At 37.8% G+C, this 115,343-nt stretch carries 97 protein-coding genes, 1 pseudogene and 1 other annotated feature (2 of these 99 running past the window's edge); of the genes and pseudogenes, 19 read left to right on the top strand and 79 right to left on the bottom strand.

Annotation, left to right across the window (positions count from 1 at the left end):
• The 7 genes from allC to allE form a co-directional block, all read right to left on the bottom strand.
• Positions 1-1,191, bottom strand: partial view of an allantoate deiminase gene (gene allC, locus IGI68_RS05685; protein ID WP_071875282.1) — the 5' portion only. Its footprint begins 30 nt before the window's first position; only the first 1,191 of its 1,221 coding nucleotides appear in the window; its start codon is at positions 1,189-1,191; its stop codon lies beyond the left edge, outside the window.
• 141 nt (positions 1,192-1,332) lie between these two features.
• Complete coding sequence (gene arcC / locus IGI68_RS05680; protein ID WP_273232164.1) at positions 1,333-2,271, bottom strand: carbamate kinase; 939 nt, start codon at positions 2,269-2,271, stop codon at positions 1,333-1,335.
• Positions 2,272-3,114: a DUF2877 domain-containing protein gene (locus tag IGI68_RS05675; protein WP_438731247.1), complete on the bottom strand. Its 843-nt coding sequence runs from the start codon at positions 3,112-3,114 to the stop codon at positions 2,272-2,274.
• A 6-nt stretch (positions 3,115-3,120) separates the two neighbouring features.
• The gene (locus IGI68_RS05670) at positions 3,121-4,386 is read right to left on the bottom strand and encodes a DUF1116 domain-containing protein (RefSeq protein WP_071875279.1); all 1,266 of its coding nucleotides are present in this window, start codon (positions 4,384-4,386) and stop codon (positions 3,121-3,123) included.
• 2 nt (positions 4,387-4,388) lie between these two features.
• Positions 4,389-6,152, bottom strand: coding sequence for an acyl-CoA synthetase FdrA (gene fdrA / locus IGI68_RS05665; RefSeq protein ID WP_438731244.1), 1,764 nt, complete (start codon positions 6,150-6,152; stop codon positions 4,389-4,391).
• A gap of 25 nt (positions 6,153-6,177) precedes the next feature.
• A complete protein-coding gene (allD, locus tag IGI68_RS05660) occupies positions 6,178-7,245 on the bottom strand; it encodes an ureidoglycolate dehydrogenase (RefSeq protein WP_273232216.1) in 1,068 nt (355 codons plus the stop codon).
• Between the two features lie 13 nt (positions 7,246-7,258).
• Positions 7,259-8,044, bottom strand: a complete 786-nt coding sequence (gene allE / locus IGI68_RS05655) for a (S)-ureidoglycine aminohydrolase (protein WP_071875276.1) — start codon at positions 8,042-8,044, stop codon at positions 7,259-7,261.
• A 245-nt stretch (positions 8,045-8,289) separates the two neighbouring features.
• Here allE and IGI68_RS05650 point away from each other — a divergent pair, with 245 nt between their 5' ends.
• Positions 8,290-9,123 (top strand): alpha/beta hydrolase, encoded by an 834-nt coding sequence (locus IGI68_RS05650; protein ID WP_438731239.1) that lies wholly within the window; start codon positions 8,290-8,292, stop codon positions 9,121-9,123.
• A gap of 217 nt (positions 9,124-9,340) precedes the next feature.
• Here IGI68_RS05650 and IGI68_RS05645 read toward each other — a convergent pair whose 3' ends face one another.
• Both IGI68_RS05645 and IGI68_RS05640 read right to left on the bottom strand, forming a co-directional pair.
• Positions 9,341-9,601 (bottom strand): metal-sensitive transcriptional regulator, encoded by a 261-nt coding sequence (locus tag IGI68_RS05645; RefSeq protein WP_071875274.1) that lies wholly within the window; start codon positions 9,599-9,601, stop codon positions 9,341-9,343.
• Positions 9,602-9,646: 45 nt separating this feature from the next.
• Positions 9,647-12,103: an FAD-dependent oxidoreductase gene (locus IGI68_RS05640; RefSeq protein ID WP_438731236.1), complete on the bottom strand. Its 2,457-nt coding sequence runs from the start codon at positions 12,101-12,103 to the stop codon at positions 9,647-9,649.
• Positions 12,104-12,264: 161 nt separating this feature from the next.
• Here IGI68_RS05640 and IGI68_RS05635 point away from each other — a divergent pair, with 161 nt between their 5' ends.
• Genes IGI68_RS05635 through trxA form a run of 4 tightly spaced genes read left to right on the top strand, consistent with a single transcriptional unit; the run spans position 12,265 to position 14,866 of the window.
• A complete protein-coding gene (locus IGI68_RS05635) occupies positions 12,265-12,582 on the top strand; it encodes a rhodanese-like domain-containing protein (protein WP_211272581.1) in 318 nt (105 codons plus the stop codon).
• On the top strand, positions 12,583-14,235 hold the full coding sequence (locus IGI68_RS05630) for an FAD-dependent oxidoreductase (RefSeq protein ID WP_438731232.1): 1,653 nt from the start codon (positions 12,583-12,585) through the stop codon (positions 14,233-14,235).
• Positions 14,228-14,524: a rhodanese-like domain-containing protein gene (locus IGI68_RS05625; RefSeq protein WP_273232203.1), complete on the top strand. Its 297-nt coding sequence runs from the start codon at positions 14,228-14,230 to the stop codon at positions 14,522-14,524. Before IGI68_RS05630 ends, IGI68_RS05625 begins: the two co-directional genes overlap by 8 nt.
• Before the next feature lie 27 nt (positions 14,525-14,551).
• Positions 14,552-14,866, top strand: coding sequence for a thioredoxin (gene trxA / locus IGI68_RS05620; RefSeq protein WP_438731229.1), 315 nt, complete (start codon positions 14,552-14,554; stop codon positions 14,864-14,866).
• A gap of 142 nt (positions 14,867-15,008) precedes the next feature.
• Here trxA and uxuA read toward each other — a convergent pair whose 3' ends face one another.
• From uxuA to xylA, 6 genes are all read right to left on the bottom strand, one after another.
• Complete coding sequence (gene uxuA, locus IGI68_RS05615) at positions 15,009-16,079, bottom strand: mannonate dehydratase (protein ID WP_071875268.1); 1,071 nt, start codon at positions 16,077-16,079, stop codon at positions 15,009-15,011.
• Between the two features lie 12 nt (positions 16,080-16,091).
• On the bottom strand, positions 16,092-17,711 hold the full coding sequence (locus tag IGI68_RS05610) for a mannitol dehydrogenase family protein (protein WP_438731225.1): 1,620 nt from the start codon (positions 17,709-17,711) through the stop codon (positions 16,092-16,094).
• Positions 17,712-17,734: 23 nt separating this feature from the next.
• Entirely contained in the window at positions 17,735-18,859 is a 1,125-nt protein-coding gene (locus IGI68_RS05605; RefSeq protein WP_071875266.1) for a GDSL-type esterase/lipase family protein, read from the bottom strand.
• A 23-nt stretch (positions 18,860-18,882) separates the two neighbouring features.
• Entirely contained in the window at positions 18,883-20,823 is a 1,941-nt protein-coding gene (locus tag IGI68_RS05600) for an alpha-glucuronidase (protein ID WP_438731221.1), read from the bottom strand.
• Positions 20,824-20,948: 125 nt separating this feature from the next.
• Positions 20,949-22,439 carry a xylulokinase gene (gene xylB / locus IGI68_RS05595; protein WP_438731218.1) on the bottom strand — a complete coding sequence of 497 codons (1,491 nt, stop codon included), beginning with the start codon at positions 22,437-22,439 and terminating at the stop codon, positions 20,949-20,951.
• 18 nt (positions 22,440-22,457) lie between these two features.
• Positions 22,458-23,765, bottom strand: a complete 1,308-nt coding sequence (gene xylA / locus IGI68_RS05590; RefSeq protein ID WP_438731215.1) for a xylose isomerase — start codon at positions 23,763-23,765, stop codon at positions 22,458-22,460.
• Between the two features lie 76 nt (positions 23,766-23,841).
• On the opposite strand from xylA, the gene IGI68_RS05585 reads away from it, so the two are divergent.
• From IGI68_RS05585 to IGI68_RS05565, 5 genes are all read left to right on the top strand, one after another.
• On the top strand, positions 23,842-24,783 hold the full coding sequence (locus tag IGI68_RS05585) for an AraC family transcriptional regulator (RefSeq protein ID WP_438731212.1): 942 nt from the start codon (positions 23,842-23,844) through the stop codon (positions 24,781-24,783).
• Between the two features lie 234 nt (positions 24,784-25,017).
• Complete coding sequence (locus IGI68_RS05580) at positions 25,018-25,710, top strand: response regulator transcription factor (RefSeq protein WP_071875262.1); 693 nt, start codon at positions 25,018-25,020, stop codon at positions 25,708-25,710.
• Positions 25,700-27,193: an ATP-binding protein gene (locus IGI68_RS05575; protein WP_438731208.1), complete on the top strand. Its 1,494-nt coding sequence runs from the start codon at positions 25,700-25,702 to the stop codon at positions 27,191-27,193. The genes IGI68_RS05580 and IGI68_RS05575 overlap by 11 nt, the downstream gene beginning before the upstream one ends.
• Before the next feature lie 84 nt (positions 27,194-27,277).
• Positions 27,278-27,601 carry a hypothetical protein gene (locus tag IGI68_RS05570; RefSeq protein ID WP_438731205.1) on the top strand — a complete coding sequence of 108 codons (324 nt, stop codon included), beginning with the start codon at positions 27,278-27,280 and terminating at the stop codon, positions 27,599-27,601.
• 134 nt (positions 27,602-27,735) lie between these two features.
• Positions 27,736-27,912, top strand: coding sequence for a hypothetical protein (locus IGI68_RS05565; RefSeq protein ID WP_438731202.1), 177 nt, complete (start codon positions 27,736-27,738; stop codon positions 27,910-27,912).
• 130 nt (positions 27,913-28,042) lie between these two features.
• Here IGI68_RS05565 and IGI68_RS05560 read toward each other — a convergent pair whose 3' ends face one another.
• The gene (locus IGI68_RS05560) at positions 28,043-28,567 is read right to left on the bottom strand and encodes a GNAT family N-acetyltransferase (protein ID WP_438731199.1); all 525 of its coding nucleotides are present in this window, start codon (positions 28,565-28,567) and stop codon (positions 28,043-28,045) included.
• Between the two features lie 435 nt (positions 28,568-29,002).
• On the opposite strand from IGI68_RS05560, the gene glmS reads away from it, so the two are divergent.
• Positions 29,003-30,805 (top strand): glutamine--fructose-6-phosphate transaminase (isomerizing), encoded by a 1,803-nt coding sequence (gene glmS / locus IGI68_RS05555; protein ID WP_438731196.1) that lies wholly within the window; start codon positions 29,003-29,005, stop codon positions 30,803-30,805.
• A 72-nt stretch (positions 30,806-30,877) separates the two neighbouring features.
• On the opposite strand, the gene IGI68_RS05550 is transcribed toward glmS, so the two are convergent.
• From IGI68_RS05550 to chvE, 13 genes are all read right to left on the bottom strand, one after another.
• The gene (locus IGI68_RS05550; RefSeq protein WP_438731193.1) at positions 30,878-32,215 is read right to left on the bottom strand and encodes a sensor histidine kinase; all 1,338 of its coding nucleotides are present in this window, start codon (positions 32,213-32,215) and stop codon (positions 30,878-30,880) included.
• Positions 32,205-32,894: a response regulator transcription factor gene (locus IGI68_RS05545; RefSeq protein WP_438731190.1), complete on the bottom strand. Its 690-nt coding sequence runs from the start codon at positions 32,892-32,894 to the stop codon at positions 32,205-32,207. The genes IGI68_RS05550 and IGI68_RS05545 overlap by 11 nt, the downstream gene beginning before the upstream one ends.
• A gap of 60 nt (positions 32,895-32,954) precedes the next feature.
• On the bottom strand, positions 32,955-33,653 hold the full coding sequence (locus tag IGI68_RS05540) for a hypothetical protein (protein WP_438731187.1): 699 nt from the start codon (positions 33,651-33,653) through the stop codon (positions 32,955-32,957).
• Between the two features lie 22 nt (positions 33,654-33,675).
• The gene (locus IGI68_RS05535; RefSeq protein ID WP_438731184.1) at positions 33,676-34,353 is read right to left on the bottom strand and encodes a DUF4956 domain-containing protein; all 678 of its coding nucleotides are present in this window, start codon (positions 34,351-34,353) and stop codon (positions 33,676-33,678) included.
• Positions 34,331-35,062: a polyphosphate polymerase domain-containing protein gene (locus IGI68_RS05530; protein WP_438731181.1), complete on the bottom strand. Its 732-nt coding sequence runs from the start codon at positions 35,060-35,062 to the stop codon at positions 34,331-34,333. The genes IGI68_RS05535 and IGI68_RS05530 overlap by 23 nt, the downstream gene beginning before the upstream one ends.
• Before the next feature lie 233 nt (positions 35,063-35,295).
• On the bottom strand, positions 35,296-37,542 hold the full coding sequence (locus tag IGI68_RS05525) for a glycoside hydrolase family 2 TIM barrel-domain containing protein (RefSeq protein WP_438731178.1): 2,247 nt from the start codon (positions 37,540-37,542) through the stop codon (positions 35,296-35,298).
• 266 nt (positions 37,543-37,808) lie between these two features.
• Positions 37,809-39,470 (bottom strand): extracellular solute-binding protein, encoded by a 1,662-nt coding sequence (locus IGI68_RS05520; protein WP_438731175.1) that lies wholly within the window; start codon positions 39,468-39,470, stop codon positions 37,809-37,811.
• 72 nt (positions 39,471-39,542) lie between these two features.
• A complete protein-coding gene (locus tag IGI68_RS05515; protein WP_438731173.1) occupies positions 39,543-40,457 on the bottom strand; it encodes a carbohydrate ABC transporter permease in 915 nt (304 codons plus the stop codon).
• A 19-nt stretch (positions 40,458-40,476) separates the two neighbouring features.
• Entirely contained in the window at positions 40,477-41,415 is a 939-nt protein-coding gene (locus tag IGI68_RS05510) for an ABC transporter permease (RefSeq protein WP_438731170.1), read from the bottom strand.
• A gap of 413 nt (positions 41,416-41,828) precedes the next feature.
• Positions 41,829-42,995, bottom strand: a complete 1,167-nt coding sequence (locus tag IGI68_RS05505) for a diphosphate--fructose-6-phosphate 1-phosphotransferase (protein ID WP_438731167.1) — start codon at positions 42,993-42,995, stop codon at positions 41,829-41,831.
• Positions 42,996-43,492: 497 nt separating this feature from the next.
• On the bottom strand, positions 43,493-44,695 hold the full coding sequence (gene mmsB, locus IGI68_RS05500) for a multiple monosaccharide ABC transporter permease (RefSeq protein ID WP_071874639.1): 1,203 nt from the start codon (positions 44,693-44,695) through the stop codon (positions 43,493-43,495).
• Position 44,696: 1 nt separating this feature from the next.
• Positions 44,697-46,229 carry a multiple monosaccharide ABC transporter ATP-binding protein gene (mmsA, locus tag IGI68_RS05495; protein WP_438731164.1) on the bottom strand — a complete coding sequence of 511 codons (1,533 nt, stop codon included), beginning with the start codon at positions 46,227-46,229 and terminating at the stop codon, positions 44,697-44,699.
• Between the two features lie 115 nt (positions 46,230-46,344).
• Positions 46,345-47,442, bottom strand: coding sequence for a multiple monosaccharide ABC transporter substrate-binding protein (gene chvE, locus IGI68_RS05490; RefSeq protein ID WP_071874641.1), 1,098 nt, complete (start codon positions 47,440-47,442; stop codon positions 46,345-46,347).
• A gap of 378 nt (positions 47,443-47,820) precedes the next feature.
• On the opposite strand from chvE, the gene IGI68_RS05485 reads away from it, so the two are divergent.
• From IGI68_RS05485 to IGI68_RS05475, 3 genes are read left to right on the top strand one after another with little or no spacing between them, the layout of a single operon-like run.
• On the top strand, positions 47,821-48,756 hold the full coding sequence (locus IGI68_RS05485; protein ID WP_071874742.1) for an ABC transporter substrate-binding protein: 936 nt from the start codon (positions 47,821-47,823) through the stop codon (positions 48,754-48,756).
• A 9-nt stretch (positions 48,757-48,765) separates the two neighbouring features.
• Positions 48,766-50,208 carry a sensor histidine kinase gene (locus tag IGI68_RS05480; protein ID WP_071874642.1) on the top strand — a complete coding sequence of 481 codons (1,443 nt, stop codon included), beginning with the start codon at positions 48,766-48,768 and terminating at the stop codon, positions 50,206-50,208.
• Positions 50,201-51,760 (top strand): response regulator transcription factor, encoded by a 1,560-nt coding sequence (locus IGI68_RS05475; protein WP_071874643.1) that lies wholly within the window; start codon positions 50,201-50,203, stop codon positions 51,758-51,760. The genes IGI68_RS05480 and IGI68_RS05475 overlap by 8 nt, the downstream gene beginning before the upstream one ends.
• A gap of 102 nt (positions 51,761-51,862) precedes the next feature.
• On the opposite strand, the gene IGI68_RS05470 is transcribed toward IGI68_RS05475, so the two are convergent.
• From IGI68_RS05470 to arfA, 22 genes are all read right to left on the bottom strand, one after another.
• Positions 51,863-53,794 (bottom strand): glycoside hydrolase family 127 protein, encoded by a 1,932-nt coding sequence (locus IGI68_RS05470; RefSeq protein WP_071874644.1) that lies wholly within the window; start codon positions 53,792-53,794, stop codon positions 51,863-51,865.
• Between the two features lies 1 nt (position 53,795).
• Positions 53,796-55,052 (bottom strand): alpha-galactosidase, encoded by a 1,257-nt coding sequence (locus IGI68_RS05465; RefSeq protein ID WP_071874645.1) that lies wholly within the window; start codon positions 55,050-55,052, stop codon positions 53,796-53,798.
• Complete coding sequence (locus tag IGI68_RS05460; RefSeq protein WP_438731157.1) at positions 55,049-56,257, bottom strand: arabinan endo-1,5-alpha-L-arabinosidase; 1,209 nt, start codon at positions 56,255-56,257, stop codon at positions 55,049-55,051. The genes IGI68_RS05465 and IGI68_RS05460 overlap by 4 nt, the downstream gene beginning before the upstream one ends.
• A 13-nt stretch (positions 56,258-56,270) precedes the next feature.
• Positions 56,271-56,507 (bottom strand): DUF6171 family protein, encoded by a 237-nt coding sequence (locus IGI68_RS05455; protein WP_438731154.1) that lies wholly within the window; start codon positions 56,505-56,507, stop codon positions 56,271-56,273.
• A gap of 2 nt (positions 56,508-56,509) precedes the next feature.
• Complete coding sequence (locus IGI68_RS05450) at positions 56,510-56,920, bottom strand: alpha-L-arabinofuranosidase C-terminal domain-containing protein (protein WP_438731151.1); 411 nt, start codon at positions 56,918-56,920, stop codon at positions 56,510-56,512.
• A 284-nt stretch (positions 56,921-57,204) separates the two neighbouring features.
• Positions 57,205-58,647 carry a glycoside hydrolase family 43 protein gene (locus IGI68_RS05445; RefSeq protein WP_438731148.1) on the bottom strand — a complete coding sequence of 481 codons (1,443 nt, stop codon included), beginning with the start codon at positions 58,645-58,647 and terminating at the stop codon, positions 57,205-57,207.
• Positions 58,648-58,768: 121 nt separating this feature from the next.
• Positions 58,769-60,199, bottom strand: coding sequence for an ABC transporter substrate-binding protein (locus IGI68_RS05440; protein WP_438731145.1), 1,431 nt, complete (start codon positions 60,197-60,199; stop codon positions 58,769-58,771).
• Positions 60,200-60,254: 55 nt separating this feature from the next.
• The gene (locus IGI68_RS05435; protein ID WP_438731142.1) at positions 60,255-61,223 is read right to left on the bottom strand and encodes a carbohydrate ABC transporter permease; all 969 of its coding nucleotides are present in this window, start codon (positions 61,221-61,223) and stop codon (positions 60,255-60,257) included.
• Positions 61,224-61,233: 10 nt separating this feature from the next.
• The gene (locus IGI68_RS05430; protein ID WP_438731139.1) at positions 61,234-62,181 is read right to left on the bottom strand and encodes a carbohydrate ABC transporter permease; all 948 of its coding nucleotides are present in this window, start codon (positions 62,179-62,181) and stop codon (positions 61,234-61,236) included.
• Positions 62,178-64,553 (bottom strand): DUF5696 domain-containing protein, encoded by a 2,376-nt coding sequence (locus IGI68_RS05425; RefSeq protein WP_438731136.1) that lies wholly within the window; start codon positions 64,551-64,553, stop codon positions 62,178-62,180. The genes IGI68_RS05430 and IGI68_RS05425 overlap by 4 nt, the downstream gene beginning before the upstream one ends.
• Positions 64,540-66,591 carry a hypothetical protein gene (locus IGI68_RS05420; RefSeq protein ID WP_071874652.1) on the bottom strand — a complete coding sequence of 684 codons (2,052 nt, stop codon included), beginning with the start codon at positions 66,589-66,591 and terminating at the stop codon, positions 64,540-64,542. Before IGI68_RS05420 ends, IGI68_RS05425 begins: the two co-directional genes overlap by 14 nt.
• Positions 66,592-66,601: 10 nt before the next feature.
• A complete protein-coding gene (locus tag IGI68_RS05415) occupies positions 66,602-67,471 on the bottom strand; it encodes a carbohydrate ABC transporter permease (protein WP_245785373.1) in 870 nt (289 codons plus the stop codon).
• 14 nt (positions 67,472-67,485) lie between these two features.
• A complete protein-coding gene (locus IGI68_RS05410; protein WP_071874654.1) occupies positions 67,486-68,367 on the bottom strand; it encodes a carbohydrate ABC transporter permease in 882 nt (293 codons plus the stop codon).
• Between the two features lies 1 nt (position 68,368).
• Positions 68,369-71,365: an extracellular solute-binding protein gene (locus IGI68_RS05405; protein WP_438731131.1), complete on the bottom strand. Its 2,997-nt coding sequence runs from the start codon at positions 71,363-71,365 to the stop codon at positions 68,369-68,371.
• A 400-nt stretch (positions 71,366-71,765) separates the two neighbouring features.
• Positions 71,766-73,208: an alpha-N-arabinofuranosidase gene (locus IGI68_RS05400; protein WP_438733223.1), complete on the bottom strand. Its 1,443-nt coding sequence runs from the start codon at positions 73,206-73,208 to the stop codon at positions 71,766-71,768.
• 8 nt (positions 73,209-73,216) lie between these two features.
• Positions 73,217-74,812, bottom strand: coding sequence for a glycoside hydrolase family 43 protein (locus IGI68_RS05395; protein WP_438731128.1), 1,596 nt, complete (start codon positions 74,810-74,812; stop codon positions 73,217-73,219).
• A gap of 24 nt (positions 74,813-74,836) precedes the next feature.
• Positions 74,837-75,781 carry a glycoside hydrolase family 43 protein gene (locus IGI68_RS05390; protein WP_438731125.1) on the bottom strand — a complete coding sequence of 315 codons (945 nt, stop codon included), beginning with the start codon at positions 75,779-75,781 and terminating at the stop codon, positions 74,837-74,839.
• An 18-nt stretch (positions 75,782-75,799) separates the two neighbouring features.
• Complete coding sequence (locus IGI68_RS05385; protein WP_071874658.1) at positions 75,800-76,201, bottom strand: hypothetical protein; 402 nt, start codon at positions 76,199-76,201, stop codon at positions 75,800-75,802.
• Between the two features lie 6 nt (positions 76,202-76,207).
• Complete coding sequence (locus tag IGI68_RS05380; protein ID WP_071874659.1) at positions 76,208-77,053, bottom strand: carbohydrate ABC transporter permease; 846 nt, start codon at positions 77,051-77,053, stop codon at positions 76,208-76,210.
• An 11-nt stretch (positions 77,054-77,064) separates the two neighbouring features.
• The gene (locus IGI68_RS05375; protein ID WP_438731121.1) at positions 77,065-77,943 is read right to left on the bottom strand and encodes a carbohydrate ABC transporter permease; all 879 of its coding nucleotides are present in this window, start codon (positions 77,941-77,943) and stop codon (positions 77,065-77,067) included.
• Between the two features lie 65 nt (positions 77,944-78,008).
• Positions 78,009-79,241: an extracellular solute-binding protein gene (locus tag IGI68_RS05370; RefSeq protein ID WP_071874661.1), complete on the bottom strand. Its 1,233-nt coding sequence runs from the start codon at positions 79,239-79,241 to the stop codon at positions 78,009-78,011.
• A gap of 13 nt (positions 79,242-79,254) precedes the next feature.
• Positions 79,255-80,754, bottom strand: coding sequence for an arabinosylfuranosidase ArfA (arfA, locus tag IGI68_RS05365; RefSeq protein ID WP_373705979.1), 1,500 nt, complete (start codon positions 80,752-80,754; stop codon positions 79,255-79,257).
• 198 nt (positions 80,755-80,952) lie between these two features.
• Between arfA and IGI68_RS05360 the strand changes: the two genes are divergently transcribed.
• Positions 80,953-81,846 carry an ArsR/SmtB family transcription factor gene (locus tag IGI68_RS05360; protein WP_071874663.1) on the top strand — a complete coding sequence of 298 codons (894 nt, stop codon included), beginning with the start codon at positions 80,953-80,955 and terminating at the stop codon, positions 81,844-81,846.
• A 56-nt stretch (positions 81,847-81,902) separates the two neighbouring features.
• Here IGI68_RS05360 and IGI68_RS05355 read toward each other — a convergent pair whose 3' ends face one another.
• The 19 genes and pseudogenes from IGI68_RS05355 to lacA all read right to left on the bottom strand — a co-directional run bounded on the left by IGI68_RS05355 (position 81,903) and on the right by lacA (position 104,221).
• Positions 81,903-82,952, bottom strand: coding sequence for an aldose epimerase family protein (locus tag IGI68_RS05355; RefSeq protein WP_438731116.1), 1,050 nt, complete (start codon positions 82,950-82,952; stop codon positions 81,903-81,905).
• A gap of 63 nt (positions 82,953-83,015) precedes the next feature.
• Positions 83,016-84,443: an L-arabinose isomerase gene (gene araA, locus IGI68_RS05350; protein ID WP_438731113.1), complete on the bottom strand. Its 1,428-nt coding sequence runs from the start codon at positions 84,441-84,443 to the stop codon at positions 83,016-83,018.
• Between the two features lie 22 nt (positions 84,444-84,465).
• Complete coding sequence (locus tag IGI68_RS05345) at positions 84,466-85,161, bottom strand: L-ribulose-5-phosphate 4-epimerase (RefSeq protein ID WP_438731110.1); 696 nt, start codon at positions 85,159-85,161, stop codon at positions 84,466-84,468.
• Between the two features lie 19 nt (positions 85,162-85,180).
• On the bottom strand, positions 85,181-86,764 hold the full coding sequence (locus IGI68_RS05340; protein WP_438733221.1) for a xylulokinase: 1,584 nt from the start codon (positions 86,762-86,764) through the stop codon (positions 85,181-85,183).
• Positions 86,765-86,791: 27 nt separating this feature from the next.
• Positions 86,792-87,859, bottom strand: coding sequence for a GntR family transcriptional regulator (locus tag IGI68_RS05335; RefSeq protein ID WP_438731106.1), 1,068 nt, complete (start codon positions 87,857-87,859; stop codon positions 86,792-86,794).
• A 301-nt stretch (positions 87,860-88,160) separates the two neighbouring features.
• On the bottom strand, positions 88,161-89,072 hold the full coding sequence (locus IGI68_RS05330; protein ID WP_438733219.1) for a DUF6933 domain-containing protein: 912 nt from the start codon (positions 89,070-89,072) through the stop codon (positions 88,161-88,163).
• 212 nt (positions 89,073-89,284) lie between these two features.
• Complete coding sequence (locus tag IGI68_RS05325; protein WP_438731103.1) at positions 89,285-91,060, bottom strand: glycoside hydrolase family 35 protein; 1,776 nt, start codon at positions 91,058-91,060, stop codon at positions 89,285-89,287.
• A 223-nt stretch (positions 91,061-91,283) separates the two neighbouring features.
• A complete protein-coding gene (locus IGI68_RS05320) occupies positions 91,284-92,864 on the bottom strand; it encodes an amidohydrolase (RefSeq protein WP_438731100.1) in 1,581 nt (526 codons plus the stop codon).
• A 3-nt stretch (positions 92,865-92,867) separates the two neighbouring features.
• Complete coding sequence (locus IGI68_RS05315) at positions 92,868-93,962, bottom strand: ABC transporter substrate-binding protein (RefSeq protein ID WP_438731097.1); 1,095 nt, start codon at positions 93,960-93,962, stop codon at positions 92,868-92,870.
• Between the two features lie 225 nt (positions 93,963-94,187).
• Positions 94,188-97,040: a DEAD/DEAH box helicase gene (locus tag IGI68_RS05310; RefSeq protein ID WP_438731094.1), complete on the bottom strand. Its 2,853-nt coding sequence runs from the start codon at positions 97,038-97,040 to the stop codon at positions 94,188-94,190.
• Complete coding sequence (locus tag IGI68_RS05305) at positions 97,037-97,450, bottom strand: (deoxy)nucleoside triphosphate pyrophosphohydrolase (RefSeq protein ID WP_438731091.1); 414 nt, start codon at positions 97,448-97,450, stop codon at positions 97,037-97,039. Before IGI68_RS05305 ends, IGI68_RS05310 begins: the two co-directional genes overlap by 4 nt.
• 362 nt (positions 97,451-97,812) lie before the next feature.
• Entirely contained in the window at positions 97,813-98,148 is a 336-nt protein-coding gene (locus IGI68_RS05300) for a lactose/cellobiose PTS transporter subunit IIB (RefSeq protein WP_438733217.1), read from the bottom strand.
• A 62-nt stretch (positions 98,149-98,210) separates the two neighbouring features.
• Positions 98,211-99,474 (bottom strand): annotated as a pseudogene (locus tag IGI68_RS05295) (PTS transporter subunit EIIC); the annotation flags it as partial.
• Between the two features lie 15 nt (positions 99,475-99,489).
• Positions 99,490-99,804 (bottom strand): PTS lactose/cellobiose transporter subunit IIA, encoded by a 315-nt coding sequence (locus tag IGI68_RS05290; RefSeq protein ID WP_273231446.1) that lies wholly within the window; start codon positions 99,802-99,804, stop codon positions 99,490-99,492.
• 29 nt (positions 99,805-99,833) lie between these two features.
• Positions 99,834-101,234, bottom strand: a complete 1,401-nt coding sequence (gene lacG, locus IGI68_RS05285; protein ID WP_438731087.1) for a 6-phospho-beta-galactosidase — start codon at positions 101,232-101,234, stop codon at positions 99,834-99,836.
• A gap of 93 nt (positions 101,235-101,327) precedes the next feature.
• Entirely contained in the window at positions 101,328-102,251 is a 924-nt protein-coding gene (lacC, locus tag IGI68_RS05280; RefSeq protein ID WP_438731084.1) for a tagatose-6-phosphate kinase, read from the bottom strand.
• Between the two features lie 9 nt (positions 102,252-102,260).
• Complete coding sequence (gene lacD, locus IGI68_RS05275; protein WP_438731081.1) at positions 102,261-103,250, bottom strand: tagatose-bisphosphate aldolase; 990 nt, start codon at positions 103,248-103,250, stop codon at positions 102,261-102,263.
• A gap of 16 nt (positions 103,251-103,266) precedes the next feature.
• The gene (lacB, locus tag IGI68_RS05270) at positions 103,267-103,785 is read right to left on the bottom strand and encodes a galactose-6-phosphate isomerase subunit LacB (RefSeq protein WP_438731078.1); all 519 of its coding nucleotides are present in this window, start codon (positions 103,783-103,785) and stop codon (positions 103,267-103,269) included.
• A gap of 10 nt (positions 103,786-103,795) precedes the next feature.
• The gene (gene lacA, locus IGI68_RS05265) at positions 103,796-104,221 is read right to left on the bottom strand and encodes a galactose-6-phosphate isomerase subunit LacA (protein WP_438731075.1); all 426 of its coding nucleotides are present in this window, start codon (positions 104,219-104,221) and stop codon (positions 103,796-103,798) included.
• A 219-nt stretch (positions 104,222-104,440) separates the two neighbouring features.
• Between lacA and IGI68_RS05260 the strand changes: the two genes are divergently transcribed.
• Both IGI68_RS05260 and IGI68_RS05255 read left to right on the top strand, forming a co-directional pair.
• Positions 104,441-105,187, top strand: a complete 747-nt coding sequence (locus tag IGI68_RS05260; RefSeq protein WP_438731072.1) for a DeoR/GlpR family DNA-binding transcription regulator — start codon at positions 104,441-104,443, stop codon at positions 105,185-105,187.
• A 26-nt stretch (positions 105,188-105,213) separates the two neighbouring features.
• On the top strand, positions 105,214-106,098 hold the full coding sequence (locus tag IGI68_RS05255; RefSeq protein WP_438731069.1) for an aldose 1-epimerase family protein: 885 nt from the start codon (positions 105,214-105,216) through the stop codon (positions 106,096-106,098).
• Positions 106,099-106,169: 71 nt separating this feature from the next.
• On the opposite strand, the gene IGI68_RS05250 is transcribed toward IGI68_RS05255, so the two are convergent.
• Both IGI68_RS05250 and IGI68_RS05245 read right to left on the bottom strand, forming a co-directional pair.
• Positions 106,170-106,658 carry a GNAT family N-acetyltransferase gene (locus IGI68_RS05250; RefSeq protein WP_438733215.1) on the bottom strand — a complete coding sequence of 163 codons (489 nt, stop codon included), beginning with the start codon at positions 106,656-106,658 and terminating at the stop codon, positions 106,170-106,172.
• Between the two features lie 15 nt (positions 106,659-106,673).
• Positions 106,674-107,663: an aldo/keto reductase gene (locus IGI68_RS05245; RefSeq protein WP_438731066.1), complete on the bottom strand. Its 990-nt coding sequence runs from the start codon at positions 107,661-107,663 to the stop codon at positions 106,674-106,676.
• Positions 107,664-107,813: 150 nt separating this feature from the next.
• On the opposite strand from IGI68_RS05245, the gene IGI68_RS05240 reads away from it, so the two are divergent.
• A complete protein-coding gene (locus tag IGI68_RS05240) occupies positions 107,814-108,599 on the top strand; it encodes a PHP domain-containing protein (RefSeq protein WP_438731063.1) in 786 nt (261 codons plus the stop codon).
• Between the two features lie 543 nt (positions 108,600-109,142).
• Here IGI68_RS05240 and IGI68_RS05235 read toward each other — a convergent pair.
• Positions 109,143-109,409: a hypothetical protein gene (locus tag IGI68_RS05235; RefSeq protein WP_438731060.1), complete on the bottom strand. Its 267-nt coding sequence runs from the start codon at positions 109,407-109,409 to the stop codon at positions 109,143-109,145.
• Between the two features lie 653 nt (positions 109,410-110,062).
• On the opposite strand from IGI68_RS05235, the gene IGI68_RS05230 reads away from it, so the two are divergent.
• Positions 110,063-110,248, top strand: coding sequence for a hypothetical protein (locus tag IGI68_RS05230; protein ID WP_438731057.1), 186 nt, complete (start codon positions 110,063-110,065; stop codon positions 110,246-110,248).
• 204 nt (positions 110,249-110,452) lie between these two features.
• On the opposite strand, the gene IGI68_RS05225 is transcribed toward IGI68_RS05230, so the two are convergent.
• The 6 genes from IGI68_RS05225 to IGI68_RS05200 all read right to left on the bottom strand — a co-directional run.
• The gene (locus tag IGI68_RS05225; protein WP_438731054.1) at positions 110,453-111,466 is read right to left on the bottom strand and encodes an alpha-ketoacid dehydrogenase subunit beta; all 1,014 of its coding nucleotides are present in this window, start codon (positions 111,464-111,466) and stop codon (positions 110,453-110,455) included.
• Positions 111,459-112,439, bottom strand: a complete 981-nt coding sequence (locus tag IGI68_RS05220; protein ID WP_438731051.1) for a thiamine pyrophosphate-dependent dehydrogenase E1 component subunit alpha — start codon at positions 112,437-112,439, stop codon at positions 111,459-111,461. Before IGI68_RS05220 ends, IGI68_RS05225 begins: the two co-directional genes overlap by 8 nt.
• A gap of 16 nt (positions 112,440-112,455) precedes the next feature.
• Positions 112,456-113,283, bottom strand: a complete 828-nt coding sequence (locus IGI68_RS05215; RefSeq protein WP_438731048.1) for a MetQ/NlpA family ABC transporter substrate-binding protein — start codon at positions 113,281-113,283, stop codon at positions 112,456-112,458.
• Positions 113,284-113,333: 50 nt separating this feature from the next.
• Positions 113,334-113,564: a binding site (T-box leader), on the bottom strand.
• A 42-nt stretch (positions 113,565-113,606) separates the two neighbouring features.
• Complete coding sequence (locus tag IGI68_RS05210) at positions 113,607-114,296, bottom strand: 5'-methylthioadenosine/adenosylhomocysteine nucleosidase (RefSeq protein WP_438731045.1); 690 nt, start codon at positions 114,294-114,296, stop codon at positions 113,607-113,609.
• Between the two features lies 1 nt (position 114,297).
• The gene (locus IGI68_RS05205; protein WP_438731042.1) at positions 114,298-115,176 is read right to left on the bottom strand and encodes a MetQ/NlpA family ABC transporter substrate-binding protein; all 879 of its coding nucleotides are present in this window, start codon (positions 115,174-115,176) and stop codon (positions 114,298-114,300) included.
• A 75-nt stretch (positions 115,177-115,251) separates the two neighbouring features.
• Positions 115,252-115,343, bottom strand: partial view of an SDR family NAD(P)-dependent oxidoreductase gene (locus IGI68_RS05200; protein ID WP_071874684.1) — the end only. 682 nt of this gene lie beyond the right edge of the window; 92 of the gene's 774 nt are visible here — the last part of the coding sequence; the start codon falls outside the window, past its right edge; its stop codon occupies positions 115,252-115,254.

Below are 115,343 nucleotides of genomic sequence, written 5' to 3'. Positions count from 1 at the left end.
TAGAATTTTAATTCCTTCGATTAAATCTTCGATATTCGTATTTTCTGCCGGATTATGACTAATCCCACCAATACTTGGTACAAAAATCATCGCCGTTGGATAGTGCGGTGCAATAATTTGAGAATCATGTCCTGCGCCACTATGCATCATGCGGTATTTATAGTTGCCTTTTTCCGCCTGTGATTCAATCACATCCACAATCGTTTGGTCCATTGGAATCGGTAATTCATCCATCCATAATTCGATTTCAATTCCTAATTCATGTTCAGCAGCAATTTCTTTCATTCGCACTTCCAAAGCTTCCGTAAATTCTTTTAAAGCTGCTGCATCCGTATGGCGACAATCAATCGAAAATTCGACTTCTCCTGGCACCACATTGACCGTATTTGGTTTTGGAATTACTTTTCCAAAAGTTAAGACTAACGGATCGCCCACTTCTTTTGCACGATCAATCGCTTCACTACAAATTTTCGCAAAACCATAGACAGCATCGTGACGATACCCCATTGGTGTTGTTCCTGCATGATTGGCTTGCCCTTTTAACACAACCGTATAGCGGCGTTGACCGACAATATTGTTCACTACGGCTACTTGTAGTTGTTCTTTTTCTAACACACTACCTTGCTCGATATGGATTTCCACAAAGGCTTTAATATCTTCGCGTTTTGCTTGTGCTGCTTTAAAATCAAACCCTTGACGACGCATTTCATCAACGAAACGTAAGCCGTTCGCATCGGTGATTTCTGCTACTTCTTGATTGTTCGCTTCACCGACAAAATTTTTGCTCCCCCAAAAAACGGTTGGAAAACGACTGCCTTCTTCTTCAGCTAAAGAAATCACTTCCATTGATCGTTTCGGTTGCCCATAAGTCGACACAAGATATTCCATCGCCGTAAGTGCAGCTAGAACCCCATATTGGCCATCAAGATGACCACCATTTACAACGGTATCAATATGAGAACCAGACATAATTGTTTCTTCAGGAAGTTCTTTTCCCTCAATTCGTCCAAATAAATTTCCTACTGCATCATACTGTGCCTTCATCCCAAACGCTTCCATTTCAGCCTTTACATACTCTTGGCCTGCTTTCCAAACATCGGTGTACAACAGTCGAGTCATCCCCCCTGTTGGATCGCTTCCAATGGCTGATAATTCTTGATCGCGTCGTTCATATGTTTCTGCAATTTCCATGTCAAACCTCCTCAAAACTTGATTGATAACGTGTTACGCGATGATATTCTCTCTTGATCGTTTCGCACGGTTTCTTCTCTTTTCTTTTCAAAAAAACAATCAATCGCTAAGAAGAAGGATTGATTGTTTTTCATACCACCATTAACCGACGATTCTTGTGCCAGCTTTACCTTGTAAGGCTAAATCTGCTTCATCTAGCGCACAAATAATCGCTGTGCGGCCACTGCGTGCAAAGTCAATCGCTGCGCCCATTTTAGGACCCATACTACCATCAGCAAAGTGACCTTCATCCATGTAACGTTGCGCCTCTTCAACCGAAATTTCTTCTAATTTTTGTTGATCTGGTTTGCCCCAGTTAATGTAGACGTTTGGAACATCTGTCAGCATCATAAAGACATCTGCATCCACTTGCTCCGCTAATTTTTTACCTGTACGGTCTTTGTCAATTACCGCTTCTAAACCGACTAATTGACCATTTTCATCGCGGTAAACTGGAATTCCGCCACCGCCACCTGCGATCACAATCATATTTTTATCAACTAAGTGTGTAATCGCATTCACTCCATGGATCAATTCTGGTAATGGTGATGCCACGGCACGACGATAGCCACGACCGGCATCTTCCATCATAAACCAACCTTTTTCAGCTTCTAATACTTTCGCTTCTTCTTCGGTATAGAAAACGCCAATTGGTTTTGTCGGATGATCAAATGCTGGATCATTTTTGTCAACTTCGATTTGTGTCAACATCGTTACAACATCTGCGGTAGAGTCTGTTGAACGAAGACGGTTTTTGATGCTTTGTTCTAACATATAACCAATAAATCCTTGTGATTCCGCGTTACACACATCCAACGGGAAGGGTGGCACGACATCTTTTGCCAGCTCATTTTGTTGTAAAATATTTCCTACTTGTGGACCGTTCCCATGTGTTAAGATCACTTCGTAATTTAATGCCTCAATTTTTGCGATTTGTTCTGCACTGATTTGCACGTTTTTCATTTGTACTTCTACTGTTGCTTCTTGATTCGGGCGTAAAATCGCATTTCCCCCAAGAGCAATTACCACACGTTTAGCCATTTATTTCCTCCTCCTCATTTCGATTAAAGTAGCGGCAATTCCAGCCAACGTATCTGCTCCAGAACTATGTCCATGAGCGACGATTTCGGCGATTCGTTGCGCCATTACTTGTTCATTTGTTGGTTCTACTAACGCTTTTGCTAAATTTAATAATGCTTGGCTGTAACATCCTATCGCAGCCTGCCGCAAATAATGTCGACTCACATCCGTCGTGTAGTCAGGACTTTGCGCTTTTTGCATGATTAACTCATTATTTTCGAGATTGTCTTGTTTTAGTTGTTGTACAAGCAACCACCCTAACAAAAAATCATCGCCTGACGGAGTCAAACCGCGACCGCGTCCAACTAAATAGGTCAAACTTTGTTGTTTGTCCGTTAATTCATTTGAAAACAACCCTTGAATTTCTTGACGAAACGGGAATGTTTTGGCACTCGAAAACGCACTTAATGGGTAATCGAAGCCGGTCATTTCATTGTTTTCTTGAATTTTTTGCAAAAAAAGACACTCACTGGGTAAAATGGACGGATGAATCTGTAGTCTCGAATCAAACGTTTCTCCCATTGTCACGGTCACTTTTTTTTGATCCAAATAAAAAACAAGCTGATTTTCATGAAGCGTAACCTTCTGCAATTGTTGAATCGCACCAAATACTTCGTCAAATATGGGATAGGGCAAATAGATGCCCCCTGGTAAACAGGGGAAATCGATTGGAGCCACTAACGCCAGTTCTTGATGATCCTGATTGGTTAAATTAAACGTTCGCTGATAGGTACTATGCAAAAACCACGTTGTTGCTTGTTTTTGCCAAAGAGAGCGATCCATTTTACCCTGTAAATGTGTCATTTTTTTCTAGTCCTTAAATCCTAATTTTTTTGCATACGCTAAAACGGCTTTTTCGAAACAATCAATTGGTGGCGTAACGGTTCCCGCCCCAATTTGACCTTTACCCGCTTGTTTGTTCGCAATACCAGTATTGATGACTGGTAAAATACCTGTCTCAACAACTTTACGTGCATCAATCCCGATTGGAATTCCTTGGAAATCCCACGTTGGTACTGGGAAGTTTGGATTATGATCAATCGTGATTTCGGTCATTTCGTTACTTGTATTCAGTGCGTCATAGAAACCACCTGAACCTACAAAACGTGTTACGGCAGGAGCCGCAATCATAGACATTCCGCCGACACCATACGTTTCGGTAATCGCACTATCTCCCATATCAGGCGCAGCGTCTTCTTCTGAAAACCCAGAGAAGTATAAGCCTTTTGGTGTATTTACTGGACCAGTAAACCATTCGTCACCCATTCCAGCGATACGAATTCCAAACTCATAGCCATTACGACACATTGCCGTTACAATCGTTCCTTCTTGAATCATCCGCGCGCCATCCATCACCGATTTTGCAGCAGCCATCATAATATTTAAGAAAAATTGATCCGTATCTGCTAAGAATTGCATCACTTCTTCTTTAGCTGTTTGCTCAACATCCGTTAATTTGACGATGCTTGGAGCCATTTCTTTTAAGAAGGCTAATGAACCTGCGATATTACGTTGGTGGAATTCATCTCCCATTGCAATACATTTTGCGACAAGAACATTAATATTCATTTCGCCACGAACTTTGATTGCTTTACTTAACGTAGGTGCTAAGGTATCACGCATCCAACGCAAGCGATTAATCACTTCTTCTGAATTCGCACCAAAACGTAAGACCGCGCCAATTCCTTCATTCATTGTACAGTAAGCGCGATTGCCGTCTGTTTTATTTTCAACGACTAAAACCGGCATATGTGCAGAGGTAATACCGCCCATTGGTCCAACAGCATCCACGTGGTGACAAGGAATTAACGTCACTTCTCCTGCTTCAAGTAAGGCACGAGCATCTTCTGGCGTTTGCGCCCATTCTTCAAATAAGACTGCGCCAATACATGCGCCTTGAATCGGATCAACCATTTGCTCGTATTGAATTGGCGGTCCAGCATGAAGTAAGACTTTTCCTTCATTTAATTCTTCAATGACTGTATGTGCAGGCACGACGTCTAATAAATAGGGTGCTCCTGCGATAATTTTTGAAACGACTGCTTGGTTTGCTTCATCAATTGTTTGGTAAACCATGTTTATTTCCCCTCACTTTTCAATGATACTTTGTTCAAGAAGTTTAACGCTTTTTGTAATTGCACGTTGCCACCAGCAACAGGTTGCCAATCAAACTGAACGACTTTTCCACCATGGTTTGTGATTGCAGCGGCAAAACTACTCAACCCAATGTTTAAAAACTTATCAGTCGTAAGTAACGTATTCAGTGTTTTAGAGACAGCTGGAATTGTCGCCGTTGTTGCTTCTTTATCAACAATCGGTTTCACTTCTTCAACAAGTGGTTTGCCGATGATCGCTAACGCTGTATTCACTGCTTGTGCGTTGCTTTCACAGATAATGACACCTGCTTCTTCCAAGATACGACGTTGGCCATCCATATCTTGTGGATCTTCATCCGTTCCAACAATCGTCGCAATAATCGCTAATTCACGGCCATCTGCTTGGGCATCCGCTTTGACTTTTTTAATCGTTGGTGAAAGCGCGCTCGACATATCTTCATGTGAGCCGTAACCTAAAACGATATCGAGTAACACAACGGCTGTTTCTTCGTCTTGTCCGGCTTTTTCTAATAATTCTTTGCGTTTTGATGGGTCAATCATTGGATGTGGTTTCCCTTGGGTATACATATCATCCCCTAAGTCCATCACTTCATGACCAGCTTCATTTAAAATGTAGCCATCCATGCCATCTAAACTTCCTGAACCAATCGCTTCTTTGATTAACATACCGGCTTCATACGCGAGTGTTCCGCCTGAATAATAACCTTTAATATTTTTTTGAGTTGGTTTCAAGGCGATTTCTGGCACAACGAATGCATCCGCTTCACCTGTTGGCTCTTGCCCTTTGCTTAGTTGAACGGCAATTTTCGCTGTTTCTTCTAAGGTATGTGCATGATAAAGTCCTTTTTCATGATTTTCAGGTTTTTCACCTAAGAAAATCGTTACAACTGGTTTTTTAGAAGCACGTAGCAAGTCTAAGATTTCACCACGAACGCGTGCAGCTGGTGGTTTTGAAATCGCCACGATTACTTCAACATCTGGATCTTGTTCTAATAAAGCAATACTATCTTTGAAAGTCACACCATTTACAGCTTCTTTCAAGTCACGTCCGCCTGTCCCAATTGCATGGGTCACACCGGCACCTAATTTATGAATAATTGTCGTCACTTCTTGAATTCCTGTACCAGAAGCACCAATCACACCAATTTTCCCTCTACGCACAGCATTAGTAAACGCAATTGGGACACCGTTAATAATCCCTGTTCCACAATCTGGCCCCATTAATAATAAGCCTTTTTCATGTGCTAATTGTTTCAAACGAACTTCATCTTCCAATGCAACGTTATCACTGAAACAAAAAACATGTTTACCTTCTTCAATCGCTTTTTCAATTTCTAAGGCTGCATGCGTTCCAGGTATCGAGAAAATCGCAACAGAGGCATCTTCTCCTAATTCTAGCGCTTTATCCCATGTTTTCACGCGTTCTTCGGTCGCGCCGCCTTTGTTTTTCTTACCTTGTTCATCCAAGTAATTTTGTGCTGCCGTTACAATTGTCTCAATCATATCCGCATTATCTAAATCAGCGACAATCACCATATCGTTGGGTGTAGCCGTTTCTAATTCTTCTGTATACAAGCCACCTGTTTTAAAAATATCTTTATTAGCGGGTGTCCCCATCATGACAGAGATACTGTTGACCCCTTCCATTTCTTCTAAATGGTTCGTCAATAACATTAAAACGATTGAATCTTGGTAACTATTTTTTTCAATAATTGTGTGTAACATACACTTCTTCACTCTCTTTCTTGGATTATTTAGCAAAAGCACCTTTGCCACCATATTGATCGAAGTGAACGGTCTCACTTTGTAAGTAATCGACAATTGGTTTTGCAACCGGAATTCCTTCTGCCATATAGTTATCGTAACATTTTTTGCTCAATTCTCCTGGGTAATAGACTTGGTCAAATCCATTTGCTGGTTTAATTGCATGCAGTTCGGTCACCATTTGAAGAATGCGTTGTTGGAAAGCAATCGGATCAGTGAATTTGGCTGGATCAATCAGTAAAAACATTTGACCTAAGTTCCGTTTTGCCGTTAAGTCATCATACATCGAAGAAACATGTTTTCCAAATGGCAAACCAAGTAATGAGCCGGCTAAAATATCGACCATCATCATTAAGCCATACCCTTTTGCACCTGCAATTGGTAATAAGCCATTCACCGCATTTGGATCAGTTGTTGGATTCCCCTCTTTATCAACCGCCCAAGTATCCGGGATTTCGCGTTGTTTCGAACGCGCATCTAAAATTTTGCCCCAAGCTTGTACTGTTGTAGCCATATCAAAGACAACGGGTGGTTGCCCTTCACATGGTGTGGCAAAAGCAATGGGATTTGTTCCGAAATAATTTTCACTGCCACCAAATGGGACAACCATTGGATCGGATTGGCACATCGATAGCGCGACATAGCCTTCTTCTGCCGCTTTTTTCACGTAGTAAGATAACGCACCACTATGCCCCGTTTGAGAAATCCCTACAAAAGCCAAACCTGATTCCTCAACCATTTCGAGTGCATATTTTAATGCTTCATTACATACATAATGCCCCATGCCATTATCTCCATGGACGATCCCTGTCGAAGGCCCTGTTTTTTCAAACGTAATATTCGGATGAAGCGTCGTTCCTCCTTTGGCAATTCGTTCCGCATAATAATCAACACGAACGGCTCCATGAGAATGAATCCCACAAGCATCCGCAAACACTAAATGATTCGCTGCTTCATTGGCAGCCTCTTCTGGCAAACTCGCCTTCATTAATTTTTTCTTAATTAATTGATGTAAAATTTCCGGTTTTAACACCGTTATTTCTGTTTCTGTCATGATTATCGGCTCCTTAAATTTGGGGATCTCTATTACAATCTTTTGAGTAGACGTAAGATAGCGGTTCATCGCGACCAACAGCATAAGCAGCTTGGTGTACATACGCACTCATAAAGATATAGTCGCCTTTTTCTACAGGATACCACTCATTATCTAAATTATACATTCCTTGACCGCTGAGTAAGTAAGCACCATGTTCTTGGAAATGTGTTTCAACGTACGCATGACTTGCTCCTGGTTTAAATGTTAAAATGTGTAAATTCATATCAAAGGCTGTTTCTGTTGGTAAAAATTCATAATACAACACATCTGACATTCCTTCGTACTCAATTGGTGTTAAGTCGTTGACGTTGCCAATGACTTTATACGTTTCATGACCTTCTAAGACTTCATAACGTTTTTTGTATAAAAAGACTTCAGTATTTTCCGTTTGAGCATTCTTCATAAACATTTTCACACCAGCTGGATAATACGCATAACCACCTGTCTCTAATGTATGTTCTTCCTCGCCATCTGAAACTGTCAATTTCCCTTCAATCACATAAACCATTGTTTCAACACCATCGCCACCAAAACCGGTTTCTTGTGCACCATTTTCTAAAAACGTTGCAATGTAATCAACAAAATTCGCACCTAAACGTGGTGAACCTAAGATCGAAATTTCGACATTAACAAAACCTGGAATACTATTTTTTACTAGACCATCATGTGGTAGGATCGCGTAATTATTTTTCCGCACAACTGCTCTTGATGTTAATATTTCTTTTTGATAGCCGACTCGATTATTTTTGTAACCCATATTGAATTCTCTCCTCTTTCTTTGTTTAGCTACTTGAGGGATTTTTAATTGTTTGTGCAATGCCTGTATCGTTTAACAATCGCTTTATTCCTTCAATTAATCTCTACACCCATTGTAAGCGCTTCGTGACGATTCGTCATTGTGCATCTAATACAAATAATCCTTTCATTTTGTATCTTTGTGACATAATATATTCAAATAGAAGCGTTAGAATAAAAAATAACACTCAAATAGGAGGATCACAAATGTTTACCAAAAAAATTTCACAAATTTTAACGGACTCATCGCCCATAATCGAAGCGAGTATCTATACTCCTGAAAACACGACAAAAGAGGCGATTATCTATCTTCACGGTGGCGGACTCGTTTTTGGACAACGCGATGACTTACCGCACGCGTATATCGAGGCTTTTACAAACGCAGGACATCCCGTGATTACCTTAGATTACTTGTTGGCACCGGAAGTGAAGTTACCGACCATTCTCGCAACTCTCAAACAGACTCTTGAAAAAACGATTGAAATACTTCCTTCATGGGGATTTTCCTCTGATTATGCCTTAATGGGAAGATCAGCTGGGGGTTACTTAGCCGCCCTCTTAATCAAAGAAGGATTTACGCCAAAACATCTCATTAGTTTTTACGGGTATTATACCTTAGACGTCCCAGCCTTTCGACAACCTAATCCACAATATCTCGTTTTTCCGCGCGTAGCACCGATGGAAGTCGAAGCTTTAATTGAACAAAAACCGATTGTCAGCGGCGAGATGTTTAAACGTTATCCGATTTATTTATCGGGTCGTCAATTTGGTAACTGGTTGCCAAAAATCTTACCCTCTTTACGCGATGTCGCGACTTTCTCATTAAATGAGGATACGTTAAACTCTTTTCCACCAACAATTTTTGTGCATAGTACCCAAGATTCAGACGTTCCTTATGAACTCTCGCGGATGGCGAGCACGCTCGTTCCAACCAATCAATTGATTACAATTGAAGGAAATGAGCACGATTTTGATCGTCATGCGACACCCGAAACACTCAATGTTTACCAAGCAGTGATTACTTTTCTAGAAGAAGCATGAGCGTTGTAAGACGATTCCTACTTCACGTCGTTTAGTGATTTTTCTCATAAAAAAACACACAAGCTGGCTCTAAGCATCTCTCCTTTATTCCAATATCGCATTGATTGGAATATAAAAGAGGGATACCGAAGCTACTCTTGTGTGTTTTTTTTACGAATCACGGTTATCGACAAATTTCATCACGTTTTTCTATCCACGATGGCAAGTGCCTTTGCTGTTACTTTTTGATAATCATATTAATCGCTTGTTCTAGTTTTTTTGCTTGTTCTTCCGGATCGTTTTCTGGGTCTATAAAACAATTTTTCAAGTTTTCAGCCATAATCATGCCCATCACCCGATCAATCCCAGAGCGAACTGCACTTAATTGGGTAATGACATCGATACACTCTTGCTCATCTTCAATCATCTTTTGAATCCCTCTTAATTGGCCTTCCGCACGACGCAAGCGATTGATGACTTTCTTATTTTCTTTTTCCATACGCTTTCACCTGGTCTTTCTTTTATTCCCATTATTTTACCGTTATTAGATGAACAAATTCAAGTTTGCTGATTCACTGTCGCCTAAATACGTCGCAACACCACCATATTCGACGAAATCATAGAGTTCAGCTGGTTCAATGCCCATAATATCCATACTCATCGTGCAAGCAACGAATTTCACCCCAAGTTGATTAGCTTGTTCAATCATTTTTGGTAAGGATTCAACATTTTTCTGCTTCATCACATGTTTAATCATTTTGTTCCCGAGTCCGCCCATATTCATCGACGAAATTGGCAACGATGCTGCACCTTTTGGCAACATCATATCAAACATTTTAGCTAATCCGCTTTTTTTAATGCGTTGTTTTTTCAATGCACTTAAGCCCCAGAAGGTAAAGAAGATGGTGACGTCTTTGCCCATCGCTGCAGCTCCAGACGCAATAATCATCGACGCTAAGACTTTATCCATCTCACCACTGAAGACGACCATTGTGGCGCCTTCTTTCGTTTCTCTTAACACACCTTCTGTCATCGCAGGCGTAGCAGAAGATCCTACTTGTCCTTTTTCGATTAACACATTGACTTGATTATTCGTTAAGTCGCTAGAAAGTAAGGTATTTCCTGTATTTTCACACCACGCAGCAATATCGGCACTAAACCCAAAATCACTTGCTACTATTTTTAATTGTTGGCCATCTTCCATTTGATCGATGGCTTGTTTCACTTTTAAAATCGGCCCCGGACATTGTAAGCCACACGCATCGAGTTCAATCATTGGCGCTTTTGGTTGATTCGTAATTGGAGCATTTGTTGTTTGAGTCGAAACAGCCGGCGTTTTTGGTGTCACCAATTTTAGCTGATACTTCGCTTGTTTATACGTTTTATAACCACCATCCAAGTTCTTCACTTCAAAACCATGTGCCATTAATAAACGAGCGGCATTATACCCTCTTTGTCCCACTTGACAATACACATAAATCATCTTGTCTTTGGGTAACTCTGTTAAACGTTGACGCAATTGATTCAACGGAATCCATGTAGGGTTCGCTAATTTTCCAGTAGCCAGTTCAAATTCTTCTCGAATATCAAGGAAAAAGGCCTGTTTTTCCAAAAGAGCATCGACTTCATGCCATTGAAACGTTCGGACACGCTGATTTAGGAGATTATCGGCAGTATACCCTAGGAGGTTTACCGGGTCTTTCGCACTTGAATAGGGCGGTGCATAAGACAACTCGATACTAGCAAGTTCATCGGCTTTGGCACCAAAACGCATGGCAGTTGCAATTACATCAATCCGTTTTTCAACCCCTTTGGTCCCAATCGCTTGTGCTCCTAAAATCTTACCAGAAGCATCAAACAATAATTTCAAGTGAATCGGACTAGCACCCGGATAATAGCCGGCATGAGAATTCGGATGCAAATGAATCGCTTGATAGTCGATTCCTTTTTGTTTTAAGAGTCGCTCACTATTCCCCGTTGCCGCAATCGTTAACTCAAAGACTTTCGCTACTGACGTACCCGCTGTCCCAGGATAATGAATCGGCAAGCCATTTAAGACATCTGCCACTAAGCGACCTTGACGATTCGCTGGCCAAGCAAGCGGTACATGGGTTGCTTCTTGCGTCACAAAATCCGTCACTTCAATCATATCACCAATCGCATAAATATCTTTTTGACTCGTTTGGAAATGATGATCAACTTTTACACCGCCACGAAATCCTAGCGTTAAGCCGGCCTCTTTGGCTAATGTATTTTCAGGCGTCACCCCAATGGAGAGAATCGTTAAGTCCGATTGTAAGACTTGACCACTTGTTAGGACTAGACGTTTACCCGCTTCTTGAATTTCTTTTAATCCATCATTTAAAATCAGATTGACACCATGTAAATTGATTTGTTGATGAATTTGTTGCGCCAATTCAAAATCAACATTTGGCATGACTTGTGGTGCCATTTCGACTAATTGCACATCGATGCCTAATTCAACAAGGTTTTCCATCATTTCTAGGCCAATAAAACCACCGCCGATAACCGTCGCTGTTTGGACATTTTGTGTTTTGATATATGCTTGAATCTGATCCATATCCGGAATATTCCGTAGTGAAAAGACATTCGTCGCTGTTGCTAATCCTGTAATCGGGGGCACAATTGCTTTCGCTCCCGTTGACAAAATAAGTTGATCGTAACTCTCTTCATAGGTTTCTTTTGTTTGATGATGATAAATCGTGACACTTTTGGTTTCCGGATTAATTTTAGTAACTTCAGAAAAATTCCGAATATCGAGGTCATATTGCGCATGCATTCCTTCCACTGTTTGCAGCAATAAATTGTCTCGCTCTTTAATGACCCCACCCACATGATATGGCAAGCCGCAATTGGCAAAAGAGATATACTCTCCTTTTTCTAATAAGATAATTTGATCGGTTTCATTTAAACGACGTAAACGCGTTGCAGCAGTTGCACCACCCGCGACGCCTCCAATAATCACAATTTTTTTTGACATATTTTTTTCAAGCCCCTTTCACAATACAAAGGAAATATACCCTTACCAGGTATAACTGTCAAGTTCTTTTTGATAAAACTATCAAACTTCTCCCTTGACAAACGAATCTAAACAAGGTTTAATATACCCCGTAAGGTATTTTAATTTGATAAAGGAGTGACATGATGTTTGGTTTATTTCAAACAATTCCTTCGATTACGACAACCGCACTCGAAGCTGAATTAACAAAGAATATTACAATTTTAGATGTTCGAAACCCATCCGAATACCGGTCAGGGCATATCGCAAAAGCAATCAATGTCCCATTAAATAAAATTTCTGGATATAAAGGAGCCAAAGAAGCACCGATTTATCTCATTTGCCAATCTGGGATGCGCAGTAAAAGTGCAGCGAAACAATTAAAGAAGATGGGGTATAATGTAATTAACGTCCGTGGCGGCATGAGCCAATGGACTGGGAAAATTAGAGGAGGAAAATAAATGAAAGTTATTATCATTGGTGGTGTTGCAGGTGGTATGTCTGCAGCTACCCGCTTACGTCGTTTAAACGAAGAAGCAGAAATTATTATTTTTGAAAAAGGGCCGTTTGTTTCGTTTGCAAACTGCGGACTCCCTTATTATGTCTCCGGTGAGATTGGTGAGCGTAGTCAATTGCTTGTCCAAACACCTGAGTCTCTACAAGCGCGCTTCAACCTAGATGTTCGCCCCCACCATGAAGTCTTAAGCATTGATAGTCATGCGAAAATGGTTACCGTCAAACACGAAGACCAAACGTTTACCGAGACTTATGATCACTTAATTTTATCTCCAGGTGCGAAACCTTTTGTCCCGCCAATTGAGGGCATCGCTGAAGCAAAAAATGCTTTTAGTTTACGGAATGTTCCGGATTTAGATAATATTATGACCGTTTTAGATGGAGAACAACCTAAAGAAGCCGTTGTCATTGGCGCAGGTTTTATCGGTTTGGAAATGGCAGAAAACCTACAAATGCGTGGCATAAAAGTCACAATCGTTGAAAAAGCACCACACGTTTTACCACCACTCGACGAAGAAATGGCGGCGTTTGTTAAAAAAGAACTAGAAGCCAACAATGTTCGCGTAATTACTTCTCAATCTGCTGTCGCTTTTAAAGATGAAGGACGGACAATTGTGCTCGAAGACGGCAGTGAATTGACTTCAGGATTAACCATTCTTTCGGTCGGTGTCACACCTGAAAACCGCTTAGCTCAATCCGCTAAGATTGAACTTGGACTTCGCGGCGGAATTTTAGTCGATGAAAACTACGAAACGAGCCAAAAAGACATTTATGCCGTTGGGGACGCAATCGTCGTTAAAAATCAAATTACCGGCGAAGACGCGTTGATTTCACTCGCATCTCCCGCCAATCGCCAAGGTCGACAAGTAGCCGACGTCATCTCTGGTTTAAAACGCAAAAATAAAGGGAGCATTGGAACTGCGATTGTTCGGACCTTTAACATGACAGCCGCTTCTACCGGTTTAAGTGAAAGAGCCGTCCGCTTAGCAGGACTTCCTTATCAAGTCGTTCACACTTCTGGAAAAGACCATGCTGGCTATTATCCAGGTGCGACTGATATCACGTTAAAACTGATTTTCAATCCTGAGACTGGAACCATTTACGGCGCACAAGGCGTCGGCCAAAAAGGCGTTGATAAACGAATTGACATTCTCGCGACTGCCATTAAAGGGAACTTAACCGTTGAAGATTTACCAGAATTAGAATTTACTTATGCCCCACCGTTTGGTTCGGCTAAAGATCCAGTCAATATGCTTGGTTACGTCGCATTGAACTTAATGGAGGGCCTCAGCGAGTCAATCCAGTGGCACGAAGTCAAAGAAGCAGTCGCAAGTGGTAAGGTTATTTTAGACGTCCGGAATCCTAGCGAAATAAAACAAGGTCAATTTAAAGATAGTATCCAAATTCCATTAAATGATTTACGTTGTCGGATCCACGAACTCGACCATCATCAAGAATATATTATTAGTTGTCATAGCGGATTACGTAGCTATGTCGCAGAAAGACTGTTAAAACAAGCAGGCTTTAAAGCAAAAAATCTAGACGGTGCGTTTTCGTTATATAACACCGTGTTACCGGAGGAAATTGAACATGTATAAATCAATCGGCATGCCCGAATTTTACCAAGAAGCAAAACGGCATCAACTCCCAATTATTGATGTCCGTGAAATAGACGAATATGAAGCAGGACACGTTCCAAATGCTAAAAATCTCCCTTTAAGCACGCTAGGAGAAACCTTTGATACGCTCGAAAAAGAGCAAGAATATTTTATTATTTGTCAATCTGGCGGACGTTCTGCCCGAGCTGCTGAATTTTTGAGCCAACAAGGCTATGACGTCACCAATGTAATGGGTGGCACTTCATCTTGGCCAGGCGAAATGGCCTAATTCAAACGGAATCAGGAGGGAAAACACATGAAAGACTTAACAAAAAAAGAATTTGAACAAACAATCGGTCACGGATTACATCTCGTTGATTTTTGGGCCCCTTGGTGTGGTCCTTGTCGGATGCAAACACCGATTTTAGAAGAGTTAGCCAAAGAATATTCTTCTGAGCAACTGCAAATCAGTAAAGTTAACGTCGATAACGAAGGTGAACTTGCCGTGCAGTTTGGCATTCAAAGTATCCCCACACTCCTCGTTTTTAAAGACGGTCGACTGGTTGATCGCTTGATGGGAGTTCAAATGAAACCTCGATTAGAAGCGGTTTTAAACCCGTTGATGGGATAGGAAAACAATCAAAACCACCGCTCACGTTTCAGAAGAACGTGAGCGGTGGTTTTTTATGGTAAAAAGCGGGAATGAATTGTGAAATCATTTAAGATAGATACTCTTTTCACGCTATAAGGTAGATAACTTGATACCTATTATATTACAATCCTTTAGCCATATCCCAACAACCGGTTAAATACATTGCACCCATCGCTCGATCATATAAACCGTATCCAGGTCGAACATTCGTTTCATTCTCACCAAATACATGTCGACCATGATCAGGACGAACGTACCCTTCGAAATTCATTCTGGCTAAAGTTCGCATTATCCCCGTAATATCCACCGTTCCATCTTGGGTACGATGCGAGACTTCGCTAAAATCACCATTATCATACACTTTAACATTTCGAACATGCATAAAATGTACTCGGTCTTTAAATTCGTCTAACATGTCGACTAAGTTATTATTTAAGTCTGCCCCCAGTGATCCCGTACAAAAAGTTAAGCCATTATAAACACTTGTATTTAAAGATAATAACTTTCTGATATTTTCTTGACTGTTAGCTAAACGAGGTAATCCAAAAATTGAAAATGGTGGATCATCTGGATGAATAGCCATTTTTATATCATATTCTTCACAGGTTGGCATAATCGCATCTATAAAATAGTTAAAATTCTCTCTTAATTTATCATCTGTAAAGCCTTGATAGGCATCAAATAACTCTTTAATCTTTATTAGTCGTTCGGGTTCCCATCCAGGTAAGGTTAACCCTCGACTTTCTTTTTCTACAATCTCAACTAATTCTTGTGGATCAATTGACATAATTTTTTCTTTATCAAAAAATAAAGCAGTTGAGCCATCTGACAACGGATGAAACATCTCTGTTCGAGTCCAATCAAAAATCGGCATAAAATTATAACAAATAACTTTGACACCATTTTTACCTAAATTTTTTAGACTTTCTTTATACGTTTCAATATACGCATCTCGGGTCGGCAACCCCAATTTAATATCCTCATGAATATTAATTGATTCAACAATTGTTGCTTTTAATCCATGATTTTCTATATAATGAACTGCCTTTTGTACTTCTTGTTCTGTCCACAATTCTCCAGCCTGTTTATCATGTAAGGCCCAGACAATTTCTTCTACTCCTGGAATTTGACGGATATCATCTAAAGAAATTGGATCATTACCTTGACCATACCAACGAAAAGACATTTTCATAAAGACACTCCTCTAATTTGATTTTATTTCTGATAGAACGTTTTTTATTGTCAATCGAACGGCTCCTGGAGCTTTTGACATTTCTTCATATAAGTAAATAATCGAATCAGATAACCCTACTTCCACTAAATCAAGTCCAAAAATCTTCTCATTACGAAGCAATGTTTCAATCTCTTGTATCGCATTCGTTTTTCCTAATTTAAATTCAGAGAATAAAGGCTGTAAAACCGGTAACATTGGATCGGGACTGACTTCAAACATTTCCCCACTATCTTTTATACCACTTAAATAACGTAGCCATCCTGCTAAAACCAGTGGAATAATCTTCAATGAATGGGCATTTAATGTTGAAGATGCCACGTATGACTTAATCGTTTCCCCGTAACGTACTGATAACTTTTGAGAAGTATCCGTCGCAATCCGCTGAGGTGTGTCTGGGATAAAAGGGTTAGCTAAGCGTGTATTTATCACTTCATCAATAAATTTCTCTGGATTGATAATCTCAGGATTCATCACAACCGGTAACCCTTCTTGATACCCTAACACTTTGATTAAGGAGACCAAGTCCGGATCCCGCATTTCTTCATGAATAAAATGATAGTCGAATAAGCATCCAAAAATTGCCAAGGCTGTATGTAACGGATTTAAGCAAGTGGTTACTTTCATTGTTTCTACTTTATTTACCGTTTCTCGCTTAGTATAAATAATACCTGTCTTATCTAGTAAAGGCCTCCCATTAGGAAAATTATCTTCAATAATGAGATATTCCGTTTCCTCTCCATTAACATACGGAGCCACAAAGGTATGTTTTAATGTTTGACTTGGAGACATGTCTTCTAGACCTTCTTTTTCTAACAAAGCTTCAATTTTAGCATCTGGACGTGGCGTTATTTTGTCAATCATCGTCCAGGGAAAAGATACTTTCCCACTATTCAGGATATATTCGCTGAAATCGATCGGTACTAATTGCTTTTCTACCCATCGATTGACGTAAGCGAATACCGAATTTTGCAATTTCTCCCCATTATGGCTCATATTATCCATACTCACGAGCGCTAGCGGAAAAGCTCCTGCTTGATACCGTTCAAAAAGTAACGTCGTTAACTTCCCTAAATAACTTTGAGTATTATAAGGTCCATTTTCAAAATCTGCTTTGACTAAGGGCATTAACTCTCCATGGTTATCAACTAAACTATAGCCTTTTTCTGTAATAGTCATACTAACCATTTCTAAACTTGGCTTTCGAAAAATCTCCTTTAAAAGAATAAAATCATCGGAATCATTTTCCATCTTTACATATTTACTAATACTTCCAATAATTTCTTTCGTGAGATTACCATCGCTTTTAAGATTCACATTAATTGTTAAATTATCATAACGTTGCAAAACATCTATAATTTCAGTATCATAGCCCTCGGCAACAATGATTCCTGTGTCTACTACACCTTCGTTTAATAGTTGCTGTTGATGAGGCGCTAAAAATGCTCGGAAAATGTTACCTGCTCCTAATTGAACCCACCGTGGCTCTTCTAACGTTTTTCGTGTAACCTTATCTACATCATAACGGGGTAATAAATAACCCCGATCAGCTAGATCAGAGGACTTAGTTATTATTTTTTTGGATAGTTTCACGCTTTCTCACCCTCTTTCCTTTTTTATGATTCTTCAAAAATCTGATTGAGCTCCATTGATTTTGCAATATGACGACCACCTGATTCATTTAAATGTAATCCGTCACCTGTATCATAGTTCCTATCTAAACAATTCGGTCTGAGCGGATCTCTGACCATTTTGTCTAAATCAAAATAGTCATCAGTCGCTACGCTAGAACGAATCCAATCATTTACTTCTTGCCGGATTTCATCTAATGCTGGTGAATAAAATTGAGAGTTCCCAAAAGGCATCAAGGTGCAAATCATTACTTTTGAATGATGCACATGTGCGATTTCTTTATACATTTTCAGTCCATTGATTATCTCAGTAGCATTATTATACTGAGTCGTTAAGATATCATTAATCCCATGCAAAACAATAATAATCTCTTTTGGTCCTGAGGAATATAAATCTTTTTCGAATCGTAACAAACCTGATTGTCCGTGACGATTATAATCGTCACTATTTTTATCTGTTCCAAAAAGGATTCGGCTCCCACCAATCCCTTTATTAATAATAGACGTATTCCTTTTTTGTGTTTTTAGGAATCTTAATGTTAATTGGTCTACTATGAATCCCTGGTGAACGAGTGAGTCACCAAAAAAAACAATCTTCGTTTGTTGAGGGTCATGCGGAATGAGCAATTCTTCAATGCCATAAATAAATTGCATCCGATTATTCTCGTGTACCATCTTAAATAGATTTTTTTGTAAAACTAAACGATCGTTATCAAAATTAGTGACTTCAGTGACCCTTCTTGAGTACGTCACGATTCCACCATTTATTTCTACAGGTTCTGCTAGAATCGTTTCAATTTGCAAGACATCTCCTGGATTCGCATGTATATAAATAGGATCACTAATTAGCCTACTTCCTGGAAGAAGATTGACTCTTTCACTCCCTAATACGGTTACTTCTTTTGACTGATCTAAGGATGCCGATAGATTTCGGATGCTGACTTTTGAGAAAATAATTGGTTCCATTCCATAAAGATTCGCAAACTTCATTCTGATACTAGAAAAATCATGGTTATTAACAATCGTTATTCGCTGAATATCACTCTGTATCTTAGAAGGCCAGGATTGATAATCAATTTGACAATAGCCCCATATACTATTCCACTCCATTTTTTTCACCTACAATCATTCGTTTAGTTATAAATATTCCTATTATATTTATCAGAAATACCTGACTTTCTGAAAAAATACGTGTTAATTTGATCTCTCCACTCAATAGCCATGTCATACTGTTCGTCTAGTAATCCACTGACATTCGAATAACTTTCCTCATCGATTTCATTTTCCAAAGTCTGCCATTGTGCAATATATTTTTGAACTCGCTCCACACCTTCAAAATGGTTATCATAGATATCTTGAATCAGCGTCTTTCCATTTTGGAGTTTATGGTCGTATTTCACGTAATGAAACCATAGCAACAAATCATCTGGACACGTTTTTACGTTATGATATTCTTCACAACGTTGGCTTGAATATTGTTCGACATATTTCGTACCTGTTTTGGATCGATTATTACCAATCCCATTGCGATCTGCGAAATGATACGTTCCCCAGCGATCGTATTCATAGCCATCCACATCAGGACCATAATGGATATGTGGTTTGCACATGAAGCCAACACCATTAGGAGCATTGTATAAACGGTATGTTTCTCTAGAAGTGATTAATATTTCAGATACCGTTTTATGACCTTGGTCACTTAGAATAAAACTTAATTTACTCCAATTATTTGCCATTTCTTCACTGGTCAGTTGATTGTCCCAACATAACTTCCCATAAGCATAAATATTACTTTGCATTAATTTATGATGTGTCCAATTCTCATCCATCCCTACTACTCCTACAGCACATATCCCTGAATTCTTAGAATCGATTGAATTAGACTTCAATAAACCTTTGACGACACTTGGAGAATAATCATGTTTTGTATCAAAATCAAGTGCTTCTTTCCAAACAGGGGCTTGATAGTAGACCGCTCTTTGTTGACCTGTATACTCTTGCGTAAGTTGGAATTCAATGATTTGATTTGTTTTTCTCAAACCGCCAAATAGGGGAGATACTGGTTCTTTCACTTGAAAATCAAGCGAGCCTAATTTGATTTGTAAAATGACATTGTCAGAAAAACGACCATCAAGTGGCATAAAATGATCATATGCTGCTCTTGCCCGATCAATACTCCGATCGCGCCAATCTTGTTTACAGTTATATACGAAACAACGCCAGATACAAATTCCACCAAATGGCTTCAGAATTTCAGCGAACATATTAGCGCCATCATCGTGTCCTCTGCCATATGCAAACGGACCGGGTTCCCCTTCAGAATCGGCTTTTACGACAAACCCACCAAATGTCGGGATTTCTTTATATAAATTAGAGACTATCTTCTGCCAAAAATTTTGAACTCTCTCATCTAAGGGATCTGCCGTTTCTAAACGACCAATTGTAATGGGCGAAGCAAAGTTTATACTCAAAAACAGCTTAATTCCATAAGATGAAAAAATAGCATTCATCGTTTTTAAGTCCTCGATAAAATCCATTGTTATTAATCTCGTTTCAACTTTGTGTACGTTTACATTATTGATGCTTAACGCATTAATTCCGATCGATGCTAGCAATCGAGCATATTCATGGACAATTGTCCAATCCCGTCGAAACTGATTATTCGCATAAAAAATTGATTTTCCTGCATAGCCGCGCTCAATTGTCCCATCGATATTATCCCAATGATTAATCATACGAATGGATTGGTCTGGAATTGATATAATTTCTTCGAATTGATTTCCTAATAATATTTCTTCATATAGACGGTACATCCCGTAAAGAAGTCCTTTTGACGTATTTGCTTGAATAATCGTCGATTCACATTTTTTAATGTTAAATCCTTCTTCGCCTAAAGAATCATCTTGAATTAATTGAAATAAAATAGCTGCATTTTGAGAAACTTTTTCAATTTCTTTAAATAAAATAGGCATTTCTTTGATTATTGTATTCGAAATTAAATCCTTAGAATCGATTTGAAATGAATTGAAAAAAGCACGATCCACTTGCTTACTTAACCAACATTTATCTCTCATTTTATCTAAAATTCCTTTCATATATCGTTTATCTTGCTTTTCCTTTAAAAAATCAAAAAAGTGTTGAAAGAAAATCTTAAAGAGATTCTCTATCAACACTACAAATCATACAGCCCAATTTTTTGTTATTCTCCTAATTCATAACAAATGTCTTTCGTTGCCGCATAGACCTTTTGATACGTCTCATAGATTTTTTGGTATTTTTCGACATTAGTTGGGATTGGACTCGCCCCTTTTTTGTACGAAACAAAAGTATCCGAACACTCTTGGAGGCTTGCAAACCAACCGAGTCCCGTTGCGGCTAACATCGCCGCACCAAGTCCAGGTCCTTCTTCTACTTCGAGGCAAAGAATCTCAGTCCCGAAAATATCAGCTTGAATTTGTAACCATTCGGGATTTTTGGCACCACCACCGACAGAAATAATTTTGTCAAACGTTTTTCCAGCGATGGTTTCCATTAATTGTTGGCTGTCTTTTAATGAAAACGTAATGCCTTCCAAAACGGCTCTGCTAAAATGGGACAGGGTATGCGTCGTATCAATTCCGATAAAGCTCCCCCGAACTCGACTATCCACATGCGGTGTTCGTTCACCGACAATATAAGGTGTGAAAAGTAATCCGTTAGCGCCTGGACCAATGTTTCCCACACCAGCTAACAATTCTTCAAAACTGAGGTCTTTTGCAAATGTTTCTTTAAACCAACTTAAACTATGGCCGGCTGCCAATGTTACCCCCATTGAATAGTAACGATCTTTTAGTCCATGATTAAACAGGTGGAGCTGGCCTGCATAATGGGGGATTTTCGTATCTTCATATGATAAAAAGACACCCGATGTTCCAATGCTGACCATGCCTGTTTCAACCTCTAAAATACCTGCACCAATTGCCGCACAAGCATTATCAGCACCACCAGCAAATACTTGGATCTCGTGTTTAAAACCAAAACGCTGCCTTAATGCTGGGCGAATCACGCCTGTTTTTCCTTGGGAATCAATTAATGGTGGTAAATACGTTGCGGGAATGGCAAACTGATTGAGTATCTCAGTCGACCACTCTTTTTTCGCAACATCCAATAGTAAGGTTCCTGCTGCATCCGAATAATCCATATGTTGTTGACCCGTTAGCCAAAAACCTAAATAATCTTTTGGTAATAGCAAGTGACGGACTTCTTGCCAAATTTCAGGTTCATTTTCTTGAAGCCAAAGAATCTTAGGTAGCGTAAAGCCTTCTAAAGCAATATTTTGGGTAATAGCTAACAAGTCATCGCCAAATGTTGCCATAATCTTGGCACATTGGGCACTCGTTCGTACATCATTCCATAAAATTGCTGGGCGTAACACCTCTTGTTCGTCATTTAAGACGACTAGACTATGCATTTGACCAGAAAAACTAATGCCTTGTAGTTCCTCGGTAAAATCAGGAACCGCCGCTTTCAAAGTTTCAAAAACGATTTCGCATGCGCGAATCCACTCTGCTGGATCTTGCTCACTATAGCCAGAGGCGGGATGGAGTAACGGATAATCCGCTGTGGCAGTTCCACAAGATTCACCTTTTTCATTCATCAATAAGCCTTTTAAGGAACTCGTCCCTAAATCAAGTCCTAAAACGTAAGCCATTTTCTCACCTCTTCATGCTTAGAATAAAAAATCATTTAAACGAGATTTAACAAATTCTAAGTGATCTGATTCCATTTTTATTTCGTCATTTGCTAAAGCATACGTGGTTAAGCTTTCTAAATCTTCTTCACCCGCCACGATTTTCGCACCAATACCCGTTGTATAACTTGCGTAACGTTTTTCTTTTAGTTCATCAAAGAAACGAGCTTCTTTGAGGGCAGCTGCTGCTTTTAAGCCACGTGCATACGTATCCATTCCCGCAATATGTGCTAAGAATAAGTCTTCCATTGCAAACGATGAACGGCGAACTTTAGAGTCAAAATTAATCCCACCTGGTGCAATGCCTCCATTTTCTAACAGTTCTACCATCACAAGGGTCGTATCGTGAACATTCGTCGGGAATTCATCTGTATCCCAACCGAGTAACGGGTGACCTTGATTGGCATCAATTGATCCTAATGCATCATAACAACGCGCTACTGCTAGCTCATGTTCAAACGTATGACCTGCTAGCGTCGCATGGTTGCCTTCTAAGTTTAATTTGAAGTCGCCTTCTAATCCATATTTTTGAATGAATGCCATCGCAGTTGCGGCATCGTAATCGTATTGGTGACTTGATGGCTCTTTTGGTTTTGGTTCAATTAAAAATTGTGGTTTATGATTGATTTTTTCCCCATAGGCAATCGCCATTTTGAATAAGCGGGCAATGTTGTCTTGTTCTAATTTCATATCGGTATTTAGTAACGACTCATAGCCTTCACGACCACCCCAGAAAACATAGTTCTCGCCGCCTAATTTTTTACTAATATCAAGGCCTTTTTTCACTTGCGCAGCCGAATGAGCAAAGACATCTGCATTATTTGAAGACGCTGCACCATTCACAAAGCGTGGATTGGAGAACATATTTGCTGTATTCCATAAGAGTTTAATGCCTGTTTGATCCATTTTTTCTTTGATTAAATCCGTAATTTCATCAATGTTTTGGAAAAATTCTTCTAATGAATCGCCTTCTGGTGCAACGTCGACGTCATGGAAACAAAAATACTCGACGCCTAATTTTTCTAAAATTTCAAAGAAAGCTTCTACGCGATTTTTAGCTGTTTCCATTGGTGTTTCTCCCCACCAATTACGGATATTGACTGGACTACCAAATGGGTCTGATCCATCTTGTGTCATGGTATGCCAATAAGCAATTCCAAAACGTAAATGTTCCTTCATTGTTTTACCTAAGACGATTTCTTCAGGATTGTAATGACGAAAAGCAAATGGATTGTCCGTCTTTACCCCTTCGTATTGAACTTTGTTGATGTTTTCAAAATATGCCATTGTTATTTCCTCCTAATTTTTATTTGATAATGAATCTGACATCCTTTATATTATGAGATAGAAGGGAGTCAAAATAATGTCGAATGAATTTGAACTGATTGAGCATCGTCAATCAAAAGGCGTCCATGCGTTCTTAATTGATATGAATTATCGGCGTCCCCACTTGCATACGGATTTGGAGCTTATTTACGTTTTAAAAGGACAATTAATTGTCCAAACGGAAGGCCGAAAAATAACCGTACAAGAACAGGAATGTCTGGTCATTAATTCCTGTCAGCTACATGAACTGCTCTCTAAAGAACAAGCAAAACTACTGATTTTACAATTAGGGACAAAAGAATTTGCAACTTTTTTTCCACAGATTAATGAAATTTCGTTTCATAATCAGGCACTTAACCTAAACGAGCGACCGTTTTTTAAAGAGTTATTACACCATTTATTTACGACTTGTGATTCGTTCTTTCAAGAAGAAGATTATTTTGCGTTAGCGTGTCACGGCCACGCCTCACTTGTTCTGTATTATTTACTACAATGTGCGCCTTACGAATTAATCCCTGAAGCCAAACAAGGGGCTCACTTCGCACGTCAAGAACGCATTCGCCGGATTAGTCACTATATCCAGCAGCATTACCACGAAACATTATTCTTAGCAGATATTGCCAAACAAGAAAACTTATCGGTCAATTACTTATCCCATTTTTTTCATAAGAATTTTGGTCTCTCCTTTCAACACTACTTAAACGTTATACGCTGTGAAAAAGCGTATTTCCTATTAAGTAATACCGATCACGGTTTACTCCACATCAGCGAAGCTTGTGGCTTTTCGGACTTGCGCTACTTAAATCGTGCCTTTAAAGATCTTTACCACCAAACACCCAAACAATTTCGCAATCAGATGAATCAACGAGCGACAATCACGACCACGCATAGTGGCCACGAGCAAATCGATCGCCAACACATCTATTCAAAAGCTGAAAGTGCAGCAGTGATGACAGAACTTCGTACAACTAAAAAGTAAGCACGGAACGTCGCACACCTTATAAAGCGTTTTCATATCTGCTATTTAATCTTAACAAGCTTTCGAGAAAAAAACTTGAACTTTCTTATTGTCTTTTATAGACTATCTTGATATTTCGATAAAATAAAAAAAGTAATCGTCCTCTGCTTTTCTGGTATCTCACTTAAAGAAAAAGCCGTTTGACACAAAAGTGCCACACTATTCTTATATAATCGCGAAGAGGAGGAGTTTACGATGCAAAAATTATTAATTGTCGATGATAACCAACAAATTACGGCGATTTTAGCGGAGTATGCCCAGAAAAATCATTACCAAGTCATCATCGCTTATGATGGTATCGAAGCGCTACGTTTATTCAAAAGCGAAAAACCTGATGTCGTTTTACTGGATGTGATGATGCCGAAAAAAGATGGCTTTGCTGTTTGTCGAGAAATTCGTGAGACTTCCAATGTTCCGATTTTAATGATTACGGCACGCGGGGAGGATTTTGAACGGATTATGGGGCTAGAAATTGGGGCGGATGATTATATCGTGAAACCTTTTTCTCCAGGTGAAGTCATGGCTCGAATTAAGGCCGTCATGCGCCGGATTATACGAGAGGATAACCAACCACAATGTTTGACCTATGATAATTTAACGATTAATTTAGACGACTACACCGTTTCAATCAATGGCGAAAACATTTTACTGACAAAAAAAGAAATTGATTTATTGTGGACATTAGCGAACCATCCTCAAAAAGCCTATACGCGTGAAGAACTCTTAAACTTACTTTGGGGTTTTGATTATTTTGGGGATACTCGAACCGTGGATAGTCATATTAAGCGGCTACGCGGAAAATTAGGAAAACAGATACATCCTAATTGGGCAATTAAAACTATTTGGGGAGTCGGATATAAATTTGAGGTTATTTCGCATGAAAAATAGTAGAATCGCGACGAAATTAGGGCTCTATTTGACGACAACACTCCTCCTATTCGCCATCACGATTGGGACGATTTTCTTTTTTCTGTTTAAACATTCGATGATGACCGTTCATCGCGAGGAACTCACTCACTACGCCCAAGCGATTGCTCAGGAACTGACGGATGACGCAAACGCGAGCAGCCATCAACGAATGATGAGTGATACAAGTGCCTATCTGCGCTTTATTCAAGAAGTAGCAGGTGATCACGTTTGGTTAGTCGACGAAGCGTTCAATCTCTTAGCGACTGGTGAAAACACTCATATGGGAGCGCGTCATGCGGCGACTCAAAAAGACAATCTTCGTGACTTACCCAGTAATGCTGAGGCGATGATTCCCCTTATTTTCCAAGGAGAAACGAGGGTGAGCGAAGGATTTAGCGAGTCGCTCAATCAGCAAACATTAACCGTGGGAACACCGATTCGTGATGCTGATGGCAACATTTGGGGGGCTATTTTAATTCATTCGGCGATCGACAGTACGAAAGCAGCTATTAATCAAGGGCTTAAATTGTTAGGAATTAGCTTACTAATTGCGTTACTGTTAGCGTTAGTACTCGTTTCTTTCTTAGCCTATTCGTTTACAAAACCGTTATCAAAAATGAAAGTTGCCGCTTTACGCTTAGCACAAGGTGATTATCAGGCAAAAACGAACGTTTCACAAAAAGATGAGATTGGCGAACTATCCCAAGCCATTGATACTTTGGCACTGCAATTAGCTGAAGCCAGTCAAGCAAGTGAGAAGTTAGAACAAATGCGGCAAGAATTCGTCGCCAATATCTCTCATGAATTACGGACTCCGATTACCGTCATGCGTGGTTCTCTCGAAGCACTAACGGACAAAGTCATTACTGAACCTGAAAAAGTCGAAGCTTATCACCAACAGATGCTAACAGAAGCAAAATTTCTGGAACGCTTAGTCGGCGATTTACTTGATTTAGCCCGATTACAAAACTTAGACTTTACAATCGAAAAGACCCCACTCAGTCTCCAAGACGTCCTAAAAGATGCTTTACGAAGTGCTGAACACTTATCTCGCCTAAAAGAAATAACATTGGATTATTCGATGACAGCTGTTCCTCTCGTTATTTGCGGTGATTACGGGCGCTTACGACAGATGTTTTTAGTCATTTTAGATAATGCAATTAAATTTTCGCCGAAGCATAGCCGAATTAGGATTCAATTAACCGACGATCGTCTCATCATTTCTGATCAAGGTCCAGGAATTGAAGCCTCAGAACTTCCTTATATTTTCGATCGCTTCCACAAAACTTATGGCGAAAAAAATAAAATTGGGACAGGACTTGGCTTATCAATTGCCAAACAAATTGCACAGCGTCACCAAATGACTTTACAAGCAACAAACGCAGAAACTGGCGGTGCGCGCTTTACGTTTGATTTTTCAAAAGTAAAAAAACTAACTGCCACTCATTTGGAACAGATGTGACACACTTTCGCCATCATTTTTTGTTATGATAACTATATCAAAGAAGCGAGTATTCGTTTCAAAAATAGATGGGAGAGATTTTTTATGAAAAAATTAACAAAAATCATCATTGCGGTAGCTGTCCTTTTTGCTGCAGGTATGACTTCTATGTCAGTCTTTGCTAACTCAGATAATGGAACAAATGCTTCTGAAAGGTTTGAGCCCATTGATGACACTACTCGCACAACTGAGCAAGAGCGTCGTGAACATTTAAAAGAACAAGTCGAACGTGGCAATCTTTCACCCGAAGAAGCAGAAGAGATGAATGAGTGGATGGACGATACTAATCGTGATTGTCATGGTCGTGATTCTTTTGGTAAGCGAGAAATGTGGGGCATGGGTCGTCAGCATAATCGCATGATGGACTGATAGCAGCTGTTAATGGAACCAAGAATTTATTGTTTAGACATAAAAAATCTTTCAACAATCGAACCTTCGATTGCGGAAAGATTTTTTTATATCAATTTCGTTAATCCTTTCTTTGATCTTTGAAAAGAGGCATTATGAAAAGAAAGCAAGCGCTAGTGAAAATTAAAAATACACTCCCTCGAGAAGAAAAATCACTTTTTTCAACCGAGACAAACGTTTCAGCCGAAGATCAAATTTTAACCCTTATTACCTGTAACTATACGATCGAAAACGGTCGTTTGTTTATTCATGCGGTAGAGATAAAGGAATAGTCCATCCTCACTAAATTTTATACAACCTCAATTGTAAACCGATCTCCAAAAGTTCGATTAAGCGCGAACTTTTAGTGGTCGGTTTTATCATGGTGAAATATTTTTTGACGTTTTGGATGATGATTCAAGCTTAGCATTCAAGCCAATAATGCTCATAATACCGCGCTTCCTCTGGATGATAGACTGTTTCTTGATAGCGTCCACCACAACCCAGTATGACCCCACGGCTGCCTTCATTTGAAGGATCACAAGTAATCAATACTTCTGATAATCCTTCTTCTTTGGCTTTTGTTAAGCACGCTTGTAACATCGCTTTTCCGTTACCCTTGCGTCGCTCACTTGGTGCAATTGAGTAACCGATATGTCCGCCAAAATGTTTTAAATAGTCATTTAATTCACAACGTAATTGGCTCATTCCGATGACTTTTTGTTGCGAAATATCGACATAAATATATTGAAGACTTCTTACTAAGCCTTCTGGTACGGTGGCAGGATTTTCGAACTGAGAAATTCTTTGAAGCCACGCTTCTACATCTGCATTTTCACGCAAAGAGCCCACTCCAGCTAAGATACTTTGTGTATCCACCATTTCTTCTCGAAACACTTGAATCGGTTTTTCCCACTCCAAGGTTGGTTTTATTAATCGTTTTTGCATTGCGTTCTTCCTTTCTAATTTCTTGAATATATTTATAACAACGTCTTTACGGACCCCTCTTAGACTCCTTTCAATATGGCTAAAAAGGCCAAAATTGTCAATCTGCCTTTGCTCTTTTACGTCATAAGTTGAGAATATCAGCTGTAAAAACGCTTTTTTATCCGTGATTCAAAAAAATAAATTGACAGATGTGCTGACAAAAGTTATGCTTTTTCTAGGTTTCTACGAAAATAAGAAGGAGAATAATCAAAACGGAATAGCGCCAGATCTGTCTTAACAGATGACGAGGATGAAGCTTATCGAAATATTCGGCGGATGGCTTCAGGGACTGCACCCTATAGGTAAATTACAAATCCACTTGCGAAAGTGCTACAAAAGATTTACCAGCAGATAGAAACCTTCCAAAAATTGAATAGGAAAGTAGGAAGGCAAATTATGTGTGGAATTGTCGGAATGATTGGGAACGAAAATGTCTCAGAAGTACTTTTGAAAGGCTTAGAACGGTTGGAATACCGAGGCTATGATTCAGCAGGAGTCTATGTCGCTAATCAAAACGAAAGGCATTTAGTGAAAGCACAAGGTCCGATTAAACAATTGGCTGAAAAAATGACGTCAGAAACAACGGGGACCCTTGGGATTGGACATACACGTTGGGCCACTCACGGAATTCCAAGCGAGGAGAATGCGCATCCCCACGTATCACAGCACGGTAAGGTCGTGCTTGTTCATAATGGTGTGATTGAAAATTACCGTTCGTTGAAAGAAGACTACTTAGCAGGTTATCAGCTCGTTGGCGAGACGGATACCGAAGTGGTTGCGAATGTGATTGAACAACGCATGGAAGCTGAAAATCTGAGCGTGAAAGAGGCCTTCAAGCAAACGCTACGCTTACTCCAAGGTTCGTATGCTTTCGCGTTAATCGATACGAATGATGTCGATACGTTATACGTTGCAAAGAATAAAAGTCCGCTATTGATTGGTTGCGGGAGTGACTTTCATCTTGTCGGGAGCGATGCCTTAGCGATGATCCATCAAACGAATCAATTTATTGAATTGTTTGATGGCGACTTTGTGACGCTGACAACTAACAGCATGGTCTTAGAAGATGCCGCAGGAAATGTCATTGACCGTGCACCTTATACCGCTGAAATTGATAACACAGCGATTGATAAAGGTACCTATCCATTTTATATGCTAAAAGAAATTGAAGAACAACCCCTGGTATTACGTCGTTTACAACAAAAATACTTTGACTTTCACGGGAATGTTTTACTAGACGATACCCTCTTACAAGAAATCAGTGCGAGTGAACGCATCTATATCGTTGCATGCGGAACGAGTTATCATGCAGGGTTAGCCTCTAAAGCCTTTTTCGAAACACTGACAAAAGTGCCGGTAGAAGTGCATCTGGCGAGTGAATTTGGTTATTATACGCCAATCTTGGCGAAAAAACCGTTTTTCATTTATTTAAGTCAAAGTGGCGAGACCGCGGATAGTCGTCAAGTATTAGTCAAAACAAATCAACTGGGCGCCCCTTCTTTAGCGATTACGAATGTTCCAGGATCCACGCTCGCTCGCGAAGCGAAGTACGCACTCTCTTTAGAAGCAGGTCCAGAAATTGCAGTAGCCTCAACGAAAGCTTATACCGCACAAATTGCGTTGTTAAGCATTTTAGCTTACGCCATCCAGTTAGAAAAAGAGGACAGTCAACTGAATCTTTTACAGGAGCTAACTTTGGTGGAAGAAGCAATGACACAAGTATTGACGCAAAAAGAGCACATTCATCAGTTAGCCAAAGACTTCTTTCGTGACACAAACAGTGCCTTTTTCATCGGGCGCGGAAATGATTATGCCGTATCACTCGAAGCTGCCTTGAAGCTAAAAGAAATTTCTTATATTCAAGCAGAAGGATTTGCAGCCGGCGAATTAAAGCATGGAACCATTGCCTTAATTGAAGATGGTACACCTGTTATCGGGCTGATTACGAGTGAAGTGACACATCTGCACACGCGCGGAAACTTAGAAGAAGTGAAAAGTCGCGGTGCGAAAACGCTCGTGATTTCCGAAACTACTTTTGCTCAAGCATCAGATCAAATTATTTTACCGAAAGCCCATCCTTTATTAATGAGTCTCGTCTCCGTTGTACCGACGCAATTACTCGCTTATTATGCGACACTTGAGCGTGGCTATGACGTGGATAAACCACGGAATTTAGCTAAATCGGTGACGGTAGAATAAACAAACTCATCATAGAGAAACGAAAGCGTCCATCCAATCTTCGCGTGTTAAGCCAAGATTGGATGGACGTCTTTAGTTTTTTTCGGTGTGGAGATTTTTTTGGATAATCGGTAGTTGGAGCGTGAACTGAACGCCTTGATTTGTCCAATCACTGACAAACAATTTCCCGTGATGATTTTTGACAATTTGTTTCGCAATTGCTAGACCTAAGCCATAACCGCCTGTTTCTTGGTTACGGGATTGTTCTTCTCGATAAAAGCGTTCAAAAATTAATTTTTTTTGCGTATCTGGAATCGTACTTCCTGTATTTCGGACGACGACTTGCCACCATTTCGGATTGATTTGTTTAGCTACGAGTTGAATCTCATCCTTGGCTTGCGTATACTTCAGTGCATTATCTAATAAAATTACCAATACTTGATGGATTTTGCTAGCGTCAAAACTTAGTGGTTCGCTGATCTCATTGGTGAAGTGAAACGCTTTGTCTTGCATTTCAGCAATTTCAGCAAATGGTTGAATCAGTTGTGCTAAAAAGCGATCGACATCCGTTTCTTCCGGTTGAATCGTTGCTTGATTCCCGTCACTACGCGCGATTAACAATAAGTCGTTCGTTAAATTCGTCAAACGCCGGGTCTCACTTAATGCTTGGGCGATGCGCGGTGACTGTTCGAGAATAGTCTGATTCGGTCTGGTAAATAAGTGTTGTAAATTATTTTGGATAATCGTTAGTGGCGTACGTAATTCATGAGAAGCATTTTCAACAAACTCTTGCTGCTTTTGCCACGCAATCAAAAGAGGCTTCATATTCATTTTAGAGCTAAAGACACTGACGCCTAACGATATCAACCAAAAAATAAACATGCAGACAAACAATATCCACTGAAATGTCGTCAATGAATCATCGATCTGATTGGTATTTATTAAAAATTGGATATAAGCGACTTCTGACGAGAGACTTTGGCTATTTTCAATCGTAATCGAGCGAAACGATAAATTACTCTCCGCTAATGCGACCGGAATAATTTCATTCAATTTCGTTGTATCGAGTGTTAACGCGTTTAATTGGGTGTAGCGCCCACCTAAGACTTCTTTATTTAGAATTTCCCCATTCTCCGTCCACAAAATAATTTGCGTATTAAATAACTCTTCTTGTGGCGTAATTCCTTCTGGTAAAGGCTTGTCTAAAGGAAAATCGATAAACGGATCTGATTGGTTTAAACGACTGATTTCTCTTTCGATTAATGGTCGATTCGTGGTCATCTCACTCAACGACATGTCTGTTTGATTATAGGCTGACACTTGTAAGAGTTGGAAAACGATAATTCCCAATAACACAAAAAGCGCGGCAAAGGCACTGGCGCTCGTTAAGAAAAAACGGATTCTTTGCTTATTAGACAGTTCATGATTCAAGGGCATCGTCCTCCTGGAACAAGTAGCCAACATTACGCAAGGTGTGAATGAGCGATTCCTTTTGAACCATTTTCAAATGCTTGCGAAGGTGACTCATATAAACTTCCACCACTTGAAGGGTCGTTTCGGAATCAAATCCCCAAATTCGATCGAAGATTTGTTCTTTCGTCAAGATTATCCCTTTGTTTTGCATGAAGTAAACCAATAAATCAAATTCTTTCCCTTGAATCGGCAATAGTTGATCTTGATAAAACACTTGTCTGGATGCCAATTGACAGACCAAATCGCCTGTACTGACTTGTTGTTCATCAAATAATCCCAATGACCGTCGCAACAAGGCTTTCGCCCGGAGTAATAATTCTTCCCGGTAAAAGGGCTTCGTCAAATAATCATCTGCACCTTTTTGAAATCCAGTAACTTTATCATCTAATCCATCTTTGGCGGTTAAGATTAAAACAGGGGTCTGAACGTTTTGACTACGTAGTTCGGCTAACACTTGATAGCCATGCTTACCAGGTAACATTAAATCTAATAATAATAAATCATAGACCCCACTGCTGGCTTCATACAATGCCTCTTCGCCATCATATACTTGTGTAACCTCACCGATATCTTTCAAAATTTCTCGAATATTTTCGGATAATACTTTTTCATCTTCCACAACCAAAATTTCAATCATGTTCTCACCTCGCCTTCAGTTTACCATGTCGCCACTTTTTTGAAAGGTTTTTTCCATTATTTACGGTGTTGCAGTCACAGGCGGTGTCATCATACCTTCGCCTGCATTGCCTCGTGGTCCGTTACCACCCATCATTTGACCGGAGATCGTTTCACCTGATTGATTCAATTGACTGACGGTTTCACTTAAGGTAAAGCTCGTCGTCACTTGGCTGTCACGAATTGAACCTTCTGAGACAAAACCATTTCGAACATCCTCTGTGACTGTTCCACCTAGATGGACTTGGTAGCTTTGTTCAATGATTAAATCCGGACTACTCATGATGACAGATTGATAGTCACGAATCGGTGTGAACGCTAAGAGCATTTCTTGGGTTTCCTCATTCCATAAACTGATGGTTTGACTCGCACTTTGAGTTTGATCAAAGGTTAACGCGACTGTTCCTTGTGTCGAACTTTCACTAACATTTTGCGCCATATCCGCACTTCCTACCGCAACCATGGTCCCACCTGTCAAAGCAGTCGTGCCAAATGTAATGGTTGTAGCCGACGCTTCATCATAGTCAGTCTCAAAATCTTCTTCTTTATACGTGCCGTAATATTCGGAGACCACCGTTGTCGTATCATCTTGTGCCTCACTTGAGACGTTTTCTACAAGACTTTCTTCTAAGCCTTCACTCGTAGTCGTTGGTGTCGTTTGGTTTTGACAAGCTGCTAATAAACTTGCCAGCAAAAGTAAACCCAATGTTGGTTTCTTCATTGATATCCACCTCTTCTTTCTTTTATAACGTTTCGCGATTCATCGCAACATTGCCTAACATCACTGGTAAATTGCCATTACGCACCCGAATCTCATCGATAAACTGTTTTTCATTTTGATTTTCTTTTAAAATCAGTTGATAACGCAATTCATAAATACTCCCCATCGTGGTTGTCTTAACGGTTGTCAGCGTCGTTTCTTTTGTATACAAATGGAACAAATCATCAAATAATCCTGGATAATCTAAATCTTCGGGAATGGAAATTTTGAGTACGCGTTCTTCTGGCGCTGGTCGAAAGAGTATATTCGAACGATAAAATAATAAGGAACATATTCCTACAACGGCTGAGATAAAGAAAATATAGGCGACATAGCCCATCCCGGTTGCGAGCCCGATTGCCATTGACCAAAAAATGCTTGTAATTTCTCTTGACCCTCCTGCAACTGAACGAAAACGTACTAGACTAAAGGCTCCTAAGACCGCCATCCCTGTTCCTAAGTTTCCATTCACTAACATAATCACTGCTTGTACAAGTAGCGGTAAGATCGCCACCGTTACGACGAAACTTCTCGTATACGTATTACGAATCGTATGAACATACGCGACCACCATCCCTAAAATAATAGAAGTCATGATACATAACATTAATTGTTGTACGGTAAACGCCGTTAAATCACTAGGATACACACTTTGAAACATTTTCTTTCTCTCCTTTATTCCATAAATGGCGCTGATAGGTTTGCGCATATTTTGAAAAACTTGATTTTTTTAATTGATATTGATTCAGTAAAGCCACAAACCACAACGGATAGGCTCCGAGTGCTTTGACCTCCATCAAAACACCTAACTCTGGTGCTACCAACTGACGACTAGACGTGTCCGCTAGATTGAGAGTCGTGTCTTCATAGGAAATCCGTTGATCGAATGTAATCCGAAAGGCAGAGTCTTCTTTCCCGAAGTAAGACAATCGTTCATAACTAATTAACACTTTCGGCGCTAAATCAGGATATTGCCGAAAGAGCCACGCGATTTCCCGTTGAATTTGGGGATTTTTGGGATCTTCAGGTAGTTTGCCACCACGAATCCATTCTTGATATACGGAATATGGAATCGCCATCCGTCGTTTATAGACTACTCGCTGAATTTTCTTTTTTAATTCTAAAAAGACGATGGCATCTTGATTGGTCACGCCATAACAGCGGACCCGAAATTTTTCTTTATAATTCGGTTTTTCCATTGAATGGCGAATCATTTGATAACAAGAGGTGTCATAATATAACGATTGAATCAAATGCAATCCATGTTCATCTTGTTCCATATAGCAACTTAGATCGGCTAAAAATTCCGGTAGTTGTTCTTTTGATAAGATGTATTTTGTTTCTTTGCGTTCAAATACATTGTTTTTCATCTCACTCATCCTTTCGACTCTTACTATAAATTTGCTAACTTAAAGTTTGCTTAAGCAAGCCATAAAAAAAGAATTTTATGATTATCGTATCGCTTTTCTTGAATTTCTAGCGGATTAACGGCACAAAAAAAGCGCCCGTTTAAGATCGATAATTGATCGAACTCAAACGAGCGAATGGACAACTTGATTATTTTCATTAAGGGGAATTTCTAAATCACGTGCACTTTTTAAGGCTACTTCTCGGTCATGTTTGATGCTTGCTCAATCACATGAATAACCCCATGTTTTTCAAATGATCCGTAGCGGGCCGTAATGTTGATCTCATCTATTTCCTCTGGCAAAGTCCGGATCCAACAAACGGCTGAGCCACCAATTAACGGTACCTCGTTGCCACCTAATACTTCACCACCGTGGTTTTCAATTCGAACACTGCCCATCAAGAAAGGTAACAAATTGCCTTTTTGATCGACAACTTTCATGGTTAGCTTCGCCGCAGCCCAGCGATCTGATTGAATCAACGTGTGATGGCTCAATGTCATTTCAAGATCGTGAATTACCGGTTCATTCGTATACGATTTGGTTGTGACTACTTCTTCTTCTAAATACCCAATAATCTCTAAGGGGCCAAAAGGTTCTCCCCATAAAAAGTTGAATTCTTTTAACACAATCGGTGGGTAGGGTAAATGCGCAAATTTCCCGCCCTCTTCTCGCGTATAAAAGCCGCGTGATTGGCCATTATAACACACTTCGATTTTATCACAGTTGGTGAAAACATAGATTGGAACGCTTTGTGCCATATTTCGGTCCCCACGTGTCCAATTCGTCAACGGAACCATCACCGGTCGCTGTTTGGGATCTTGTTGACTCGCATAAACACTTGCCGCAAACTTACTCACCCGAAAATTATCCATTACACCGTGGTAACAAATGCGATCGCCACTACCGAAATTTTCATGCGTATGGTAATCAAACGCACACCAACCCACAGCACCACTAATATGAGGATTTTCATATGCCGCATTGAGCACAACCGCATGACGCATCGCATGTTCAATTAAACGCTCTTCTTGATCAAAACGTTTTGTTGGATACATATGGCCTGCGTATTCCGTTACTAAATACGGAACATTTTCACCTGCCACTTGTTCGACTGTTCTTAATCCACGACGTTCGACTTGGACATTATCATACGTTGCCACCTCAATCTCTTGTTTCAAGCGCGCGGTATCGCCACCATCATAAGAAAAATCATTCATGGTATAGACGTCTTCTAAAAATTCACTTTTTTCTAAATAACGAACACCACCTGTTTGACGCGTTGGATCGAGTCTCCGACACAAGGCATTGGTCTTCGTATACAAATCATGATGATCATCCGATTCATTCACGCGAACACCCCATAAGACAATACTCGGGTGATTTCGATCACGTAGCACCATTTCCTCAATGTTTTGTAATAACACTGCTTGCCATTCCTCGTCACCGATATGTTGCCATCCAGGAATTTCTTCAAAAACAAGCAATCCCTGCTCGTCACAAGCCGCCATAAAAGCGGGACTTTGCGGATAGTGTGACGTTCGAACCATATTTAAGCCTAATTCTTCTTTTAAGACACGAACATCTTCCACTTGCCATTCTTCGGGCATCGCATAGCCCACATAAGGGTAGTCTTGGTGGCGATTCAACCCAATAATTGGATACGGCTCCCCATTTAAATAAAATCCATCTTTTGTAAACTCAGCGCGGCGAAATCCGACTTTTGTTTGATATAAAATGACTTCAGATTCTTCAAAAACCGTTAACTCATATAAATGGGGGCATTCTGGCGACCACTCCGCAACGGTCATTTCAGGAAATGCTACCGTATTACTTCCGATTACACCGACGTGATCAACGTCAATTTGGACATCTTCTCCCGTTAATCGTACACGCAAATCTCCTGCCGTTTCTAACTGAAATTGAAGCTGCGGTTGATACGTATTCGCGTGAAGATTTCTCGTTATAAAAAAGGGTTCTTCAATAAACATCCCTTGCCGTTCAATTAAAAAGACATCGCGATAAATCCCACCATAAGTCAAATAATCAATTGCAGCTCCAAATGGTGGTACATCCGCTCTTTCTGAACTATCCACAACGACTGCGACCATATTTTCTTCTTGAAGAGGGCTTAATTCAACTTCAAAGGGCGTATACCCTCCTTTATGAGTCATCAGATATTCCCCATTTAAATAAACATGCGCCACTGCCATCACACCTTCAAAACGAATCATATTTCGAACGGATGGATTCAATTGTAGCTTTCTAAAATAGCACGTTTCTTTTTGATACCTTTTTTCATCAAAATACTGATACGGTAAACGGAAAGTATTATGCGGAAGTTGAACCGCTTCAAATCGCGAGAGCTCTGTTTCTCGCTCTCGCCCCTTTTCGTATGTATCACTAAAAAACCACTGATCGTTGATGCGCTGTTTGCGTTCCACTTGGTTTCATTCCTTTCGTCCTTTTCATTTTTATTGCATTTCGTTAAAAAGCTTCTATTAATAAACAAAGTCGCTAACTAGACTATTTTATTATCCCAAAGAATACATTCGTTTCCAATGGCGTAATCTATCTTCTAGCTGGATTTTTCTTCCACGTTTAGTAGCACTGATAAAAAAAGACTCTATAGCAGGCACCGACTTCGTGCGCTTTCTATAGAGTCTTTGGCTATTCATCGAATTATTAGACTACTGCTTGATTACGGTTATCACTCAGTACTTGCCCAACGATCGTATGCTTGTTGATGAATCGCTACGTAGTCTTCTACACCCATACTTTCGATTGTTTGAACGTATTTATCCCAGTTCTCGATTGGTTCTACGCCTGTGATAAATTTCGCTTCCATTTGCTCAACATACGTTTTTAAGTCTGTCGCAACATCGCGTACTTTATCAGACTCTTCAGTTGTTAAGTACAATAGTGGGAATGTTACTTTTGCAAATGGTTCAATTTTTTCTTGTGTCTCTGCTGCTAAGAAGTCATTAAAGGTTGTATCGACTTCATCATTTGCATTGGCAATGACTGGTGGGAAATCGGCTTTACTATCAGGGAATGCCATCGTCGGTACCGTAATACCATAGTTTGGTGTCACTTTTGCACGAGATTCTTCTGTGTTTTCTAAATCCACACCTTCAGTAAAGACACGAACTTGTTCGCCTTTATCATTTTCAGCATATTCCCAGAATGTGCCTTCTGGTCCTACACTTAGGAAATCATTTCCTTCTGGAGAATAGAAGTAATCGACCCAACGTAATGCTGCTGCTGGTGAAGGATTATCACTTGTAATGGCAAAAGTGGCACGACCTAAACGAGTACTTGCTGGTGAAATACGGTCTGGATTAATTTCTGAAGTTAATGGGTAGAACATTGGATCCATTACAGACTCTTTTTCTGTTCTGCCAGTCGTAAAGAAGGAGAACCAGTCTGGGAATAATCCGATTTGATTATTTTGACCTTTCGCTTTCTTTTGCTCATCGGCTTGAGAGTATACTTCTGGATCGAGTAATTTTTCAGAATACAATTTATTCATATATGTCACAAATTCTTTATAATTTTCAGTGATTGGCGCGTAGACAACTTTGCCATCAATTTCTTCAATCGTGCGATCCGTTAGTCCAAATGCTGCGAGTAACCATGGACGAGTTGAATCCATTTTCACATCGGTCAATGGAATTTCATCTTGCTTACCATTGCCGTTTGGATCTTCATCACGGAAGCGAACGAGTAAGTCATAGAATTCATCCGTTGTTTTTGGAAGTTCTTTCACATCTAATGCTTCTAACCATTCGCCGTTATACCAAAGTGGACCACGAGGCCAAATGGCGGTTTCGCCACGGTGAATCATTGGCAAGGAATAGATATGTCCATCTGGTGTCGTAATTGATTTTGCGATATCTGGATTTTCTTCTAAGATTTTACTGAAGTTCGGCATATTTTCTTGAATCAGATCTTCTAAAGGAACTAAAATCCCTTGATTTCCATAATCCATTTCCATCGCTGGTGTCAGTGAATTCGTATCGGTACCGAATAAAATATCTGGTAAATCCCCACTTGCGAATGCTAAGTTTAGTTTTGTCGCAAAGTCAGCACTTGGTGGTGTCGTAAAGGTTAAATCAATATTTGTTTTTTCAGCCATTGATTGGAAAACAGCCATGTCTTTCCATTCAGCCATCCCGGTTCCAGGACCCATCATGGTCATTGAAAGTGTTTCTTTTACGACAGGAAATTCTCCTACTGTACCTAGCTCGATTCCACTATTGTCAGAACCGTTGCTTGCATTTCCACTCCCGTCGGTGTTGCCCCCGCTTCCACATGCAGCAAGTAACACACCACATGCAAGTAAGCCTACTAATACGTTTGTTTTTTTCATTTCTTTCTCCCCTTCGAAAAAAATTTTTATTAAATCGGCTGACGCCGTTTTAAACGAATTGATGATGCTTTTTTACCCTTTAACAGAACCTACCATCATTCCTTTAACAAAATACTTTTGTAGGAATGGATAAATCATAATGATTGGTAATGTGGAAACAATCATGACACCATATTTAATGACGGCTGCCAGTTGTTGTTTCGAATACAGTAACTCGGCCATTTCACCGGTCATTGTGCCACCAATTGAGTTTGAGGACATATCTTGCAAGACTAAGATTTCACGTAAGACCATTTGTAATGGGTACATTGCTTTATCAGATAAATAAATCAAAGCACTGAAGAAACCATTCCAGTGGCCGACCCCATAAAACAACGCCATTACGGCAATGATTGGTGTCGAAAGCGGTAACACGATCTTCATGAATAATTTAAAGTCGGAACAGCCATCGATAATAGCTGCTTCTTCCATCTCTCGTGGAATCGTACTTTGGAAGAACGTACGGGTTACAACAATGTTATAAACAGAAGCCGCACCTGGTAAGACTAACGCCCAAACGGTATTTAACATGCCTAAGTTTTTAATCACTAAGTACGTCGGAATTAACCCACCGCTGACAAACATCGTAATTAATAAGAACGTTGTAAAGGTTTTGTGTCCATAAAAGTCTGGACGCGATAAGGCATAGGCTGCCGGCAACGTCACTAACAAGTTAATGGTTGTCCCTAACGCTGTGTAGTAAATGGTATTTAAATAGCCACGCCAAATGCTATTGTTAGCTAAAATCGTTTTGTAGCCTTCTAAGGTAATTCCTTTCGGGAACAACCACATTTCTCCCGAATTCACATATTGGGGATCACTAATCGAGGCACTGATAATATAAACCAGGGGATACAATACGATACCCACGGCTAAGATAATATAAATGTAGTTAAAAATCATAAAAACTTTATCGGCTTTGGTGTCTTTCACTAAACGATTATTCATCTCTTATGGTCCTCCTTTTCTAGAATAAGCTCGACTCGCCAAGCTTCGAAGCAATTTTGTTCACGGAAATCATTAAGATCGCATTAATCGCTGAGTTAAACAAACCAACAGCTGCCGCATAACTATATTGTGCTTCTAATAACCCTTGTTGGTACACAAACGTGGCAATCACGTTTGAAGATTCCATGTTTAACGGGTTTTGCATTAGTAAGATTTTTTCATATCCTAAGTTCATCACCGATCCGACGTTCATGATTAATAAAATCACCATTGTTGGACGAATCGTTGGTAAGTTAATGTGCCAAATGCGTTGTAAGCGTGTTGCACCATCCACGACGGCCGCTTCATGTAACTGGGTATCAACGCCCGCTAACGCTGCGAGATAAATCACAGAACCCCAACCGGTTCCTTGCCAAACACCTGATAAGACATACACCGTTTTAAACCAACGGGGATCTTCCATAAAGGCGATTGGTTCCATCCCGAAAAATTGCACAACGTGGTTGATAATCCCTGTTGAGGGATTTAAGAAAGCTAAAATCATCCCAACCATTACAACCGTTGAAATAAAGTTCGGCGCGTATGTAACCGTTTGCGAGAATTTCTTTAATGGGCCATCTTTAATTTCATTTAAAGCAAGTGCTAAAATAATAGGTAAAGGAAACCCAACGACTAATGAATAGACACTAATGCCAATCGTATTTTTTAATAAGTCCCAAAAATAATAGGAATCAAAAAAGCGTTGAAAATGTTTGAATCCGACCCACGGACTCCCCCACACACCTAATGTCGGAATATAATCTTTAAAAGCAATCATGACGCCATACATTGGAATATATGAGAAGATAAAGAAGGCTAAGAACGCTGGTAAGATAAAGACGTACAGTTGACGACTTGCGATTAGTTTCTTTTTGCGCTCTTCTCCTTTACTCTGTTTTCGATTCATACTAACTTCCATTTTTAATTTCCCCCTTCAAACAAACACGTTTTGAATACGTTTTCATCATACGGTTTTTACTCGTTCTCTTCAATGTGTATTTTTTGATTACTAGTAAAACGCTGATTTATCAACGTTTATCAAGGTTTTTCTTGTCAAAAAAAGAAAGCGATTTCAACTAATAATTAGACAAATAAAAAAAGCACTTCGAAAAGAGAAGTACTTTTGACACGATTCTTCAAGTTTAATCATAACGGAAGTTGAATGTGGTTATGCCCAATACTAATTTAGATACTATAAATAATGCTGATTCAAGAAATTATCCTACCCGGAGACCAAACGTATAAATAGAGCACTAAAACAGTACCGCTCCCAGATTTTTAGGTCTAATTTTTTTGGGGGCACTATAAAACGTTACGCTTTTTTTAGATTGCTCAATTCCACGAAGTCATCGCTGGTAAATCCGATCCGATTAATGGTTTACACCACTGAATAAAGGCCGGAGTCACACCATTATTTGTTTCATTAATAAACGATGCCGGTAATTTCTTTTCAATTAACATGACCTCTTCAAGTGGCACTAGAACGGTTTCGATTTGGTACGTCGGTAAAGCTTGTCTTTGCAAGGCAACCATTTTTCCTGTTTGCCCTTGCGTAATGGCTTGCACGGCTTCTACTCCAACTAGAATGGCTTCTTTTACATCAACTTCACTTTGTAAAGCAATCGATGCACGACCTAAAAGTCCTGGTTTTTCTGCCCGCGCTCGATAGCCAACTTTTTGTGTAATTAAATCCGCTAAATAAAAACTCACACCGCCAAATTGGGCAGCTCGTCCGGTAGAATGCTCACCCGATTGTCCAATTGGTTTTCCAGTAGCATCCCGCAAGCCTTCACTCACGACAATCACAAACCCTTTTTTTACTTGAAGCTTCTGTTTCACATCCGCTAAAAATCGATTTTCATCAAAAGGAACTTCCGGTAAATAAATGAGTTCTGGTGCATAGACACCCGATTCATCGGCCAGCGCACTCGCTGCAGCAACCCAACCAGCATTTCTTCCAGAGGCTTCAATGATGACAATTCGAGTCGCTAAACTTTTCACATCGCAGCAAACCTCTTTGACACTTTGGGCTATATAGCGGGCCGCACTCGCATATCCCGGACAATGATCCGTCACGCCAATATCATTATCCATTGTTTTCGGAATCCCGATGACTTGAATATCGACTGCTTCTTTCTGACATAATTGAAATAATTTCCCACAAGTATCCATCGTACCATTACCACCATTGAATAATACGTACTTAATCTCAAATTTCTTTAAAATAGCAATCATTTTCCGATAATCTTTTTCTTCGAGCGCATCTCTGGACGTCCCAATAGCGGTTCCAGGTGAGGTTAACAGTGTATTCAGCATTTCTGGTGTTCGGTTCGTCAAATCAAGTAATTCTTCTCTTAACAAACCACCCGTTCCATTTTTTGCACCATATACCTTATGAATCTTTTCTGATTGACTCGCTTTGGTAATCACCCCGTACAACGAAGCATTTAATACAGCTGTTGGTCCACCACCATGTATCACTAATAAATTGCTTGTCACCTTCGCCACCTCACCTTTTTGTTTGATAAGATTAGTATAACAGGGAAATTATAAGATAGTTATAAGAAAGATGACGCTTACAAAAAATGCTTATTTATCTATCAAATGAAGATAACAAGGTTTACTACTTGAAAGCTATAAACACAGGAAATCAGCACCAGCATTTAACATTAAACCTCCCATCAACTATTTCTTCTGCGAATGGAGAAATGCTTCAAAGTGAAAGTGTAAAAGCAAAAAACAATCTTAATTTCTATGGTTAAACAGATTATCAAATATAACCAACACCTGTTTCGTATTTTGTAGAAAATAAAAAATGAATATCATCGCAGAACCTCATTTTATTATCGCAATAAGAATAGATAAATAATCCTTTTAAATAGAATTCCCACCTTCATTTGAGAAGATACTTACTCAAATGAAGATGGGATATTTTACGAATTATTATTGTATAACAGAAATATTTATTAATACTTTCTGTCAAACTAAAAAATAATTTATGCTACTTTTTTCTTCTTATTATAAATATCAAGGACAACTGCTAATAAGAGGATCAATCCTTTAATAGCTTGTTGCCAATCGACCCCAATTCCCAATATAGACATTCCATTATTTAAAACACCCATTACTAAACCACCAATGATTGCTCCCATAATAGTTCCAATTCCACCTGAGGTAGATGCGCCTCCAAAATAAACTGCAGCCATGGCATCAAGTTCCATTGATGTTCCTGCCTGTGGTGTTGCTGCATTTAAGCGTGCTGCCAAAATTAAACCTGCCAAAGCAGCCATCGCTCCCATGTTAACAAATACCCAAAAGGTTATTTTTTTCGTTTTAATACCAGAGAGTTGCGCAGCTTTTTTATTACCTCCCGTAGCATATATTTGACGTCCCGCTACTGTTTTGTTTGTCAAGAAACTATAAACAGCAACAATCACTCCTAAAATAATCAAAATAATTGGATAACCTTTGTAAGATGCAAAAATATAAGTCACACCAATCGTCACGACACTAATAAATAATGACTTAAATAAAAAGGCATTCATCGATTCGATTTCAAATAAATTTTTCTTGCGGCGTTCTCTGGATTTCCATTGACTGAATATTAAAGTAAGAGCGATAATAATCCCTATCATCATCGATACAAGATGTAATGAACTACCTTCAGTAATATCAGGTAAATAACCTGTAGAAATTTTTTGGAAGATTTCTGGGAAAGGTGCTAATGACTGACCTCCTAATAAGACTTGCGTCAATCCTCTAAACATTAATAAACCCGCTAGAGTCACAATAAACGCAGGTATTTCCACGTATGCTACCCAAAAACCTTGCCATGCACCAATTAAAGCACCCATTAAAATACATAATGGAACGGCTAGCCATGGACTCATATTATAATTAACCATTAATAACCCGGCCAGTGCTCCGACAAAAGCCATTACTGAACCAACTGATAAATCAACATGTCCAAGTAACACAACGAGTAACATTCCAGCCGCTAAGACTAAAATATGACTGTTTTGTAACACTAAGTTTGTAATATTTAATGGTCTCCAAAAGATCCCATCCGTCATCAATTGAAATGCGATTAACAATGCTACTAAAATAATCACCATACTATAGCGTCTAAAAAGATCATTTATTTTATCTTTAAATGAAAATTTCTTTTTTTCCTCAGCTAATTTTGTTGTGTTTTCCATCTTACGCCATCTCCTTTTTTTCCAAAGTCATTAGATTCATTAACAATTCTTGTGTAGCATCTTCTCGAAGGACTTCTCCTGTGATTTGCCCATCATTCATGGTATAAATACGATCACACATTCCAATAATTTCCGGTAGTTCTGAAGAGATGATACAAATAGCTTTCCCACTGGCAGCCATTTCTTCAATAATTGTATAAATTTCGTATTTAGCCCCCACATCAATTCCTCTTGTAGGTTCATCTAAAAATAATACGTCAGGTTCTGTCATAAGCCATTTGGAAAGGACAACTTTTTGTTGGTTCCCTCCGCTGAGACTACCCACATTTTGAAAAATCGAACTTGTCTTGGTTCTCATTTTTTTACGATATTCTTCTGCCTTATTTATTTCTTTTTCTTTATCTAGAATCCCGCTTTTGCTAATCCGATTCAAGCTAGCAATCGTTGTATTTTCACGAATATCCATTAAAAGGTTTAATCCTAAAGCTTTTCGGTCTTCTGAGACATAGGCGAGACCATTTTCTACAGCAGTTGGAACATTTCTCACTGAAATTTCTTTTCCATCTTTATATACCGTTCCAGTAATTTTACTACCATATGAGTGACCAAAAACGCTCATTGCAAATTCTGTTCTCCCAGCACCCATTAGCCCTGCGATTCCGACGATTTCACCCCGTCTTATGTTAAGGTTGATATTTTTGCTCATCAAACGCGTGGCATTCGTTGGATGATACACGGTCCAATCCTTCACTTCAAAATAAATTTCTCCAATATTTGGATATCTGTCAGGATAGCGGTTCGTTAGATCGCGTCCAACCATACCACGGATAATTCTTTCTTCGCTGATATCATCGTTTTCTAGGGTTTCAATCGTTTGACCATCTCGTAAAATTGTAATACGATCGGCAACACTCACAATTTCATTTAGTTTATGAGAAATAATGATAGAGGTTATCCCTTGTTCTCTGAATTCCTTTATTAATTCCAGTAAGTTCGCACTTTCTTCTTCGTTCAACGCTGCAGTCGGTTCATCAAGTATTAATAACTTTACCGATTTCGCAAATGCCTTAGCGATTTCAACGAGTTGTTGTTGACCAACTCCAATTTGTGAAATCAAAAGATTCGGATCAATATGTAAGCCTACTTTTTTTAATAGACTTTCCGTTTTTTTCTCTGTTAAATCCCAATCAATCACGCCATACTTACTTTGTTCATTTCCTAGAAAAATATTTTCTTTAATAGATAAATAAGGGCTAAGTGCTAATTCTTGATGAATAATAACAATACCTTCACGTTCACTATCTCTTAAATCTTTGTACTGACAAACTTCTCCGTCGTAAATAATATCACCAGTATAGCTTCCATAAGGGTAAAGGCCACTTAATACATTCATTAACGTTGACTTTCCAGCCCCGTTTTCCCCACATAGAGCATGTATTTCACCACGATTTATCCTTAAATTTACTTTATCTAATGCCTTAACACCGGAGAATTGCTTTCCAATATTTTTCATTTCTAATATAATATCAGTCATACTTGAACATCCTTTCTTCCATAAATTCCCGCATTTCCCGGAAGTACCTATATCATTCTCTTTTGATAGGCACAGTAGGTAGAAATCAATTGATTTCTACCTACTGTGCTATGCCTTATTTCAAATCATCTTCCGTATAATAATCAGTATCGATTAATTCAACTTTATAGTTTTCTAAGTCAACAGAAACAGGATTCGCAAGGTATGTAGGAATTACCTTAACACTATTGTCATACGTTTCAGTATCATTTACAGGAACTTCTTCCTCATTGTAGATGGCTTCAATCATATCAATCGTATTTTTTGCCAATACTCTTGTATCTTTAAAGATAGTCTGCGTTTGTTCACCCGCAATAATTGATTTCACTCCTGCTACTGTTGCATCTTGGCCTGTAATAACAGGTAAAGGTTTATCAGAAGAGCCATATCCTACTCCTTTTAATGAAGAAATAATTCCTAAACTAATCGGGTCGTATGGTGATAAAACTGCGTCCAACGTTTTATCTGTATAGTTCGCACTCAACAAATTATCCATACGAGCTTGCGCAGTAGAACCATCCCAACGTAGAGTAGCAATTTGATTGAAACTAGTCTGTCCAGAAGGAACAACCAATTGACCGTTATCAAAATAAGGTTGTAGAACTGACATTACACCATTATAGTTAATTAATGCGTTGTTATCGTCCGGTGAACCACCAAATAGTTCAATCGTAAATGGCCCTTCGCCTTCTTTTAATTTTAATTTTTCTTCAATATATGAAGCTTGTAACACCCCTACACCAAAGTTATCAAATGTAGCATAATAATCGACATTTTCAGAATTCATCAGTAAACGGTCGTAGGCAATCACTTTAATTTCTTCATCTTTGGCTTTTTGTAAGACATCCGTCAATGCTGAGCCATCGATTGAGGCAATTACGAGTGTATCTACCCCTTTAGTAATCATATTTTCAATTTGTGCCACTTGATTCTCTACTTTATCTTCTCCATATTGTAAATCAGTTTTGTAACCTAATTTTTCTAATTCTTCCACCATGTTATTTCCATCGCCAATCCAACGCTCAGCAGATTTTGTTGGCATCGCAATTCCAATATATCCTTTATCACCAGATCCGCCACTACTACTTCCTTCCGCACTACTACAAGCAGCTAAAGCAACACCGGCTAATAGTGTCGTTGCAACTAATACCATTTTCTTCATTTGAAGTTTCATTTGAATTCCTCCATTTGTTTTAGTTATGTTGACAACTACAGTATACCTTTTAAAGAAAGCGTTAACATTGATTGTTTTATTCTAATTCCTTTGAATTTATTTGGAAAAAAATATTGGTTCAGTTATCTTGATTTTTTTACGAATAACTATAATTTTTTTCTGATTGTAAGCTTTAATTTTTTTAGGAGTCATTTAGAGGAGGAATTTTTAAAGCTAGATACAACAAAAAACGAGGAATTCAAGGATTTAAAAAAAATAACGCGATATAACATGCGCTTTCATTAAATAATTTGGTACAATAAAAGTATCGTTTTATTAGAACGGAGGTGCTTTGAATTGAAAACGCTTAAAATACTTTTTTTATGTGGACTGTTTTTGATGCTAACAAGTTGTTCAACTCAAAATCAAGAAACTGAACAACCACTGATTATTGGTTTTTCTCAATCAGGGACAGAAAGCAACTGGAGAAAAGCACATACTAATTCGATTGTTAATGAACTAGAAAAAAACAACTATCAAGTTCTGTATCGTAATGGATTCATGAATCAAGAACGACAAATACAAGATATTCGAACGTTTATATCTTATAAAGTCGATTTAATTATCTTTACGCCGTTAACAGAAACCGGATGGGAAACTGTCTTAACTGAAGCAAAACAAGCAAATATCCCGGTTATCATCGTCGATCGCCATATAAAAGTGGCCGATCAAGATTTATACTTAACTCATATCGGACCAAGTTTTAAAGCTGAAGGTCATCGCGCCGGTATTTTTGTCCATAATTACTTTTCAAATGTCGAGACTGATACCATCAATATTTTAGAATTATCGGGTTTAAAAGAAACTTCTCCTACTATTTTACGCTCAGAGGGGTTTAGAGAATGGATTGCTCGTGATGAACGAATGAAAGTAACAGATGTGTTATTTGGTGACTTCATTCGTATGAAAGGAAAAGATCAACTGGATGATTATATCAATAATCATTCACTAGAAGACATTGACGTTATTTTCAGCCACAATGATGAAATGACACATGGGGCCCTCGAAGCAATTGAGCAGACCGATTTAATCCCTGGCAAAGATATCATTATTGTAACCATTGACGCACAAGCTGATATGATTGAAAAATTAAAAAAAGGCATCGTCAATAGTGTTGTCGAGTGTAACCCCGAAGTTGGCTTTGACGTTGCTAACATTGTTAATCGATACTTTTCAAATTTTTATGATGGCAAAGTGATTCCAAAAGATATCTATATTTACGAAACGGTGTTCACAGAACAAAATATAGAAAATATTCCTACCAGAAACTATTAAGGAGAACAGATGAAAGCAAATCTTAGTATTAAACAAATTATCGCTAAATCCAATAAATTGATGCTAATACTAGCAATCATCCCTTTACTTTCTAGTATTATCCTTTATTCAAGACAAATCTACGTTTATCAACGGACATTTACGAACATCGAAGAAGCGAATATGATTGTGGGTAAAGTTGATCAAGAGGTTTTAGAAGAGATGTGGGACGTCGTATTTGGCATACGATCAGTAAAAAGTTATCAAATTGGTAATGTGCTATCTGACGTTCAATTCGATATTAATCAGATCAAATCGAATACAAGTTCTCCGACAGAAATAGGGGCACTGAATGTTGCTATTAGTATTATTGATACGATTAAAGATTACGAAAAAAAAATATTAGATAATATTGAAGCTGGCGATTCTGTTACAGCTAATGAAGAGATTATGAACGATGTTGACTCTCTTACCCGACTCCTTATTGATCGATTAAAGGATTTTGTAAGCGTTGAAATCAATGTTGCAAGTATTCGTCATAGAGAAATGATTCGGTCACTCATCTTATTAACAGCTCTTGAATTTCTAATTATTTTACTAATTATTTATTCGGTTAAAAAAAACAAACAGACTATCCATGAGAAAATAGAACAACCCATCTATCAACTAATTACAATGGCGGAAGAGTTAGCACATGGCAATTTATCATTTCGTGCAGATATTCCAGATACCGTTGAACTTGATATGTTAACCAAGAGTCTTAATCAGATGGCTGAAGACCTTCATCACTTACTAGAAGAAAATGCATTAAAACAATATTATTTGGCACAAAGTGAAGTAAGGGTTCTCCAAGCACAAATAACTCCTCATTTTATATATAATAGTTTAGACACAATTATTTCTTTAATTGATCAAAAGCAATACCCTCTTGCTTCTGATATGACCTACGCTCTATCTGATTTTTTTAGGATTTCATTGAGTAAAGGAAAAGATTGGATTTTTGTCGAACGGGAACTCAAACATATTTCAGATTATTTAACCATTTTAAAAATAAGATATGGAGAGATGTTAACGTTCTCAATTGATATCAACCAAGAAATATTAAACGAACCTATCCTTAAAATGATTCTACAACCTTTGATTGAGAACGCTGTTTACCATGGTACAAAACTCGTTCGTCGTATCGGACATATTCAAGTAACTAGTCAAAATAACCCTACAAACATGACTTTTATGATTGAAGATAATGGCATCGGCATGACACCAGAACGACTTTCAGAAGTTCAACAGGAATTAAACAAAGGGATTGACTCTGATTTTAGTACTGGTTATGGCCTCTATAATGTTAATAAAAGACTTTTACTTTACTATGGGAAGGAAGCTTCGATTAAAATAAAAAGCACCCATAACCAAGGTACCATTACGATTTTAACCGTACCAAAAAAGAAAGAAGGTATACCATATTATGTATAAAGTATTTATCGTTGAAGATGAGCCTCGTATTCGCGATACGCTTCGCAATCATATTTTAATGATAAGTAATCAGTTATCTATCACTTATTGTGGAGAAGCGGGTGATGGCGAAATGGCTTTAGCGTCGATTATTGATTTAAAACCCGATATTATTTTAACCGACATTAAAATGCCTTTTATGGATGGCGTGGCTTTTTCAAAGGAAGCACGAAAAATATTACCTAACGTTCGAATCATTTATATTAGTGGTTTTGATGAATTTGAATATGCCAAAGCAGGAATACAAGTTCAAATAGATGATTACTTGTTAAAACCAATTAAACCGCATGATTTAAAAGAATCACTAGAAAAAATTGTCTCTATGTTGGACAAACAAAAAGAAGTCTTAGAAGAGCAAACGCCTAAAATGGACATCATTTTAGATCTGAAAAGAAATCACTTACTAAATGGTCTTTTTAAAGGAGAATTAGCACTGGCAGATGCTCTTAAAAAAACAGAAGAAATTGGTTGTTCTTTTATTGGAAAGAAAATCGCTGTACTTCTTGCACGTAGTAAATATAAACATAATTTTGACGACTATACACAATTCGGCAAAGAATTAAATATTTTCTTTCAAAATGATAGTCGCTTATTATATTCTAGTAGCTCTTCACGTTTCATCAAATTCTTAATATTATCCGATACCAAAAAAGAAGTATTATCTACTGCTTATCAAGTAAGTCAAATTTTAATTCATGAATTCAAAAATGAAGAAACTGGTAGTATGACCGTTTCTATCGGTTCTGTAGTTGATCGAATGAGTGAAATCCCTCTCAGTTTCGAAATTGCTAAAACCCAACTGACTTCTTCTCCATTTTCGCAGCACCAAAAAGTGATTAGCTATGAAGACCGTCAAAATACCAAAGATAAACTTATTGGTCCCCCTATAGACATTGATATTCAAAAAGAATTAGTCGAATTAACAATCGAAAATCAAACAGAACTCGTTAATAAGTTACTTACCATACAAGAAACACCCGAGCAGACAGTGATGTATCGTTTTTTCATTTTAGTCGAATTAAAAAATATTGCTCAAAAAAAAGAAGAGTTCCCTGAAGAAGTCATTCAAAATTTAAGTGATTTAAGACATCTAGTTCTATTGGCCAATGACTATCAACTTTATCAAGAAACATTAGAAAGATTTATTCATTATTTTATTCAACTTAAAATCTCTCCTTCAATAAATAGACACAATAAACTCATCGACCACGCAATACAATTTATTGATAAGAATTTTACAAATCCTGATATTTCGTTAAACATGGTCGCAGAAGAGGTTGCTCTTAGTCCATCACACTTCAGTACTATCTTTTCTCAATCAATGGGGAAAACATTCATTGATTACTTGACAGAGCAACGAATTAATCATGCTAAACGGCTTTTAACCGAAACAAATTTGCGATTAACAGAGATTACTATGCGAATTGGCTACAATGATCCTAACTACTTTAGTTTTTTATTCAAAAAAAAACAGGGTATGTCTCCCTCTGAATATCGACAAAAAACAAATTAGTACTAAGACATTGGCTACACAACTAAAACACACCAAAAAAGGAGATGAAACATCCTTTTTTGGTGTGTTCATACTATGCTATGATCGATAGTCACTTTACTTCTAACAATTCAACCAAACTCGCATTTCGGTTTCTCCTCGATTTCCCCATAAGTGATATGGAATGAGTTTTAAACTTTTTGATTCGAAAATGACGTCTTGATTATATTGATACAATACGTTTTCTGTCCATGATTGTTGTTTTTTAGCCTGAACTTCTATTGTGAGTGTTTGATTCAATATCTCAGACGTTTGAGAAACGACTCCTTTGGAGATGTTTTTGGTTTTAATAAAATATTGATGTAAATCTATTTCATTATCAATGCTTTCCGCACAATAAATAAAAGGTCCTCTTTGTATACTGATTTTATTCATATTACCTGAGACTTTAGGATTACTGCTAATCGATAAGATGGGTTGATCAAATGTTAGAACGAGCGCCATTTGAGGATAGGCTTCAAAACGTAAGTATCCTTCGTTTAAGTCGTAATCATCAATTCCTGTCACCGTTAAATTTTGTAACCATTTAGGAATACGAATATGGACGTTTTGTTTGACACCTTCATAATAAATTTTCACTTGATTTTCATAAGGGAAATTCGTTTGTTGAACAATTGAAAAATATTCTCCCTTTAATTGACTACCAATAAATAAATTCACCCACAATCCTTTTTCAGATTGATTATAAATATATTTCCCAATGGAACCAATTAAGCGGGCGAAGTTCGGTGGGCAACAAGCGCATCCTAGCCAGTCTGGCCGCTGGGTTTTCACATGTCCTTTTCCAGGATTATGGTGGCAGCTTTCTGGTTGAACTTCTAAAGGATTGACATAGAAAAAATGAGTGCCATCGACTGAAGCACCCGATAAAATACCGTTATATATCGCTCGCTCTATGACTTCAAAATATTCTGTCTTAGGTTCTATCTTGTATAGTTCATAAGCAAAATAAACCAACGCAATCGACGCACAAGTCTCACAGTACATAGTATCATTTGGTAAATCGTAATCACTCGTAAACGCTTCTCCATGAACAGTTGAACCAACACCACCCGTTACGTACATTTTCTTTGTTGTAATATTTTCCCAGATAGCTAGGCATGCTTGAAGTAGCTTTTCGTCTTGTTGGAAATTGGCAATTTTTGCCATACTAGCAGCCATATACAACATTCGGACAGCGTGCCCTTGTGCAGTTTGTTGATTTTTAGGCTGATCATAGGCTTGTAAATAGAGTAAATCAACATTCGGATTATCTGTCGTTAATCCATCCGCGATATTTTGGGTAATCTCTTTTTCATAAAACAACGGATCTTTTCCTCGAACCTCAATAAAAAAGGCTGCTAATGTTAAATATTTTTCTTCTCCGGTATGTTCATAGAGTCGACCTAAGGCGAGTTCTATCTCTTGATGACCATCTGCTCCTTGAATTTTTCCTTCTTCTTCACCAAAATACTGTTCGATATTTCCGACCAACTTTAACGCAATCGCAAGTAATTCTTTTTTACCAGTGGCCTGATCATAAGCAATGGCTGCCTCGATGAGATGTCCCGCACAATAAAGTTCATGGCTAAAATATAGTTGACGATATTTTAACTCTGGATATTTTAATTGAAAATACGTATTTAAGTAACCATCCTCTTCTTGAGCACTTCCAATTAAGTTAATCACTTCATCTACAAGTCCTTCAAGCACGGTATCCCTTTGTTTGACAAGAACATAGGACGTTGCCTCAATCCATTTATAGACATCACTATCTTGGAAAAACCAACCAAAGTGCTCCCCTTGCGTTTTACCAGCTGTAATCCGGAAATTTTCTAACGCATGACTTTTGCCTTTTGGTAAATAGTCATCTTTTCTTTCCGCTTCCACTTCAATATCAAGTGCATCATTTAGCACATCATACTGATACGGAATAATCGTTTCTTTAATTAATTCTTGATAATAGCGCCAAAAATAATCTGTAAGCACGACTTGTTTTAATGGTAACTCTTGCACGTTAAATCACCTCTTCTAATAAGATACAATCATGGGATTCAATCAAAATCACTTCTTTTTCTATGAATTGATTTTCCCATAAGTCCAGGTACCTTCTCTTAGTTAATACTTTATCAATTATCTGTAAGGGGACATTTCTTTCTTCTTCGCTAACATTGAAAATGGCATAGTATATTTTATCGGATGATTTACCGCACCATACAATCCATTTTTGATCACGAAAGATTTCTGTCTGATATGTTAAAGTTCCATGCATCTGATTGACTGCAGGATTTGTTAGTAGCGATTCAGTCCAGGGATCTAAATCAGCTAATTCTCCTCCGTACATTAAAGGAGACTGAAAAATCGACCACAGCGTCATCATCGTCCGCTGCTCACTTTTTGTAAAACGCGTATATCGGTCACTTGCGCCACCATCAACTGATCGTATGCCAATATGACCAAGTGGTAACATGTCGCAGTCCGGCCAGCTACCTGGCTGAATAAACGCTGACCATTCCCTGCATTTATCAAACATCTGATATAGTTGCGGCCATTGATCCCAAAAGTCATCTGTTAAACGCCACATGTTGGCTTGATCTTGTAAAAAAGGACCTTCTTCGATATGGGCTGGACCTGGTGATAGTGATAATACAATTTCGCGATTTGTTTTTTGAATCGCTTTTTGAATCGCTTGAATTTCTTTGCGATGTGAACACCCATAAATTTTTGAGTCTGCAATATCATCCACCTTAATAAAATCAACACCCCAACTGGCATATAATTCTAATAAGGAGTCATAATACAGTTGTCCTTCTGGCAAATCAACATTGACACCATACATGTCTGAATTCCAGGGACAAATATTATTTAACGCGATGTCTCGTGCTGTTTTTTTGGTCCCTTTAATTGCCATATTTTTGTGAACAGCTTCTCTTGGAATTCCTCTCATGATGTGAATCCCAAACTTTAACCCTAATCGATGGATTTCATCTGCTAAAGGCTTAAAACCAAGATTTTTTTGAGCACTTGGAAATCGATTTTCTGCGGGTAATAAGCGACTATACTGATCCATGACTAACGGATAAAAATCATGATATCTTGATGAATTCGCTTGCGGCTCATACCACTGAATATCCACCACAATATATTCCCAGCCATATTTTTGTAATTTATCAGCCATTATTCGAGCATTACGGAGTACCTCCTCTTCATTTACCGAAGCGCCATAAGCATCCCAACTATTCCAGCCTTTGGGTGGTGTCATTGCGAGGGTCATTGACTCATCTTCCTTCCTATTATTGCAGCACCATTCAATGTTCTTCCTGTCAAGCATGTTTCACCTTGTGACGTTTCATAAAAAATCATATTTCTATGTAAATCAGATACCTCTTTGCATATTTCATCATATAACTTTCCATTTTCAATAACCATCCGTTTTGCTTTTACCACTTCCGATTGGTTGTTAAACAGAATTATTTGCCATTGTCCACTAATCTGTTCACTTTTGTCATCTATCCGTTGAACGGATCCGTCAAATTCTGTGGCCCCCACAACTGGCCAACCATCCTCCAACCAAAACAGTGATCGGATTTGCATGAAAAAATCTGCGGTACTAGGAGTTCGCCGAATATGATGCACTATAAATTCTTGTTGATTTTTTTTATCCGTAAAAATAGAATTATGACCAGGTCCATATAATGGGTTTTCATCTATCCACTGATAACTACCTAATAGTTTCGTTCCAATTTCGGTAGGATCACTTTGGATATCGAGCATAGAACGGCCGTTTCTATCAATATAAGGGCCATCAATTTTACGAGAGCGCGCTACTCGAATATTATAACTGTCATTTAATGAATCAAACGAGACGAATAAATAGTAATAGTTACTTTTCTTATTATAAATAATATAAGGGCCCTCTATCGCGCCTTCGACTGATTGTGGCCGAAGCGCAAGACACTTTCCGTAGTCATTTTCCCTTAAACACTTTCCCGTCTCGTGATCTAGTTGAACAAGGTAAATACCACCAAAAAACGAACCATAAACCATCCAAGAGTGACCTTCTTCGTCATAACAAATATTCGCATCGATCGCGTTATGATTTGCTATTTCAGCATTTGTTTTGATCACTTCTCCTCTATCATGCCACTCACCTAGAGGATGATCAGAGCAAGCTAGACCAATCATGGATGTCGTACTTCCAAAAGTGGAAGCAGAATAATACATGCGATATTCTTTATTAACGTATATTATTTCTGGTGCCCATAATCCTTCTGCTGAAGACCATGTACTGGCTCCTTCAGGTACTCCATTTAAAGCTGTCTTCTCAAATGTCCAATTAATCAGATCATTAGAACTACGGATAGGAACACCTTGTGTCAGTGGTTGTTGCGTATCCGTGGATACAAGATAGTACTTATCCTCTACTTGTATAATCGTAGGATCATGTACACCATTTTTAGCATTTATCAACTTATTCACCTCGTTTATTTACTTACCATTGACCATTCGGACAATTTTTTATGGCTAAATTTGCTCGGAATTTATAAAAACAACCACATTTTGTACAAGTATGGTTAGATTTAAAGGGGCACTGTTCACATTTTTGAAGGCGCTGTACGAGTATTTCTTCAGATACTAGATCCACTTCAACACTTAATTGCTCAGCAATCAGCGCTTCGACATCAAATAATGCAGCCTCCTCCTTAATGTCACATCCTTTGCAACTCATGCTTACACCTCCAACCTTAATATTATGATCGACATTGCCGGAACGGTAATGTAAATTCGATTACCTGTGATTTCGTAGTTTGTAAAATCCAGTTTAGACATTGTTTTAGGATAATGAACATGATTGTATCCCTCAATGTCCTCATCTACAATATAATTTGCTTCTTTTAAACGCGGTACCCCTTCTAGAGAAAATGTTAATTCTTCTGACGAGGTTAACGAATCATTACAAATTGAGATCGTTAATTCTGTCTTTTTTTTTGATACCGTATACGAAATCGTATCATTTTTATCTCTATAACAATCTATCAATTTACCATTTCGATGCTTTTCATGTTGCTCAAAAACAAAATAACTAGACGTTTTTGTCATTTTTCCACCCTCAGTCAATAGTATTAATTTTAAAACATTCAATGTTCGTAAATATTCTGACTAATAATTGGCTTATTGTTATTGATCTCTATACTGTTTTAAAACAATCACGACATCTGTCCTAAAAGCAGAAACACGTCATAATAAACAACTGAATGGTTCCTTACTTTTATTACTTTGAGTTGAATCATTCAATTTCCTATCTAATGTACTGACATCCTTAATCTAATTGAATCCTATCTATACAAAATTCTTCTTAATAAATAGATTTGATCCTTTTTAGAGCTGATTTTTAAGCGTTCTATCTATGAAAGTAACATTCAATGCTACTCCTCTTTATTATGATCTGTTTCAATTATAAAAATAGGCAGTCCCGTCTCTGATACTCCTGTAAATGTCAGAACTATTCTTTCTTGTGTTTCATCCCAACTTTCTACAAATTTACCCTTGTATTTCGTATCTTCAATAGTAATATAGGAACTTTCCCCTTTCTCTTTAAATTGCCACTCACCATCATAATCGCCTTTAATTTTCCCATTTGATTTAAATTCTACAAGTGAAGGTTCCGAAATTGATTCAGTAATCTCTTTAGTCGTTGCAAGCACGTTATAGAATCCTTTAACTTGTTTTTTTGATATATTTTCATTTTCTTCACCAGAATATCGAAGCGGATTTACAATTGGCCATCCATCATCAGTGAAATAGAGCTGATGCACACGGACACCATAATTCTCACCACGGTTGGGAAATCGTGTATGAAAAATTAAATAATATTGTCCTGTTATCTCATCATAATAAACTGAATTGTGGCCAGCCGAAACGTACCCTTCATGCGTCATCCCATTATTTTGTTCATATGTAAAATTCCCCATAATTTTATTACCGTATGGTGCAATGCTTACATCATCAAAAAAAGTATTAAATCCGCCTTTAACTTTCTCCATCGATTGTTTTTCGATATCCTCATAAGGTCCATCTGGATTTTTTGAACGAGAGACACGCATGTTATATCCCCCCGTAGAATCTAAACCACCAAACGAGACAAATAAGTAATAATATTCTGTTGTCGGATTATAAATAATGTATGGTCCTTCAATTCGACTATGATTTCCTCCCATCAACTTCTTGCCATATGATTGCCGATCTAATGGTAATCCTGTGGTATCATCCATTTCTAGAATATAAATTCCACCCGAATAAGAACCATACACCATCCAAAGTTTTCCAGAATTATCATAAAAAACATGTGGGTCAATCACATTCGGATGTTTTGTGGCATCGTATACCTCTCCAAATTGTGGAGAAGTACCGGAGTATAAAAATGACTCCTCTTTTTTATAAGGCCCTTCAATATTCTCTGCTATTGCGACACCTAACACCGCTAAAGGAGAGTCTCCTCGACATAAGCAATAATACATGTAATATCTTCCGTCTTTTAGTTGGATAATATCCGATGCCCAGAAAGTATCCGTTTGGGCGTATTCAAACTCCTCTTTAAATTCAGCCTGAATATCTTCAAAAAAAGAATTTTCTTTTACACTTTTCGAAATTAAATCCCACTTCAATAAATCTTCACTTTTTGCAGCTTGTAAATGTGACCCGATGATATAAAATGACTCATCTACTTCAATAATCGATGGATCATGAACTGCTACATTCTTAAATTCAGGTGGCGTAATCAATGATTCTGATGGTTGATTCGTGTCACAAGCTGTCAAAAAAATGAGTATTAGAATCAAAAAATTTAAAACAGACTTTTTTGGTTTCATGGCTATCCACCTTTCATAGATTCCTTCATAAAAATGACTAACCTAGCGATATTCCGTTAGATTAGTCATCTAATTTTTAAACTACAAGTAAGAGATTTACCATATGGGTAAAACTAATCGACTAAAATATTTCTGCCATCGCCTCTTCGTAATATTGATTTAGTTTCTCCGTTAACTCCGCTGCAATATCGGAAGCATTAACTGTTCCAGCAATAATGGCTGCTTCAACATCGCCATATTCGCCACCAAAATAAACTTCTTCTAAAAATGTTTGGAATCCTGGAATCACAGCTCCACCTAATGGGATTGGTTCTTTAACATACTCCAAATAATTTTTGTAATAGTCATTATCAGGCAATTCTGCCGCAACAGCATCCCAGATGGCTTGATCCTGGGTTAAAGGTAATCCTGATGGGTAAGTAAATAATTTGGAACCATCATCATTTGTCAACGTTTTATAGGCTTCTAGTCGAGAATTCCATCCATCTTTACCCCAACCCATAAATTTGAGTAATTCATATGCTTCTCTTGGATATTCCGTAGCCGAGGATACGCTTCCAAAATCAACAAAGCCTGGTTTATTACTAGTCGTAGCATTGTCTCCTTGTGGAACTGGATATGGTACCCACTTAATTCCTTTATCAACAAATTCATCTGTTGCAAACAAATCTTTCGTCCACCACGCGTCTAGTTGCGTTGCAATACGTCCAGTACTAGCCGCCCATAACAAACGATCGCCAAAAGCAGCTTCTGCTTCATCTGTATCAAAAAATGGTGCATGAACTCCTGTACGAACTAATTCTGCTTGTTGTGTCATTGATTCTGCCCAGTAAGTTGTCATATCGAATTTTTCGCCATCCCAACCGAACTCACCGATCGCGTCTGCTTGAACAATTGGTCCCATTGTCACTAACTTCGTATAATCATTGTATCCAAAAATCTCTTGTTCAGGAACCGTCATTTTCTTCATTAAGTCAATCATTTCTGAATACTTCCAGTCTTGACTAGGCATCTCAACATTTAGTTTATTAAATACATTTTCATCTAAGAAAACAGTAAAAGGCTGATAAAATACGGCAGCGGCCATTTTTCTTTCATTATCGATATATCCTGTTTCTTGCAAGGTTGTTAAGACTTCAGCAGACTCAGGATCCGCTTCCCATTGTTCTGTCATATCACCTAGCCAACCATTCACAATTGGAACATCGACATTTCCTTGATACCAAAATACATCGGGTAGGCTTCCAGTATTGGCTAAGTTTGTTAAACCATCATTCCAGTTTTCTTGGTCAACTGTCACAAGTTCTACCGTAATATTAGGATATTTTTCCATGAAATCTTTTGCTAGATGTTGTTGTAACTCTGGATTTTCCCACGAAGCAAAACGTAACGTAATTTCTTCATCCGTCATCGAAGCCAACTCACCCGTTGCCTCAACTCCGGCACTCGACTCTTCCACTATTTCTTCTGCATCTGAGTTTCCACAAGCGGCTAGTACTGTAGCACTTAAAGCTAAACCAATTCCCAATTTTAAATATTTATCGAATTTCATTTCCATTCCTCCATAATCATTTATAGTTAAACGAATACATAAATCCTTAAGAAAATTATTCTCCTGTTATACCAGATCGATCCACACTTTCGACAAAATAATCTTGTAGAACGAAATAAGTCAGTAGCAGAGGAATAAGCGTGATCATCGTTCCTGCCATCGTAACACCCTCATTGAGTTTATTCGATCCACTTTCAGTGACAGGATATAGTGCTTCATAATTACTTTTAAAATTCTGAAGTTGGGTTAACATTGTTGTCCAACTACGAGATCCACTTCCGTTTCCGAGATACAAATTAACTAAATATGTTTCATTCCAATACCAGACGAATGAGAATAAAAAAACAATGATAATCGCAGGTACTGCCATCGGAATCGCAATTTTAAAAAATATTGTCCACTCATTAGCGCCATCTACTTCTGCTGCTTCATATAGAGAAATTGGCGTTTGTTTAAAAAATTGATAAAAGATTAACACAAAAATCGGACTTTTTATCCCTTGGCCCAACATTGCAGGTAACACAAATGCCTTTAATGAACCTAACAATCCCAAATCATTATATAAAACATACGTAGGCATCATTAGAATTTGTGGTGGGACGATAAAACTAAAGATCATTAAAAAAAACAATGTTTTCTTGAAAGGGAAATTATATTTGGCAAATCCATATCCAACTAATCCTGTGCTAATCACTTGAAAAAAAGTTGGAACGAAAGAAAGGACAATACTTCCCAAGAGCGATTCTTTAATGTTCATTACCGAAAAGGCTTGTTGGTAGTTTTTTAAGTAAAAACTAGAGGGTATCCATTTAATCGACGTATCTAATAAATCGTTCAACGATTTAAAGCTCGTCGATAGCATATAGATTAGCGGGTACAAATAAATAAAGCCAATTGTGAGTAGTAATGAGTAAATCAGTAGTTGAATCAGAAATCCTTGCTTAGAATTTGTTCCTAGTAATCGATTTTTAATTTTTAACCACTTCTCTTTAATTTGCTGCTTAGAAACTGGAGCATTCAGCATCTCCTTCCTCTTACGACTTTCTTGCATCGCTTACACCTCTTTTCAGCTTCAATTTTTGAAAGAATGATTGTTGCGGTTTATTTTTCTTTGGTACATAGGTAGAATTCGGTGAATCTTTTAGCAACAAGCCAATTATCCCTAGAATTGTTAATACTACAATTGCGTACATCCATGCCATTGCAGAAGCAAAGCCGTATCCTCTTGTTGCTGAAAACATATTACTGTAAATTAAGTTGATAATATTATTTTGTCCGCTATTTGCTAAGGTGATTAACGTATAGATGGCGTTTAGAAAAATCATTGGCTTTAGAATTGGGAGTGTAATCTTCCAAAAACATTCCCACGCAGACCCACCATCAATTTTTGCTGCCTCGTATAGACTTCGATCAACTTTTTGCAAGCCTGCGATGAATATTAAAATCTGAACACCTGAGTACCATAACACGACTATAATCTGAGAAAATAAATCAGAAATAGGATTCACTAACCAGATTGGTAAAAACGTATTCAAAATCGTATTAATCGCTCCTTGATTAATCATCGGGATACTTGTGGCACCTTGCGTGATCAATTGATTCATAATCGGACCACTCGCAACAACTACTGGTAAAAAGAAAATTGTTCGAAATGTCCCTTTAAATTGGATTTTTTGATTTAATAAAAGGGCAATCATCAGTGAGAACACCACAATAACTGGTATTCTCAATAATGTACTAACTAAAAATGAAATGAGCTCTTGTACAAACAACATATCTTTCAACCAAACATTTTGATAATTACTAAAACCAACAAAATTAAACACTCGGCCTGTTGGTCTCATTCGAATGACGTTCATACTGAAGTAAAAAGATTGAATTAATGGCCATATAACGAAAATAATAAATCCAATGAGCCACGGAAGGATGAAAAACAGCCCATATTTCGCCTTACGATTTTTTAAATTTTTTCTTTTTTTCATTCTTGCACCACCTTATAAGAATGAGGAGGTATTGCTACGTTCTCCACAGTTTCCATTTCATCACCATAATTCAATAACAATTTTTTCCCATTTTCAAAATAAACGGAGACTTGATTATTTATTTTTGAATATTCTTCAATGACTGTATCGCCAATCTCTTGGTTTACTTGTGATAACTCTTGATATAAAGCAATGATTTCTTCTTTATAATCGTCAAATTGAGAACTATAAACGTTGGATGAATTCGTATTTTTTAACTCACTTGGATTTTGCATCGTTAGTAAAAAGGCTGGATTCACTCCTTGCTCTATTAATTGAAGCTTAAAATCAGATTTATTCGCACTAAAATTACCATATTCGGAGTATCTAGTTACAATTCCTCGTAATGCAATTGAGAAGAACGGTACTGCCTCTTTTTCAAAAACGTAACTAGATGATGACATTGGCGTATCAACAAAACTAGTCGCATATTGCCATAGAGGTTGGATCGGAGTACTCATCATTAACTTGTTGTCTTCAGAGATTCCCTCTATTAATTTTTCATAGTCGTTCAACGTAGATGCTCTACCGTATTCAATCCCCTTTGCATAATAAGAAAATAAATGATTGGTTATACCATCTAGTAAAATACCCGGATAACCACTAATCGATTGACTACTGAGTCGTTTCATTAATAATTCAGATGATTCTTGAGGCTGTAAGAAGTTAAAATTAGCAAAATGACTCCCATAAACTTCTTCTACTAGTGTTCTTTTATTTAATTTTGTTACGATATTAAACCACGTTCCATTTTGCGTAGCAGGATTAAATCGTAAAGCATCATCGTATAAATAAATTGGTATCTTCGAATGATATTTTTCAAGCAATTGATTGAGACGTTCATTACCACCCAATGATTTTTCTGCATTGTATTGATTTTGAGCATATCCGCCGTATATTCCCTTTGATTGCCAACCTTTTAACACAGCATTAATATTCTCGACATCATTCCTTGTTAATTCTTCTAGAATATAGTCAACATCATCAAATGTGGTCATTGCAATCGTTTCATCTGAAATCATTCCTTGCTTAACTTCTACACCTAGAAAATCGAGCTTGATTTTAAATTCTTGATCATTGACACTTTTCGTGATCATTTTATTCTCTAGCAAATAATCTCGATAGCTTTTGGCTAATCCTACGTAATCAGCGTCCTCTCCTGTTACAAAATTATATTGAATCTTTGCATCAAATTGATTTCTCTCTTTTTGTTGGACAACCATCGTGCCGCTATCCTTACTTGTAGACTGATTAAAAAATTGACGATATGTAAACTTAGAGGTAATCCAGTTATACGGTAAAATCGCGCCATTAGGATAGGCTTCAATACGAGCATTATAATCACCATCTTGAATAATCCCGATAAAGCCGAATTTCTTTTCTGAATGGATCATTCCAAATATAGGAGCTGTGACCATATTGGGCTGACTCGTTGTTACCTGCTCATTTTTTAACGATAAAACATAAGGATCGTCAATACCATAATTCGTGCCATAGACAGGTTCGGAATAAGGTTGGTTAAACTGTCCGTGGTGATCTTCTAACGAAATCAATGCTCCCGATCCATCAGGAATCAGCATATATCCTTCTTCTTCATCTACTTTTGAGTATCCTAAGAAAGGATACAAGTACATGTTTCCAATTTTAAACTGAGCATTGTCTTCTTTAATTGATTCGGCTGGAACTTCGACTTGCAAACCGTGTTCATTTATTTTCACTTTTAAAAGCAATTGAATTCCTAGTTCGTCAAAAGAAATCGCCGCATCAAAACCATCTGGTTGTGGCGTGATTTTCTTACTAACTTGAGGACTATTCATGTCGGCTTGACTATAAACAATATTCGTTCCGACTAAGTATTCCACCACTACTCCTGAAGTTACAAAATTACGCCATTTCTCGTTACTCTTAATTGGATTTTTAACAGTAGAATACATCACTGCTCCTGTTTTTTTTTCTCGAATAATGATTGATAAATTACTTTCTTTCAAGAAAAGTTGATAATCTGAATTTTCAGCAACTATTGAATGATCCTCAATTTCAGTTGGATTTCCTGCGATTATGGCCATTCGATTTTCAGTTTCATCTTGATCAGCTGTCACGTCATATACAGGCGCTTCTACAATTTCTTCTGGATTTTCTAACGTATTGTCTGTTTCTTCTGTCTCCTCACCTGGATCCACCAATTCTTCAGTTATCATATTACTATTTGGTTTTGTTATATTTTTTTGACTACTTCCACTTGTTGAAAAAAACAAATAAATAGTAACAGAAGTGACTAACAACACATACACTAGTAAGCGGAAGTTTTTGCGTATAAATTTATTGATTTTCAATGCGATGTACCACCTCTCCGTATAGTGATGTTGAGAATGAGAACAATTGTTGGAATAATGAGTACAAAATAAATAACGCTAAAGATGCAATAAATAAGGCAAACACACTTAAGAAAATGGTCCTCATTGTTTGGAAAACAGTAAATTCATTTAACTCTTTAATTGTTAAAAAGAACAATACCGCCATCCATACATAGATAATTGCATTCGTAAATGTTAATAAAAACACTTCATTTAAAGTTAAAATATTACTTGCAAAGATTACAAAAGGCTTGATTAACAAATATGGTGCCAAACTGTAGATAAAGCCATGAAAGAGAAATTTGAATGATGCAGAACCATCTGTTATTGTACAAATGAGATACGTTGAGATGATTACTGCAGAAAAAATCACAACTGCAAAGATGATATCTGCAAATAAAGTATAGGTACCCTCTCGCACCGTACTAAAAATAAAACCTGTAAAATATTTATTCATAATCAAGATGAATAGCGCAATAATGGCAGTGATAGCCGTTGATAAATTACTCGTTTTAAATTCTTTTTTAATACCATAAGCGCCATCGAGAGGATGTAACATATAGTATTTTAAAAATCGAATTTGCTGGACCAAACGAAAGGATAATAACTTATTCCATTGGTTAGAGACTATACGTGTCCATTTAAATCGATGGCCAAATATTTTAAATAAATATACTATCATTACAAGAATAAGTACTATGGCAAGAATTTTAATTACATTGTTTCGAATCCAAATATTTCGAATTTCCCAAAAAGAGTCTGAATAACCCACCTTGTCTTTAGCATCTCTAAAAGTAACCATCGCTTGTGAGTAATTCTCTTCTTTAAAATAGGCTTGTCCTAATCCTAAACTTGCAAAATCAAATTGGGAATTCATTCTTAACACTTCTGACCATGGTTCTTTACTTTCCTCATAACGACCTTTTTGATATAAAGCCAATGCTTCATGTAATGTTTGAGAAAATTGAGTAGGAATGAAAGTTTGAATTTCATTCTTCTTTTCGTCTAATGTATAGACTGAACCATCACTATCAACTAGAATTCCCGATCCTTTTCCAATCAATCCTCTTCTTTGCTTCCCGTCATCCTTACCACCAAACATGAAAAGAAATTCGCCTTCACTGGTGTATTCATAAATATAACCATCTTCTCCAATTGTAAAAATATTATCAATTTCGCCAATTGCTAGACTACTTGGAAAATAAACATAGTTTCCTTTTAAAAGATTGATTCCACCCATATTTAGCTTTTTAATAACATTTTTGGATTTTTCATTAGGCGTAATTGTATAGATAAGTCCTTGACTATCGATATTCAAATTTGTTGCACTATCAGGAGTCGTTCCTAACATCTTATCTAATTGTTCTTCTGAAAAAATCATTTTTCGAAATGTCGTCAGAAGACTGTTAGAAGTTGCATTAGGTGCGAAATAACCAAGAAATTCACCTTCTACATCCTTATTCAAAATAATTAATCCGTTGTTGTTTCCTCTAGATAACACATACGCATTCCCTCTGCTATCAACGGTTACTTTCGTCGGAGAAAATGGTGCTTTCTCCCCAAAAGAGAGGACATTAGGTTTCTCAAATATATGAATAACTTCATCCTTTTCATCTAAAACAAAAACTTTATTCGCAGCATCATCTGCAACATATAAATGTCCCTGATCGTTAATATAAATACCTGTTGGGTGAGCAAATAATTCATTTTTTATAATACGAATTAACTCTCCCTCTTTTGTCAAAACAACGATCCTGTTATTCCCAGAATCTGCGACATAGATTTCATCGTGGATACCAAACTTCATATCCATCGGCTTATTAAAAGTTTGTCCATCAAAAACAGAGATTGTATTCTTAGCTAAATAGGCATCTTGTGTTTGTACCATCTCGCTATAACCATTTTCAGTAAACGTTTTAAACACATCATCAGCGACAGTCTCGACGGTATTTCCAAGTAAGAAGAAGAATAATACGAGTGATGGAATAATTTGTTGGTATATTTTATGAACTTTCACTTTATCCCCCCTATTTCAGACCTGAATGAGACATTGTATTCATTACACTACTTTGTAAAATAATAAATAAAATTAGATTTGGTAAAAACATAATGAGAGAAGCTGCTGCGGCAATTCCCTGCCCGACTACGTTATTGGTTTGAGAGGCAAATGTGTTTAAATAAAACGCTAATGTTCTCAGGGAATCAGTCGTCATAAATAATTGTGACGTTTCAATATTATTCCAGACTGCCTGAAAAATAAGTAATGCTGCCGTTGCGATTGCAGGCTTTGTCAAAGGTAAAATTATTTTTATAAAAATCGTAAATTGGGAGGCCCCATCCACCACTGCTGCTTCAATCAGTTCTGTTGGAATTTGATCAATAAATTGTTTAATTAAGAATAATCCGACTGGCATCGCAATAAGTGGTAACATATGTCCTAAATAATTATTTTCTAAGTTCATAAAGTTAATAACTAAATAACGAGGAATCATCACAGCTGTCGGAACAAACATTAATGCCGCATTGTTAATTTCCATTCCTACATATTTCCCTTTAAAATCCATTTTAGAAAGGGCAAAAGCAGCTAACGCTGAGATAAACACGGACACAACTACCACAACAGCCGTCACTATAACGGAATTGAATATATATCTAGAAAGCGGAATATTGGATAGTTCCGCTGCTTTGAACAAGTTATTAAAGTTTTCCAAACTTGGACGCTGAACAAAGAATCTAGGAGGAAAGGCAAATAATTCTTCCATTGGTTTAAAAGCATGATTAAAAATAAAAATAATAGGCAATAACATAAATGCAATAAAAGGAGCTAAAATAATATAAAATTTAATTTGACTCTTTTCAAATTTTTTTGGATTGATTCCACTTCTTCTAACAGACACTATAGTGCTCCTTTCTATGCAAATAATTTTTTAGCAAATATTGAAAACACATAAATCATCAATAATAAAACAACTGATATCGCTGCGGCATAGCCCATTTCATACCTTAAAAATCCGTAATCATCAATATGGTTAACAATTAACTGTCCGGCATAGGAACTAGTAACGGGATTTGCACCTGTTAATTGTGTACCGATTAACCCGTTAGAAAAAGCGTTTACAATCGCCATAACAGCACCAAATAACATTTGAGGTTTCATCGATGGAATCGTAATGTAAATTAATTCTTGAAATCGATTTGTTACACCATCAATTGCTGCTGCTTCATAAAGTTCTTCATCGCCATTTAAAACACCTGCCATCATTGCTAAAAATCCAACTCCCATACTTCCCCATAGACCAATTAAAATCATAATTGGCAATATTAGATTCGAGTCAACTGTCCAAATAATGGGTGTATCGATAATCCCCCATCGCATCAAGATACTATTAATATATCCGGACGAATTTCCACTAAATAATATTCTCCAAACAACTGTCATAGCAACTCCCGATGTCATTGACGGGGAATAGAAAATCAGTGCTAAAATAGTTCGTGGAATTTTTGGTAACTGTGCTAATACCCAAGCTAAGAGGAATCCTAAGATATATCCCCCTGGACCCACAATAACTGCGAAAGCAATCGTATTCGGCAAGACATACTGCATAAATATTTCATCTTGCGTCAACAAGTTAATATAGTTTAAGAACCCTACAAATTCCGGTCGTTGGATTGTATTGAAGTTTGTAAATGATAAACCAATCGCAATTACTACAGGAATAATGATAAATACTAAGAAAATCAAAGCATAGGGTAATAAAAATAAATAAGGTGTTCGTTTACTGTTATTTTTCAAATTACTCCTGTTCCTTTCTTTCTACAGGCATTGGATATTGCTGAATTAATTCACCATCGTAATAATATCCAAATTCTTCTAATTTTCTGAGTGTTTCACGATTAATCCGTTTGGTAGATAAGTCGATTGCTTTTCTCAAATTTTTGCCATCTACTACAACAGAATTATAGACATTGCTTATTTCGCGTTCTACCATGTATGTTCCTAAAACTCTAGGAACCTCGTTAATCCATTGTGATTGCTGTAAAATAACATCCTTATCTGTTGTCGGCCACGGTAGATCTTGAAACGCTTCTAAGTTAGCTGTATTCCACATATATTCCTTGCCATAAACAGTCTGTAGTCCCGTTCCAAAATCTTTTTGAGTATCACTTTGAAGCCACCAATTCATAAATTCCCATGAATTTTCTTTATTCTCTGAGCTTTCAAACATAATCGAACTCTCTGCACCTCCGGATGACCATCTTTCAACTGTACCCTCTTGATTTTCATATCCTGGCATCAAAGCAATATCCCAAACATTACTTATTTCAGGTGCTGCATTTAAAATTAAATTATAATTCCCAAAATCGGCAATTCCAATTGGGGTCGAGCCATCTCTGAATTGTTGATAAAAACTAGGAACATCTTTTGGCATATTATATATTGTAAATAGATTCGTTAATTGTCGTAATCCCTCAACTGTATTATCCTGATTCACTCCTGATTTGAGAATATCATCTGTATAGAATTCACCATCATTTTGATAAACAATCGGCATCGTCCAAGGGAATATTTTAAATGATGTTCCTAATGTAGCAGTAGGATAAAAGGCACTCATTCCTCGTTGGTTCAAAGCAGGTAACATTTCAATTAATTCATTCATCGTGTCTGGAACTTCTAAATTGAGCGATTCTAAAATATCCGATCGATAAAACAGGACATAAAAATTCATTGTTTCTGGAATTGCATAAACTTTCTCACCAATGGTTGAAGGTGTTAATAATTTCGAAGGATATTGTTCAATTAATTCATCGAATCCTTCAAAATCAGATAAATCAACTAGTGCATCTCGTATTCCCATGTCAAATGGCATCGCATAATTCACACCTAGTGCAACATCTGGCGCATTACCTGAGGCATTTGATAAAATTAACTTATTCGCATCCGGCATAATCGATAAATCTACTTTTATGCCTGTTTTTTCTGTAAAATCTTGATCAATCATTCTCTGCATTAACTCGACATATTGGCGAGGTCGGTTCACCCAAACTTGAACGCTCTCATCTTCCTTTTCAACGTTAACAGCATATGCTTGCTCGTTAAAAGAATTTGTAAATCTTCTAACAGAATTAATCGCTTTCAAAAAAACATTAGGTTTCTTAAGTGTCAGACTATCTTGATAAAATATGATTTGATCGATTGATAAATTATTTCGATTTGACTCTTGTAAGAGTGTAGCTAAATTCGCTGCTGCTGATCCACTATCTTTTGACAATTCATTTGTTCTATTCGCTAGTCTCCGTGGATCATTTAATAGCGATTCTAGTTGCTTTCTGACCGTTACGATTTGTGTAAATGCACCTGGCGTTTTATCAACTTGAGCAAGTGCTTGTATTTGTTTTTCAAAATCCTCTAATTCGATTATCCAGGATTCTAATTGACTCATTGTTCCTGGAAGATATTCTTCTAGATTAATATCTCTATTCTTGTCCACGCTACTTCCTAGTAAATTATCAATACTCAAGGATAATGACTGTAGTTCTTTAATTATTTCTGCAATTCTACTTAATATTTCACCTGTTGGACTTGTAGTGATTTCTAAACTTAATTTCTGTGTCCCTTTTTCTAAATAAATTGCAACATTTTGATCTGTTTCTTTCTTTTTGAATGTATAGGATGAAAAAGAAGAGGTATACGGAATAGGTTGTGATAAAAAGCTTTCAGATGGAATTTCATCGTTTACTTCAATATTTAAAAATACTGGGAAATCGATTTTTGTATCTTGCCGATAATTCAAAGCGATATAATAATACCCATCTTCTGGAATGTCTACCTCATATGTTACTTGATCGCCGATATTCGAAAACGACATACCATCCAAAAAATTCATTACTCTTTTACGAGAATCATACGGTGTTAGATAATCATCGAATGCACCATTTGGTCGTATGGAAGATGAATTTTGCGTTACATTTTTTTCGCCTTCTACCGTAATTTGATGGTTTCCAGTGGGTTCTTCTGTAAGATCTTTTGATAAATTCAATCGGTTGATATCTTTTTTTGCACTTAATTCAATCGACTCTAAGCTCAGTTCACCTTCAATACTTGATAATTCCAATTCATTACTGCCCTGTTCAAACCAAACTGCTAAAGGGAAATCGCTATAGCCATTGATGTCTGATAAATAAGTAAATTGAGTTTCATTTAATGGATCTACCTCAGGAGACATTTCATTTCCATATCTATCGGTACTCAATATTTCTTCAGGAATCCATGTATTCTTAAATTGTAAGTTCTTCATTTCTTGGTACTGTGATTTCCCGTTTATTTTTAGCTCTACTTGAGTCGGTAATATACTTTCTGTTTGAATCGAGTAATGAAAGCCTAAAAAATACAATCCTGCTGAGGGAACATTCACTGAAATTGATTTTTTGGTTCCTGGGCTGATCACCATCTCACTTTTAATGGTCAATTTCTCTCCATCGAAATAGTTGGCTTCTTTATTCTTCTCGCTAAAAGATTTATAATTCTCTACTTGCGTATCATCCGCATAACCATTTACATTTCCATAGTAAAATATACAGAATGTTAAAAAAAACATACATAAAAATTGCAGAAGTTTTTCTTCTTTGCTATTTTTCAAAAATAATCCCCCTTCATCATTTATCGTGTTGTTAATTAATAATAAATAAAAACGCTTAACTAGTCTCTTTAAATAAATATTACACTTTAAATAAAGCGCTGTCAACAATATTATTGCTAATTTATAAGGCGTTATAACTTTTGATATTAACATAAATGTTAATATCAAAAGTTTGAGAAATTAATGCTTATCAGCAATACTTCTATAATAATCCTATACACAAAAAATATTATCGTTAAAAGTATATAGACTATCTCCAATCATTAATATAGATTTATCTTCTGGCATATATCTTCCTGATAACTAGAGCGTGACTTGGATAAAAAGCGCCTATTTTTATCTTAGTAAATTGACATTAGCAAGTATGAACACTATCTATTCATCATTTTATTCAAAAGAAAATGATCTTTCATAATAGTTAAATAACCTAAATCAGTGTCAAAATAACATTTGCGGATAGTAACGATAGCACTTGATTTGACAAAACACAAATAAAAATGGAGATTCAATTGACTCATGTATCAATTGAATCTCCATTGAGAAGTATTAAAATTTAGATTTCTAAAGTTAACGTTGTCACAGACATCGCTGGCACTGTCATGTTCACTTTATTTTCTTTGATTTCATAATTCGTGAATGCAAGTAAGCGAATTCTTTCTGTTTGATCAAAATCATTATGATCATCCATTTTCTCACCCGCAATATAATTTGCTTCTTGAAATTGAGGTACAGCATCTAAAGTAAAGGTCAAATCTTCTGAAGAAGTCAACGAATAATTACAAATCGAGATGGTTAATTGATTCTCTTTTTTAGAAACAGTATACGAAACCGTATCATTCTTATCTCCATAACTATCAATCAATTCACCGTCTTGATGTTTTTTGTATAATTCAAAAACGTAATAACTCGGCGTTTTCACCATTTTTTCGCCTTCTGTCAGTATCATTGATTGGAGTACATTTACTGTTTGTGCAATATTCGCCATATAAACGCGTTCGGCATGTTTATGGAAGATATTCAGCGTAATCGCTGCTACCATCGCATCACGAATCGTATTTTGTTGATATAAAAATCCTGGATTTGTTCCCGGCTCAACTGCTAACCAAGATCCCCACTCATCTACGATTAAACCTACTCGCTTCTCAGGATCGTATTTATCCATAATCGTTGAATGTTTAGCAATCAGTTCGTCCATTTTATAAGCACTCGAAATTAAACTCCACCAATGTTCTTCTTTAAAGTTCAATGCAGGGCCCTTATCTTCCCAGGCACCTGTTAAGGCATAATGATGCAAGCTGATTCCATCCATCCATGGACCGGCAATCTTCATCACTTCCTCCATCCAATGGTAATCATCGATGTTAGGACCACACGCAATTTTATAGATTCTATCCGAGCCATATTGACGGACATATGTCTGATAACGACGATATAAGTCTGCATAGTACTCAGGACGCATGTTTCCTCCACAACCCCATGATTCATTGCCGACACCGAAAAATTTCACTTTCCAAGAGTCTTCACGGCCGTTAGCTTTTCGTAACGCAGACATCGGGGATTCGCCATCCATTGTCATATACTCGACCCATTCTTGCATCTCCTGAACCGTACCACTTCCAACATTTCCATTAATATAGGCTTCACAACCTAATTGTTTCGTAAGCTCGAAAAATTCATGCGTCCCAAAGTGATTGTTCTCTGTGACACCACCCCAGTGAGTATTCACAATTTTTTTACGATTTTCTTTTGGACCAATGCCATCTTTCCAATGATATTCATCAGCGAAGCATCCTCCTGGCCAACGTAAAACAGGGATATCAATATTTTTTAGCGCTTCTACGACATCGATTCGCATCCCATTTACATTCGGAATACTCGATTCCTCCCCGACGTATAAACCTTCATAGATACAACGTCCCAAATGCTCGGCAAAATGCCCGTAAATGTATTTACTAATTGTGGGACCATTTTTGTTATTTAACACTTGAATATTCATTTTTTTCCTCATTTCTTTACTCCCCAAATCGTTTGATTATTATCACCAATCGCTGAGAAGACAATTTTTTTCGTTTGTTCTTTCGTTTCATCTTGTTGCATGACGATTACCCCTTCGTAATGAACATCTTCTATCACGAATGAAATAAAGGAAGATTGTGCCTCTTTATCCCACGTTCCACTGACATCTCCCGTAATGGTTTTATCTGCTCTTAATTCAACATTCGATAACGGGAGTACTTTCGGATCATTTGTGGTCCCGTGATTGATAAATTCGTAACTTCCAATGATATCTTTATCTCCTACCTCACTGACGAAATACTCATTATTTACATACTCAAAAGGTAAAGTAGTCGGCCATCCATTACGATTCATCATCATTGGATGCACGCGTACTTCATGGGACTCTCCACCGGTAAATCGCGTATGATAAACTAACATCCATTGCCCATCTTCCGTGATGATTGCGGAGTTGTGACCACTCGATTTATATGCTTTATTCATATTTGAAAATTGATAATTCCCCATTATTTTGACACCATATTGACTGTTTTGATCCGTACTACTAAATACCGGGACCTGATTTTTCATATCGACATACGGACCATCTGGGTTATCTGATTTGAATAAGCGCATGTTGTAGCCACCACTGGAATGTAGTTGACCATAAGTAACAAATAAATAGTAAGATTGTGTTTCTTGATCATAAATAATATAAGGGCCTTCTCCAGATTGATGATAGCCGCCAATTAATTTGGTACCAAAATAACGGTCGACAATCAATCCTTGATTTTCACTATCGACACCTGGATACATTGGGATACCCGTCTTTTCATCAATCGGTAAGATATACATCCCGCCAGACCAAGAACCGTAAACCATCCAAAGTTTCTCATTTTCATCATAAAACAACGTCGGATCAATTGCATTGGGTGCATAATCCGTATTGTATTCGGTCCCACTATTTAAAACCCAATTAGAACTGAATTCATCAATCACACCCGTTGAAATTAATTTTTTTAAATGGGTATTTTTATAATGTGTATTCCGATCACTACCATCTGTGGAATCTACTTGCGTAAAACCAGAATAGACAACGGTATCTTGATACGTATAAGGTCCTTCAATTGTTTTAGATACGGCAAACCCAATATTAGAACGGCGCCAAGTCGAAGTAGCACTGTAATAATACATATAGGCGCCCTTATCACCATTTTTCCATTTATAATTAGGATTCCAGATTACATCTGGCGCCCAGATAGAATAACCGCCAGCGGAATCAGCATCATCTTTACCCGCCCATTCAAAAGCTTCTCTTAAATTTTTATCAATGTCCCCCAAAATAATATTATTATCGAGATCTTCATATTCTGTTTGAAAGGGAACTTCCCAATTCACCAAATCTTTTGATTTCGCTTGAGCTAAATGACTTCCAAAAATATAAAATACTTCTTCCCCATCTTCTGTCACCGAAGTAATAGAAGGATCGTGAACAGAAACGCGAGGCATTTCAATGGTATCCCAATCTTTGGATTCTATTGTTTCTTGACAGCTAGATAACAACAATAATACGGGTAAAAGAAACATGATACGAAATTTTTTCATTGATTTCTCCTATTCATGAGTCGCTTAGTTTGCTACTGGTTCACCGAATACTGGAAACCCATTCTCATCCCATTCAAATGCTTGAATACGTGCATGACGATTGGGATTATCAAGTGGATCGCCCACTTTATTTTTTTCAGGGCGCGCATGATAGACAATTAAATCTGTTGTGCCATCTTCACTCACAGTAAACGAATTATGTCCTGGACCGTATTGTTGATTTTTTTCTGAACTCACAAAGACCGGCTCTTTTGACTTGTGCCATGAGAAGCCATTTAATAAGTCTGCGTCTGCATCAGCCCAAAGCAACCCAATCGCATAGTTTTCGTCGGTCGCACTGCCGGAATACGTAATAAAGACTTTGTTATTGCGAATAATGACAGCCGGTGCTTCATTCACTTCAAATCCAATTTTTTCCCAATCATACTCAGGAATAGATAATAGGATTTGTTTATTTTCCAACGTCCAAGGATTTTTCATTCTAGCAAGATATAAATTAGAGTTCCCTTGGATTCGCGGATCTTGTTGCGCCCAAACATAAAAAAGTTCTCCTTTGTGTTCAAAAACCGTTGCATCTAAACTAAAACTTTCAAATAAAGTTTTGACTTGACCTTTTTCTACCCAATCATCATTCATTGGATTTTCATGACTATTCTCGAGAACGAACATACGGTGATGATTCCTTTGATTCCGTTCACTTTCATGATTACTCGCCGAAAAATAAATATACCATTTCCCGCGAATATAATGAATTTCTGGTGCCCAAATTAAACTACTCAATTCACCTTTATCATGTGCTTGCCAAACTGTTAGTAGTTCTCCGTCTTTTAATTCATTAATAGTTTTTGCACGTCTAAGCTCGATACTTTGATAGCCAGGTACCGAAGCTGTAAAGTAATAGTATCCATCTGTATGCTTATAGATCCAAGGATCTGCTCTTTCTGTCATAATTGGATTATTATATTTCATGTTCCATATCCTCTTTTCTTAATTTGTTGCTACTTTGTAAGCTCGATTACGGGCGCTATATAAAGTAATTGTTACAATATAAAGTAATACTCCAATTACATCAAACGATAAAAATTGGATCAACAAACAAATCAACAACCAAATAAATGTTTTTTTATTATACCTTTCTCTTTCTAGTTGTTTCGTAATAAATAAATTTATAATACCCATCGTTAAAATTAATAGGCCATAAACCATAATAATGTTTATCAAACTATCGAGTAAACTTGTCGAAATATAATTGACTTGATTGGCTTCTTCGAAAGCAGTAATCCCTTCATTTTTAAACCAATTAGAATAGCCAACAATCGTTAATGTAGCTGTAATGATATTCCACAGTGCAGCCAAAAATAAGGTGATGCGTTCGATTCTACGTTTCATATCAATTTATCCTTTCACACCCGAGTTTAAATTCATCGATTGCACAAAATACTTTTGAGCAAATAAAAAGAGTAGCATCGTTGGAATAATTGCAAGAAAGGCAGATCCCATTAATTGACCAATCATACGATAGTTACCGTAAATATCTTGTAATAATAACAATCCTGCCGTGATAGGCATTTTTTCGACATCACTGTACACAATTACAGGCCATAAAAAATCATTCCATGATCCTGTAAAGGAAAAGAGTGCTGCTACAATCAAGACAGGCTTAATCATCGGTACAATAATTCTTGAATAAATGACAAAATCACTTGCCCCATCAATACGAGCTGACTCGTCAAACTCTTTTGGGATTCCTTTCATAAATTGTCGAACTAAAAAGATGTTTCCCATACCTGCTAAGCCAGGAATAATCATTGCAAGTGGTGAATTTACCCAACCAAAAGACTCAATAATTTTGTAAGATGGGATTAAATTCACAACCCCTGGAAACATTGAAATTCCCATTAAGATAAAAAACAGTGTATCACGGTGTTTAAATTTCATTCTAGAATAACCATATGCTGTGACAGATACAACAATGACGACTAAAAATGTGTGCGTAGTTGCAATAAATAGAGAATTCCATAACCATCTCATTATTGGAGCTGTCGAAGTATTATTCAAAATAGCAATATAATTTTCTAATATCCAATCAACTGGTAGCATTCGAAATCCTGCAGAAACGATTTCTGTCTGAGAACGAAACGAGGTCATAAAACCAAAAAATAGCGGGATTGTCCATATGAGGCATAAAATTATTAGAAAAACATATGCAATCCATTTAGAGATCGTACTTTCTTTAGACATATATTTTCCTCCTAATTTGCATTTTTGTTCATTAAATAATACTGTGCTGCAGAAATGACCAATATAACTAAACCTAATAATACGGCCATCGCTGAAGCCATACCGGCAATAGATTCCCCACTTCCGAAAGCTAGGGTTCTAATATACATCATTAAAACATGCGTGCTTTGTTTTGGACCACCTTTGGTCATCATGAGTGGTTGAGCGAATACATTAAATGCACCTGCTGTTGACATCACTAAAGTATAAATTAAAGGAAAGCGAATCGACGGGAGCGTAATATAAAAGAATTTTTTTGACGAACTTGCACCGTCTATTTCAGCAGATTCATAGAGATCCGCTGAAATACCAGCAATTGCCGCACGATAAATAATCATATTCCCACCAACACCACCCCAGATACTAATGATCACAATCAGCATCCATGCATAGGGTTGTTGCGCAGCCCACGATATATCTAGACCAAATACATTATTCGGAATTCCTAACTTCGAATGAAATAGTAAAGACCAAATCAACGCTGCTGCTGAAATAGAAATCAAACCTGGGACATATAAAATTCCTTGAAAGACGTTTTTAAAGCGGACTTTCTTATTTTCAAGCGCAACTGCGATTAATAGCGGAATAATAATAATTAGTGGAACAACAATTAAGACATAGATCAGCGTATTCTTTAGGCCATTATGAAATTGAAAATAAAATGTCGATGATTTATCAAACAATAATGTTTTGTAATTATCTAATCCTACCCATTGAGGTTCATTAACAAGATTCCATTTTGTAAATGAAGCATAAATCCCATAGATAGTTGGTACAGTGATAAATGTCATAAACAGCAGTAGATGTGGACCTATATACATTAATGGACCTAATTTCAATTTTTTTGTCATGTTTTCCCCCCTATAGTGCCGCACGAATCATAATATGCGGCACTTATCTGGTTATTTAGTCACTCTTATTGATTTTCAGCAATCTTATCTTCGACAAATTTTTGCATTGTTGCTAATCCTTCATCCATATCTAATTCACCATATACGATATCAAAACAATAGGTGTTGATTGCTTCTTCGACATATGGATAATACTCGTATGTAAAGATATGTAAAGATTCGATTTGTTCTTCACTTGATGTAAAGAATGATTGTTTAAACTCTTGGAATTCCGGACTCTCAACAACCTCTGTACTTGCAACAATTTGTCCAGCTTTTGCCCACTCAATTGAATTTTGACGAATATATTCTAAGAAATCAGCAATACCCGCTTCTTTTTCATCTGTTCGTTCTTCGTTATTTAACATAGAGAATAAATGAGAAGATGCACGATTCGTAAAAACATCTGGTGTATTTGAATAAATATTTGTTACACCAAAATTTAATCCGTCTACACCAGCATGCGCTGTAGAAGACCAAGTACCATCAGTTGAGAACAATACATTACCCGATTGGAACATTAAATAGCCATCTTCTCCATTTGGTGTCATTAATCCTTGATCTGCCACTTCCTTCAGTGAGCTTAAGGCTTGTTTCATCTCAGGTGTATTGACAGTTGGTTCACCATTAGATTGAATATCGCCACCCAAATTAATAATTTGAGCTAGAATCGTCCACGAAAGTAACGCATTATTTACTACGAAGTCTCCTTCATCTAGCTTTCCTTTTAAAGATAACATCTCATCAAAAGTAACAACATCATCGTCTAACATACTCATCGCATCGTATTTTTCTAATAAATCGATGTTATAATACATTGCGCTAGAATGGATATCTAGAGGAACCGTGTATTGCGTTCCATCAACTGTTCCTGCTGACCATGCTTGAGGCAAGTAATTATCAGCATTAATTTCAGGTTTTGCTGAAATCACTTCTTCAATCGGTTCTAACATATCTGATTTCACAAAGCCAGGTACACGGTCGGCATGGATGAGTGTCAAGTCAGGTACATCTTTTTTCGAACTCATTACCGTATAAATTTTAGTGTACATATCAGAAGTAATGACTGATTTTACTGGATATTCTGGTTCTGTTGCATTATATTCCTTTACCATATTATCCATATATGCGCCATCATCCCCCGTTAGAGGATTCCAAAAAACAATCGTATTTGGATCTTCTTTCTCACCACAACCAGCTAATGTTAGACTTGCAAATAACGCTACTGTACTTAAACCAACTATTTTTCTTAATTTCATTTTTTACACACTCCTAATTTTTTATCGTACATCGGATCATATTCCATGATAGCGGTGTCAATTTAACGAGTAATTGTTGTCCATTTAGTTCATAGGCATTTGACTGTTTTGGTGAGACAGATTGATTCCCTTGAGTATTTTCTTGCTTAATATCAAAACCTGAAAGTTCAGAAAACTCCGTAACTCCTGTGATGTCTATCCCATTTGTTTGAATAGTAAAATCCATTTCTTCTTCTCCACGATTAACAGCAAAGATAACTAATTCGCTCGCTTCTTCGTTAATGACAGAGATACTTTCTAAGTATGGAACCTGTTCAAAATCTTCTGTTGCATATGTTTCGGATTCAATAATAGGTCGAAGAACTTGTCCTCTACCATAATTGGATACTTGAGCAAAGGGATAAAAAATCGTCTGCTTCCACGCTTCCCCTTTTTCATCCGTCATGATCGGAGCAATCACATTTACTAATTGGGCTAAACAAGCGATTTTCACACGGTCAGCATGTTTTAGTAAGGTAATTAATAAACAACCTAGCAAAAGTGCATCTTCAAAATTATACACATCTTCCAATAAAGGTGGCGCAATTTGCCATGGCTTTATTTTTTGATCTTGTTCATTGGAGTGGTACCAAATATTCCATTCATCAAAAGACAAATTGATGGTTTTTTTACTATGTTTTTTTGCTTTAATTGCGTCACATATCGCCACAACACCATTAATAAATTCGTCCATATCAAGGGATCGTGCTAAATAGTATTTTAAATCGTTCTTATGATTGCCATAATATTGATGTAACGATAAGTAATCAATTTGTTCATAGGCATGATCCAGTACCGTTAATTCCCAATCACCAAACGTCGGCATATGACTATGAGAACTTCCACATAGAACTAATTCAATCGATTCATCGACTAGTTTCATCGCTTTGGCTGTTTCTTCTGCTAAACGACCATATTCATCCGCCGTTTTATGACCAATTTGCCATGGACCATCCATTTCATTGCCTAAACACCATGTTTTAATCTCAAAAGGCTTTTCTTGTCCATTTTCTTTCCGCAAGTCACTCCAATAAGTCCCACCTTCAAAGTTACAATACTCCACTAAATTCCTCGCTGCATCAATTCCTCTCGTTCCTAGATTCACAGCCATGTTGATTTCGGTTTGTGTTTCTTCCGCCCACTTGGCAAATTCGTGTAGGCCAACTTCATTTGGTTCAATTGTCCGCCAAGCTAAATCAAGTTTTTTGGGACGTTTCTCTACTGGTCCAATGCCATCTTCCCAATTATAGCCCGATAAAAAGTTCCCTCCAGGATAGCGAACAAGTGGTACATTTAGCTCTTTTACAAGTTTCATCACATCTTGACGAAATCCTGCTTCATTAGCCGTAGGGTGATTAGGTTGATAAATCCCACCATAAACCGCTCTTCCCATGTGTTCAACAAAAGAACCATACAACCTTGGATCAACTTCCGAAATTCGACTAACGTTTTCAATAATCAACTTAGATTTCATAGCGACCTCCTTATGTTTATGTGTTAATTATATTACCTATAGGAAGCGTTGTCAATAACACTATGGTTAATTATTTTTGAATTTAATATAGAATATATTAGCAATATGGTTAATCTTTGGTAACTTGATAAATTTTACTAGCACAACATTAATGTTTATGTTAATATTGATTTATCAAATGAATAAGAAGGTGATTATATGCAATTACATATTAACGATGAAGCACTTCCTGTGTATGAAGCATTAGCTAGTTCCGTTAGAATTAAAATTATTCAACTCCTTTCTAAAAATAAAATGAATGTAAAAGAACTGGCGGCTGCATTAGGTTTGAGTAGTCCTATTACAACGATGCATATTTCTAAACTAGAAAAAGCGAATATTATTAAAACTGAAAAAGTTGGTCAACAAAGAATTTCGAGTCTTAGAGTAGATAAAATCGAAATCAACTTCCCTGAAAAAATATTTAATGCTTTTGACACGAAAGAGAGTACGATCCCGATTGGTCACTATACTAAATTTTCAGTGGAACCCACTTGTGGACTGGCTACTGCGCAAAATTTCATTGGAAAAGTTGATGAACCAAAGTATTTCATGGATTCAGATCGTATGAACGCTCAGATTCTCTGGTTCACTAAAGGTTTTGTCGAATATCAAACACCAAACTTTTTAACGGAATCGGAAACATTAGAAATGATGGAAATTTCTTTAGAGATTTCATCTGAGTTTCCATTCGCGAATGATAATTGGCCCTCTGATATTTCTTTTTATCTGAACGGATTAGAAGTTGGTACCTGGACAAGTCCTGGAGATTTCGCGGATATAAGAGGGAAATTCACACCGGATTGGTATCCGGATAATCAAAATCAATACGGTCTATTAAAAACGATTCGTATTATGCATCATGGGACATATATGGACGGGGAACCGATGTCCGAATTTACAATCGATGATTTAAATAAAACAAATGCGGATTTATGGACGCTGAAAATCGAAGTAAAAGACGATGCCGAAAACATTGGTGGATGTACCCTTTTTGGTAGACAGTTTGGAAACTACGATCAAGATATCAAGATCAAATCTTATTATAGTTAACATCAACAAAAAAGTAGCGCTAGAAGAGAGAATCTTTAGTGCTACTTTTTATTTATTTACGCGTCAAAGCAATAGCGTGTCTCATAAACAGTTTGCACGTTTTCTTCTATATACGGTGATTTAAAATTCACTTGATTAACTGCATCAGGGAAAAATTGTGTTTCTAAGCAAAGACCACTATATTTTTGATAGTTCACACCATTTTTACCCGCTTCTTGCTCAATAAAATTACCTGTATATAATTGTACGCCCGGAAGGTTCGTATACCCTTTTAGTGAAATTCCCGTTTGATCGCCGATTAAATGAACGAAGGCTTCTGTTTCCTGTTTCGTCTCATCAAGGACGTAATTGTGATCATAACCGCCCGTCAATTGTAATTGCTCAACTATTTGATTGATATCTCTTCCAATTTTCTTGGATTGTTTGAAATCCATTGGCGTATTTGCCACAGGAAGTACTTCTCCTGTTGGAATTGATTTTGAGTCTTTTACTGGCGTGTAATAAGAACAATCTAATTGTAGCGAATGCTCTAAAATTGTCCCATTCGCATGGCCATTCAAATTAAAATAAGTATGGTTGGTCGGATTAAAGACTGTTTTCTTATCGGATTCTCCTGTATAAGAAATAATTAGTTCGTTTAAATCCGTCAACTGATAACTGACTTCCAGAGATAAGTTTCCAGGAAACCCTTGATCGCCGTCCGGACTAAAGAGTAAAAAGACGATTTTCTGATTCAATTCATCGACTTCTTTCACTAACCAAGGACGAGTATGATAGCCTGAAAAGCCCCCATGCAATTGATTCTCTCCTTCATTTTGATCGACCTGATAGACTTGTCCATCAATTTCAAACTTCCCTTGATCGATACGGTTGGCATTTCGTCCAATCGTCGCACCAAAGTAAACATTGTTATTATTCTCATACTGTGCTAATTGATCATAACCTAATACGACGTCTACTAATTGACCATCTTTACCAGGCACCCATAAGTGGGTTAGGATTGCACCAAAATCACTAACGGTCATTTTCATGCCATTTTTATTTTCAAGCGTATACAGATAGACCGTTTTTCCACCGCTCGTAACACCAAATAGTTCTTTCTTCATTACAAAAACCTCCCGCTTTTTTAAAAAACAGCCAAGCATCCTTTCGCTCGGCTGTTTAGCTGTTTACTTAATAGTTACATATTCTAAATTAACTAATTTTGCCCATGTTTCAATTTGATCTACTGTTAAATTCAAGGATAGAACAGTATGATGTCCACCGCCCGTTTCAATCCAAGACTTCACGCCTTGATGGAAATCTGGTTTTGGCGTCCACATGACACGCGCAACTGGTAACTTCGGAGCTTCTTCCTCTGGTTCAAACGCCTCCACTTCATTAATTAATAATTTATAATTGGTTCCAAAATCAGCCATCGATACAACAACGCCAGTCCCTGCTTTGCCATCAAATACTAAACGAGCCGGATCTGCTTTGTCCCCAATGGAAAGTGGTGAAACAACAATTTTAGGTTTATTCGCGGCTAAACTTGGATCAACTTCTAACATATGTGACTGTAAAATCGCTTCTTTCCCTGGCGTTAATTCATACGTGTAGTCTTCCATAAAACCAGTATTTTGATTTTTCGCCATAATTTTCATCATGCGATCAATCGCAGCTGTTTTCCAATCACCTTCCCCAGCAAAACCGTACCCTTCTGCCATTAAACGTTGCACCGCGAGTCCTGGAAGTTGGTCCATACCATATAAATCTTCAAAATTCGACGTAAAGGCTGTGTAACCGCCTGCTTCTAAGAAACGACGAATCCCAATTTCTTGACGCGCTTGCACTTTCACGTGTTTTTCCCAAGTTGCTTGTTCATAATCTCCATAATCAAAATCGTATAACGTTTGATACTCCTCAAATAGTGCGTTTACTTCGTCCTCATCTACGGCGTCAATGACTTTTACTAAATCCCCAATCCCGTAATAATCGACTACCCAACCAAATTGAATTTGCGCTTCCACTTTATCGCCTTCAGTAACAGCGACGTGGCGCATATTATCTCCTAAACGAGCGACTTTGATGTTAAAACTTTCTGTATACCCCACTGCTACATCCATCCAAGCAGAGATTTGTGTTTGAACAGCCTCATTTTCCCAATACCCAACGACAACTTTATTTTGCTTATTCAAGCGAGCGTTAATAAAGCCATATTCTCGGTCTCCGTGTGCTGCCTGATTCAAATTCATGAAATCCATATCAATCGTTGCCCATGGAATTTTTTCATTGTATTGTGTCGCTAAATGCAATAATGGTTTTTGTAGTAATTTCGTTCCACGAATCCACATTTTTGCTGGTGAGAAAGTATGCATCCAAGTAATCACTCCCGCTACTTCATCGCGGTAATTGGCTTCTTTCATAATCTGCGTAATCTTATCTGCCGAAACAGCCAGTTCTTCTTGTAACACAATTGGGTAGGATAACTTCCCACTACCATTCAAGCTATCGACCATTTCTTGCGCGTGGTTTTTTACTTCAGCCAACGCTTCTTCTCCATACAAATGTTGTGAACCAACGACAAACCAAAATTCTTTTTTACCGATTTCTAACATATTTTTTTCTCCTCTATCACATTTATTTTTGGCCATAATAGGCATTTTCACCATGTTTACGTAAATAATGTTTATCTAAAATCGCTTGGGGTAATTCTTCTGCAAAACTATTTAGTTGGCGGGTAAATAAGTTCATTTTTGCGACTTCTTCCAATACAACAGCATTCATTACCGCTGAATCGGCATCTTTTCCCCAGGTAAAGGGTGCGTGTCCGTGCAATAAGACGCCTGGTACTTCTAACGGTTTAATCCCTCTCTCTTCAAAAGTTGCGACAATCAATTTACCTGTTTCTTCTTCGTAGCCACGATCAATTTCTTCTTGCTTCAAAAAGCGTGTACAAGGAACAGCACCATAAAAAGTATCCGCATGAGTTGTTCCCATCGCTGGTACATCTAGTCCTGCTTGAGCCCAAATGGTCGCCCAAGTCGAATGAGTATGGACAATACCGCCAATCGTTAAGAAGTTTTTATACAAAACAGCATGAGTGGGCATATCCGACGAGGGATTCAATTCGCCTTCTACAACATTTCCATCTAAATCACAGACGACCATATCTTGTGCACGCATGACTTGATAGTCTACCCCACTAGGCTTGATGACAAATAGATTTGACTCCCGATCAATCGCGGAGACATTTCCCCATGTATACTTAATTAATCCTTGGCGAGGCAATTCCAAATTGGCTTGAAACACTTCTTCTTTTAGTTTTTCTAACAAATGATCTCCTTCTTTCTAATTAGTTAAAATACTCAATTGCGGCTGCTTCAATCGCTAACCCAGCTTCATAACGTGCCATGAATTTCTTGAAACCAAGCACCTCTTCTTCTTTCGCTGTTAACGTCACGCCTTCTGTTGCAACAAATACATGATTTTCTAAAAACGAATCGAGTGTTTCATCCTGAGCTTCTCGAATGAGGTAACTTGCTAAAATGGCAATTCCCCAAGCGCCGCCCTCACCCGCTGTTTCCATTACGGTTACCGGCGCATCCATCACTGCCGATAAGATTGTTTGACCGACTTCCGGTGTTTTAAAGATGCCACCATGGCCCACAATCCGATTAATCTGTACCGCTTCTTTTTCTAAGATTTCCATGCCAATTTTCATCGCGCCAAATGCACTGTACAAGTGCATTCTGATGAAGTTCGCAAGCGTAAACGAACTCTCTGGTGAACGGACAAACAGCGGCCGTCCTTCTGACATTTTTGTAATATTCTCTCCAGAGTGGTACCCGTAAGATAATAATCCACCTCCGTCAGTATCCGCTTTCAATGAATGGTTAAATAATTGACTAAATAGTTCATCCATCGTCATCGATGATCCCGTTAGATCCGCCACTTCTTTAAAAAGCTTCATCCAAGAATTAATCTCTGACGTACAGTTATTCGTATGAACCATCGCGACTAAATCACCTGAAGGCGTCGTCACTAAATCAATTTCGGGATACACTTGGCTTAACTCTTTTTCTAAAACAATCATGGCAAAAGCAGAGGTTCCCGCAGAAACGTTCCCTGTCTGAGGTGCGACACTATTAGTTGCGACCATTCCCGTTCCGGCATCGCCTTCAGGAGGGCATAACGGGACGCCTGCTTTCAAAGTTCCAGAAGGGTCGAGTAATTTGACACCTTCTTCCGTTAAGCATCCCGCATTTTCTCCTGCAAGTAATATGTTCGGTAAAAGATCTTGCAGTTTCCAAGAGAACTGATTCTTTTGAATAATCTGATTGAACTGAGTAATCATGGTTTCATCATATGTTTTCTTCGTAATATCAATTGGGAACATCCCTGAGGCATCCCCTATCCCTAAGACTTTTTCGCCCGTAAGTTTCCAATGAATGTAACCCGCTAAGGTTGTAAAAAAGGAAATCCTTGCCACGTGTTCTTCTTGATTTAAAATGGCCTGATATAAATGGGCGATACTCCAGCGTTGCGGAATATTATAAGCAAATAAGTCCGTTAATTGTTCTTCCGCCTCACCTGTAATCGCATTGCGCCATGTTCGAAAAGGAACCAGTAATTCATCTTCCTCATCGAAAGCTAAATAACCATGCATCATCGCTGAAATTCCAATTGAGCCAATTTTCTCTAATGGAATCCCAAATTTTTGCATAACTTCCTGTGACATCTGGCGATAACTTGCTTGTAGTCCTTCCCAAACCGTCTCTAATGAATACGTCCAAATACCATCAATCAATTGGTTTTCCCATTCAAAACTACCTGTTGCAATTGTTTGAAAATGCGGATCAATCAATACAGCTTTAATACGTGTCGATCCTAACTCAATCCCTAAACTCGTCTTTCCATCTTGAATAGCCTGCTTCATTTCAATCACTATGATGATTCCTCCTTTTTATAATGCACGAACAGATTGTCCTTCTATTAAGACTGGTTTGAAATAATAATTGGTGATAGCTTCATGTTGAATATCATTCAGAATGTATGTTGCTGCCAACTCGCCCATTGCCTCTTTTGGATGTGAGAGTGTCGTCAGTGTGATGTTTCCTGTAATGCGAAGATTGGAATCATCGTTTCCGATAATCGAAAAATCATTTGGGACGGACAAGCCTTTTTCGGAAAGTCCTTTAATTAAATGGCTTGCAATTTCATCATTGTACGCAACGATACCCGTTATATCCGTATTTCCTTGTGTTAAACAAACGAGTAGTTCCTCGATAACACTCTCTTTTGTTTCAGTCGTATAGGTCACAATATCAGCTGGACGAAATTGTAATTTCGCCTCTTCAATTGCACGGATAAATCCTTTCATCCGGTACTTGCCTTGTAAGTCATCAATTTTAGTGACTAACAGTAATTGCTGATGCCCTTTTTCAATCAAATGATTGGTTGCTAAATAACCTGATTGGGTATCATCGACACAAATATGTTGGACGTCAAGTTCCTCGTATAACGCATTAATCATGAGATAAGGAATCCCTTTTTCTTTTAAGTCAACATAATAGGATAGATTCGGATTATATTGATTACTTTTTGTTGGTTCAATGATTAAACCATCTACTCCTTGCTCCATCATTTGTTGGAGGCATTCTCGTTCCTTTTCATGATTGTTATTTGTCGTTCCGAGCAATAACGCATAACCTTGTGCACTCAGCTCTTTTTCAATCCCCCGAATAATCGACGGGAAAATATAATCAGATAAATACGTCATAATGACACCGATTGTTTTTTTGCGAACAGGTACCGCTATTTCTTTTTTCGCAACATACGTTCCAGAACCTTTTTCCGTTCGAAGCAGTCCTTCATTTACTAAGACACTAATCGCTTGACGAACGGTATGTCGACTAAATCCATAAGTTTCTTGTAATGTGTTTTCCGAAGGGATTAACTCCCCTTCCTTATAATTCATCTTTTCAATTTCCAACCGCAACTTGTCTGCTAGTTGTATGTATTTTGGTTTCATATTTCATTTAACCTCCAAGTTGTACGTACATATAATATAGGACATCTCTTTCTTTTTGTCAACGTTTTCATAAAAATTCTTGCATTCGTCACTCATCCTTCCACCAAGCAAACCACAGCCCAATCATCGTGATCACAACACCAAAGACTAGCAAAACACTCTCCTTCATCTTGTACACTCACTTTCTTTTTGTTTAATCCTAATGCGTCTGACACGTCCGAGCATTTTCATTCCTTTTAATGAAAAAATCGTACTCGTTCACCCAGAGACTTTCTAGGAACGAATACGATTTTTTGTGATGTTACCAAAAATCCGAAAAATCTTCTTTTAATTCTAAACTAAAGACACCAAATTCTACGCCATGCGTGATTTCTTCTTTTACTTCTTTTAACTCTTTTGGACTGATGACGTTCGCTGCTGCTAAAAATTCATATAACTTCTTAAGCGAGGCGCCCATCCGTTTGATTTCTGCTTCACTGACCCCTAAAATTTTCCGCGGACAAAAATCACTGATAAACTCATTCGCATCGCTTAAATCAGTCACCACTGTGCGAATGCCAGAATAGACAAGAAATCCGTTCATATAAAAGGCCGCATTCGAGCGATGGCGTTGAACGACTTTTTTACTCAGCCCTAGACCGTCGCTCAAATAGTGACTAAAAGCTTCTAGCACTTGTTCATTATTCTCGACGACTTGCTGACTAATATCTTCATATCCAGTAAACCAGTCTTCTTCTTTTTCATATTTCTTCCAAGTAGAAAAAGGTTGCCAAGTCACCTCCACTTGAATTTCTTCTTTTTTCTTAGGCTCAGGTAAGAGGCTTTCATCCACTGGCAAACATACTAATGGTTGGGTAAAGGCTTCTTTTAAGGCTAATTCTGAAAAACGGAGTGGTAAACTTTGGACAGGGGTCTCTGCCAACCATTTCATCAGCGATTTTTGAATTTGCTGGGTGACATCAATCGGAACTATCGTCGCCATTTGGATAAACATCGTCGTGACACTGGTTACTTGCCGGTTGAATCCGCCATTAACTTCTATTTTGCCTGCAAGTGCCAGATAACGCTGAATCTCATCCTCCGAGATCCCTCCAAGTTTGAATGCCGCTTGAATACCTGCAACAATCGCTTCGGCTAACATCGCTTTATTTTTCGCATTCACATCATATATGACGACGGGTGTAAGCGTCAAATCATTGACTAAGACTAAGATTTTTTTCGATTGACATTAAAGTAGTTCGCATGCCAAGAAAAGAAGGGATTCGTTAACGAAAAGGCTTTAGCCTGACGAGCATCTTGTGCCTTTGGAATCGCTGAAAAAAGTGGTTATATTTTCTTTGTTGGATTAATAATCATCGCGTACTCATTCCTAACCTTATTTTTTTCATCATACCTTATCTTAGTTGAAAAATAAATACGTATTCGTTATAACTCCCCCATGATTTTCGGTTCTGCCACAAAGGTTAAGGATGTTACTTCGACCCCTTCTGTTTCAAAAACAGTGATCACATTTTTTCCTTTTTGTAATAAATCGTAAGGAATGTATAACGTATAGTACGGGCCAATCTCCCAGTATCGTCCAACATTGAAGCCATTTACAAAGACGCAGCCCTTACCTAAGTCACGCATATCTAAAAATGTATCTTGCGGTTCTTCTGTTATTTCCCATTCAAATTGATAAAACGCCGGCGTCTTCTCGTGCCATTTTTTTGAAAAATCAATGCCTGTATCCGTTTCTAGCGGCAGGGAGTAATGGTTGATTTGTGGTAAAAAGAAGTTCTCTTGTCGAATCCCACCACGAATCCCTTTTGATTGGCGCGCAGAGGTTAAATACAACCCGTAGTTCGTCCGTCCTTGATTTTCCACCAGCACGCGAATTTGGTCTGTAGTAGCAAGATTTGGAATCATAAAGCGCTCGCCAATTTCCTCGTTCATCTGAGTCGTGATAAGCTGGTTGTTATGAAAGACTTGGACGCGATCATTGGCCTCGACAATTTCAAAGTGATAATCCCCTGCAATCAATGGTTGCGTCGTTTCATAGAGAATATAACCATGATTTTGCCCGAGTGCTTCCATCGGTTTCGTGACATCATGCACTTCCGAAGTCGCCACGGTCGCTACTGTTTCAAATAACGATACTTTACGTTGACAATCAATTGCGCCATAAGAGGTCGTTTTGGAAATAATTGGTTCGGGGAAGATTTTGTCTGGATAGAAATCCTGAATGACTTCACGAAAGGCGTAATACTTCTCGGTTGGATTCCCGTATTCATTTAACGGTGCATCGTAGTCATAAGAAGTGACTTGCGGCTTGTAGCCATCTTCACGCGATTCATTTGCCCCATTCCAAAAGGCAAAATTAGTCCCCCCGTGGAACATATAGAAATTTACACTACCGAGTTCTAGAATTTCTCGTAAAGCCGTAGCTGTTTCTGCCGGATCACGACGAATCACCGGCTCTCCCCAATTGCTAAACCAACCATCCCAAAACTCCATACACATCAGCGGTTTCTTTTGATTGTACTTTTCCATTATACGAGCCAACGCGGCAAAATTCGATTGCGCTCCAGAACCAAAATTGGCCGTCGGAAGTACATCCTCAGCCATCATCGATCCTGCTTCTAATAGCGGATCCCAGCCACCATCGGACGTGAATAACGGAACTTCTATCCCATACTTGATTAAGATTTCCCGGTTGAGACGTAAATACTCTTGATCACTGGCATAAGAACCATATTCATTTTCGACTTGAACCATAATGACATTCCCGCCACGGGTGCATTGATATGGTGCAATTCGAGGAACTAACTCTTTGTAATAACGATCGACTGCCGCCAGATATACGGGGTCTTGACTCCGAACACGAGTACACGAAGTCAGTAACCACGCAGGGAGACCCCCAAAGTCCCACTCCGCACAAATATATGGTGATGGACGTAAGATAACGGCTAGCTCCATTTCACTGGCCATCTCGATAAATTTCGGTAAATTAGCAATCCCCTCAAAATGAAATACGCCTGGTTTTGGTTCATGTAAATTCCACGGTACATATGTTTCGACTGTATTGGCGCCCATCGCTTTTAAATTATGCAAGCTTTGCGCCCATTTTCCGGGTGTTACTCGGTAGTAGTGGATGGCTCCTGAGATAATCTTCTCCGCTTTCCCATCAAAATAAAATGCCTCTTTGATTTCAAATTTCATTGTTTTCCCTCACTTTATTATTTAATTGGTGTTCAAAACCTATTAAGATAAATCGCTTTCATTTTTATAAATGACTTTGACACTTATTTTATTGGTATATACTATTTCAAAAGTATAACGGGTATCTTAAAAGGATACAAGGTATTTTGTGAGACCGTTCATTTTTCATACAAAAACCCGATTATCTGTTTTACTGAAACAGATAATCGGGTTCGTTATTTTTCTACTTTCGATAAACAAATTCTCCGTCCATCATCGTGGCACGGACTTGTGTTTTAAGAATCTCTTCTTCCGAGCATTCTAAAATATTTTGTGACAAGACGCAAAGATCGGCTTTTAGACCAACACGAAGCTCTCCGATATCTTGACGACTCAACGCTTGGGCAGCGCCTTTCGTATGAGCATACAATGCTTCAGCAATCGGTAGCACTTCTGTTGGCATTAAGCGTTCTACTGGCACCCCACTTTTTTCTCTTCGGGCGACCGCATAATAAATCGATTCTAGCGGTGTGACACCTACAACAACGGGCGTATCCGTTCCAAAGGCAAGTTTCCCACCATAGTCTATGAATGAGCGGAAAGGGAACATTCCTTTCGCACGCTCGATACCAACCTCTTCATCTAAGGTGTCGTACCCTACGAGTAAATGGCTCGGTTGGACAGAAAGAACAAGTTGTTCCTGATTGATAGCGGATAGATCTTTAGGATCCATCACTTCTAAATGCTCAAGCGTATTAAATTTTCCTGGTGGTAACGGGTAGCGCTGCTGGCTTTCCTTAAAATAACCTAACGCTTGATGAATCGCCTGATCCCCAATCGTATGGATGCGCATCGGCCACCCTTGTTGATTGGCTGATAGTATCAAGGTTCGCATCTGTTCAATCGGAATCAAAGGAGCCCCAATATCGCCTTCATAATACGGCGTTTCATAGCTTTCTTTTAAAAATGCGGTATGCGTACTCGTGACCCCATCAAAAAATTGCTTCACGCCACCCATCTGAACTTTCTCTGAATGATACGTTTTTTCGATTTCGTGCAGAGCAGTAATGTCTGAGCGCATCGCCGGATAAAATACCGCGCGAACGGTCGCTGCATCTTCGACTTCTTGATAAATGTTAGGATAGACGAGATCATCCCAACTTTCTCCAGTTAAGGCCACATCGCCCACCGTCGTAATTCCTAGCGCATTTAGGCGATGCATATAGTGAATATAAGCTTCAGGTGCTTCATCTTGATAGACGTTTAAAATATGAGCCAAATAATGAATTGCCACTGCTTCTAAAAAACAACCCGTTAACTGACCGTCTTCCATGATCGCTTCTCCGCTCATACCTTGCGGAAGATTATCGGGCGTTATGCCTAAAGCCTCAAGCGCCGATGAATTTAACCAAATGCTATGGGCGTCTCCAGCGATCAACAATACCGGCGTCTCACGACAATACCGATCAAGCGAGGCCTTCGTCGGATAGACCATCTGCCCAAAGTCACTTCCAAACCAACCAATCCCTATTTTCCAACCATGAATCGTCGGTAAATCCACGACTTGCTGGGCAAACATTTCTTCGCTGTCTCCTTGGAGATGGGTAATTTTTCCACTTTCGAGAAGCGCGGATAAGAAGAAATGAACATGACAGTCAATGAAACTCGGTATGATCATTTGCTCCCCGTAATCAATCACTTCCTCGTCAGCAGGAAGCGCTGAAAGCGGACCGATTGCGACAATTTTGTCATCTTTGATTTGGAGATAGCCTGCAAAAGTTGTTTTCATTTGCGTATCAAAAATCGCTTGCGAAATTAAAATCATGTTCTACAACCCCATCTTCCATTCTAAGAATAAATCGTTATAGAGTTCTAACGTTTCTTGACCTAAGTATTCGTAATGTTCCATTTGCGCTAGCGCGGTTTCGCTTGGATAAAAAGCTTCATCTTCTGTGAGTTCTTTCGGAAGTAAGGCCTTTGCCCCTTCATGCGGTGTGGCATAGCCAACGTATTCCGCATTTTGCTTCGCATTTTCAGTTCGTAACATAAAATTGATAAAGGCATAGGCACCGTCCAGATTTTTCACGGTTCGAGGAATCGCAAAATTATCCGTCCAAATCACGCCCCCGTCTTCTGGGACGACATACTTAATCGCAGGATTTTCGGCCATCACATACGCTGCATCCCCAGAATAACCCAGACCAATTGGCGCATCCCCTTGAATCATTAAGGTTTTTATTTCATCTGTTAAAACCGCTTGAACATTTGGCCGCAATGTATCTAATTTCTCAATGGTTGCCTCGACTTTTTCTCGATTTTTTTCATTCAAAGAAATTCCCATCGACTGCATGCTAATCCCCATGGTTTCACGCGAACCATCAATCACTAATAATTGATTCTTAAAATGCGGTTGCCATAAATCATCCCACCGGTGAACGTCTTTTACATCTACTTGTTCCGTATTGACCATTAGTCCCAACGTTCCCCAAAAATAAGGCAAGGAATACTGATTATTCGGATCAAACGATTGGTTCATTAAAAACGACGAAAGCTGTTCCATCCCTTCAATCTTCTGATGATCTAAAGGAATCAATAACTCATTTTCCAACATTCTGGGAATAATCGACTCACTTGGAAAAACCAAATCATACGACGTGCCACCTTGTTTAATTTTCGTTTCCATTCCTTCATTTGAATCAAAGGTACTATAGATGACATGATAGCCCGATTCTTGTTCAAATTTTGCAATTAACTCCGGATCAATATATTCGCCCCAATTAAAAATCGTAAGGGTTTGTTTTGTGTCTCCCGCTGCCTCTTCACTACTACTCGCCGCCTGTGCTTGTTGAATCCACAGTCGCGTACCAAATAACACCGCCAATAACAGTGTAATGCCTCCAAAAAAAATACCTAATCGTTTCACTTCATGTATCCCTACTTTCCAAAAGAATTTCCTTGCAAATCATACTCAATTTGAGTCAGAAACGCAATGATTTATTCTTTTGAATAGAAACATCTTTTATGTCTTTGCAAATCAGGGGACTTCTAATCATCCTATCGACGTTCAATCATCGATATTTTTCTTTTCCTTCCAAAAAAATAGGTCATTGTCTTTCTTGACAACCACCTCTTTTTTTCCACTATCTGCTTAATCTTCTGTCGAGCTTAAATATTGGAACAATCGATGATCAATTGGCTCCGTAAAGCTTAAGTTCATTTGGACAACACTTTGTTTTTTGCCATCTTTTGTCGGTTTTTCGACTTGTTTAATCGTTTCTGTCACGGGACGTACTTCCCCTAAATAATAAAAATCCGTTCCCTCATCATTGGATTTTTGTGCAAAGACATAAATATTCCAATCGATTGGATTTTGTAAAATTTTGACTTCGGGCGAGTGAATGGTCCGAGGTGATTTCGTAAAATAATGCAAGGTCTGGGCATCCAAAAGTTCATCTTCATACGCCATTAACGCGCCTTTGAAATCTTCGTCTTTTTTTAACGTCACAAACACAACGAATTTCCCATCTTTATAAGTATAGCCGCCAATATTTTGATCGACCATTTGTTCTTTCCAGTTTAATAGGCGAATAGTATCACGACGACGATATTTTTTATACCGGGTGAGCGGCATATCGGTTCTATATGCTTTTGATTTTTCAAAAGCGACTGCCAGACTATCTTTTAGTAACTCGACAAAGTAAGGATTATTTAGTGCTTGACGCAATCCGTTAGTGATCGTCCGGATTTCCCCTTCTTGGGTTAGGAATGCACCACCGGTATAACTTTTACGTTGTCCACCGACATAAAAGCTAAGACTCAATGTTGCAAAGACCGAGTCAATGGTTGCCTGGTCATACGCTAAATCATACCCCGTAAATAATTCCACTAATTCTTCGTGCGTAAAATTCACTTTTCCATGAATCATTTGATGAATGAGCAGTAATTCGTGCTGACGATACCCTGGCAATAACTCTCGTCCAAAGAACTTAAGTAATTGTCCTTCGTTCGCAGTTAGCACTCGTTCGGTTTCTTTTATCTTTGTCAGAAATTCATGATAATGTTCGAATTTATTGGCTAATACAAGTGGATCGAGGACGCCTTGCTCTTGGAAATCAAACAGATAAGGGATACGATTGAGACGATTTTTGACTTCTTGATAAATCCTCCTAAGTTCGACCATCGAATCCATCTTCGCCCGATCAATCGATTGAAAGATTCGTTCTTTCGCAATCGATTCGAAATTAATCGATGAGACACCACTAATATAATTCGTCTCAAACGTTTTTTGCCGTAAATTATTTTTATTACGCGTAATGTCACCAGACAAAGACATTGGAATCATATAATTATTTTTATAGTTGCCAATAAAATCGATAATCGTTACAAATTCTTTCGACGGATCTTTTCGTAACCCACGTCCGAGTTGTTGAATAAAAATAATACTCGACTCTGTATTACGTAATAAAATAACTTGATTGATTTTCGGAATATCGATTCCTTCATTAAAAATATCCACCGTAAAGATGTAATTGATTTCGCCTCTTTCTAGCTGTGCGATTACGCGCTCTCGTTCCTCTACCGAGTGTTCCCCCGTTAAGTACGCTGCTGGAATTCCTTCACGTAAAAATAAGCCTGCGAGTGTTTTGGCTTCTTCTTTGCGACTACAAAAAACAAGACCTCTTGGTTCATTATGCGAACAGCCATAATAGCGAATTTTTTCTAGTAGAAAATGGAGACGTTCGTGCGTCACTAATGCCTGCAATTCACTTGTTTCTGAAATCACACCTTGCGCTGTCTCATAATCGGTGACACCAAAATAATGAAAAGGACACAAAAAATCTTCTTCCAGTGCCTCTTGCAAACGAATTTCATAAGCAATATTGTAATCAAATAAACCAAAAATATTATACCCATCTGTCCGTTCAGGCGTCGCTGTCATTCCCAATAAAAAAGCAGGTTCAAAATAGTTTAAGAGTTTCAAATAGCTTTGTGCACCGGCTTTATGGACTTCATCCACTAATATATAGTCAAAATAATCTTTTGCAAATCGTTCATGATGCGCTTCTTTAGAGATTGTTTGGATCGTCGCAAAAAGGTACTTTGCCTCTGTTTCTTTTTTATTTCCAGATAACACCCCGTAATCAGACGCCGCACCACCGATTACCTTTCGAAAAGAAGCCATCGCACTGTTCAATATTTGTTCCCGATGAACCACAAACAGCATGCGCTTAGGTTTTGCTTGTAACACATCAAACGCACCGAGATAGGTTTTTCCCGTTCCAGTAGCTGAAATGATTAAGCCTTTTTTCTCCCCTGAAACACGTAACTCGCTTAATTTTTTTAACGCCGCTTGTTGCATCTTGTTCGGGGTGATGTAGGGACTTAAATCATTTTTAAGCAACAGATCTTCTTGCGTAAACAGCATCGGTTGATACGACTGAGCATAATTCATGATCCAGTCTGGTGTTAATGGCTCAGCCTCAGCCCACTCATTTTTCATATTTTCACGAATTTGATGAATCATCTCCCCGTGATCATACGAAGTCAGGCGGACATTCCACTCGTAATTTACTTTTAAGGCATTCATCGTTAAGTTTGAACTGCCTATAATAAATGACTGGTAATCTTCTTGCGTAAATAGGTAACCCTTTGCATGAAAACCAGGTTTCCCAGAAATTCGTACTTCTAAATTCGGAATCGCTAATAATGACGTAAAAACATCTGGATGGTTAAAATTCAAATAGGTTGAGGTAATTAACCGTCCTTTAATCCCTTGACGGTCTAGATCCGCAAGATGCGTTTTTAGCGCATTCAATCCCCCTTGCGTCACAAAAGCAATGGAAAAGAAAAATTCTTGACAAGTATCTAACTCATTTTGTAACACATTTAAGAAGTATTCTTTTTTCTCAGGTTGATTGATGATAATTTTGGGATCATATTTAGAGCCTCGTAAGGAACGATTCATAAATGCTTTTTGTAATGCTCTTTCCATGACATTCATCGCTTCACATCCTGACTCATCTGTTTCATTAGCTTTTCCACGGCCGGAATATCTGCCGGTGCCCACTCGAGCGAAGTAAGTTCAGAAGGCTTTAGCCACTGAATGGCCGTATGTTCTGTTAACTGTGGTGTGCCATTTGTTAACGTACAAAGAAATGTCGTTAAGTTCACTTGGCCAAAATTATATTCATAAGATGTCTGTTCAAAATACGTTTTCGCAACCGCAACTTCGATTCGTAACTCCTCAACGAGTTCACGCTCTAAAGCTTCGCGTGGCGTTTCACCCTCTTCTATTTTCCCACCCGGAAATTCCCATAAGGAGGCGAGTGCTTTAGTATTCCCTCGTTGAGCACATAAAATTTTTTCGTCTTTGATAATAATCGCACCCACAACATTGATTTCTTTTTTCATGGACTCCTCCGATTTCACAATTGTTTCTTCCAGTATAGGACACCTGTTGTCTTTATAAAAGATCTCTCGCAAAAAAAGCTTAGAAAAAAGGAATAAATACCTCTTTCTAAGCTTTTATGATTTGAATTTATATTTTTACTAATTAGACACTACTAGAATAGTCGTTTGAATTCAATAAAGTCTTATTTATATTATTAAGAAAAATATCTATTACCCCATTACTTAATTTCTAACTACTATCCGGAGTAACAGTAATTTTGAAAAAAATACAAATAACTTTTGACTTACCAGTTCAATTCCGCAATATCTAGTAACTACTGAAAACAACATATTTTATTATGGGATAAATCTCTCTTTAATCTTTAAAATGCATCAAAAACAAATTGAAGTGCTTTTTGAGGATCTCTTGTCAAACTAATATATTCAGCTCCTTTAGTAGCAACAAGTTTTATCCCTAATCTATCTGTATCTGTTTTGATATCTTCATAATAGGAATTTACTTGTGGAGCAAGAATAATCATATCATAGTCTTTCATTATTTCATAATGTGATCCGTACGCTCCTGCTGATGCCGTAATTGATTTTTGATATTTTTCTGCCCCTTCGGTTAATGCATTCGCTAACATTGCACTCGTACCTGCTCCAGCACATAATACAAGAACACTAATTGATTGACTCTCTTTAGAATCTTTTCCAATATAAATTGGAACTTCCTTTTCGCTTGTTGAAACTATTTCTTCAACAGTTACATCTACAGCTAATGCTTCTTGTTCTAATAATACAGCATCATACGCTTTACAGAACGGCAAGTAAATAATAACATCAACCACAATTAATAGTGCTGCTAATACAAAGGCAAGTAATCCCATACCTGTTCCTAAGATTAATCCAATTGGTGCAGGAGTTGCCCAAGGTAATACATACATAAAGCTATCCATTTTTAAAATATCAACAAAAAATTTAAAAATCCACACATTAATAATTGGAGTTACTAAGAAAGGTATTAAAAAGTAAGGATTTAAAATGATTGGAGTGGCAAATAATAATGGTTCATTTACGGCAAAACTAACTGGAATAAACGATGCTTTACCTACTGCTTTCAACTGTTTAGATTTAGCAAATAACATAAAAATAAACGGAACGACCAAAGTAGCACCTGTTCCACCCATTGTTCCAACGAAATTACCTAATCCGACAGTCAATACTTTTGATGCTTGTTCTCCTGAATTAAATAATTGTAAGTTTGTTTCTACATTGGCATATATAATAGCTGCAATTGCCGGCTCAACAATTGAGGGGCCATGAACTCCTACAAACCAAAAGAATGCCATCGCTCCCCAAATAATTGCAATTCCTACATAACCATCCGCTGCACTAAATAATGGCTGAAGCATGGTAATAATAGCTTCTGCAAAAGAAACATTAAATATATTTCTCGCGGCTAAATCAATTAAAACTGCAGCAAATACAGAAAAAGAAAACGGAAAAATATCTCTAAAAGTTTGAGCTATCGTACCTGGTACTTCTTTAGGCATTTTAATTGTAATATCTTTTATAACACAAAATTTGTAGATATTTACAGTTATAAAAGCTGCTACAAAAGCTGCTAGCAAGCCTTTTGTCCCCATATATTCTGTTGAAAAACCACCATCAATTTGTGTGACACTTAACAATAAAAAACTAACGATAGATGCGAGCATAACAGATGTGGTATTAATGTTTTTACCTTTGGGAATTCTACGATTCATAGAATCAGCAAGACATCTAGCTGTAGTAGAAGATACAAGTAAACCTACAACACCCATAGAATACCCATAAACTTTCCATAACCATGTTGAAACGTCTTCAGGCCAACTCAAACCAAATATTTCAGGTACTGCAGCAATTAATATAAAAATACTAGAAAATAAAATAGCAGGCATTGCTGTTAAGAACCCGTCTCGCACAGCTCCTAAATAAATATTCCGTGAAATCTTTTCGAATAATGGTTTCCCTTTTTCAATTTGCTTAATAATTGCATTCATTTATTTTCACTCCTATTAATTATTTTTTTGATATAACTCAATAAAATCCTGGATTAAATCTCTTAATAATAGTGTAGTCATTAAATGGTCTTGACCATGAATGAAAATAAAACCGATATCCATCTCTTTTCCTGCAGCTTCTTCTGCTAATATTTTAGTTTGTGAATTATGTGCTAATTTTAGATTCTCATCTGCGTCTTTTAATGCACGTTCAATGTTATCAAATTTCCCTTTTCGGACTTCTCTTAACAAGGATAATAAGGTACTACGTGCATCACCAGAATAAGCAACTATCTCGAATCCTAACATCTGTAACTCTTCTTTATTCATTTTTTATCCTCCAATAAATTAATTATAATTTAAATAATCGTTTTGGTTTCACTTACCATCTTATACCAGTATGCTGACTCTTTTGGATATCTTTTTTGTGTTTCGAAATCGACATAAAATAAACCATACCGTTTGTTATAGCCATTTGACCAAGAAAATAAGTCCATTAAAGACCATAAAAAATATCCTTTAACATTTACTCCAGAAGTAATTGCCTGACTAATTGATTCTAAATAAACTTTTAAGTATTGAATTCTTGGTTTATCCATAATTATGCCATCTTCAAAAGTATCTTTGTATCCCATCCCATTTTCCGTAATATATATTTTATTATAATGAGGATAGTCTTTTTTGATTCTCAACAACAAATCATATAATCCTTCTGGATAGATAATCCAATCCCAATCAGTTCTTGAGATTCCTTCTTTGTAAATTCGCTCTCCAATACCTTTTACTTTATAAACGGAGGTCCCTTTTTCTCCAGTTCCATTGTGCGTAATGTCGTTTTCCCCATCATAAGCTTTTACGAAATGACATTGGTAATGATTAATACCTAAATAATCATTACGATTCGAAGCGCGCTTCATCTCAATTAAATCAGATTCCGGAAAACTGTATGTTGCATTGTTAGCAGCACAAATCTCATCTAAAGCTTCAATCGTTTCAGTCGAATAATATCCTAAATATGTTGCGTCAAGTAAAAACCTAATTGATAATGCATCGTCCAAATATGCTGCGTGTATATCTTCTTTAGAATCTGATGCTGCATACTTAGTTTCCAAAGAATGAACAACACCAATTTCTCCTGCGTAGCTATTATCTTTAAAAATATTTACAACTTTTGCATGCGCATACATCATATTATGTAAACAAGCAATAATCTTAGTGAAATCGTATTTAATTCCAGGTGGAAAGATTCCTAATAAATATTGATTAGTTGCTACTGGATAAATTTCATTAAAAGTACTCCAATAACGAACTTCTGTGAATTCTTCAAAACAAAAATTAGCATATTCGATAAATGCATCTACCGTATCACGATTTAAAAAATCACCTTGATCAAATAATTTTTTAGGTGTATCAAAATGATGTAGAGTAACAAATGGTGTTATATTATGTTTCGCACATTCTTTAAAGACATTATGATAATAGTTTACTCCTTCTTGATTTACTTTTCCTCGTCCCTCCGGAAAAATACGACTCCATGCAATAGAAAGACGTAATCCATTTATTCCAAATTTATTACATAATTCAATATCTTTAGGATATTGATGATAAAAATCACTTGCTGGGTCTGGACTAAACCTTCCTTGTTTCTCTAGAAAGTCGTCCCATGCAACCGCTCCTTTGCCTCCTTCTTTGGTAGCTCCTTCTACTTGATATGCAGCAGTTGCTCCTCCAAAAATAAAATCTTCTGGTAATTTTAACATTAGATACTCTCCTTTTAATTTCTATAAATTTTAGAAAAACTAGTGAATACGTATCCTCTAATTGAATTTAATCATTTATTCACTTTCAATTCTTTAAATTTTCTCAACGGTAACTTGATCAAACAACTCTTTGAAATTGTCGTAGTTAATCCATCCGGTCTTGTGTTCTTGTGCATTTAACATCCCTGTTGTCATACCTGTTTTTAATAGCGATACATCGTCTAGTTGCTGCTGAATACCATAAGCCAGTCCTGCAATCGTCGCGTCGCCAGATCCAACAGGGTTAATCGTGTCGATTTTAGGAATCGTTACTCGATAAAACGTCTCTTGATGTTTGGCAATTGCCCCTTGACTCCCCAAGGAAACGACGATCCATTCGATTCCCGTAAAACGATCTTCTAATAATACCGTTTTCAAGTCTGATACCGTTAATGAACGGCCGATTAGCGACTGAATCTCACTTAAATTGGGCTTGATTAAGAATGGTTTTACTGTTCCTGAAAGAGCATCACTTAAACTTTGACCAGATGTATCGAGCAATGTCGGAATACCGTGACTCTTTTGAATGAGTTGTTGATAAAAATTATTCGGCAACCCTTTCGGTAAGCTTCCCGATAATGTCAAAACATCCGCTTCTTTGATAATGTTCTCAAATTGTGCTAAAAAACCCTCGGCTTCTTGTTCGGTAATTTCTGGACCCGCTTCGAGTAATTCGGTTTGCTTGCCGTCATCATGTAAAATGGCAATCGAATTTCTCGTTTCATTGGCAATTGGATAGAATGCATGGGCAATTTGTGTGTCATCTAGTTGATCGGTAATAAACTTCCCAATATTGCCCCCGATTAATCCAGTAGCCAATACTGGCGCATTCATCTGATGGAGTACACGTGTGACATTGAGTCCTTTTCCACCGGCCGTTTTTTCAACTTGTGGAACACGATTAACGTCATCTAACACTAGCTGTGCGACTGAATATGCCATATCTAATGAAGGGTTCATTGTTACAGTTACAATCATTTTTATCCCCTACGCCTTCTCTATTTTTTCAAACCATGAAGTTGCCGTTTTTTCAACTACAGCATTTAAATTTTCAATATTCTCTTTCCCTTGGGTTAATAACCAATCGATTGTTTCTTTTTCACCTTCTTTAATAAAAGGAACAATACCATTTGCCCACGTTGCACGTCCGCAAAGAACGCCATTGAAGGTCGAACCTGCTTCTTTGGCAAAAGATAACGTCTCTTGGAAAAGAGTTGCGGATACTCCTGCACTTAAGAAGATAAATGGTAAGTCTGTCGCATCACTTTGTTCTTTAAAGTAACGTAACGCTTCTTCTCTTGTATAAACAATTTCACCTGCGCCAAACCCTTCCACAAAATTCATATTCACGGGCACTTCAACTTTTAGCACATCCACATGATAACGAGGTTTTGTAAACTCTTTCATCATTTCAATCACTTTACGTGGCTTCACTTTTGCATACTCGATAGAATTTGCATCTGCATTCTTTGCATCATATGCCAACAGTTCTAAGTAGAATGGTATATCCTCTCCTAAACATTCGCTTCCTAAACGTTCAATGAAGATATGCTTTTGTTCATTAATCTGCGCATCTTCATCGATGTCATAATAAAGTAAAAACTTAATGGCATCTGCGCCTTCTTCAACTAAACGTTTCACAGACCATTCTTTTAGTAAATCTGGTAAGCGCCCCTCTTTGTCGGCGTCATAACCTGTTTTTTCATACGCTAGTAAGAGACCCGCAGATTCATCACGAATATTTGCAGCTGGTAAGCCGTATTCTGGATCAAGTAAAATAGAGGAAGCATAAGGAGTCAGATGTTGCGAAACCAATTTTTTAAAGGCTTCGATTTGAGCTGTCGAAGGTTCGCCTCCTTGTGCCGTAATCATTTTCTTTAAGGCACCTCGTTGATCGATGGCTAACGCTTCAATATAGCCCTCTTTCGTTGATAATCGTTCCATCGCTTGTCGTTTATTTTCTGATAAGTTTAACATCATTCAACCTCTTCCTTTAGTCTTGATAAAATCCTGCATCCCATTTTTCTAAAAATTCGTCGAAATAATTTGTGTCCATATTATCATCTGAATGATTCGCTTCTAAAGCATCGATTGCTGCAATCAACTGTTTATTCTCTTCAGTCGGTTGATATTTTTCTTCTAAAAACGCTTCTAAAATATCACAAATCAGAAACTCTCCCGTGACTTTTCCACCAAACCCGATGACGTTCGCATTTAATTCACGTTTAGAATAGAGTGCAGAAGTCATATCTCTTACTAAAGCGGCACGTACGCCTTTTACCTTATTCGCAGAATTGGTAATACCAACGCCAGTACCACAGATAACCACCCCTTGATCGGCTTTTCCTGAAGCGACTAAGGCTCCTACTTTTCGACCAAAAATCGGATAATGTGTGCGAGTAAAGTCATACGTACCCACATCAATCACTTCATATCCTTTCGATTTCAAAAAATCGCTCACTTTAATTTTTACATCAGTCACAATGTGATCACAACCAATTGCAATTTTCATTTTTATTCTCCTAACACATTTTATTTAACATATCAACACGGATTTGATGGCGCCCACCGTCATACTTCGCACGTAAAAAGTATAAAGCGATATTTTTCGCTAATTCTTTCCCAACAATCTGGCTACCCATTGTAATCATGCGAGAATTATTATGTTCTCTTGTCATGTATGCTGAACGTTCGTCCGAAACTTCCGCTGCCACAATATTTTTATGTTTCGTTGCTGCAATAAAACTTCCAGCCCCATAGGCATCAATCGCAATCGCTAAAGCGTTTTCGTTATTTTGAAGATGAGAAACGAGTTCTTCTACAGACTCTACAAACGTCCCATTATCTGGAGACACATCGACCAGGTTAAAGTCATATCCCTTTAATTCTTCCACGAGATAATCTTTTAACGCTAACCCATCTTTATCAGATGCAATAAATACTTCCATCTTGTTTCGACCTCCATTTGTTTTGATACGTTTATTATAAACACAAACCGTTCAAATGTAAACAATAAAACACAAAAATAAGCAGGAAAATCGTAAATAATTTTATTTTTGTTTGTTTTGGTTGATTTTATTTGTTTATTCTACTAGGATAGAAGATAGAATGGAATACACGAACATTGATTCCTAGAATAAAGAACATTCATGAATAGGAGATATCTTATGTTAAAGGAAGAAAGATTAAATAAAATAATTGAATTAGTAAATACACATGGCGTTGTTGACGTGAATGAATTGATTACAACTTTAAATGTTTCTGATATGACGGTTCGTCGTGATTTAGCAGAATTAGAAAAATCTAGACAGCTGAAGCGGATTCACGGTGGTGCCCAAAGTATGAACTACTATAAACGAGAAGAACTGTCTCACGAAAAAAAGACAATCATTCATCCCGAAGAAAAAAAAGAAGCCGCTCGTAAAGCCCTACATTACATTGTTGAAGGCGATACTCTTTTTTTAGGTCCTGGTACAACAATTGAATTTTTAGCACAACTTCTTGATTTTCAATATCTTAGAATTATTACGAATAGTTTACCCGTCTTCAATATTCTACATGCCAAAAACAAACCGTATCAGATTTACTTAGTGGGTGGAGAGTATCGCTCTTTAACAGGTGCCTTCTTTGGCGAGATGGCAAATAAAATATTATTTGATATTCGTTTTGCCAAAGCATTTATTGGCGCAAATGCAGTAAAAGATGATTGGATTATGACTGCGACGCTAGAGGAAGGGACGACTCAAGAAATTGCACTTAGAAACGCTTCTGAACGATACTTGGTCATTGATTCCTCTAAACTTGATTGCGAGGATTTTTATCGATTCTTTTCTGTCAGCGAGTTGACCGCTTTAATTACTGAAAAGAACCAACCACATGTCTATATGACCGATCCCAAACAAGATAGTATTTAAAATTTGATGAAAATAGAGGGGGCAGTATGATGAACAAAACAATTGAGAACGATTTATTGAAGGTATGCATTTCAGAAAAAGGGGCCGAGCTAACAAGTATCTTATCAAAAAAAGAGAAGACGGAGTTTCTTTGGCAAGCAGATCCTGCTGTATGGGGGCGGCACGCACCAATTCTTTTTCCGATTGTTGGAAAATTAAAAGAGGATCGTTATGCATTCAACGGAAAAGATTATCCGATGTCACAACATGGATTCGCTAGAGATTTATCTTTTCAGGTGATTCAACAAGAAGAAAACCATCTTCGATTTTCATTAACGGATGACGAAGAAACATGGAATCATTATCCTTTTCATTTTCGTTTAGAAATTGACTATCGCTTAGAAGGAAATAAACTCTACACTGGCTACTTTGTGACAAACTTGGATGAAGAAGAATCAATGTATTTCTCCATCGGTGCACATCCAGGTTTAAAAGTACCATTGGAAGAAAATACGGTATTTGAAGATTATGTGATTGAGATTAGTCCATCCCTCGATCGACGATTATTTCCTGTGACTTCTGAAGTATTGATTGATCGTCCCAAAATAAACAAAACCAAACAAGCACATTTTCCTTTACGCCATGAATTGTTCAAAGATGGCGTGATCATTTTAGACACTTTAGATGAAACACAAGTGACACTAAGATCAACTAAGAGTGAGAAAAAGGTTGTCTTCCGCTATCAAGAAATGCCTTATCTGGGAATATGGTCTCCTTATCCGAATACAGGCGACTTTGTCTGCATTGAGCCATGGTGTGGTATCGCAGATATGGTAGATACCAATGGGGAGTTAACGCAAAAAGAAGGCATCCATTCTTTAGCGCCTCAAGCGGTATTCGAAAGAGCGTTTGAAATGCAATTTTTTGACTAATCGTATCCTACTCTCTCCAAACACCCTCAAGAGAAGATTTCTCTTGGGGGTGTTTGATATTTTACGCACCACTAGTGAACATCTTTTTCATAAACATAATCATCCATTATATACCCTTGCCCAATCGGATTTTTACATGCAGCGACTTGTTTAAACCCACGATGCTCATAAACCGCAATCGCCCGTGTATTGGCTTTGTTGACATTAAGTCTTAATGTTTTCCCAGCTGCTAATGTCTCAAACCATTGAAAGACTTGAGAAGCATACCCTTTTCCACGAGTGGATTGTTTTAAGTATAATTTGCTGATATATAAACTTTTGGGTTCTTCACGATAGGCGGTATAGCCTATCGGTGTTTGATTTTCATATAAAATAAAATAGTGATCGCCATTTTGGATGTCTTCTTGAATATTTTTTAACGACTGAAAGGTTGCTAACATGTACCGTACTTGTTCTTCCCCAATAATGGAAAGATACGTTTCTGGCCATATTTCTTTTACTAATTGATCCACAATCTGTGTCTCTTCAATCGTTTCGACTAATTTTATGCTAAAAATAATCTTCCCTACTTTCTCTTAATTTAAGGTTAATTGATCAATTTTTTGCAATTCTTCTGGTGAAAAAGTGACCTGTTTCAACGCGTTCAAATTCTTCTCTAATTGAGAAACTTTAGACGCCCCAATCAATACACTACTTACGACGTCATGACGTAAGTTCCACGCCAGTGCCATCTCGGCTAACGTTTGGCCTCTCTCAAGTGCTAGCTCATTTAATCCGCGAACGGTAGCTAAGGTATCCGCCACTTTCTCTTCAGATAAGAAGGGGCTATTGATACTCGCCGCACGAGAATCTTCTGGAATCCCATTTAAATAACGATCTGTTAATAGTCCTTGTGCTAATGGTGAAAAAGTAATCGCACCAATGCCTTCTTTTTCGAGCACCATAAATAAAGCCTCTTCCGGTGTTCTTTCTAATAAATTAAATTTTTGTTGATGAATAATAAAAGGGGTTTTTTGTTCTTTTAGAAGACGCGTCATCGCTAAAGTCGTCGCGGCTGAATAATTGGAAATGCCAATATATAGAGCTTTTCCTTGTCTAACTAATAAATCAAGCGCATGGGCAGTTTCTTCTAAAGGGGTATCTGGATCTGGTCGATGATGGTAAAAGATATCCACATAATCAAGTCCTAGGCGCGTTAAACTCTGGTCGCAACTGGCAACAATACTTTTCTTTGATCCCCATTCGCCATAAGGTCCTGGCCACATATAGTAACCAGCTTTTGATGAGATAATCATCTCATCACGATAAGACGCGAGCTCTTCTTTCAAAATTCGGCCAAAGTTTCGCTCTGCAGAACCTGCTGGTGGACCATAGTTATTGGCTAAATCAAAATGCGTAATCCCTGAATCAAACGCCTTAAAAATCAAGTCTTTTTGATTCGATACAGGATCTACATCGCCAAAATTATGCCAAAGTCCTAACGAGACACTTGGTAACTTTAAGCCGGATTTCCCAACCGAACGGTACGACATTTCTTCATAACGTTTACTGTTTGCTTGATACATGCTGCCACCTCTTTCATAGACTTTCTTCTAGTATAATCCTTCCAGTACGAACTTAAAAGGCTATTTCCACATTTATTAAAAGCGTTATCTTAATTTTATCACTTTGGCTTCGATTTAGATTATGCTATTCTTATGTAAAGGAGGGTTTCTATGAACTATTATGATCAACATCTGCATACCTTTTTATCATTTGATTCCGAAGAAACATTTGAACATTATTTAGAGCATCAGCCAACTTTTTTGGTGGCGACAGATCATTTTGATTTAGCGAATGCCGGAACGGGCTTTAAAGATGATATTCCCAACTATCACCAATTGAGTGAAAAAATCAATCAGCTACAACCTCAAACAGCGACTACCCTCTTAAAAGGCATCGAAATCGGGGTTGTTCCCGGTCAAGAAAGTACGATTATGGACTATTTAGCAACGCATTCTTATGATTTAAAATTAGTTAGTATTCATCAAAATGGTCGTTTTGATTATATGGATGATCAAGTGTTAACGATGGATAAATTTAAAGTCGCGACGATGTATTTTGAACAAATGTTGCAAGTATTGAAATCATTCCCTGATGGTCATATCTTGACACATTTTGAATACGGTCTACGGCGCTTTGATTTTTCGGCGCAAGAACTTGAAGAACATTTTGAAACAACCTTACGCCAAATTTTTCAACTGGTGATTCAGCGTGAACTCGCATTCGAGGTCAATGCCAAAAGTTTTGGACGTTATCAGAATGCCCCTCTTTATGAATATGCAATCCCGCTCTATCAAAGCTTAGGTGGAAAACTATTTACACTTGGTTCAGATGCCCATGTCGCCCAAGACTATCGTTTGCTTTTCCCAGAGATGAGCCAATTATTACGCAAATTTGACGTGAAGCAACTCGTCGTTTTCCAAGGAAATGAACGATATCTGACGGATTTACCAGACTAATTTAGTGTTTCACGTGAAACAAGCGAAAAGACCACTCAGCGAATGCGAAGTGGTCTTTTTATTAGGCGATTTGATAATAATCAATCAGCGCTTTTACCGCTTTAAAAGCTTGAGTAGCTGCTAAATTAATCGTCTTATCAAAAGTAGCTGAATATCATTCGAATACTGCCTTTTCAACATGAAGGTTATCTTTCTGGTAGGCTTCTACCATAATGATTTGGTATAAGTCCGTGTGTAGTGCGTAGCTATCATCAATATACTGGTGCATAAAATTTGTCTCTTACTTCATTTTATCTTTTTTCATTCATTCCAATTTATTTCACTACTTTTATGTAAAAGCTCTTTAGCAAAGCCAACAAGTTGACGGGCTTCTTCAGTCCGAAGAAATTTTTCACTCAAGCCATCGGGTCCCAAACGGAAACGATCCCGCGCGTCAACATCTTTGAAAATCTGTTATAGCAGCACAGTGCGTTCGTTTAAGTCAGACGACTTTTTAATCTCTGACAAACCAAGTGAATCGTCTTGGTCATGGTAATGAATAATTTAATAGGTTCCAGCATTATATCGTAAATCGTGTTCACGGCAATAATCTTTATAATACACTGCAGCGCGACCCCCATGTCCCCGATCAATCCCTTCACCTAGACGACAGGAATCATGGAATATAGCTGCCATTCCTAGCACATCTTTCTCTTCGTCACTTAAACCTTTTTGATGCCCGATGAGAAGTGATAGTAATAAGACACGCGCACAATGAGATTTTGTATGCCACTCACTCTTCGGAAGCCAAAATTCAATATTTTTATCCATGAATGTATACCAATACTCATATGATTTTTTGATTGGATAGTAGATTGGATAGTAGATAGTATCATCCAGAATATTGGATAGAAACTCCTTTGATTCCCCCTCTATTTTTTAATAAGATAAATTAGCTAACCTCATCTGTACCAATTTCTGTAATACCTCCGCAATATCACCATCGACACCAATCGATTTATCAGCAATCTCATCCGGTATATAAATTTCTCTTCCACTATTAAGTGTAATATAAGTAGCTTATTCCTCAACGTTAGTTATAGTTATAAACGGGGCTTTAATTAATTGATTTCTTGCATCAGCATCTAATTCCAGTAAGACCATTTTTTTATTATGAGTATAATTGATAAATTCTCGATATACTTGATAGCTTTTTTCCCATTCTTCACCCTTTAAAAAATTACGATCCACTTCAACGTGGACTTGCATAGAACCATCACATTCAGGACATTTTTGAATCAGCTCTGAAGGGACCTTTCCATTTTTTTGTTTTTAAGTCATTCCACTCAAAATTTTATCTTCTGGATAAACTCGACCGTGGCAACTATTAGAACACTGTAAATAACGAGTATTACCCTCTATTTCCGCTTCTTTTAGAAATTCACTACTGTCTTAAAATATAAAATAAATGAAGAGTATTCGGTGTGGATCCATTCGTTTATTACGATAAAAAAAGAAATAGCCAACGAATGGATACCTTGGCACCAACACCGTTTACACGCTTAGCAGAAGTGACAACTGCCATTCACCAAAGGCTTCGAAAGATAATAGAGTACGACCTCCAGAAGGAATCCCTATTAAGAGAACGAAACGTACGAGTTGCAGCATAAGGCATTTTGTTAGCGCAACATGCTACGGACGGCAAGTTGTGTCTCCCTTAAGTAGAAGAACCTGCCAACAATTTACTCAAAAAATGGCTAATAGAATAGGTAGATCCCGCTAGTAACGGCTTGTCACCCTGATAATTGTACGTTTTTAATTACTTCCTATTCCACAAAGGTTTTTAATTATTTTTATACACTTGCTATTGCCATTTAGCTATACTTTATCAGATTTTTATTGCGTATTTTTTCTGTGCTTTTTAAAATAGCTTGAATTATTTCTTCTTCATTCGCAAAAATATGATTTTCTAACGGTGGGCTAAAGGGGACAGGAGAGAACTTCGCTCCGACTCTTAAAATCGGTGCTTGTAAATACTCCCACACATTCTCCGCTACACGTGCTGCAATTTCACCTCCTACCCCTCCAATTTTAATTGCCTCATGAATAATAACTAACCGGCCCGTCTTCTTAACAGAGGTGTAAATGGTTTCCGTATCAATCGGTACGATACTTCTCAAATCGATTACTTCAACTTGAATACCATACTTTTCTTCAACGTATTCTGCAGCTTTTAATGCTTTTGTTAACATTAATGAATACGAAACGATTGTTACATCTAACCCCTTTTTTATGACTTCTGCTTTATCAAGCGGTGTATAGATTTCTCCCGTTGGAACGTGTCCTTTTACTGGAAATAAACCCTTATTTTCAAAATATATCACTGGATTAGGATCTTGGATTGCCGCTTTTAATAAGCCTTTTGCATTTTCGGGCGTTGATGGAATAACCACTCGAATACCTGGGATTCCCATAAACCACGACTCCAATGATTGCGAGTGTTGAGCAGCACCATGTGCCATTGATCCATCAGGCGCCCGTAAAACAAGTGGCAACTGGGCTTGACCACCAAACATATAACGAGCTTTCGCCATTTGATTTAAGATTTCATCCATTGTGATACCAATAAAATCAGCAAAATGTAAGTCAATAATTGGCTTGGATCCTGCCAGAGCAGCACCCACACCTGCACCAACAAGTGCTGTTTCAGAAATAGGCGTATCCTTTACCCGATTACCAAATTCTTCTTTTAGTCCTGTAAATTGACCAAAGATTCCACCTTGTTTTGCTATATCTTCACCGAAAACAAAAACATCAGGGTCTGCACGCATTTCTTCGATCATTGCTTCTTTAGTCGCTTCGGAAAATGTTATGATTCGCTTACTCATATAATGTCACCTCTCCTACAAAAATATCTTCTAAGGCTTCTTCTATCTTTGGATATGGACTTAGCTCAGCAAATAAAACAGCTGCTTCTAACTCTACCTCTAAATTAGCATCAATCTGTTCTAATTCAATCTCTGTCACAAAATTATTTTTCCTTATTTTTTCTTTGAACCGTTTAATCGGATCATTTGTTTCATATTGAGCCTGTACTTCCTCTTTCGTTCGATATAATTGAGGATCTGCTAAAAAATGACCTTCTATCCGATAAGTCACACACTCTAGAATACTTGGTCCTTCACCTCTTCTAGCTCGTTCAATTAAGTCTTTGGCTGTCTTTTGAACCAGCTCCACATCATTCCCATCAATCGTTACTCCAACTATACCATAAGCTTTTGCACGTTCTGAAAGTTGAGGAACTGAACCAGATTCACTGAATCTAGTCGTAGATGCCCAACCGTTATTTTCACAAACAAAAACTACTGGTAATTTCCAACTTGCCGCTAAATTAACAGCCTCATGGAAAGTCCCTCGATTACTTGATCCATCTCCAAAAAAACAAACAGCGACCTCCTTACCACCTCTTTGTTGAATCGCTAGGGCTGCTCCTGTTGCAATATTAAAGCCACCGCCAACAACCCCATTTGCCCCTAGCATCCCTACACTAAAATCAGCTAAATGCATCGAACCACCTTTCCCTTTACAATAACCTGTTGACCGTCCATATAATTCTGCCAAAGACCGATCGATTCTGGCTCCTTTAGCTAACGTATGTCCGTGTCCACGATGGGTACTTGTCACATAATCTTGTTTAGTCAAGTGATGACAAACACCAACAGCAATTGCTTCTTCTCCGATATATAAATGCGTTGGTCCAACGATATCCGTTCCACTTTTTTCCTTAACAGTTTCTTCAAAACGTCTAATTTTTCTCATTTCATAATATAAATGAATAACCTCTTCCTTGGTTAATTGCATTATTTACCACCTTTCCTTACCATAAAGGTAATACGGATCCTTTGTATAATTTATCAATGAGTTGCTTTGACTCATCGGTGCGGTACGCATCAACAATTTTTTTGTAAATCAGATTGTTTTTGTTTTCTTCTCTTGCCACAATAATATTATAATATGGCTTAGAATCCTCATTTACAGGTTCAATAAAAATGGCATCATCCTTCGGAATAAGTCCAGCATCAAGTGCCATAAATACGTTAATCGCACTTGCTCCAACATCTGATAGAGACCGTGCTGTCTGAGCAGCTTCTAATTCAATAATTTTGATATTTTTAGGATTTTTTGAAATACTATCGACTGTAGGGTTTGTTCCTTCTTTATAATCTAAGGTAATCAATCCTGCTGATTGTAATAACAATAATCCTCGAGCAGCATTGACAGGGTCATTTGCTATCGCAACCTCTGATCCTTCAGCGATTTCTGCTACGGATAAAAATGAATCGGAATAAAGTCCAATCGGATTTAAGACTGTTTCGCCAATTGCAGTTAAATGACCACCTTGTGTATGATTAAATTCATCCATCAATATGTAACCTTGATAAGCATTTAAATCAATATCTCCATTTTCTAAAGCAATATTTGGTTGTGTGTAATCTGAAAATTTTACTAACTCAATTTCGATTTTTTCTTCTTGAAGCTTTTCAACAATCGGTTCCCAAACTTCATTACTATCTCCCACAACACCTAATTTTACATGGACAACTTGTGTTTCCTCTGTTTTTGATTGATTATTTTCACAACCAATTAAACCAACCAGTCCTCCTATGACACCAACAAATACTAAAATTCTTTTGAATGCTCCCATCCTTTTCCCTCCTAAAAAAATATAAAAAACCGCCCCTTTGCCTACTATGACAAAGGGACGGAAATTCCGTGTTACCACCCATGTTTATGCTACTTTCAAAAGTAACACCTCGAAAGCTTCATAAAAAAAGCTCGGCAAGTTAACGGTTGCTCCCGTCTATCAAGCGTTAACTTGATAAAAACTCAGAGTTCATCTTCACCCTTGCATTTTCTCCTCATTCTCACCATTCTGAGGTCTCTGTTAACAAAATTCAGGGTTACTCTTCTCTTCAACATTTTTATTTTAAAAAAACCGATTATTTCTAATGAAAAAAGACTAATTAGTTATACCTTTTGCCAATAATCTACCAGTGCCTTGACTGCTTTAAAAGCTTGTTCAGCTGCTAAATCAATCGTCTTATCAAAAGTAGCTGCTGCATCGTCGCCAACATGATCTGAAATCCCTCTTAAATTCAGTACGGGAATCTCATAAAAATAGGCAATTTGAGCCACGGCGCAACTCTCCATATCCGAAGCTGCAATTTCTGGAAACCTTTGACGGATAGTAGCAATCGATGCTTCATCACTCATAAATGAGTCCGAAGTAACAATCATTCCTTGATGCGCTGGGATTTTTGCTGCCTTTAATACTTTTTCAATTGTCTCAAGAAGTTCTTTTTCAACTGGATAGCCAGCTGGCATTTGTGGAACTTGCCCAAAAGCGTAGTCAAATCCGGTCGCATCGACATCACTATAAATAAATTGATTCGTATAAACAACATCGCCTAACGCAAAATCTTTGCGAAAGGAACCGGTCGATCCCGTATTAATCATTAAGTCTGGTTGGACTTTCTCACACAGCCAAGCACTGGTAGCCGCTGCATTGGCTTTTCCGATTCCAGATTGAACTAAAAAGAGTTGTGGGTTGACGGCCTCAATCTTCGTTTTCCCTTTCTCCCAAAGGATTGTACTGGAAAACACTTCGCGAAAAGGTGCTAGTTCTTCTGCCATGGCCGCAACAATTGCGATTTTCACATTAATTCCCCCAAATTTCTTCAATTGGTGTTTGAACTTGAACTTTTGTCCCATCAAACTTTTCCTCAATAAAGGCTTGGACTTCTGGATCATGGTATAACTCGCCTAATACTTGTAATTCTTCCTCTTCGGCGCGCTCTTCTTTCACCACAATGATATTGACTGTTGCCCGTAAAGCCGTATCTGCTTCTTCGTGGAAAATAGAATCCGTCAAAACGTTCAACCCACCTTCTAAAGCAATGGTGTTACTGATGAGGACTAAATCGACATCGGGTAAAATACGAGGTCCGGTCAAATCATCAATCAGCGTGAATTGGAGATTTTTAGGATTTTCAATCACATCATCCGGTGTGCCAATCCCATCATCAAAATCGTCTTTTAGTTTAATTAACCCGGCTGTTTCAAGTAAACGTAACCCCCGCGTCGTATTGGAAGGATTATCGGCTAGCGCTACGGTTGCACCTTCGGTAATGTCATCAATCGATTGAAACTTTTCAGAATAAATCCCTAATGGTTCGACATATGTTGCCGCAATCGGCACGAGTTTTTCTGGGCTTTCAGCATTAAAGCTTTCTAAATAACCAATCGATTGAAAAGCATTCGCATCCACATCACCATCAACCGTTGCCGTATTGGTAATCGGACCGCCCGTAATTTCTTTGACTTCAATCGTGACGCCCGCTTTTTTCGCGGCTTCGGAGTCGGCAATAAATTGCCAAATTTCAGCATCGGAACCGACCGAACCCACGACAATTGGCTCTGAGGACGTTGCTTGCGTACTTTCTGTACTTTGAGGTGTCGCAGCTTGTGAATCCGATCCACACGCACTTAATGCTAAGACACTTGCTAATAGTAAGATACTTCCCAATCGTTTATTCATTTAACATTCTCCTTTTTTCGTTCAAACTCCCCAACAAATACATTTTTTTTCGCTTGATGCCGTCAAACGCTTTTCTTAGTGCATCGTCATGCCACCTGTGACATTTAGCGCTTGTCCTGTCATATAACTCGCCAACGGACTGGCCAAAAACAACACCACATTGGCGA

The organism is Enterococcus sp. DIV1314a (assembly GCF_051713805.1).
Taxonomy (GTDB): domain Bacteria; phylum Bacillota; class Bacilli; order Lactobacillales; family Enterococcaceae; genus Enterococcus_I; species Enterococcus_I aquimarinus.
This window is presented reverse-complemented; position numbering and strand designations above follow the sequence as displayed.

Bases quoted from the DNA above. Each gene is read 5' to 3' on its own strand.
- arcC (WP_273232164.1), bottom strand. From the start codon at position 2,271: ATGGCTAAACGTGTGGTAATTGCTCTTGGGGGAAATGCGATTTTACGC.
- IGI68_RS05675 (WP_438731247.1), bottom strand. From the start codon at position 3,114: ATGACACATTTACAGGGTAAAATGGATCGCTCTCTTTGGCAAAAACAA.
- IGI68_RS05670 (WP_071875279.1), bottom strand. From the start codon at position 4,386: ATGGTTTACCAAACAATTGATGAAGCAAACCAAGCAGTCGTTTCAAAA.
- fdrA (WP_438731244.1), bottom strand. From the start codon at position 6,152: ATGTTACACACAATTATTGAAAAAAATAGTTACCAAGATTCAATCGTT.
- allD (WP_273232216.1), bottom strand. From the start codon at position 7,245: ATGACAGAAACAGAAATAACGGTGTTAAAACCGGAAATTTTACATCAA.
- allE (WP_071875276.1), bottom strand. From the start codon at position 8,044: ATGGGTTACAAAAATAATCGAGTCGGCTATCAAAAAGAAATATTAACA.
- IGI68_RS05650 (WP_438731239.1), top strand. From the start codon at position 8,290: ATGTTTACCAAAAAAATTTCACAAATTTTAACGGACTCATCGCCCATA.
- IGI68_RS05645 (WP_071875274.1), bottom strand. From the start codon at position 9,601: ATGGAAAAAGAAAATAAGAAAGTCATCAATCGCTTGCGTCGTGCGGAA.
- IGI68_RS05640 (WP_438731236.1), bottom strand. From the start codon at position 12,103: ATGTCAAAAAAAATTGTGATTATTGGAGGCGTCGCGGGTGGTGCAACT.
- IGI68_RS05635 (WP_211272581.1), top strand. From the start codon at position 12,265: ATGATGTTTGGTTTATTTCAAACAATTCCTTCGATTACGACAACCGCA.
- IGI68_RS05630 (WP_438731232.1), top strand. From the start codon at position 12,583: ATGAAAGTTATTATCATTGGTGGTGTTGCAGGTGGTATGTCTGCAGCT.
- IGI68_RS05625 (WP_273232203.1), top strand. From the start codon at position 14,228: ATGTATAAATCAATCGGCATGCCCGAATTTTACCAAGAAGCAAAACGG.
- trxA (WP_438731229.1), top strand. From the start codon at position 14,552: ATGAAAGACTTAACAAAAAAAGAATTTGAACAAACAATCGGTCACGGA.
- uxuA (WP_071875268.1), bottom strand. From the start codon at position 16,079: ATGAAAATGTCTTTTCGTTGGTATGGTCAAGGTAATGATCCAATTTCT.
- IGI68_RS05605 (WP_071875266.1), bottom strand. From the start codon at position 18,859: ATGGAGTGGAATAGTATATGGGGCTATTGTCAAATTGATTATCAATCC.
- IGI68_RS05600 (WP_438731221.1), bottom strand. From the start codon at position 20,823: ATGAGAGATAAATGTTGGTTAAGTAAGCAAGTGGATCGTGCTTTTTTC.
- xylB (WP_438731218.1), bottom strand. From the start codon at position 22,439: ATGGCTTACGTTTTAGGACTTGATTTAGGGACGAGTTCCTTAAAAGGC.
- xylA (WP_438731215.1), bottom strand. From the start codon at position 23,765: ATGGCATATTTTGAAAACATCAACAAAGTTCAATACGAAGGGGTAAAG.
- IGI68_RS05585 (WP_438731212.1), top strand. From the start codon at position 23,842: ATGTCGAATGAATTTGAACTGATTGAGCATCGTCAATCAAAAGGCGTC.
- IGI68_RS05580 (WP_071875262.1), top strand. From the start codon at position 25,018: ATGCAAAAATTATTAATTGTCGATGATAACCAACAAATTACGGCGATT.
- IGI68_RS05575 (WP_438731208.1), top strand. From the start codon at position 25,700: ATGAAAAATAGTAGAATCGCGACGAAATTAGGGCTCTATTTGACGACA.
- IGI68_RS05570 (WP_438731205.1), top strand. From the start codon at position 27,278: ATGAAAAAATTAACAAAAATCATCATTGCGGTAGCTGTCCTTTTTGCT.
- IGI68_RS05565 (WP_438731202.1), top strand. From the start codon at position 27,736: ATGAAAAGAAAGCAAGCGCTAGTGAAAATTAAAAATACACTCCCTCGA.
- IGI68_RS05560 (WP_438731199.1), bottom strand. From the start codon at position 28,567: ATGCAAAAACGATTAATAAAACCAACCTTGGAGTGGGAAAAACCGATT.
- glmS (WP_438731196.1), top strand. From the start codon at position 29,003: ATGTGTGGAATTGTCGGAATGATTGGGAACGAAAATGTCTCAGAAGTA.
- IGI68_RS05545 (WP_438731190.1), bottom strand. From the start codon at position 32,894: ATGATTGAAATTTTGGTTGTGGAAGATGAAAAAGTATTATCCGAAAAT.
- IGI68_RS05540 (WP_438731187.1), bottom strand. From the start codon at position 33,653: ATGAAGAAACCAACATTGGGTTTACTTTTGCTGGCAAGTTTATTAGCA.
- IGI68_RS05535 (WP_438731184.1), bottom strand. From the start codon at position 34,353: ATGTTTCAAAGTGTGTATCCTAGTGATTTAACGGCGTTTACCGTACAA.
- IGI68_RS05530 (WP_438731181.1), bottom strand. From the start codon at position 35,062: ATGAAAAACAATGTATTTGAACGCAAAGAAACAAAATACATCTTATCA.
- IGI68_RS05520 (WP_438731175.1), bottom strand. From the start codon at position 39,470: ATGAAAAAAACAAACGTATTAGTAGGCTTACTTGCATGTGGTGTGTTA.
- IGI68_RS05515 (WP_438731173.1), bottom strand. From the start codon at position 40,457: ATGAATAATCGTTTAGTGAAAGACACCAAAGCCGATAAAGTTTTTATG.
- IGI68_RS05510 (WP_438731170.1), bottom strand. From the start codon at position 41,415: ATGGAAGTTAGTATGAATCGAAAACAGAGTAAAGGAGAAGAGCGCAAA.
- mmsB (WP_071874639.1), bottom strand. From the start codon at position 44,695: ATGGAAAACACAACAAAATTAGCTGAGGAAAAAAAGAAATTTTCATTT.
- mmsA (WP_438731164.1), bottom strand. From the start codon at position 46,229: ATGACTGATATTATATTAGAAATGAAAAATATTGGAAAGCAATTCTCC.
- chvE (WP_071874641.1), bottom strand. From the start codon at position 47,442: ATGAAACTTCAAATGAAGAAAATGGTATTAGTTGCAACGACACTATTA.
- IGI68_RS05485 (WP_071874742.1), top strand. From the start codon at position 47,821: ATGCTAACAAGTTGTTCAACTCAAAATCAAGAAACTGAACAACCACTG.
- IGI68_RS05480 (WP_071874642.1), top strand. From the start codon at position 48,766: ATGAAAGCAAATCTTAGTATTAAACAAATTATCGCTAAATCCAATAAA.
- IGI68_RS05475 (WP_071874643.1), top strand. From the start codon at position 50,201: ATGTATAAAGTATTTATCGTTGAAGATGAGCCTCGTATTCGCGATACG.
- IGI68_RS05465 (WP_071874645.1), bottom strand. From the start codon at position 55,052: ATGACCCTCGCAATGACACCACCCAAAGGCTGGAATAGTTGGGATGCT.
- IGI68_RS05455 (WP_438731154.1), bottom strand. From the start codon at position 56,507: ATGAGTTGCAAAGGATGTGACATTAAGGAGGAGGCTGCATTATTTGAT.
- IGI68_RS05445 (WP_438731148.1), bottom strand. From the start codon at position 58,647: ATGAAACCAAAAAAGTCTGTTTTAAATTTTTTGATTCTAATACTCATT.
- IGI68_RS05440 (WP_438731145.1), bottom strand. From the start codon at position 60,199: ATGAAATTCGATAAATATTTAAAATTGGGAATTGGTTTAGCTTTAAGT.
- IGI68_RS05435 (WP_438731142.1), bottom strand. From the start codon at position 61,223: ATGCTGAATGCTCCAGTTTCTAAGCAGCAAATTAAAGAGAAGTGGTTA.
- IGI68_RS05430 (WP_438731139.1), bottom strand. From the start codon at position 62,181: ATGAAAAAAAGAAAAAATTTAAAAAATCGTAAGGCGAAATATGGGCTG.
- IGI68_RS05405 (WP_438731131.1), bottom strand. From the start codon at position 71,365: ATGTTAATATCAAAAGTTATAACGCCTTATAAATTAGCAATAATATTG.
- IGI68_RS05400 (WP_438733223.1), bottom strand. From the start codon at position 73,208: ATGAATATTCAAGTGTTAAATAACAAAAATGGTCCCACAATTAGTAAA.
- IGI68_RS05395 (WP_438731128.1), bottom strand. From the start codon at position 74,812: ATGAAAAAATTTCGTATCATGTTTCTTTTACCCGTATTATTGTTGTTA.
- IGI68_RS05390 (WP_438731125.1), bottom strand. From the start codon at position 75,781: ATGAAATATAATAATCCAATTATGACAGAAAGAGCAGATCCTTGGATC.
- IGI68_RS05385 (WP_071874658.1), bottom strand. From the start codon at position 76,201: ATGAAACGTAGAATCGAACGCATCACCTTATTTTTGGCTGCACTGTGG.
- IGI68_RS05380 (WP_071874659.1), bottom strand. From the start codon at position 77,053: ATGTCTAAAGAAAGTACGATCTCTAAATGGATTGCATATGTTTTTCTA.
- IGI68_RS05375 (WP_438731121.1), bottom strand. From the start codon at position 77,943: ATGACAAAAAAATTGAAATTAGGTCCATTAATGTATATAGGTCCACAT.
- IGI68_RS05370 (WP_071874661.1), bottom strand. From the start codon at position 79,241: ATGAAATTAAGAAAAATAGTTGGTTTAAGTACAGTAGCGTTATTTGCA.
- arfA (WP_373705979.1), bottom strand. From the start codon at position 80,754: ATGAAATCTAAGTTGATTATTGAAAACGTTAGTCGAATTTCGGAAGTT.
- IGI68_RS05360 (WP_071874663.1), top strand. From the start codon at position 80,953: ATGCAATTACATATTAACGATGAAGCACTTCCTGTGTATGAAGCATTA.
- IGI68_RS05355 (WP_438731116.1), bottom strand. From the start codon at position 82,952: ATGAAGAAAGAACTATTTGGTGTTACGAGCGGTGGAAAAACGGTCTAT.
- araA (WP_438731113.1), bottom strand. From the start codon at position 84,443: ATGTTAGAAATCGGTAAAAAAGAATTTTGGTTTGTCGTTGGTTCACAA.
- IGI68_RS05340 (WP_438733221.1), bottom strand. From the start codon at position 86,764: ATGAAGCAGGCTATTCAAGATGGAAAGACGAGTTTAGGGATTGAGTTA.
- IGI68_RS05335 (WP_438731106.1), bottom strand. From the start codon at position 87,859: ATGAAACCAAAATACATACAACTAGCAGACAAGTTGCGGTTGGAAATT.
- IGI68_RS05325 (WP_438731103.1), bottom strand. From the start codon at position 91,060: ATGAAATTTGAAATCAAAGAGGCATTTTATTTTGATGGGAAAGCGGAG.
- IGI68_RS05320 (WP_438731100.1), bottom strand. From the start codon at position 92,864: ATGATTTTAATTTCGCAAGCGATTTTTGATACGCAAATGAAAACAACT.
- IGI68_RS05310 (WP_438731094.1), bottom strand. From the start codon at position 97,040: ATGAATGTCATGGAAAGAGCATTACAAAAAGCATTTATGAATCGTTCC.
- IGI68_RS05305 (WP_438731091.1), bottom strand. From the start codon at position 97,450: ATGAAAAAAGAAATCAATGTTGTGGGTGCGATTATTATCAAAGACGAA.
- IGI68_RS05290 (WP_273231446.1), bottom strand. From the start codon at position 99,804: ATGAATAAAGAAGAGTTACAGATGTTAGGATTCGAGATAGTTGCTTAT.
- lacG (WP_438731087.1), bottom strand. From the start codon at position 101,234: ATGTTAAAATTACCAGAAGATTTTATTTTTGGAGGAGCAACTGCTGCA.
- lacC (WP_438731084.1), bottom strand. From the start codon at position 102,251: ATGATTGTAACTGTAACAATGAACCCTTCATTAGATATGGCATATTCA.
- lacD (WP_438731081.1), bottom strand. From the start codon at position 103,250: ATGTTAAACTTATCAGAAAATAAACGACAAGCGATGGAACGATTATCA.
- lacB (WP_438731078.1), bottom strand. From the start codon at position 103,785: ATGAAAATTGCAATTGGTTGTGATCACATTGTGACTGATGTAAAAATT.
- lacA (WP_438731075.1), bottom strand. From the start codon at position 104,221: ATGGAAGTATTTATTGCATCTGATAAAGATGGGTTAGCGTTAAAAGAT.
- IGI68_RS05260 (WP_438731072.1), top strand. From the start codon at position 104,441: ATGTTAAAGGAAGAAAGATTAAATAAAATAATTGAATTAGTAAATACA.
- IGI68_RS05255 (WP_438731069.1), top strand. From the start codon at position 105,214: ATGATGAACAAAACAATTGAGAACGATTTATTGAAGGTATGCATTTCA.
- IGI68_RS05245 (WP_438731066.1), bottom strand. From the start codon at position 107,663: ATGTATCAAGCAAACAGTAAACGTTATGAAGAAATGTCGTACCGTTCG.
- IGI68_RS05240 (WP_438731063.1), top strand. From the start codon at position 107,814: ATGAACTATTATGATCAACATCTGCATACCTTTTTATCATTTGATTCC.
- IGI68_RS05235 (WP_438731060.1), bottom strand. From the start codon at position 109,409: ATGGATAAAAATATTGAATTTTGGCTTCCGAAGAGTGAGTGGCATACA.
- IGI68_RS05225 (WP_438731054.1), bottom strand. From the start codon at position 111,466: ATGAGTAAGCGAATCATAACATTTTCCGAAGCGACTAAAGAAGCAATG.
- IGI68_RS05220 (WP_438731051.1), bottom strand. From the start codon at position 112,439: ATGCAATTAACCAAGGAAGAGGTTATTCATTTATATTATGAAATGAGA.
- IGI68_RS05215 (WP_438731048.1), bottom strand. From the start codon at position 113,283: ATGGGAGCATTCAAAAGAATTTTAGTATTTGTTGGTGTCATAGGAGGA.
- IGI68_RS05205 (WP_438731042.1), bottom strand. From the start codon at position 115,176: ATGAATAAACGATTGGGAAGTATCTTACTATTAGCAAGTGTCTTAGCA.